Raw genomic sequence first — 110,679 nt, 5'->3', positions numbered from 1 at the left:
CAGAGCAGGGCCAGCATGAAGGCGCGCTTGATCCTGAACTCGAAGCGGGCGAGGGCGTAGCCGCCGGCCAGCGCGACGACCGTGGTGAGGATCAGGGTGGCGACGCCGACGTAGACGCTGTTCTGGAAGTAGACGCCGAAGCTGCGTTCCGTCCACACCTTCTGGAAGTGGTCGAGGGTCATCGGCCAGGGCACGAGGGAGGTCGAGCCGGCCGGGCGGAACGCGAAGAGCAGGATCCAGTAGAAGGGGATCAGGGTGAAGACGAGGTAGATCCCCAGGGGGAGGTAGATCTGCCAGCGCGGGACCTCGTCCCAGGCGCGGCGGGCCTTGCGCGGCTGCTGCGGGGCGGCGGACTCCCGCTCGCGGGCCGGGGCGATCTCGGTGATCACTTGTCGCCGCCTCCGAACTTGCTCAGGCGCAGATAGATGATCGAGAAGAAGAGAAGGATCACGAACGCGACCGTGGTGAGGGCGGAGGCGTAGCCGAAGTTGTGTGCTTCGACGCTGGTGTTGGCGACGTAGAGCGGGAGTGTGGTCGTCTCGCCGGCCGGGCCGCCGCCGGTCAGGGTGTAGAGGAGGTCGACGTTGTTGAACTCCCAGACCGCGCGCAGCAGGGTGGACAGGACGATCGCGTCCTTGAGGTGCGGCAGGGTGATGTTCCGGAACTGCTGGAAGCGGCTGGCTCCGTCGACCTCGGCGGCCTCGTAGAGGTCCTTCGACACGGACTGGAGGTCGGCGAGGATGAGGATCGCGAAGAAGGGGACGCCCCGCCAGAGGTCGGCAACCACCGCTGCGGAGAAGACGGTTGAGGGGTCGGACAGCCAACTCGTGCCGTACTGGCCGATGCCCATGTCGGCGAGGTAACGGGTCACGCCTGTCTGGGAGTTGTAGAGCAGTACCCAGATCGCGGAGGTCAGTACGCCCGACACGGCCCACGGGGAGAACACCAGGGCACGGCCGATGGACCGGCCCACGAAGGTCTGGTTGACGATCAGTGCGAGGGCCAGGCCGAAGAGCAGTTGGAGGCCCACTTCTACGACGACCCACTTGGCGCTGAACGTCAACGTGTCCCAGAACTGCGGGTCGTTGGTGAAGGCCTGGGTGAAGTTGTCGAGGCCCGCGAAGCCGTTGCGCCACGGTTTGGTGGGGTTGTAGTTCTGCAGGCTGTAGTAGAAGACGCTGATGACCGGGTAGGCGATGAAGCCCAGCATGAGCAGGGCCGCCGGGGCGATCAGCAGGTACGGGAGCCTGCGCGGGGTCGCGGAGGCACGGCGCCGCCGGGGTGGCGCGGGCGGTTTCGCCACGGCTGCGGCTTGGGCCATGACTGTTCTCCGTTCAGTACGGGACGCTCAGTGCGGGTAGCTCGGTGCGGGTTGCTCGATACAGAGAGCTCGGTACAGGAAGCGCTTGCTCGGCGGGCATGGGAAACGGGCGGGCGAAGGGTGCTCAACCGGCGTACGGGTCAGGCACCTTGCCCGGCCGGGCCAGGAACTCGAAGTCGCAGCCGGTGTCCGCCTGGGTGATCTGGTCGTTGTAGAGCGCGCCGTAGCCGCGCTCGTACCGTGCGGGCGGCGGTGTCCACTCCGCCCTGCGTCGCTCCAACTCCTCGTCGTCCACGTTGAGTTGGAGGGTGCGCGCCTCGACGTCCAGGGTGATGGTGTCCCCGGTCCGCACGAGCGCCAGTGGTCCGCCGACGTACGACTCGGGCGCGATGTGCAGCACGCATGTGCCGTAACTCGTCCCGCTCATCCGGGCGTCGGAGATCCGGACCATGTCGCGGACGCCCTGCTTGAGGAGGTGGTCGGGGAGCGGGAGCATGCCGTACTCGGGCATGCCGGGGCCGCCCTTGGGACCCGCGTTGCGCAGCACCAGCACGCTGTCGGCGGTGATGCCCAACTCCGGGTCGTTGATGGTGCGTTGCATGGTCCGGTAGTCGTCGAAGACGACCGCGGGGCCGGTGTGCTTGAGCAGGTGCGGCTCGGCGGCGATGTGCTTGATGACGGCGCCGTCCGGGCAGAGGTTGCCGCGCAGGACGGCGACCCCGCCCTCGTCCGCGACCGGGTTGTCGCGCGGTCGGATCACGTCGTCGTTGTGCACCTGCGCGCCGTCGAGCTGCTCGCGCAGGGTGTCGTACGAGACCGTCGGGCGGTCCAGGTGGAGCAGGTCGGTGATCCGGGAGAGGAAGCCGGGGAGGCCGCCCGCGAAGTGGAAGTCCTCCATGAGGTACGTCTGTCCGCCGGGCCGTACGTTCGCGAGGACCGGGACCGTGCGGGCGATGCGGTCGAAGTCGTCGAGCGTGAGGTGGACGCCGGCGCGGCCGGCCATGGCGATCAGGTGGATCACGGCGTTGGTTGAGCCGCCGAGGCCGAGGACGGTGGTGACCGCGTCCTCGAAGGCCTCCTGGGTGAGGATCGACGAGAGAACACGCCCCTGGTGGACTTGTTCAACGATCCTCATGCCGGATTGCGCGGCCATCCGATCGTGCCCCGAGTCCACGGCGGGGATGCTCGACGCGCCCGGCACGGTCACGCCCAGCGCCTCGGCGGCGGCCGTCAGCGTGGACGCCGTCCCCATGGTCATGCAGTGCCCGGGTGAGCGCGCGAGGCCGCTCTCCAGTTCGGTCATCTCGCACTCGCCGATGAGCCCGGCCCGCTTGTCGTCCCAGTACTTCCACATGTCGGTGCCGGAGCCGAGGATCTCGTTGCGCCAGTGGCCCGGCAGCATCGGCCCGGCGGGGACGAAGACGGTGGGCAGGTCGACGGAGGCGGCACCCATCAGGAGCGCGGGAGTGGACTTGTCGCAGCCGCCCATCAGCACGGTGCCGTCCACGGGGTACGACCGCAGCAGCTCTTCGGTCTCCATCGCCAGGAGGTTGCGGTAGAGCATCGGGGTCGGCTTCTGGAAGGTCTCGCTGAGGGTGGAGACCGGGAATTCGAGCGGGAAGCCGCCCGCCTGCCACACCCCGCGCTTCACGGCCTGCGCGCGCTCGCGGAGGTGCACATGACAGGGGTTGATGTCCGACCAGGTGTTGAGGATCGCGATGACGGGCTTGCCGAGGTGCTCCTCGGGGAGGTAGCCGAGCTGGCGGGTGCGGGCACGGTGGCTGAAGGAGCGCAGCCCGTCGGTGCCGTACCACTGGTGGCTTCTGAGCTCTTCCGGTGACTTCATGTCGACCATCCGGCGACTATCGCGGCGACCTCGGCGCGCTCGCTCTCGGGCAGGGGCCTGCTGGGCGGGCGGACCTCGCGGCGGCACAGGCCGAGGGACGCAAGCGCTTCCTTGACGATCGTGACGTTGTTCGCGGAGCCGTTCGCCGCACGTAGTTCCTCGAATCGGCGGATCTGCTCCCACACCTTCATCGCGCCCGGATAGTCCCCTGATCGAAGCGCTTCGATCATGTTCAGCGAGACGGACGGGGCGACGTTCACGAGCCCTGAGGTGAAGCCGGTGGCGCCCGCCGAGAAGTAGGAGGGCGCGTACGGTTCGGCCAGCCCGGCCACCCACACGAAGCGTTCGAGCCCCGCGTCCCGGGCGAAGGCGGCGAAGCGGGCCGCGTCCGGGACTGCGTACTTGACGCCGATGACATTCGGGCAGTCGTCGGCGAGTTCGGCGAGGCGGGCGCCGAGGAGCTGGGCGTTGCGGATGTACGGGACGACGCCGAGGTCGGGCACGGACTCGGCGATGGCGCGGTGGTAGTCGACCCAGCCGTCCTGTGAGACGTACGGGTGGACGGGCTGATGGACCATCACCATCTGGGCGCCGAGTGCGCGGGCGTGCCGGGCGGAGGCGATGGCGGTGGGGACGTCGTGTCCGACGCCGACGAGGACCGCGGCGCGTCCGCCCGCCTCGTCGATGGTCAACTCCGTTACGAGCCGGCGTTCTTGAGGGGTGAGGGCGTAGAACTCGCCGGTGTTCCCGTTCGGTGTGAGGATGCCGACGCCGCCGTCGAGCAGGCGGCGGAGCAGGGCCCGGTGGGTGTCCTGGTCGACGCTGCCGTCCTCGGCGAACGGGGTCACCGGGATCGCCACCACGTCGGCCAGGGCGGTGCGTTGGGCCTCGAACCTCGCCGTCATGCCCGTCCGTCCTCTCCGTCGGTGTCCCGTCCCTGGGTGTTCCGCCCCTGGGTGTCCCGTCCGTGGGTCTCCAACTCGGTCCCGGGGAAGGCTCGTTGGACGAACGACGCGATGTGGGCGTGCAGTGCGGTGGCCGCGCCGTCCGCGTCGCCGTCGAGGGCGAGGCGCAGGATCTCGCGGTGTTCGCCGGCCTCCCGTTCCCAGGAGGGCGAGGCGGCCCAGGCGACGGCGGAGACGAGGGCGGCCTGGTCGCGGACCTCGTCGAGCATCCGGCCGAGCAGCGGGTTGCCGCACGGCAGGTACAGGGCGCGGTGGAACTCCCGGTTGGCGAGGGAGCGTTCGGCGGTGTCGGTGGCCTCGTCGGCGCGGGTCAGCGCTTCGCGGGCGTCGTCGAGGGAGGCGTGGAGTCGTACGGCACGGCGGAGCGCCTCGGGTTCGAGGAGCAGCCGTACGTCGTACACCTCGCGCGCCATGTCCGCGTCCACCATGCGCACCGTGACGCCCTTGTACTGGTTCATCACGACGAGCCCGGTACCGGCCAGGGTCTTGAGCGCCTCGCGCACCGGGGTCTTGGACACCCCGAACTGTGCGGCGAGGTCGGTCTCGACCAGGGGCTGACCCGGCGTCAACTGCCCGGTGAGGATGCGGCGTTTGATCTCCTCCTGCACGTACTGCGTGCGGGAGGGGATCGGCGTGGGCACAGAGGTCATGCGCGCCTCTCGGATCTCACATATGGCGTCTCATATATGACGTACGAAGTACGACGCGTTGAAGGTAGGAGCGGCCCTGTGTTTCGTCAATGCTTCTGACAAAGGAAGCAGAAAGCGCTTCACATGGTCTTCGTGACGCCTTCGAGCGCGGCGGAGGTCCGGCCGGGGAAGATCGCGGCGGCGCGTTCCAGGGCCGCTTCGCGGGTGAGGGTGGGTCCCACGTGGGTGATGAGGAGTTCGCGCGCGCCCTTGGCGCAGGCGGCGGCGTCCTCGGGCGTGAGGTGGACCTGGCGTTCGCCTTCGCGATGCCGGTCGATGTCGGCCTCGCAGAGGAACACGTCGGCGCCGCCCGCGAGTTCGGACAGGGCCTCGCAGGGTCCGCTGTCCCCGGAGTACCCGAGCACGCTCCCCTGGCACTCGGCGCGCAGCCCGTACGCCTCGGTGTCGTGGGCGACGGCGCGTGCGGTGAGCCGGAGGTTCCAGTGCCGGACGGCGTGGCCGTCGTAGAGCGGCCGGAAGTCGAAGACGCCGCTCAGGAACCGTACGTCCGGCTGCCCGAAGAACCCGGCGAGCCGGCGGGCGCAGTCCTGCGGGGCGTAGAGCGGGATCGGGGAGGTCGGGGTCATCCCGCCGTAGGCGAACGCGTAGGCGGCGGCGAGGAGATCGGCGCTGTGGTCGGCGTGCAGATGCGAGATCCAGATCGCGGTGAGCCGCGCCGGATCGGTGTGCCGCTGCAACTCCGCGAACGTCCCCGTCCCCGCGTCCAGCCACACCTCGGCGCCGCCGCCGCGCAGCAGGTACCCGGAGCAGGGGCGGCCGGGGCGCGGATGCGGGGAGGCGGTGCCGAGGACGGTGAGACTGAGAGGCATGGTGGGGAAGAGTACGGTTCCGGGACCCGGGGCACTCACAGTTCAGGGCGTTCCGTGGCGCCCGGCCTCCAGGTGGTCTACGGGGATCCACCGGACGAAGCGCCGTCGGTACCCTGGCGCGGTGACGACCAACGCTCTCCTGTCGAAGGCGATGAGCGGCACCGTCGACCCCCCTCTGCTCCCCCTGCCGGATCGGGTCGTCGAGCTGCTGTCGGAGCTGGGCAGCCCGCCCCGGCTGGCGGCTCACCTGCGAGCGGTCCATGACGTCGCGCATCAGTTGGTCGTCCGGGTGGAACAGCGCTACCCGGACGTGGCCTTCGACCGCGAGGCGGTGCTCTTCGGGGCGGCGACGCACGACGTGGGCAAGACGGTGCACGTCTCCGAACTCTCCGGGCCCGGGGCGGCGCACGAGGAAGCGGGGCGGACTCTCCTGCTCGACCACGGGGTCGGCCCGGAGCTGGCCCGCTTCGCCGCGACGCACGCTTCGTGGGCGCGGTCACCTGTCGGTCTCGAGGACCTCCTGGTGAGCCTCGCCGACAAGATCTGGAAGAACAAGCGGGTTCCCGAACTCGAGGATCTCGTCGTGGCCCGGCTGGCCCAAGCGACGGGCAGGGCGGTGTGGGAGGAGTTCATCGCGCTCGACGAGGTTCTCGCTCACATCGGTGACGGGGCCGACGAGCGGCTGGCGTTCCAGGCGTCTTTTCCGATCCACGGCTGAGGGACCGGGGCTCGGGGCTGCTGGGCCGGTGCGGTTCACAGGTCGGGGTCGTACGGCGGGATGGTCCAGCGCAGTATCGCTTCCCCTCCTCTGGCTTCGAGCGTGACGGGGTAGACCTGCCCGTAAGCCCGCTCGCCACGATGGCGCATGGAGTGGTCGCCGGGATCCCAGCCGAGTCCGAGCACGCGGCAGCCGTCGAGGTCGATGACCCCGGCCAGCAACGGGTGGTTCCAGGCGGCTCGGGTGAATCGGTGGAAGTCGGTGTGGGCGTCGACGGCGATCATCAGGCCGTTGCCGGGTCCTTCTCGGATCCAGGTCCGGAGCCGTTCGGCGAGCGCTTCGGCCTCGGCCAGGGGCAGGTCGAGCCAACCGCGTGGCCCGTCCTCGCCTTCGTTCTGCGGGATTCGGTCACCACCGAACCGCGCATGGACGGTGTCTTGGTACTTGCCCCAGTAGGTGACGTCCGCCAGACCGTCGGTGGACCGGCCGTCCACGCCGGTGAAGCCGTCCAGCGCCCGAGCGTCGCCGAGAACCATGCCGCACCGGTCGACCGGCAGGTCTCCGAGCCGCACCGGGCTGTCGTCGGGGCCGGACCAGGGCAGGCCGAGGGCAACCTCCAGGACGGCGATCGTCGGTTCCCCGTCGAAGGGCGAAGCCGACGTCCGGGCCGTCGCTCGCAGCGGCCGGCCCGCGGCGGCTGCTACGGCGATCGCCTCGTACATCCAGCCGGACGGTTCGCTGTTCTCGGGTCCGTGCAGGTGACCGCCGCCGACGGCCGCCGCAGTCCGGGCCCGCTCGGACAGCGGTCGGCCCGCACGCGGCCAGTGGTCGATCCAGCCCGCCATCCCCAGCACGAGTGTCCCGGAGGGCGCGGTGACGGTGCCGAGGTCTACGTGGGCGTCAGACATGTGCTGATCGAACAGGAACGGAACCGAAGGATCAAGGTGCCATCGCGTCCGACGTTCGCGCGGAGCGAGGTGAAGTCCTCAGCCACCCCTATGGCTTCCACCCCGGGTCACGTCCGCTGAGCCCCAACGTCCGTTCCAGCAACGGCGCTTCCTCCGCCACCGGCACCACCGGCCCGAAGATGCCACCGCCGCGGGTCGGGTCCTGTGTGGCCGCGAGGAGGAAGCCGTGGGACGTCTGGAGTGCGGCCGGGTCGGGGGCGTAGGGGCGGCCGGTGGCCACCGCCAAGTCCCAGCCGTGGATGACCAGTTCGTCGGCGACGACGGCCGCGGCGACCGCGCCGGGGAGGTCGATGCCGCCCGCGCGGGTCATGCCGGTCCAGGCGGCCGGGTCGCGCCAGGCCTCGGCCAAGTCGTCCAGCACCTTGGGGAGTTGCTCTCGCCAGTCGGGGCCGATGTCGGGTGCCGTAGCACCCGGATTGGTGTCGGTCGTGGCGCCCAGGTCCTTGCGCGCGGCGTCGCGGAAGGCGACGGACAGGCCGAGCACGTGCCCCAGCATGTTGCGTACGGCGAGTTCGGGACACGGCGTCCCGTCCGTCAGCTGCTCGTCGGTCACCCTCTCGGCGAGCCGCGCGATGACCCGGGTCTGGGGGCCGAGGTCGAGGATCGTGTCGTCGGTCATGCGAATCTCCTCAGGGGTTGGGCTCCGCTCATGAGGTAGACCGGCAGCGGCCCCGAAACTCATCGCACACCCTCGCCGCGCCTCCCCCACCGCGCGTTTCTACGGCACCTGCCCGATGCCCCGGCCCCCGCCTTAGACCCACGATGACCAGGCATGACGACAAACTGGACGGTGACACGCATCCTGCGGGACCGCAACGCGGGGCTGTATTTCGTGGGCCTGGTGGTGTCCGCCTTCGGCTCGTCCGCGATGAACCTGGCGGCCGGCGTGTGGGTGAAGGACCTCACCGGCTCGAACGGCCTGGCCGCGCTCTGCATGTTCGCGATCTGGGCGCCGACCCTGTTCGGCCCGGCCCTCGGCACGATCGCCGACCGCGTCCGCCGCAAACCCCTGCTGATCTGGACGAACCTGGGCCTGGCCGCCCTCCTCCTCACTCTCTTCGCCGTCCACTCGCGGGCCGACCTGTGGCTCCTCTTCGCGGTCCTGTTCGTCTACGGCACCACCATCGTCGTCCAGGACCCCGCCGAGTCGGCCCTCCTCACCGCCGCCGTCGACCGGGACCTCCTCGGTGACTTCAACGGGCTGCGGATGACGGCCGTCGAGGGCATGAAGCTGGTCGCGCCGCTGACGGGCGCGGGCCTGTTCGCCGCGTTCGGCGGGTCCGCGGTGGGCTTTCTGGACGCGGTCACGTTCGCTCTGGCAGCGGGCCTGTGGCTGCTCGTCCGCGTGCACGAGGAACGGCCGAAGCGTCCCGCCGGCACCTGGCGGACGCAGACCGCCGAGGGCGTCCGCGAGTTGTGGGGGCACCCTCTGCTGCGCCCGCTGGTCCTGGCGGGCGGCGCCATGATGTTCCTCGCCTCCCTGAGCAGTTCCACGACCTACGCCCTCGTCGACGTCCTCGGGCACGCCCCGGCCTACACCGGCGTGCTGTACACGGCCCAGGGCATCGGCTCGGTGACGGTCGGGCTGGTCTCCGGGCCCGCTCTACGGCGGCTCGGCGAACGGCGGTTCGGGGCGGCCGGGATCGCGCTCACGGGGGTCGCGGTGGCCGCGCGGGCGGTACCGTCCGACCTCGTGGTGCTGGCGAGCAGCGTGGCGATCGGCCTGGGGCTGCCGTGCGCGCTGATCGCCGCGTTCACCGCAGTACAGCGTGAGGTGCCGGGTCCGCTGCTGGGCCGGGCGAGCGCGACCGCCAACACGCTGATCTTCACACCGAACGTGATCGGACTGGGGGCGGGGGCGGCACTGGTCGAACTGGCCGACTTCCGGGTGCTGTTGGTACTGATCGGCGCGGCGTTTCTCGCAACGAGCGTGTCCTTGGCGGTACTTGGGACGACCGCGTCTCTGACGCTGCTTTCACCGGGCGCGTCCCCGGCATTGCCTGCACCGGACGTGCCTCCGGCACTGCTCGGGCCGGACGCGCCTCCGGCATCACTTGATCCGGCCGCATCTCCGACGCCGCTCGCCCCCGGCGCGTCTCCCCCGTTGCTCGGGCCAGGCGGGACTCCGGCGCTGCTTGACCCGGCCTCGTCCCCAGCACCGCCCGCACCGGACACGCCTCCCCCGTCGCCCGCGCCCAGCGTGTCTCCCCCGTCGCTCGCGCCGAACGCACCCCCACCTCAGAGCCCGCCCAACGCCTCCCGGACCTCCGCCAAGTCCCCGTCCGACGCCAACCCCGCGTGATACAGCCGCAGTTCGGTCGCACCGAGGCTCCGCGCCCGTTCCGCGTCCGCCGCGAGCGCCCCCGGCCGTCCCCCCATCCCGGAGACCACCGTGAAGTTGGCGGCCAACACGGCCCCGTCCACGCCCTGTTGGGCGAACGGGGTCAGCAGGCCCGCGCCGGCCGTGCAGGGAACGACCACGCCGTCGGCCACGGAGAGGATGTGCCCGGGGTCCACGCCCACGTTGGCGCCGCAGTGGTACGACTCCGGGTCCGCGTGCAGCAGGACCTGGAAGTCGGCGGGGGCGGCCGCCCGGACCGCCGCGACCGCCGTCTCCTGGAGGGTGCGGGCCCGCTCGTCGCGCCACGCGCGTGTGGCCGTCGCGTTCGCGTCGCCGAGGAGTTTCTCGACCCCCGCCCAGCCGCCGTCGGAGGGCGCGCCCTGCCACACAGGTTCCAGCGCGGCGCGTACGACCGCCGCCAACTCCTCGGCGTCGAGGCCCTGTTCGCCGTAGCCCTCCCGGCAGGTCGGGCAGAAGCACAGGGACATGAGGTACTGGCCGGCGTCCCCGAGCCCGACCCCGGCGGTCTTGTCGTGGGCGTGCAGGTGGGCGAGGCCGTACCAGCCGAGGGACTCCAGTTCGGTGCCGCGCGCGCCGGGGCGTACGGCTGCCTCGGCGGCGAGGTCGACGAGGTACGCGCGCGTGGCGGGCTGGGCGATGCAGGGGGCCCAGGGGTAGCGGTCACCGTAGGCGTTGACGACGGAGGTGTCCGGATGGTCCGCGCCCAGGCGGGAGTTGTGGGCGAGCACTACCCAGGTGTGGACCTCCAGGCCCGCGTCCGCGATGGCCGCCGCGGCATCCCCGTAGGCGTCGCCCGGCGCCCAGTCGCCCGCCGGGTACGGCCTCAACTCCCGTCCCTGCCAACGGTCGTCCGGCGGATACAGCACGGCCGCGTGCTCGGCGGTGACGATGCGGTGGCGCGGGTGGCGGGGGGTCAGCGCGCGCGTGGAGTGGTACGCGGAGGCCAAGGTCGCCTGCTGGACGCCGAGTCGGGCGATCCTGGCGCCTGCCTCCGGGTCGCCGTTGACGTCCCAGGGGTAGACGAACGCCGATGCCTTCACGCGCCCTCCTCGATCCGCGGTGCGACCTCTGACTCGATCAACGTATAGCCGCGCTCGATGAGTTGGGCGAGCTGCTTGACGTGGTCCTCGGTCGGTTCCGTCAGCGGCGGGCGGACTTCGCCGACGTCCAACCCCCGCATCCGTACCCCCGCCTTGACGAGCGAGACGGCGTAACCGCGTCCCTGGGCGCGGAGTTCGACGAACGGGAGATAGAAGCCGTCCAGGAGACGGTTCGCCGTGGTGTCGTCGCCGGTCGCCAGCGCGCGGTGGAAGGCGAGCGCGATCTCGGGGACGAAGCAGAACACGGCGGAGGAGTAGAGGGTGATGCCGATGCCCCGGTAGGCGAGCTGGGTCTGTTCGGCGGTCGGGAGTCCGTTGAAGTAGAGGAAGTCGCCCGGGACTTCGGCGCGTACCGTGCTCACGATCCGCTGCATCAGGTCGAGGTCGCCGAGGCCGTCCTTGAAGCCGATGATGCCCTCGGTGCGGGCGAGTTCGACGACCGTGGCGGGGGTGAACACGGCATTGTCGCGCTGGTAGACGATGACGGGCAGCGCGGTCGCCTCGGCCACCTCGCGGTAGTGCCGCAGCAGCCCCTCCTGCCCGGCGACCACGAGGTACGGCGGCATGGCGAGCAGCCCGTCCGCCCCGGCCGTCTCCGCGAGCCGTGCGTACCGTACGGCGAGCGCGGTGCCGTAGCCCGCGCCCGCGATCACCGGGACCCGGCCCCCGGTCGCCTCCACGGCGGCCCGCACGCAGGCCTCGAACTCCTCGGGCAGCAGCGCGTGGAACTCCCCGGTGCCGCAGCACGCGAACACGGCGGCGGCCCCGGCCTCCACGCCCCGGCGGACATGCGCGCGGTAGACGTCGAGATCGACGGAGCCGTCGGAGCCGTACGCGGTGACGGGGAAGAACAGCGGCCCGCTGGGGATACTGAGCCGGTCGGCGAGAGGGGCTGGCGTCACGGACTCTCCCTTGAAACAGGCGCGTGCGTTCTTCTGATCAACGTCTACATTTCTGAACAGCCCCACCCTAAGGATCTGCCTCAGGGTGGGTCAAGCAGGCAAATGAGCAAGAAGGAAGCGGATTTCCCAGGTCCACGCCACACTTGACGGGCATGGCGGACGATCCTTAGCTTGTCCATGCATGTGAATGTGATTCATGGATGAGGTCAGCCATCCAGTGTCGATCCCAAGGAGACCGAGGATGCCCGCTCCCCGCACCGTTCTGCTCACCGGCGCCGCAGGCGGGCTCGGCACCCTGATGCGGGACCTGCTCCCCACTTACGGCTACGAGCTGCGCCTGCTGGACGTCCGCCCCGTCGAGGGCGCGCCGGACGCGATCACCGCCGACCTCTCCGACCGGGCGGCGCTCCGCGAGGCCGTGCGGGGCGTCGACGCGATCATCCATCTCGCCGGCATCTCCCTGGAAGCCTCCTTCGACAAGATCCTGAAGTCGAACATCGAGGGTACCTACAACCTCTACGAGGCCGCCCGCGAGGAAGGCGTTCCCCGCATCGTCTTCGCCTCCTCCAACCACGCCGTCGGCTACACCCCGAGGCCCCAGGGCGACGACCCCTTGATCCCGATCGACACCCCGCACCGCCCCGACACCTTCTACGGCCTGTCGAAGTCCTTCGGTGAGGACCTGGCGCAGCTCTACTGGGACAAGCACGGCCTGGAGACCGTCTCCGTGCGCATCGGCTCCTGCTTCCCGGAGCCCAGCAGCGTGCGCATGCTGTCGATCTGGATGAGCCCCGCCGACGGCGCCCGCCTCTTCCACGCGGCCCTGACCGCCGAGGACGTGCAGCACACCGTCGTCTACGGCTCCTCCGCCAACACCCGCCTGTGGTGGGACCTTTCGACCGCGCGGGCGCTCGGTTACGAGCCGCAGGACGACTCCGAGCCGTACGCCGAGAAGATCGTCGCCGAGCAGGGCGAGCTCCAGCCGGACGTCGAGGCGCACGCCTATCTGGGCGGCCACTTCGTGAACGACCCGCCGATCTGGCCGTACTGACACGGGCGGTACTGGCACGGGCGGCGGTACTGACACGGGCCGTACATCCGGTCGTACCGACGGGAAAAGGGACTCCGGAGACGCGGGCGGGCACCGAACGGGCCCGCCCGCAGCCATGTTCGGGCACGGACGCTGCCCGATCTCACGCCCCGGCGGACAGCCGCGCAGGTCCGCGACGGGCACAGCGCCCGGTAAACGGTCACACACGGGCAGCATCGGGCGTGCAACAGGCCTGGTCAGTGCCGCGCACCGGCTGTAGAACTTCCCCCAAGGGTCCCACCGGGCCCGAACGGGCAGTACTCCAGGTGAGCGGGAAGGCGGTGTCGGCCATGGGCACGAGTTCGGCGGAGGAACGCCAGCGGGAGATCGTGCGGGCCGCGCGCCGCACCGGCTCGGTCGACGTCACCGCGCTCGCCGCCGAGCTGGGCGTGGCCAAGGAGACCGTACGGCGGGATCTGCGGGCCCTGGAGGACCACGGGCTGGTCCGCAGGACCCACGGCGGCGCCTACCCCGTGGAGAGCGCCGGCTTCGAGACGACGCTCGCCTTCCGCGCCACCAGCCATGTCCCCGAGAAGCGCCGGATCGCCCTCGCCGCGGCCGAGCTGCTCGGGGACGCCGAGACCGTCTTCGTCGACGAGGGCTTCACCCCCCAGCTCATCGCCGAGGCGCTGCCCAGGGACCGGCCGCTGACCGTGGTCACCGCGTCCCTGCCCGTGGCGGGCGTGCTCGCCGAGTCCGAGAACACCTCCGTGCTGCTGCTCGGCGGCCGGGTCCGGCACGGCACCCTCGCCACCGTGGACCACTGGACGACGAAGATGCTCGCCGGCTTCGTCCTCGACCTCGCCTTCATCGGCGCCAACGGCATCTCCCGCGAACACGGCCTGACCACGCCCGACCCCGCCGTCAGCGAGGTCAAGGCACAGGCCATCCGCGCCTCCCGGCGCACCGTTTTCGCGGGCGTGCACACCAAGTTCGGGGCGGTCAGCTTCTGCAGGTTCGCCGAGATCGGTGCCCTGGAGACGATCGTCACGAGCACGCTGCTCCCGTCGGCCGAAGCCCACCGCTACTCGTTGCTGGGGCCACAGGTCATACGCGTCTAGAGCGTCACGAGCGTCCAGAACGCCGTTTGGAATTCCAACTGAGTCACTACGTAGGGCGCAGCCATGCCCGGCGACGCCTTTGTTACCCCATAAGTCCAACTCCCCTTACTGCAGGAGCGATCCATGCGAACCCAGAGCCGACGACGGCCGCCGCGAGCCACGCTCGCCCTGGCCGCCGTAGGGACGCTGCTCGCCCCGCTGCTCTCCGGCTGCTGGGTCGGAGCGGGCGGCGCCGGATCCGGCGGCAACTCGATCAACGTCCTGATGGTCAACAACCCCCAGATGACCGAACTCCAGAAGCTGGCACCGAACTTCACGAAGGAGACCGGCATCAAGGTCAACTTCACGGTGCTGCCCGAGAACGACGTCCGCGACAAGATCAGCCAGGACTTCGCCAACCAGGCCGGCCAGTACGACGTGGCGACCCTCTCCAACTACGAGATCCCGATCTACGCCCGCAACGGCTGGCTGCACGAGATGGACTCGTACGTCGCGAAGGACCCGGCCTACGACGAGCAGGACATCCTCAAGCCGATGCGGGAGTCGCTGACCGCGGACGACGGCAAGCTCTACGGGCAGCCGTTCTACGGCGAGTCGTCCTTCCTGATGTACCGCAAGGACGTGCTCGCCGAGAAGAACATCACGATGCCCGCGCACCCGACCTGGACCCAGGTGGCCGACATAGCCGCCAAGGTCGACGGCGCGAAGCCGGGCATGAAGGGCATCTGCCTGCGCGGGCTGCCCGGTTGGGGCGAGTTGATGGCGCCGCTGACCACCGTCGTGAACACCTTCGGCGGGACCTGGTTCACCAAGGACTGGAAGGCGCAGCTCGACTCCCCCGCGTTCGAGCAGGCGACGAAGTTCTATGTCGACCTCGTCCGCAAGCACGGCGAGTCCGGCGCGGCCCAGTCCGGCTTCGCCGAGTGCCTGAACAACATCACGCAGAGCAAGGTCGCCATGTGGTACGACGCCACCTCCGCGGCCGGTTCGCTGGAGGCCAAGGGCTCCCCGGTGAAGGGCAAGATCGGCTACGTCCCCGCGCCCGTCGAGAAGACCAAGTCCTCCGGCTGGCTGTACACGTGGGCCTGGGGCATCCAGAAGGCGTCGCACAACTCCGACAAGGCCTGGAAGTTCGTGTCCTGGGCGTCCAGCAAGCAGTACGAGCAGCTGGTCGGCGACACGGACGGCTGGTCCAACGTGCCGGCCGGGAAGCGCGCCTCGACGTACACGAACCCGGACTACGTCAAGGAGGCCGCCGCCTTCCAGGAGATGACGAAGGCCGCCATCGAGGGCGCCAAGCCGAACGATCCCGGCGTGCAGCCGCGGCCCGCGCCCGGCATCCAGTTCGTCGACATCCCCGAGTTCACCGACCTCGGCACGAAGGTCTCCCAGGAGATCAGTTCGGCCATCGCCGGACGGCAGTCCGTCGACTCGGCCCTGAAGAAGGCCCAGAAACTCGCCGAGAAGATCTCCAAGGAGTACGAGGGACGATGACCGCCACGACAACGGCCCCGCCGGCCACCAGCCCGACCCGTACCGCGCGGCCGCCTTCGGACCGACTGCGCGCCTGGGCCACCCGTGCCCCGCTGCTCCCCGCCCTGATCTTCATGATCGTCGTGACCCAACTCCCGTTCGTGGCCACGCTGGTGATCTCGTTCTTCGACTGGAACGCGCTCTACCCGAAGGCCCGGCACTTCACCGGTTTCGACAACTACCAGCAGGTCCTGACCGACGCGGACCTGCGCCACTCGGTGTGGACGACCGTCCTGCTCACGGTGGCGGTGGTGCTGGCCAGCCTGGTCCTGGGCCTGTTGCTCGCCCTGCTCCTGGACCGGAAGTTCCGGGGCCGGGGCTTCGTCCGCACGCTGCTGATCGCCCCGTTCCTGGTGGTGCCGGTGGCCGCGGCCCTGCTCTGGAAGCATGTGCTCTACAACCCTGAATACGGCCTGCTCAATGGGCTGTTGCACTATGTGGGCGGCCCACAGCCTGACTGGATCTCCAACAACCCGCTGCTCGCGGTCGAGGCCTCCCTGGTGTGGCAGTGGACGCCGTTCATGATGCTGATCCTGCTGGCCGGACTGCAGAGCCGCGACCAGCAGCAGATCGAGGCCGCGAAGGTGGACGGCGCGAACGACTGGCAGGTCTTCCGCTATCTGACCCTGCCGCACCTGCGCCGCTACCTCGAACTCGGCGGTCTGCTGGGCTCGATCTACATCGTGCAGAACTTCGACGCGGTCTTCACGATCACGTCGGGCGGCCTGGGCACCGCCAACCTGCCCTACACCGTCTACCAGAGCTTCTACCAGGCCCATGAGAACGGCCTCGCCTCGGCGGCCGGTGTCCTGGTCGTCATCGGCTCGATCATCCTCGCGACCTTCGCCCTGCGCGTCGTGTCGTCCCTGTTCCGTGAGGAGGCGTCCCGCGCATGAGCAGCATCGCCGTACGCGTGCGTGCCCGCCGTAAAGGCGCGGGCCTGGGCCTGGTGGCCTGGGTGCTCGGCATCGTGTTCTTCCTGCCCATCGCCTGGATGGCGCTGACGTCCTTCCACTCGGAGACGGACGCGGCGACCAACCCGCCGTCCTTCGGGGCCGCCCTCACCCTGGACGGCTACCGGGACTTCTTCGGCACCGGAGGCGGCGCGAGCCCCTGGCCTGCACTCGTCAACTCACTGGTCGCGTCGGTGGCCTCGACGGTCTTCGTGCTGCTGCTCGCGTTCCCGGCGGCCTACGCGCTGTCGATCCGCCCGGTGAAGAAGTGGACCGACGTCCTGTTCTTCTTCCTGTCCACGAAGATGCTCCCGGTGGTGGCGGGCCTGCTGCCGATCTACCTGTTCGCGAAGAACGCCGGGATGCTGGACAACATCTGGCTCCTGGTCATCCTCTACACCTCCATGAACCTGCCGATCGCGGTGTGGATGATGCAGTCCTTCCTCGCCGAGGTCCCGGTCGCCGTCATCGAGGCGGCGCAGATCGACGGCGCCCGGCTGCCGACCATCCTCGCGCGCGTGGTCGCCCCGATCTCCCTCCCGGGTATTGCCGCGACAGCCCTCATCTGCTTCATCTTCAGCTGGAACGAGCTGCTGTTCGCCCGGGTCCTCACGGGTGTGGTCGCGGAGACCGCGCCCGTGTTCCTGACCGGCTTCATCACCAGCCAGGGCCTGTTCCTGGCGAAGGTGTGCGCCGCGTCGCTCGTCATCTCCCTGCCGGTGCTCGCCGCGGGGTTCGCCGCCCAGGACAAGCTGGTCCAGGGCCTCTCCTTGGGAGCCGTGAAATGAAGGCCGCCGTCATCGAGTCCGTGGGCCGCGCCGTCGTCACCGAGGTCCCCGACCCGACGCCGGGCCCCCGCGAGGTCGTCGTCGAGGTCGCCGCCTGCGGGCTGTGCGGCACCGATCTGCACATCCTCCAGGGCGAGTTCGCGCCCAAGCTGCCGATCGTGCCGGGCCACGAGTTCGCCGGCGAGATCGTCGCCGTCGGCACCCAGGTCACCGAGGTGTCGGTCGGCGACCAGGTCGCCGTAGACCCGTCCCTCTACTGCTACGAGTGCCGGCAGTGCCGCAACGGACACAACAACCTCTGCGAACGCTGGGCCGCGATCGGCGTCACCACGGCGGGCGGCGCGGCCCAGTACGCGGTCGCCCCGGTGGCGAACTGCGTCAAGCTCCCCGAGCACGTGCGCACCCAGGACGCGGCGCTCGTGGAACCCCTGTCGTGCGCGGTGCGCGGCTACGACGTCCTCAAGTCACGCCTCGGCGCACACGTCCTGATCTACGGCTCCGGGACCATGGGCCTGATGATGCTGGAGCTGGCCAAGCGCACCGGCGCGGCGAGCGTCGACATCGTGGACCTGAACCCGGCCCGCCTGGAGACGGCCCGCACGCTCGGGGTCTCCGGGTCCGCGGCGAACGCGGACGAGCTGGACCGGCCGCAGGGCTGGGACCTCGTGGTCGACGCGACCGGCAACGCGGCGGCGATCCAGGACGGCCTGGACCGGGTGGCGAAGGCGGGCACGTTCCTGCAGTTCGGGGTGGCCGACTACGCGACCCGGGTGTCGATCGACCCGTACCGCATCTACAACCAGGAGATCACCATCACCGGCTCCATGGCGGTGCTGCACAGCTTCGAGCGGGCGGCGGAGCTGTTCGCGAACGGCGTCCTCGACCCGGAGATCTTCATCAGCGACCGGATAGAGCTGGAGCGGTATCCGGAGGCGCTGGAGCAGTTCGCGGCGGGGGTGGGGCGGAAGATCGTGGTGATTCCGTAGTCCGCAGAAGGGATCAGGAGCGATTTCGAGCCGGTGGTTCCAAGGCTTGGCCAATTGGTCGCTTGGTAAGGGAACGGCAAAATGGTCTCGGTCGTTCACGAGTCATGACAGCTATGACCCCCGGCTCGAACATCCCTCTCTCCGCCGCGCGCGTGACGGTGGACGTCGCCGCCCCGGTGCGGCTCGACGTATCGGGCCTGCTGCTCACGGGCGACGGCAAGGTGCGCTCCGACGACGACTTCATCTTCTACAACCAGCCGACGGGCCCCGGCGTGACCTACCGCTCCGGCGGCGGTACGGCACCCGACGCGATCACCGTCGACACCGGCGCCGTCCCGCCGGGCATCGAGAAGATCGTCGTCACCGCCAGCCCGGACGCGGCCGGCCAGAGCTTCCAGGGCATCGAACCCACGGCCACGATCCGCAACGCGGACGACAACAGCGTCCTGGGCACCTTCACGCCCCCGCAGCTCGGCGCCGAGACGGCACTCGTGGTTGTGGAGATCTACCTCCGCAACGGTGTGTGGAAGGCCCGCGCGGTCGGCCAGGGCTATGCGAACGGCCTGGCGGGCATCGCCACGGACTTCGGCGTCTCGGTCGAGGAACCGGCCGCGGCCCCGGCTCCGGTGGCCCCGCCCACCCCGACGGTGCAGACCCCGGTGGCACCCCCGGCGCCCGTCGCTCCCCCGGCCCCGCCCGCCGCACCCCCGCTCGGCGCCGGAAAGATCAACCTCGACAAGGGCCGCGTCAGCCTCCAGAAGAACCAGACGGTGTCCCTGGTCAAGGGCGGCCGCCCGCTGCTCTCCCAGGTCAAGATGGGCCTCGGCTGGGAGCCCGCGTTCCGCGGCAAGGACATCGACCTGGACGCCTCGGTCATCGCCTACGGCCCGCAGCGCAACCACATCGACAGCTGCTACTTCGGCAAGCTCTCGATCCTGAACGGCGCGATCAAGCACTCCGGCGACAACCTCACGGGCGAGGGCGGCGGTGACGACGAGGTGATCGTCGTCGACCTCGGCCGCATCCCCCAGGAGGTCACCGGCCTGGTCTTCACGGTCAACTCCTTCTCCGGCCAGAAGTTCACCGAGGTAGCCAAGGCCTACTGCCGCCTCCTGGACGCCGCGACCGGCGAGGAACTGGTCCGCTTCGACCTCACCAACGCCGAGTCCCAGACCGGCGTGATGATGGCCAAGCTGGTCAAGCAGTTCTCCGGCGAGTGGGACATGACCGCGATGGGCGACTTCGTGAAGTCCCGCACGGTGAGAGGCATGGTGAAGCCGGCGGCCCAGGCGCTGTAACCACCACATACAGTCCTACGACCGCTGCGGGCGCCCCTTCCGAGGGGCGCCCGGCGTTCACTCCGACCGGGCAGCGGGCCGTAGTCCGTCCGTCAGCAGGGACAGATAGCGGCGGATGTACTTCCCCTGCCCGTTCGCCAACTCCGAGGCCGTCGACACTCCGTGGGCCAGCCGCAGGACCTCGATCGGCTCGATGTCCTGACGCAGGGTTCCCTCCCGCTGCGCCGCCTCCACCAGCCGCTGCGCCGCGCTCTTCATATGCGTACCGCAGACCGTGAGCGCGCGATTGCTGCCGTCCGCGACGGCCGAGCCCAGCAGGGCCTTCATGCCGCGCACCTGGATCGTGCCGACGCACACCTCGTACAGCCACTCGGCCAGCGCCTCGCCCGGGGGCAGTTCCTTCGCGAGTTCGTCGGCGCGGGTTCCGAGCGCCTCGATCCGGTCGACGTAGGCCGCCTCCAACAGCGCCTGCCGGGTGGGGAAATGCCGGTACAGCGTCCCTGACCCGACGCCCGCGCGCTTGGCGATGTCGTCGAGGGACGCGTTCTCCCCGTGCTCGGCGAAGGACTCCGCCGCGACCTTCAGCAGTCGCTCGTAGTTGCGCCGGGCGTCCGCGCGCATGGGTCTGACCTGCGCCATCCAGATACTCCTTGCGAACCGGGGACTGTCTCCGTATCTTACCGAGTACTAAACGGAGACAGTCCCCGCTTATCACTGTGTTCGTCGACGGGCAGTCCGTGCTGCCCGCACGCCTTTCACACGGGGACGCCAGACCGGGAGAACTCCATGTCCACCCCGTCCGCACCGTCCACCACCGCCGATCCTCTCTCCGCACCGCCCCGACCCGCCAGGCTCGGCACCGTCCTCTTCACCGTCGTCACCGCCTATCTGATGGTCGGCGTCGACTCCACTGTCGTCAACGTCGCGCTGCCGGACATCCAGAAGGACCTCGCCTTCAGCCCCACCGGGCTGTCCTGGGTCCTCAACGCCTACACGCTCGCCTTCGGCGGGCTGCTTCTGCTGGGCGGCCGGGTCGGAGACATCGCCGGCCGCCGCCGTACGCTCACGATCGGTGTCCTGCTCTTCGCCACGTCCTCCCTGCTCGGCGGACTCGCCACCGACAGCGCCTGGCTGCTGGCGGCCCGCGCGCTGCAGGGCGTGGGCGCCGCGCTCATCGCGCCCAACACGCTCGCCCTGATCACCACCAACTTCCCGGAGGGCCCGCGCCGTCACCACGCGCTCGGCATCTACTCCTCCATGGCCGGCATCGGTGCCTCGATAGGCCTGGTCATCGGCGGCATGCTGACCTCCTGGGCATCGTGGCGCTGGGCCCTGCTGATCAACGTGCCGATCGGCATCGCGGTCGCCCTCGCCCTCCCCCGCTTCGTCGCCGAACCCGCGCGCCACGCGGGCCGGTTCGACGCGGCGGGCGCGCTCACCGGCACCGCCGGGATGACCTCGTTGGTGTACGCGTTCATCCGGGTCTCGTCGGACGGATGGGGCGATATGCAGGCGCAGTTGGGGTTCAGTTCCGCGGCGGCCCTGCTGGCGGGCTTCACCCTGGTCGAGTCCCGCGCCGCCCAGCCCATCATGCCGCTGCGCCTGTTCGCGAGCCGCAACCGCGCGGGCGGCTATGCGGGCGTCCTGCTGCTGCCGGCGGGCATGTTCGGCGCGTTCTACTTCCTCACCCTGATCAGTCAACGGGTCCTGGACTACAGCCCGTTGCGCGCGGGCTTCGCCTTCCTGCCGATGACGCTGGCGATGTTCACGGTCGTGCGTCTCGTGCCCCGGCTACTGGCCCGCTTCGGCACCAAGCCGGTCCTGCTCACCGGCATGGCCCTGCTCGTCGTATCGGCAGGATGGCTGTCGCAACTCCGCGCGGACGACGGCTACTTGACCGGGCTGCTGGGCCCGCTGCTCCTGCTGGGCGTGGGTGTCGGCCTCAGCTTCATGCCCCTCAACGCGACGATCCTCGCGGGCGTCCAGCCCCGCGAGGCGGGCGCCGCGTCCGGCCTCCTCCAGACCCTCCAGTGGCTCGGCGGCACCCTCGGCCTGTCCATCCTGGTCACGGTCTTCGGTACGGCGACCCGGCATACGACCGGGTCACCGTCCGAGATCCTCGTCCACGGCTCGGCCCGGGCGTTCGGCGTCGCCGCGCTGATCGCCCTGACCGCACTGCTGGTGTCGGCGTTCGTGATCACCGGCAGGAAGGCCGAAGGGGCCGGGAGGACCGAGAAGGCCGTCTAGAACAGCGCGCTGTACGCGTTCAGCGCGGGCTGGCCGCCGAGGTGGGCGTAGAGCACGGTGGAGTCGGCGGCGATCTCACCACGGGCGACCAGGTCGATCATCCCGGCCATGGACTTGCCCTCGTACACGGGGTCGGTGACCATCCCCTCGGTGCGGGCGGCGAGGCGCATCGCCTCCAGGGTGGTCTCGTCCGGGATGCCGTAGATGCCGGCGTGGTAGCGGTCGTCCAGTTCGACGTCGTCGAGGGTCAACTCGCGCTTGACGCCGATCAGTTGGGCGGTGCCCTGGGCGATACGGGCCACCTGCTCGCGGGTCTCGGCGGGCTTCGCCGACGCGTCGATGCCGAGCACCCGGCGCTCACGGCCGCCCGCCTCCTCGATCGCGCGGAACCCGGCGACCATGCCCGCCTGCGTGGAGCCGGTCACCGAGCACACCACCACGGTGTCGAAGAAGACGCCCAACTCCCGCTCCTGCTCAGCGACTTCGTGGGCCCAGTTGGCGAAGCCGAGGCCGCCGAGCGGGTGGTCGGAGGCGCCGGCCGGGATGGCGTACGGCTTGCCGCCGCCCTCCTCGACCTCCCGCAGCGCCTGCTCCCAGCTCTCCTTGAAGCCGATGCCGAACCCGGCCTTCACCAGGCGCACGTCCGCTCCGGCGAGGCGGCTGATCAGGATGTTGCCGACCTTGTCGTAGACGGAGTCGGGCCACTCCACCCAACTCTCCTGGATCAGCACGCACTTGAGCCCGGCGCGGGCGGCGCAGGCCGCGACCTGGCGGGTGTGGTTGGACTGCACGCCGCCGATCGAGACGAGGGTGTCGCAGCCCTTCGCGAGGGCGTCGGCGACGAGGTACTCCAACTTGCGGGTCTTGTTGCCGCCGTAGGCCACACCGGAGTTGCAGTCCTCGCGCTTGGCCCACAGGGCGGCGCCGCCGAGGTGGGCGGTGAGGCGCTCCAGCGGGTGGACGGGCGAGGGGCCGAAGAGGAGGGGGTAACGGTCGTACGAGGAAAGGGACATGGGGGTTCTCCCGGGTCGCTGGTCGGTCGGGGCGCGGGTCAGTCGACGTCGGCCAGGCCTTCGAGGCCCCGCCAGATCTCCGCCGTCACGTGGACCGCGTCGTCCACGTCGCCCTCGGCACATGCCTCGATGAGGCGCTCGTGCAGGCCCGCCGAACGGCAGTTGCCGCCCTCGCCGAAGCGTCGTCGCTCCAGCCGGCGGATGAGGGGGGTGTAGCGGGCGACGGTTGCCGCGGCGGCGCGGTTGCCGCTGACGCGGACGAGGACGTCGTGGAGTTCGTCGTCGGCGCGCAGCGCGGCGTCCACGTCACCGGCGCGCACGGCGGCGGCGAACCGGTCGTTGGCCGCGCGCATGACGTCAACGTCCGTGCCCTGCAAGAGCGGTACGGCGATCCGCGTCACCAACTCGTGCAGGGCACCGACGACGGCCGCCGCGTCCCGTACGTCGGCGGCGACGACCGGGGTCACCCGGGTGTAGCTCTGCGGCTTGCTCTCCAGGAGCCCGTCGTCCACGAGCCGTGAGAACGCCTCCCGCACGGGCGCCCGCGACAGCCCGAGCCGCTCGGCCAGCTCGGCATCGCGCACCACCGCGCCGGGTTCGATCTCCCCGGCGACGATGGCGTCACGGATCGCTTCGTAGGCGCGGTCCCTGAGCAGGGTGCGGCGGACGGGCCGTAGGGCTTCCATGGCCGTAATGCTAGAACTGAAATGTTAGATGTCAATGCCTCCTGGTGGCTCAGGCGGCCCAGGGCCAGTCCGCGTCCCGGGCCGACTCCAGCAGCGGCACCATCCGGAAGGCCGCGTCCGAGAGGCCGCCGAAGGTGTGCCGGTTCGCCGTGCCGGACGGGCCGTGGCCCGCCCGGTACCCGGCGAGGTTCCAGGTGTAGACCGGCACCCCGGCCGGTACCTGCTCGGTCGGGTCGCCGTGCCGGCTGTACTCGTACTGCTCGTCGGTGATGATCAGCACCCGGTCCTGCCCCCGGTAGTGCGAGCGGACCGCGGAGGTGGTGTCCGTGCCGCCCAGGTCGCCGAAGCGGTCCAGGACCTTGAGCACCGACTCGCCGGCGCCGAGGTCCAGGCGCTTGCTCGTCGTACCGAACTCGACGAGGTCCGCGTCCGCCGCCCGCAGCGCGAGCGCCGTGCCGAAGATCGCCGCCGCGTCGGCCCGGTTGAGCTCCGAGCGGTCGGACAGCCGGGAGTGGAACATCGAACCCGAGCGGTCCACGAGCACCAGCGTGCGGCCCGGCAGCGCGGGCACGTTGGCCAGCGAGTGACCGAGCGCCCGCTCCAGCGGGTACGACCAGCGCAGCGAGGGCGCGTGCTGGTACGCGGCGAGGTACCGAAAGGGGAACTGCCGCGAGCGCGCGACCTCCGCCGGGTCGCTGATCTTCGCCGCGACCCGGGCCGCGACCTCGTCGGAGACCCCGGCCTCGTCGAAGTTGCGGAGGTTCCGGACCAGCGCCATCGAGCCCATGGACGGGATGACCGCCTCCCAGGCCGCCTTGTCCATCGGGCCCTGCAGCCAGCCGGCCAGTGCCTCCCACGTCATCCCTGCCGCCGCGAGCCGCTCGGCACCGTCGGCCGCCGTGACGACCGCGCGCCGCTTGGCGACCGGCAGCGCCATCAACTCGCGGTGCGCGGTGAGGACTTGGTTCGACGCGGGCGGTACGGCGGTGTCCGGGTGGTGCCGGCGGTCCAGCGCGTACTGGAACAGCTCGCCCTGCCACGCCTTGTCCGGGTCCGGCGCCGCGTGCACGAGGTTGAGGATGTCGCCGAAGCGGTACCCCTTGGACGCGGTGTCGTACTTCAGCAGCGACTTGCCGCCGTAGAGACGGCGTACGGCGTCGGCGACACCGCGCTTGACCGGCTTCGGGATCGCGCGGCCGTAGCGCGCGGTCCAGTACGCGAGCAGCTCGCCGGGCTCGTCCGGGCGCCGCAGCACGGAGTCGACGACCTGCCGGTTCGAGGGGCCGTCGGCGGCGCCGGCGTCGAGGCGGGCCTTCACGTACTCGGCGGCGCCGACGACGGCGGCCGTACGGAGGTTGCCCTCGCCGCGCAGCCAGCCGAGGAGGCCGGCCGTCCAGGCCGGGTCGGTGACGGCGAGCTCGCGCACGAGGGTCGCGAAGCGGTCGTCGCGGTCGGCACCGGACTCGTAAAAGGTCTGCTGGGAGACGAAGTTGGCGACGGCGAGCAGAAAAAGCTCGGAGCGCGCGTCGCGCTCGCTGCCCCGGCCGCCCTGGTAGGTACGGAGCACTCGGCCCGTGGAGGTGACCCGCGAAGTGGGCTGGGCCTTCGCCGCCTTGGTGTTGAATCGCGCCATGGTGAATTCCCCCCGAATTCATTGGTGTTCCGGAGGGAGGAGCGGCAAAGGGAGAGTGCCCGAGGTCGAAGTCGACTGCGGTGCTTATAAACTGGCGCGTCTTCCGTTCCGCCACATCGACCTGAGTCGATGACGGGATTCGAACCCGCATGAGGGATTCACCCCCACCAGTTCCCGAAGTATCCGCTGCCTGCGCACCGGGCACCCACCAAATGCCGAGCCTCCCGAGATCAAATCGGCGGCGGCATGGGATTCTTTGGAAGAAGTAGCCGCAGCCCGCGCACCGGGAGGTGCATGAAGTTGTGTTGTCCAGAGTTCAAGGCCGGCGGAACCGACGTAGGTGCTCTAACCCCTGAGCTACACCGGCGCGTTGTACCGGTGGCGGGACTCGAACCCGCGGCCGCCCCATTATCAGTGGAAGTAGGTCCTGCCTTCGCACCTGGACGTTCTTCACTCTAGGAGGCGGCCGCGAGTCGGGCGAACGAATTAATTACTTCTTCTGGCGCTTCCAGGGGCCCGTGATGGCGAGCATGATGCCCGGCGTCTGGATGTTCGCGTACAGGGTCTTGCCGTCGGGCGAGAACGTCACGCCGGTGAACTCGCTGAACTCCGGCTTCTCTTCGGTGCCGATGTTGAGTTCGTTGCGGGCGATCGGGTACGTGCGGCCACTGTCGGTCGCGCCGAACAGGTGCTGGACGCCCTCGCCGTCCTCGGCGATGACGAGGCCGCCGTAGGGAGAGACGGTGATGTTGTCGGGGCCGTCGAACGCGCCGTCCACGGACGGGTCGGGGTTGACGCCGATGAGGACCTTGAGGGTGAGGGTGCGGCGCTTGGGGTCGTAGAACCAGACGGCGCCGTCGTGCTGGACGGGGCTCTCCGTGCGGGCGTACGAGGAGACGATGTACGTGCCGCCGTCGCCCCACCACATGCCCTCCAGCTTGCGGGCGCGGGTGACCTCACCGGTGGCGAACTGCTTGCGGACCGACACCGTCTTCGCGTCGCGGTCGGGGACGTCGACCCAGTCGACGCCGTACACCGTGCCGATCTTCGTGGCGCGGGAGAGGTCGTCGATGAACTTGCCGCCGGAGTCGAAGCACTTGAAGGCCTGGAGGACGCCCGCGTCGTCGGCGAGGGTGCGGAGCTTGCCGCGGCCGTGGTGGAAGTGCTGCGGCGGGGTCCAGCGGTAGAGGAGGCCGTTCGGGCCCGACGCGTCCTCCGTCAAGTACAGGTGGCCGCGCTTGGGGTCGACCACCACGGCCTCGTGGGCGTAGCGGCCAAGTGCCTTGATCGGCTTGGGGCTTCGGTTGGCGCGGCGGTCGCCGGGGTCGACCTCGAAGACGTAGCCGTGGTCCTTGGTGAAGCCGTTGGTGCCGGCCTTGTCCTCGGTCTCCTCGCAGGTGAGCCAGGTGTCCCAAGGGGTGTTGCCGCCCGCGCAGTTGGTGGCGGTGCCGGCGATGCCGACCCACTCGGCGACGTGGTCGCGGCGGACCTCGACGACCGTGCAGCCACCGGCCGCGGCGGGGTCGTAGACGAGGCCCTCGGTGAGCGGGACGGGGTGGGGCCACTGGGCGCGGGGGCCGGCCAGCTCGTGGTTGTTGACGAGGAGGGTGGCGCCGCGCGGGCCGTCGAAGGTGGACGTGCCGTCGTGGTTGGAGGGGGTGAACTCGCCCGATTCCAGCTTGGTTTTGCCGCTGTAGGTGATGACGCGGTACTTGAAGCCGGCGGGCAGGGCGAGGATGCCGTCCGGGTCGGGGATCAGCGTGCCGTAGCCGACGCCGGTGTGCCCGTGTCCGTGTCCGTGATCGGCCGCCGACTCCCCGTCGTGGGTGTCGGTGGAAGCGAGGGCGTTGGGCGCGGTCGCGAGTGCGCCGCCGCTGCCCGCCAGCGCGACCCCGGCACCGGTCATCGCGGACTTGGCGGTGAAATCCCTGCGGGTGAGCGACATGCGTGTCTCCTGTGACGGTGGGTGTGCCGTGGAGGGTGGCGGACCTCGGTCGGCGCCACGCTTCCGCCCATGTCTGAACGGGAGTTGAACGCGGGGCGACATCGCCTGCCTCTCTTCCATGAATCCGTATGCACCGACCCACGGGACCCAAAAGTCCCGCGCTTCGGAAGAATTGAGCGGGCGCATTGCGAAAGCAAGGTCAAAAGGCATGATCAGGATGGAAAGTATGGATCGGGACGAAATTCGTGATTCATTTCAGATTGCCTTGACTCCGCCCGCCCTCCGGCCATAGACCTGAAGAGCACACCGCGGAAGGCCGGTTCACGAATCCGGCCCGTGTGAGCGGGAAGTGCCCCTTGAACGGCCCTTTCGAGAAGGCGCGATCGCAGCAGCCATAAGGGACCGAGAGCCGTAACCCGATGAGGTGGTCTGGCGTGAGCCAGCCCGAGATGATGCGAGGACCGACCGGTGGCCAGCTGAGTGACAGCTCCCGCCGGCAAGCGAATTCAGACTTCCTGCGGCCGCAGTCGCCGCTGACCAACGTCGTCGGCTTCGGCCACGGCGTGAAGTGGATCGACGGACAGGCCACCGGCGAGGCAGCCGTGCTGGTGTTCGTGACCCAGAAGGTTCCGGAGTCCCAGCTCCCCGAGCGGGATGTCATCCCGCGCACGATGGACGACGGCACCCCCACCGACGTCGTCGCGGTCGGCCATGTCGCCGCGCAGCGTCAGCAGCAGCAACGCAGGACCGCAGGCCGCTCCGAGGACCGCGGTACCTCCTACCGGAGCGACGGCAGCACGGCCGAGCAACTCGCCGGCCTCGCGCAGCCGTTGCTGGAAGAGCTCGGCGGGCTCGGCCAGTTCGAGCCGCAGCAGCTCAAGCGCCGTATGCGCCCGGCCCGTTCGGGCGTCTCGATCGGCAACGTACGAGTGACCGCAGGCACGTTGGGCAGCGTGGTGTACGACTTCCTGCCGGGCGCCTCCGTGGACCCGCCGGGTCCCGGCCTCGGCACACCGGCGAGGTTCTACGTCCTCTCCAACAACCACGTGCTGGCCGACTGCAACCGCGCCCAGCCCGGGAGTTCGATCCTGCAGCCCGGCGCGTACGACGGCGGCACGGACCCGGACGACCGTCTCGCGACCCTGGACCGGTTCATCCCGATCCAGTTCGCGCCGCAGATCCCGGTGGAGCGCCACAACAACGTGGTGGACTGCGCGCTCGGCGCCGTGGACTTCCAGGACGCCACCCGTGAGCAGCACTTCAGCGGTGCGCCGCGCGCCTGGCGGCGCAAGTCCAACGTCTCGGTCGGCGACCTGGTGAAGAAGACCGGCCGGACGACGAACATCAGCTTCGGCCGGATCATCGCGACCGACGTCACGATCGATGTCGGCTACGGCACGGCGGGCACGGCCCGGTTCATGGACCAGGTGCTGACGACGTGCATCTCGGCGGGCGGCGACTCCGGTTCGCTGGTGACCTCCCTCGACAACGTCGCGACCGGTCTGCTCTTCGCGGGCTCCTCGGTCGTCACCGTGGCCAACCACATCGAGAACGTCCGCGCACTGCTGCGGGTGGAGATCGCCGAGCAGCTGGCCTGACGGTCACTCAACACCCGTAACGGTCGCTCAACTCCCGTATCGGAAGAGGGAATCAGCATGACCACGCAGGCCAAGCGGCAGAAGAGCCATACCGGCTCCGAGCACCGTTTCCACAATCCCCAGGGCGCGGAAGTCAAGACACGTGACGAGGCGTTCGCCTCCCAGCAGGACATGACCGCCGAGGCCGTTTCGGCGTCCGCCAAGCTGGACCTGCACAACGGGGCGATGACCTTCGCCATCGAGGTGGAGTACAACCCCGACACCTACCCGCACGTCGTGACCGGCGGCCGGATCACCTCCGGCATCAGCGGCGCCCCCTGGGACATCACGGGCGGCTTCATGGGCGAGACGATCCGTCTCGACGCGAAGCGCACCGGCCAGGGCGCACATGCCCACGCGATGACCCTCGTCGGCGAGTTCCAGAACCCGCCGGCCTACCGGGGTACGTACGGCTTCGACGGGGACTCCTCGTCGTTCAAGCACACGACGAGCTACCACTGCTGAGGCGGTGAACCGGAGGGGTGTGGGGAGGCCGGCCTCCCCACACCCCTCCGTCATGTCTCAACCCCCTTGCTGGGAACGCGCCTTGAAGGCCGCCTTCCTGGCTTCCTTCGCGATCCGCTTGTCCGGGTGCAGCCGTCCCATCGCCTCCAGGACGTCGGCGGTCGCCGGGTGGTCGACCCGCCAGGCCGCCGCGAAGAATCCGTTGTGCTGCTGGGCCAGGCCCTCGACCAGGGCCTGCAGCTCCTCGGAGTTGCCCTCGGCGGCGAGCTGCGCGGCGACCGTGTCGACGGTCAGCCAGAACACCAGGTCCTCGGAGGGCGCGGGGACGTCGCTCGCACCGCGTTCGCTCAGCCAGACCCGGGCGAGGCCGCCCAGTTCGGGGTCGTCGAGCACCGCACGCACCGCGGGCTCGGCCTCGCCGCCGACGAGGGAGAGCGCCTGCTGGCAGAGCAGCCGGCGCAGGGGCGCGCCGGCGTCCCCGCCACGGGCCGCGGCGAGCAACTCCCGTGCCGCGTCGAGGGGTTCACGACCGGCCAGCCACTGCTCGATCTCGGCCTGCGCCGCCCGCTGCGGGAACCCGGACGTCCCGTCCAGCAGCGCGTCCGCGCCCTTGTCGGCGAGATCTCCTACGGCGGGGGCGGCGAAGCCGGCTTCGAGGAGGCGGGCACGGAGGCCGTAGAGGCCGAGGGGGGTGAGGCGGACCATGCCGTAGCGGGTGACGTCGGTCTCGTCGACGGCCGCGGCGGGTCCGTCCGCCGGCTCGTCGGGGTCGGCCATCAGGGCCTCGTCGACGGGCTGGTACTCGACGATGCCGACCGGTTCGAGGAGCCGGAACTGGTCGTCGAGGCGCATCATCGCGTCCGAGACCTGCTCCAGGACGTCGTTGGTGGGCTCGCCCATGTCGCTGGGGACGATCATCGACGCGGCGAGCGCGGGCAGCGGGACGGGGCCGTCGCCGGGGCCGTCCTCGTTGACGGTGAGGAGGTAGAGGTTGCCGAGGACGCCGTCGAGGAACTCGGCCTCCGCCTCGGGGTCCCAGTCGAGTGACGAGAAATCGACCTCGCCGCCGTCGTCCATGGCGTCGACAAGACCGTCCAGATCGGGCACGCTCGCGTCCGCGAGGAGGGTGTCGAGGGCGCCGAGCCACACCGCGAGCACGTCGCCGGGCGAGCCGGAGGTCAGCAGCGCCAGCTCCTCGCCGGCCGTCACGGTGCCCTCCTCCTCGTCGACGACCTCGACGAGCCCGGTGTCCACGGCGACCCGCCAGGCCTCGCTCGCGTCGGCCGCGGCGTCGTCGCCGGTGAGGCCGAGGAGCTCGGCCGCGGCGGGCAGCTGCTCGTCGACAAGGCTGCCACCGGCGTCGATCCGGGTGTCGGGTCCCGCCCAGCGGGCGAGCCGGGCGGCCCGGGCGAGCAGGGGGGTGGACAGCGCGTCGCGCGCCAGCTCCGCTTCGGAGTGCAGCCGCACCGGCGGCAAGGGGGAGCTGTCTGACATCGGTGGGTTCTCCTAGGGCGCCTCGAAGGCCGTACGACGGCCGTACACGACACACGACTCAGCCGCTCAGCCTAGACGGATTTCGCCCCATGCCGCCCGGTTCATGTTCCGGCCACGAGGAGTACATGGCTGAAACCTTGACAACTGGGCGGCCCCGCAATGAGATTGACGCGCGTAGAAATGTCATGGACACCTGATCCGGGTATCTTCTACGCGCGTCGCTACCGCCCCACCGGTCGCGGCTCCCACCGCCGCAGTACGTGTTCCAATCACCCTCGTCCCGGCACTCATGCATGTCCCCGGAGGGATCCCGTTGCCGAGCAAGTCCTCCGCGCGCCTTGCCGCGCTGACCGTCGCCGCCGTCTGCTCCATGGCGTCCACGATCGTTCTCACCTCGCCCGCACACGCCGACGGCGTGCGCATCCATGACATCCAGGGCACGACCCGGGTGTCCCCGTACGCCGGCCAGAAGGTCGCGGACGTACCGGGCATCGTCACGGGCGTCCGTACGTACGGCTCGTCCAAGGGGTTCTGGTTCCAGGACGCGACCCCGGACGACAACCCGGCCACGAGCGAGGGCGTCTTCGTCTTCACCAGCTCCACGCCGAAGGTCGCCGTCGGCGACTCGGTCACCGTCTCCGGCACGGTCTCCGAGTACGTGCCGGGCGGTGCCTCCACGGGCAACCAGTCGCTGACCGAGATCACCAAGCCGACGGTCACCGTCGTCTCCAGCGGCAACGCCGTACCGGCCGCCACGGTGATCAGCGACCGGTCCGTGCCGAGCAAGTACTCGCCGGCCGGCGACACCGCCGCGAGCAACTCGGTCAACGCGCTGACGCTGCAGCCCAAGAAGTACGCCCTGGACTACTACGAGTCCCTCGAGGGCATGAACGTCCAGGTCTCGAACGCCCGCGTGGTCACCGCGACCGACCCCTACGCGGAGCTGTGGGTCACGGTGAAGCCGCACGAGAACGCCACCCAGCGCGGCGGCACGATCTACGGCTCCTACGACTCGCAGAACGGCGGGCGCCTCCAGATCCAGTCCCTGGGCGCGACGGCGGACTTCCCGGTCGTCAACGTCGGCGACAAGCTGACCGGCACCACGGCCGGCCCGATGGACTTCAACGCGTACGGCGGCTACACCCTCGTCGCGAACGAGATCGGCACCGTGAAGAGCGCCGGCCTCAAGCGCGAGACGACGAAGAAGCAGTCGAAGAGCCAGCTCGCGGTGGCGACGTACAACGTCGAGAACCTCGACCCGTCGGACGGCACCTTCGCCGCGCACGCCGCCGCGATCGTGAACAACCTGCAGTCCCCCGACATCGTGTCCCTGGAGGAGATCCAGGACAACAACGGTGCGACGGACGACGGCACGGTCGACGCGAGCGTCACGGTGAACAAGCTGATCGACGCGATCGTCGCGGCGGGCGGCCCGAAGTACGACTGGCGCTCGATCAACCCGGTCAACGACCAGGACGGCGGCGAGCCCGGCGGCAACATCCGCCAGGTGTTCCTGTTCAACCCGGAGCGGGTCTCCTTCACCGACCGCGCGGGCGGCGACTCGACGACCGCCGTCGGTGTCACCAAGGTGCACGGCAAGGCGCAGCTGACCGCGTCCCCGGGCCGGATCGACCCGGCCAACGCGGCCTGGAGCGCGAGCCGCAAGCCGCTCGCGGGCGAGTTCGTCTTCAAGGGCAAGACGGTCTTCGTGATCGCCAACCACCTGATCTCCAAGGGCGGCGACCAGCCCCTGACCGCGCAGTACCAGCCGGTCACCCGCAGCTCGGAGACCCAGCGCCACGCGCAGGCGACGGCGGTCAACGCCTTCGTCAACGAGATCCTCGCCGCGCAGAAGGACGCGAACGTCATCACGCTCGGCGACATGAACGACTTCGAGTTCTCCGACACCGCGAAGATCCTCGAGGGCAAGGGCGAGCTGTACTCGGCGATCAAGTCCCTGCCGAAGAACGAGCGTTACACGTACGACTACCAGGGCAACGAGCAGGTCCTGGACCAGATCCTGATCAGCCCGTCGATCCGCAAGGACTGCTTCGAGTACGACAGCGTCCACATCAACTCGGAGTTCAACGACCAGATCAGCGACCACGACCCGCAGGTGCTGCGCTTCCAGCCGTAGCACCCGCGGGGCCCACGGGGGGCTCACGGGGGGGGTGGACGGGGTCTCGCCTACTTGCACCAGGTCAGGCGAAGACCCCGTCCAGCCAGTTCTGCCAGGCGAGTTCGTTCGTCTCGGCGTCGGCGCCCGCGGCGAAGTCGTGGACGCTGACGCCGACCGGGGCACCCCAGTGGTTGCGCCCGAAGAAGCGGATGAGGGCACCGTCCGTGCGCAGGCCGATGAAGTACGGGCTCCGGAAGTCGACTACGGCGTCCAGGAGTTGGCCCTCGGGCCCGCGCGCCTGCACCCGTGCCCCCTCGGCGGTGTCGTCCGCGAGGCCGAGCGCGCGGGCCGCAACTTCCAGCGCGTCCGGGGCAGTTGAGGCGTCGGGCCCGTTGAGTGTCGCGAAGGCGACCGGCCGACCGGCGAAGTGGGTGACGTACTCCCGCAGGGTGTGCAGGTAGAACGCGTTGTGCTTGCTGGCCCCGTCGTACTGGTTGTCCCAGTCGTCGGTGAAGATCCCGCTGTGCACGTACCGCACCCAGGCGCGCCGGCCCTCGTCGCGGGGTTCGATGGTCTCGTCGATCTGGTTGAGACTCTGGATCGGGAAACCGACGTCCTCGGTGCGGGCGGTGAGCCGGTGCGGCGGATCGAAGTTCGTGAGCGTGGACCCGAAGGGCCCGACCCGCTTCTCCCCGTCGAACTCCATCGGCCACAGCCATCCGCCCGTACCGGACGTGATGGCGTCCCACACCTCCCCCGGCGTGGCGTCGACCTCAAACTCGTAGACGATCTCGAATTCCTTGGACATGGCTGGCTCCTGAGTACTACTGGTCCTACTGGTTCTCTTGGTCCAGTTCTGGGGTGGGCGGTGTCTTGAGCGTGGGATGGACGGCGAGGACGATCCGGTGGTCGCGGCCCTCCTCCGCGTCACCCGCGTCGTACTTGCGGATGAGGGCGCTCACCCCGGCGGTCAGTTCCTGGATGAACGCGGCCCGGTCGGCGGCGGACGCGAAGCGCACCTCGCCGTCCAGCGCGTAGGTCGCCAGCCGCTTGTGCGCCTTGGTCGCGCCGGTGATCAGCGAACCGACGTCCCGCACGAGGCGGGCGCCGAGCGCCAGCAGCCAGCGCGCGGAGAGCTGGTCGCGGAACCGGTCCGGGTCCGGCTGCACGGCGGCGAGCGCGAGCGGCGAGATGACGTACGACGCGGCGGTCGCCCGCATCAGCCGCTCGGTGACATTGCCCTTGCGCCGCTCGCCGTCCAGCTCGACCAGGCCGTGCCGCTCCAGCGCCTTGAGGTGGTAGTTCACCTTCTGCCGGGGCAGTCCGACCTTGCCGGCCAGCATGGTGGCCGACGCGGGCCCACCCGCCAGCTCGGCGAGCAGCCGGGCCCTTATGGGGTCCAGCGAGACGGCTGCGGCCTCGGGGTCCTCGATCACGGTGACGTCCAGCATGCGTCCACCGTCTCACCGAACACTTTTTTTGTCCAGGGTGGTGAGATTGTCGGTGGGGGGTGCCGGGACAAGCTGTCGGGGGGCGCCGTTCTTGACGGGTCCCGCTCCGCGGGGCCGAGGACGCCCGGGCGATCTACGACTTTCTGGTGCCGCGTCTCGAATCGCTTCGGCGGGCTCACGACAGCGGCACAGAGGAGCACCGCACGGCAGCGGCTCTCGTCGAGGCGGTGTCCGCCCTGGTGCTGGGGATCGAATCAGAGATCCGCGGCCCCAAGATAGTGCGCCTCGCCGACCCCTCGGCCCGACCGCTCGCTCCCGCCCCGGCGCCGACCGAGAGCGAGCGGATCGCCAAGGAGAAGCGGCGACTCGGCATGATCAGGGAGTACTGGAACCAGCTCTGCGGCATCGTTGACATCTGGCGCGGCAGCGACGGTTACGACCTGGCCCGGTGGCAGCAGGCGACGTTCCTGGACGCGAGCGCCGAGGCCGAGTACCACCGGTACCGCGCCGAAGCCCCGTGATCAGTCGGCGACGAGCCCGAGGGCGTGGTCGTAGCGGCTGACCGTCGTGCTCTTCAACCCCGGCCAGGTCTGGACGCGTTGCCACAGCGCGGTGGCGGAGCCGATGCCGTCGCCGGGGGCCGCGAGGGCCTCGATGTGGGACCGGGCGCTGTCCCACTCGGCGTAGTTGAGGACGCGGGTGCCGTCGGTGGAGAGGTGGAAGTGGGCGGAGATGCCGCCGGGGTGTGGCGCGGGTTCGTTCTCCAGGGCCTCGAACACGGCGTCCACCCAAGCGTGTTGGCGGTCGGGGTCGGGGCCCTCGAACTCGATGTCTACGATCACGATGCATCCGGGGATGCGCCTGGAGACGCGTCCGTCCTGGTCCGCCGGGCCCGCGCTGCTGCGGTAGTGGCGGTAGCGGCCGAGGCCGAGGCGCTCGATGCCCGGTACGGCGGTGTCGATCTCGTCGACGCGCTCCTGGCGGTGGGTCTTGACGAAGGTCTCGTAAGCCGGCTCGCTCGTCCACTGCGAGTAGTGGAGCAGGGTGGAGGCGTCGTGGCCGGTGTACACGTGGTAGCCGAGGAGGTCGTCGGCGGGCCAGGGGCGGCGCTCCCAGGCACCGGCGATCGCCTCGACGGACAGCCGTTGGCGCAACGGCGTTCCCACGCGCCAGGTGCTGAAGAAGGGGGCGCCGACGCGGGGGTCGGCGCCGTCGGGGTGGGAGTCGGTCCGGCGGGTGGCGGTCATGCGGGCCTCCGATGATCGGTGCGGGTGTGTGTACCGACCAGCCTTCAACCTCGACCAAACTTGAGGTCAAGACCCGCTCCCTACTGCTGCGCCCCACCCCCTTCCAGCCGCGCCAACCGGCTCTGGAACCAGTCGAGGCGGGCCTGCAACAGGGCTGCCTCCGCTACGAGTTCGGGCACGCCGAGCCCTTCGGGGAGTCCGGGGTCGACGGTCTCCACCGGGTCACCGCCCGCCACCACCCGTAGCCCCTCCCCGGCCAGCCGGGCGAACTCGGCGAGCGAGACGGACGTACGACTGCGGACGCAGCCCGCGCACGCGGCGGCCAGGGCGCGCCAACCGGGCCTGCCCCAACCGGCGTCGGCGAGGGCGACGGCTCGCGCGCCGCAGGCGCAGGGGCCGACGGTGGCGGTGCGGACGCGCTGGCGGGCGTAGCGGAAGCCGAGTTCGAAGCGGATGTAGGTGCCGAGCACGGTGATGTCGAGGAGGACCGCCGCGCGGTGCTCGGCGGTGCACAACAGGGCTTCCGCCGCTGCCCGTTCGTGCACACAGTGGAAGCCGCAGTCGCAGAGCCGCGCGGGCGAACGGTGCCGGCGGCCGTAGACGCAGGACGCGTCGGCCACGACTCCGTACGGCAGCGCGCCGCCCAGCGACACACCGGTGAACCCGGCCCGGGTGCCGTCCTGGGACAGCACCGGGTGGGCGATCTTGAATCCGGTCGGCGGCTCCGTCGGACGTTCCTCGGGGAGCCGCAGTCTCATCGGGCGGCCGGGACCTCTTCGGACGCCTTCTCCTCCGTCAACTCCGCCGCGCTCTCGGGGAGTTCGAGCTCTTCCTCGTGGATCTGCGGCCGCTCTTCGGCGACTCCGGTGGCCAGTGCCTTGCCGAGCTTCATGACGCCTCCCGTGACCAGGGGTGGATCAACTTCCCACGTCGGTGACCTTCCTGGCCATGGTGACCCATGAGGGGGCCAATTGGACATAGGGCCTTGTGGCCACAGCTGGGTGGGGAGTGCCGTCGGTTGCCCAGAAGGCGAGTTGCTCCCTGGGGCAGTGCACCTCCGGTATCGCCCCCACCCGTCACGCCGGGCAGGCCGCAGGCCGTGAAACGGGTGAACTCCTCAAGGTCCGACGTGATGTTGAGGGCGAAGCCGTGACTGGTGACACCACCCGGGATACGCATCCCGATCGAGGCGAGCTTCGCGCCGGCCGGTGTCCAGACGCCGACCGGCGACTGGACGCCTGGCGAGGCGTCCCGTCGTAGCGTCTCGAAACCGAGGGTGGCACACGGTGTCGCCGGGGCCGCGCTCGCGGAGGTTGAGGACCAGGTAGCCGATCAGCCGGCCGGGGCCGTGGTAGGCGGCCTGGCCGCCGCGGTCGACCGGGGTCAGGGGGATCGGGGAGTCGGCGGGGAGTTCGGCGGGCGGGGTGCGGGCGCTGCAGGTGATGACGGGCGGGTGGGTCAGCAGGGCGAGGCGGTCAGGGATCTCGCCGGCGCGGCGCTGCCCGACCCAGCCGGTCATCCGCTCGACGGCCTCCTCGTACGGCACCTCACCGAGGTCGATCCGCTCGATGTCCCCCATGGCTCCGCCCCTCTTGCCATGCCGCCCATTCCGCAGCATTCCTTATCAATATCCGGTAGAAGAATTAAGTGGTGCTTCACTATTACTCTGCCGAGACTACTCCCATGACGACCGTAGCCCGCTCCGCCCCTCCGCCCTTCGGCCGCGCCCTGTGCGCGATGATCACCCCCTTCACCGAGGCCGGGGAACTCGACCTCCCCGGTGCCCAACTCCTCGCCGAGCGGCTGGTGTCGGAGGGCTGTGACGGGCTCGTGCTGTCCGGGACGACCGGTGAGTCGCCGACCACTACGGACGCGGAGAAGGCGGCGCTCGTCACGGCCGTCCGCGAGGCCGTCGGGGACCATGTGCCTCTCGTCTCGGGCGTGGGCACCTTCGACACCCGGCACACGATCGAACTCGCCCGGCAGGCCGAAGTGGCCGGCGCGGACGGGGCGTTGGTGGTCTCGCCGTACTACAGCAGGCCCCCGCAGGACGCCCTGGAGGCGCACTTCCGTGAGGTCGCCGATGCCTCGGGGCTCCCTCTCGTCCTCTACGACATCCCGGGGCGCACCGGCACCCGTATCGAACCGGAGACCATGATCCGGCTCGCCGAGCACCCCCGGATCGTGGCGGTCAAGGACTGTTCCTACGACTTCCTCGGCGCCCAAAAGGTGCTGGGCAGAACGGAGTTGGCGTATTACGCGGGCTGCGACGAACACATCCTCGCGCTGTACGCGGTGGGCGGGGCGGGGTATGTGAGTACCGTCGCGAACGTCGTCCCGGCCCGACTCCGGGCGATCCTGGACGCGTTCGAGGCGGGCGACACCCCCGTGTCCGCCCGCCTCCAACAACGTGCCACGCCGCTCGTCGAGTTGATGATGGCGGCGGGACTTCCCGGCACCGTGACGGTCAAGGCGCTGCTCAACTCGCTGGGCCTGCCCGGGGGTTCGGTCCGGGCTCCGCTGCGGCCCGCCGGCCGGGATGCGGTCGACGGGCTGCTGGCGGCGTACGAGGAGTTCATCGCCGACTGATCGGCACGCGGTCGGTCAGCGCTCCGCGAACACGGGCTCCCACCGTCCGGAGCTGTTGTCGGGATTGGTGCCGCTGTCCTTGCGGAAGCCGCTCAGGGGTACCTCCTTGTCGCTGCCGATGGTGACGAGCACCAGCCGCTGGTGGTACTCGCTCTCGTTCGCGCCCTTCCCGATGTCCCAGGCGACGAGTGTCCTGTCGTCGGCCCAGGCGAGCAGTTGCTGCCCGCGGATCTCGGTCTTCGCACCGGTGGCCGAGTCGACGACGTAGGACGAGGTGTGCCACTTCTTGCCCGCGAAGGCACCGGCGACGAGTTCGCCGCTCGGCGAATCCAACGCCTCGACGGACCAGTCCAGGTACTTCTCGTTGTCCGGTACGGCCGCCGCGGCGCCCGCGAGGTCCCAGAACTGCTTGCCGATGTTGCCCATGGGATTCCCGGCCCAGATGTACCTGCCGTCCCGGGTGAGCGCGAAGTCCTGGCGGGAGTTGATGAAGCCGGCGCCCATGGGGTCGCTCGCGTCGCCGGCGAGCTTGACCTCGCTCCAGGAACCCTTGCCGGAGGCCACGTCGAAGACGTAGAAACCGGTGCGGCTCGACGGCTCCTTCCCCATCCAGCCGTCGGAGCCCTTCGGCTTGACCGCCTGGTCGGGGTTCTCGCCGTAGGTCGTCGCGACGAGCTTCCGTCCGTCGTGCGAGAAGTCGAGCCCCGCGACCCCGTGGTCGACCGTGATCCACCGCTCGACCTTGCCGGTGGCCAGGTCGAGCAGGCCGATCCGGGAGGCGGGCAGGGTCTTCTCCAGGACGGCGGCGGTCTTCATGCCGGGGGCGACGGCGACGATGGACCACTGGGGGGCCTTCACGTACTTGCCGGTCTTCGGGTCGAGCAGCCAGTAGGTGCGCTCGTCGACGGCCTCCGTGGCCGAGCGCTTGACCATGTTCGGAACGTAGTAGGCGGCAAGTGCCGTGTTCCCGGCCGCGATCAGGTCGCGCGGCGGCGACTGGCTCGGGTGGGCTTTGACTCCCTTCTGCTCCACGACACCCGACGGACGGACGTCATCCTTCCCTGAGTCCAGCAGTGGCACGGCCACCGCGACGGCGACCACGGCGGCCGTGGCGGCGGCGACGCTCGCCAGTCTGCGGTTGCGGCGGCGCCGGCGGACGGCCAGTACCCAGTCGGCGAACCCCGGTCCCGCCGGGGGCTGTTCGGCGGCCTGCTCGCGCAGGGCGTCGCGGAGGAGTTCCTCGACGTTCACGGACGCACCTCCACGGGTGAGTAGTCGCGGGACGACTGAAGCTCGACGTCGGCGAGGCCCAGAGCGGCCAACTCCGGCGCGAGGACCCGCAGTCGGGCCAGGGAGCGGTGGGTGGTGGACCGTACGGTGCCGACGGAGCAGCCGAGGATGCGGGCCACGTCGGCTTCGGGCAGGTCCTCGAAGTAGCGCAGCACAAGCACGGTGCGCTGGCGGGCGGTGAGCCGGGACAGCGCCTCGCGCATGAGCAGGCGCAGTTCGGTCGCGGCCGCCGCGTCGGTGCCCGCGCCCGCCTCGGGCGGTTCGGCCACGCTGACCTCGCGCCTGCGCCATTTCAGCCGCCAGCGGCTGACCTGCTGGCGGTACAGGATCCGCCGTACATAGGCCTCGGGTTCGTCGATCCGCTGCCACCGCCCGGCCGCCTTGGCCAGGGCGTTCTGAAGCAGGTCCTCACCGGCGTGCCGGTCTCCCCCGCACAGCAGCACGGCCGTCTTCAGCAGTGCCGACGACCTGCTGTCCACGAAGTCCCGGAAACTCTCCAGCCCTTCGGCATTCATCGTCACCTTCTCTTCCCCGGCGGTGCCCGTGCCCCGCCCCTGTACTTCATGTGACGCGTACGGAGGTGCGTGGCTATGCCTGTCGGCCCGAGAAAATTTCCGCCCGGCCCGCGCGGTGCCTGCCGTACGGTGACCGCGTGAGCCGCCCCCTGCTGTTCCTCGACGTCGACGGCCCCCTCAACCCGTACGCCGCACAGCCGGAACGCCGCCCCGAGGGCTACACGACGATCCGGGTCACCGTGCCCGACCGCCCCCGCCCCCTACGGGTCTGGCTGAACCCCACGCACGGCCCGGCACTCCTCGCCCTCGGCTACGACCTGTGCTGGGCGACCACCTGGATGAACGCCGCGAACCGCTGGATCGCCCCGGTCATCGGCCTGCCCGAGCTGCCCTACGTCGACTTCGGCACCGGCCTGTTCGCCGAGCGGCCCGACGGGGTCCACTGGAAGACGGAGACGATCGTGGCGTACGCCGAGGGGCGACCGTTCGCCTGGGTGGACGACGAACAGAGCGCGCCGGACGGGGTGTTCGTGACCGCCCACCATCCCGGCCCGGCGCTGCTGCACCACGTGAATCCCCGACTCGGCCTGCGCGAGGGGGACTTCGCGGCGCTGGCGGAGTTCGCGGCGGCCGTACGGGCATGAGGCCCACATGGGTAGAGCGCCCTCCCGGCGAACAGGAAGGCGCTCGACTCACATACCCGAACCGCTAGTTGTGGCTGTGCAGGATCTCGTTCAGGCCGCCCCAGACCGCGTTGTTCGGGCGGGCCTCGACCGTGCCGGTGACCGAGTTGCGGCGGAAGAGGATGTTCGAGGCGCCGGAGAGCTCGCGGGCCTTGACGATCTGGCCGTCGGGCATCGTGACGCGGGTACCGGCGGTGACGTAGAGGCCGGCCTCGACGACGCACTCGTCGCCGAGCGCGATCCCGACGCCCGCCTCGGCGCCGACCAGGCAGCGCTCGCCGATGGTGATACGGACGTTGCCGCCGCCGGACAGCGTGCCCATCGTGGACGCGCCGCCGCCGATGTCCGAGCCGTCGCCGACCACGACACCGGCGGAGATCCGGCCCTCGACCATCGACGTGCCGAGCGTGCCGGCGTTGAAGTTGACGAAGCCCTCGTGCATGACGGTCGTCCCCTCGGCGAGGTGCGCGCCCAGGCGGACCCGGTCGGCGTCGGCGATGCGGACGCCCTTCGGGACGACGTAGTCCGTCATGCGCGGGAACTTGTCGATGGACGTCACCTGGAGGTGCAGGCCCTCGGCGCGCGCGTTCAGCCGCACCTTCTCGACGTCGTCCACGGCGACCGGGCCGAGCGAGGTCCAGGCGACGTTGGCGAGGAAGCCGAACATGCCGTCCAGGCTCTGGCCGTGCGGCTTGACCAGGCGGTGCGAGAGGAGGTGCAGGCGCAGGTAGACGTCGTGCGCGTCGAGCGGCTTGTCGTCGAGGGAGGCGATGACCGTGCGGACCGCGATGACCTCGACGCCCCGGCGGACGTCCGGGCCGATCGCCTTGGCCGCACCCTCACCGAGCAGCTCCACGGCACGCTCGGCGGACAGGCTCTCCGTACCGGCGGGTCCGGGTTCGGCGGACAGTTCGGGCGCGGGGAACCAGGTGTCGAGTACGGTCCCGTCGGCGGCGACGGTGGCGAGGCCGGCGGCAACGGCGCCGGTGGTGCGAGGTGCGGTCGTGTCGGTCATGAGGGAAACCTAACCTGGCGGGGGCGGCCGGGACCAACTCGTCCACGGGGCGTCTCAGGGAACGACACGCACGGGCTCGCAGGACGGCAGAAGGGGGTGCCGGCTCAGCCGCGTTCACCGGCCTTGTCCACCACCGCCCACGCCGCGGTCGAGCCGCCGCCGACGGCCTTGTCGTCCAGGAGCATCCGCGTCCCGACCATCCGGTACGTCTGCGGGTCGAACAGCCACTGATCCGCCTCCCCGGACTTGAGGGTGCCGCTCCTGACATAGGTCAGGGCGATCACCCGGCGTCCCGTCGCGTCCTTCACCAGGTGGTCGGTGACCCGGCCGCCGGGCAGGGTCGCGAGGGCGCGGTAGAGCGAGGCCAGCCCCTTGGACGTCATCAGGTGGGCGCCCAGCAGAACGCTGATCTCGGTGTAGTCCGCGTCCGCCCGGGTCTGCCCCTTCCGGTCGGCGATGGCGTTCTCGTGCCGGAGGAACTCCAGGGTCTGCTCACCGCCGGCGGGCAGTGCCTTCAGGACCCGGTACATCTCGCGCGGCGAACGGTCGTCGCCCTCCCCGCCGTTCTCCAAGTGCATGGGGGTGACGATGAGTTGGGGGCGCTGCCCCTTGGGGGCGATGCCCTCGGACGCCGCCGCGGTGCCGTCGTAGCGGATCCAGCTCGGCATCTCGGTCACCGCCGCCGTGGACGCCTCCGACATCTGCAGGGTGTAGATCCACTGATCGGCCCTCGGTACGGTCACGTCCGGCTCGGTCTCGACCAAGTCGGCCGCCCGCTCCAGGAGTTGGGCCGCGCTCAGCCCCTTCAGGCTCACGGCGGGCGTGCGCGCGGGCTCCACCTTGCGGCTGCCGGGCGCGGTACCGCCCAGCAGTACGGTCACGGTGACGGCCACCGCGGTGACCGCCGCCACGACGGCGACGATCACGAACTCCCGTCGCTGCCACAGCACTTGGTGCCGCCCGCCGGCCCGTGCCGCCTCGGTCAGCCGCGTACGCCCCGCCGCGAGCCGTCCACGGTCGGGGACTGGCGCTCCGGCGCGCAGCTCGCGCACCTGCGTCATCTCGTCCATCGCTACGCCACCTCCGCCGCGTCGTGCACGAATGCGGGATCGGCGCCCAGTGCCGAACGCACCTTGCGCCGCGCCCGGTTGAGCCGGGAACGGACCGTGCCGACCGGGATGTCCAGCGCCTCGGCGACCTCCTGGTAGGTGAGATCGGCCCAGGCGACGAGCAACAGCACGTTCCGGTCACCCGCCGAGAGCGCGGCAAGAGCACCGGCCAGCGGCCCCTGCGCGGCGATCCGGCTGTCCGCCTCCTCCACCCAGGAGTCACCCCAGGACGCGGCGACGGGGTCACGCCCGGTGCGGGCCAGCGCCTTGAGCGCCCGCACCTCGGTACGGCGCTGCTTGCCGATGAGGTTGCCCGCGATGCCGTAGAGCCAGGGGCGCGCGTTGGCCCGCGTCAGGTCGTAGCGCGAGCGGATGCGGAACGCCGTGAGGAAGGTGTCGGCGGTGATGTCGTCGGCCGCGCCGTCGCCCAACCGCCGTGCCGCGTACCGGTGGATGTCCGCCGCGTACCGGTCGTAGAGCAGGGCGAACACCTCCGGCTGCTCCAACGACCGGGCGACGACCCCCGCATCGTCGCCGTCCCGAGCCGCGCCCGGCGGTGGTCCGCTCACCAGGTCTCCCCCGATTCGTCCGTAGCGTCGACGGCGTCGACATGCCGTCGTGTCGGCTCCTGTTACCCGGTGGGAGCCGAAGAGTTCACGGAGCCGGAGAGTCCGCGAGTGGGCTGCGGGAAAGCGCTTCAGTCCTCCGCGGGCCGCGGAATCACCCGCCCCAACACCTCCCGCGCATACGCCTCGTCATACGGCGCGCCCGTCAACAGCACCTGCAGACAGATCCCGTCGATCAGCGCGACGAGTGCCCGTGCGGTCACCGGGTCGGTGCGGCGGGCGAGTTGGTCGGCGAGGTCGCGGGCCCACTCGTCGGCGACGGGGCGCAGGGCGGGGCGGCGCAGGGCGGCGAGGTACAGCTCGTACTCCAGCTCGACGCCCGTGCGGTCACCCGCGAGCCACTCCCCCATCCAGCCGGCGAGTTCCCCGGCCAGGTCGGTCCGCGGGTCCTCGAGACCACCCCGCGAGGCGATCACCTTGGCGAAGGCCTCGTTGGCCTGGCGCAGCGCGGCGACCATCAGTTCGTCGAGGGTCGTGAAGTGGTACGTCGTCGAGCCGAGCGGGACATCGGCCTCGGCGGCGACGGAACGGTGGCTCAGTCCCGCGATGCCCTTCTGACCAACCACCCGGATCGCCGCGTCGATGATCCGCTGCCGCCGCTCGGGGTCGTAACGCCGGGCCATCAGTGCGCGCCTCCCCGGGCCATCAGTGCGCGCCGCCCAGGTTGAGGACCACGACCCCGACGATGATCAGCGCGATGCCGGTGGCCTTCGCGAGGGTCATGCCCTCGCCGAGGAACACCGTCCCGATCCCCACGATGGCGGCGGTGCCGAGGCCCGCCCAGATCGCGTAGGCCGTACCGACCGACATGGACTTCAGCGTCTGCGCGAGCAGCGCGAAGGAGAGCACGTATCCGAGGACCGTGAGGACCGACGGCCACAGCCGGCTGAAGCCGTGGCTGAACTTCATGGCGGTGGTGCCGCCCACCTCCGCGGCGATCGCCGTGAGGAGCATCAGGAATCCCATGTGTACGAGTGTACATAACGGAATCCCGGAGTGTACGTGACGGAATCTCGTAGAAACCGCTCACTGAAACGGCTGCTCACACTCCCCTCGCTCCACTACTGTTTCACCGTTCACACACCTGGCTTTCACGGCCACGGCCGTCGCCATGGGCGCCGCTGGAGGAACAGCGCATGCCAGACAGTTCACCCCCGCCTTCCCCCAACTCCCCCTGGGAGAACGGCTGGACCCCTGACACCTCACGGGCCCCCGGAACCCGCCGGCTCTATCTGGCCGGGGCGCTCGCCGTCACCACGATCGTCGTGTGCGTCACGGCAATCGTCGTGACGGACAAGCAGACTGACGACACGTCACGCACGAAGAAGGCGGACCCGACGGCAACGGCCGGTGCGGACGGCCCCGGCCTGCTCTCGTACGCGTCCCCGTCGAAGCAGGGCACGCCGACGCCGGACGAGCACACGTCGAACTCGGGCTCGGCGAAGACGCCCAGCGCCACCAGGTCGACCGCTGCCGCGGGACACGGCTCGACGCCTTCCGCAAAGGCACCGTCGCCGTCCAAGTCGACGTCGTCCCATGGGAGTTCGTCCGGCTCGTCGGGCTCGTCGGGCTCCTCGTCCTCCACCGCCTGGAAGTCGGTCCGCTCGGTCAACTACCCGGACCGCTACTGGCAGGTGAGCGGCGACTTCGTCAAGCTCAACCCGGTCAGCTCCGCCGCGGCCCGCAGCGCAGCCACCTTCAAAGTGGTCAAGGGCCTTGCGAACAGCTCCTGTTACTCCTTCACGACGGCCAACGGCAGCTACCTCCGCCACCGCAACTTCATCCTCCGCGCGGAACGCAACGACGGCTCCCCCCTCTTCAAACAGGACGCCACCTTCTGCCCCCGCCCGTCGCCCTACTCCGGCGCGGTGATGCTGGAGTCGGTCAACTACCCGGGCCGCTTCCTCCGCCACCAGAACTTCCAGCTCAGGCTGGACCGGTATCAGGACAGCACCCTGTACCGGTCGGACTCGTCGTTCCGGTTGGTGGCGGGGCTCAACTAGGCGGACGCGTCACGGAAGACGAGGCTCGTCACTGAAGACGAGGGTCGTCACGAAAGGCGATGAGCGAGGCCTTGGGCCGCAGGACGCAGAACTCGTTGCCCTCGGGGTCGGCGAGCACCACCCAGCCCACGGCCTCGCCCTGCCCGATGTCGGCCCGCTTCGCGCCCAGCGCGAGGATGCGCTCGACCTCGGCCTCCTGGTCGTCGGGAGCGAGGTCGAAGTGGAGTCGGTTCTTGGCGGTCTTCGGCTCACTCACCGGCATGAAGCAGATGCCGGTCTCCGCGAACTCCCGTGGCCCGATGACGACTTCGCGCGGCTTCTCGGAGAGCACCCGCCAGTCCAGCACCCCGCACCAGAAACGGGCGAGCCCGGGAAGGTCGTAGGTGTCGATGACGACGTGATGCAAAGAAACGGCCATACCCCAAGGTATGGCCGTTTCGATGAGCCCGAAGGCTCAGGCGTACTCACACTTCTCAGACGTTGAACCCCAACGCCCGAAGCTGGTCCCGGCCGTCGTCCGTGATCTTGTCCGGGCCCCACGGCGGCATCCACACCCAGTTGATGCGGAGTTCGTTGACGAGGCCGTCCGTCGCGGACTTGGCCTGGTCCTCGATGACGTCGGTCAGCGGGCAGGCCGCTGACGTCAGGGTCATGTCGATGGTGGCGATGTTGGCGTCGTCGATGTGCACGCCGTAGATCAGGCCGAGGTTGACGACGTCGATGCCCAGTTCGGGGTCGACGACGTCGAGGAGGGCCTCGCGGACCTCCTCCTCGGAGGCGGGCTTGATCTCCATGGTCTCGGTGTCACTCATGCCGTCTTCCTTTCCGCGTCGGAGTCGGCTCCGCCCAGGGCCTGGGCCGTCGCGTCCTTCCACGCCATCCAGCTGAGGAGGGCGCACTTCACCCGTGCCGGGTACTTGGAGACGCCGGCGAACGCGATCGCGTCCTCCAGCACCTCCTCCATCGCGTCGTCGGGCTCGATCCTGCCCTTGGACTGCATCAGCTCCAGGAAGGTCTCCTGGATCTTCTGCGCCTCGGACAGTTCCTTGCCGACGAGGAGGTCGTTCAGTACGGAGGCCGATGCCTGGCTGATCGAGCAGCCCTGGCCCTCGTAGGAGATGTCCGTGATCTGCTCGCCGTCGTACTTCACGCGCAGCGTGATCTCGTCGCCGCACGTCGGGTTGACGTGGTGCACCTCGGCGTCGCCATCCCGCAAGCCCCGGCCGTGCGGGTGCTTGTAGTGGTCCAGGATGACTTCCTGGTACATCGAATCCAGCTTCACGATTCCAGCCAGCCCCTCAGCCGAAGAAGTTCCGTACGTGCTCCAGACCGTCGACCAGTGCGTCGATCTCGGCCGGCGTGGAGTACAGATAGAACGACGCTCGCGTGGTCGCAGGAATTCCGTAGCGCAGGCAGACGGGGCGGGCGCAGTGGTGGCCGACCCGGACCGCGATGCCTTCCTCGTCCAGCACCTGGCCCACGTCGTGCGGGTGGATGTCACCCAGTGTGAAGGAGATCGCCGCGCCCCGGTCCTCGGCCGTGGTGGGGCCGATGATCCGCAGGTCGGGGACGTCCAGCAGGCGCTTCACCGCGTACTCGGTCAGCGCGTGCTCATGGGCGAGGATCTTGTCCATGCCGATCGACGAGAGGTAGTCGATCGCCGCACCGAGACCGACCGCCTGGGCGATCGGCGGGGTGCCCGCCTCGAACTTGTGCGGCGCGGGAGCGTACGTCGACGAGTGCATCGACACGGTCTCGATCATCTCGCCGCCACCGAGGAACGGAGGGAGGTCTTCGAGCAGCTCCTGGCGGCCCCAGAGGACGCCGATGCCCGTCGGGCCGCACATCTTGTGGCCGGTGAAGGCCACGAAGTCGGCCTGGAGGGCCTGCACGTCCAGCGGCATGTGCGGCGCGGCCTGCGAGGCGTCGATCAGGACCAGGGCCCCGACCTCCTGCGCGCGGCGCACGATCTTCTCGACCGGGTTGACCGTGCCGAGAATGTTCGACACCAGGACGAAGGAGACGATCTTCGTCTTCTCCGTGATGATCTCGTCGATGTTCGAGAGGTCCAGACGGCCGTCGTCGGTGAGGCCGAACCACTTCAGCTTCGCGCCCGTGCGCTGCGAGAGCAGCTGCCACGGCACGATGTTGGAGTGGTGCTCCATCTCCGTGATGACGATCTCGGTCTCGTGGTCCACGCGGTAGGGCTCGTCGGCCCAACCCAGCATGTTCGCAACGAGGTTGAGCGACTCGGAGGCGTTCTTGGTGAAGATCACCTCGTCGCGGCTGGGCGCGTTGATGAACGTCGCGACCTTGTCGCGCGCGCCCTCGTACAGCGCCGTGGCCTCCTCGGCGAGCACATGCACACCGCGGTGGACGTTGGCGTTGTAGCGCTCGTAGTACTCGTTCAGGGCGTCGAGCACCTGGCGCGGCTTCTGTGAGGTCGCCGCGTTGTCCAGGTACACGAGCTTCTTACCGTCGTGAACCGTGCGGTCCAGGATGGGGAAGTCCTTGCGGAGCGCCTCAGTGTCGAGGAGACCCGGCAGCTGCGTCACGCTGATACGCCACCCTTCGTGGTGTAGGCCTCGTAGCCCTCGTTCTCCAGCTTGTCGGCGAGCTCGGCACCGCCGGACTCGACGATCCTGCCGCCGGAGAAGACGTGCACGAAGTCGGGCTTGATGTAGCGCAGGATGCGCGTGTAGTGCGTGATCAGCAGGGTGCCGACCTCGCCGGTCTCGCGGACGCGGTTGACGCCCTCGGAGACGACGCGCAGGGCGTCGACGTCCAGGCCGGAGTCGGTCTCGTCGAGGATCGCGATCTTCGGCTTGAGCAGCTCCAGCTGAAGGATCTCGTGGCGCTTCTTCTCACCGCCGGAGAAGCCCTCGTTCACGTTGCGCTCGGCGAAGGCCGGGTCCATGGAGAGGCGCTCCATGGTCTCCTTGACCTCCTTCACCCAGGTCCGCAGCTTGGGGGCCTCGCCGCGGACGGCGGTGGCGGACGTACGGAGGAAGTTCGAGACGGAGACGCCGGGGACCTCGACCGGGTACTGCATCGCGAGGAACAGGCCGGCGCGGGCGCGCTCGTCGACGGACATCTCGAGGACGTCCTCGCCGTCAAGGGTGACGGTGCCGCCGGTGATCGTGTACTTCGGGTGGCCCGCGAGCGAGTAGGCGAGGGTCGACTTGCCGGAGCCGTTCGGGCCCATGATGGCGTGGGTCTCGCCCTGCTTCACGGTGAGGTCGACGCCCTTGAGGATCTCCTTCGTGGCGTTGTCGGCCTCGACGGTGACGTGCAGGTCGTGGATTTCAAGCGTTGCCATGGGTTCCTCAGGACTCCTGGGTGAGGGAGACGAGCACGTCGTCCCCTTCGATCTGTACGGGGTAAACGGGTACGGGGCGCGTGGCGGGGAGGCCGGACGGCTTGCCGGTGCGCAGGTCGAACGCGGAGCCGTGCAGCCAGCACTCGATCTGGCAGTCCTCCACCTCGCCCTCGGAGAGCGAGACGTTCGCGTGCGAGCAGACGTCGTTGATCGCGAACACCTCCCCTCCGGTCTTCACGACCGAGACCGGCGTGCCGTCGAGTTCCACCCGCTTCGGGGTGTCCTCCTCCAGCTCGCCGAGGCCACAGGCGCGTACGAAGGACATCAGACCGACGCCTCCAGCTCCGCGTCGATCTTCTCCAGCAGCCGCTCCTGGATGTCGGCGACACCGATCTGCTGGACCAGCTCGGCGAAGAAGCCGCGGACCACCAGGCGTCGGGCGTCGTCGGCGGGGATGCCGCGGGCCATCAGGTAGAAGAGCTGCTCGTCGTCGAAACGGCCGGTCGCGGAGGCGTGTCCGGCGCCGACGATCTCGCCGGTCTCGATCTCCAGGTTCGGCACGGAGTCGACGCGGGCGCCGTCGGTCAGCACGAGGTTGCGGTTCATCTCGTACGTGTCGGTGCCCTCGGCGGTGGCCTCGATGAGCACGTCGCCGATCCACACCGCGTGGGCGCCCTCGCCCTGCAGCGCGCCCTTGTAGATGGCGTTGGACTTGCAGTGCGGGACATTGTGGTCGACCAGGAGACGGTGCTCCTGGTGCTGGCCGGCGTCCGTGAAGTACAGGCCGAACAGCTCGGCCTCGCCGCCGGGTCCGGCGTAGGCCACGCGCGGGTGCAGTCGTACGAGGTCGCCGCCGAAGGTGACGACGAACGACTTGAACGTGGCGTCCCGGCCGATCAGGGCGTTGTGCTGGCCGACGTGCACGGCCTTGTCGTCCCAGTCCTGGACGGAGACGACGGTCAGCTTGGCGCCGTCGCCGACGATGTAGTCGACGTTGGCGGCGAGGACCGCGTCACCGGTGTGGTCGATGACGACGACGGCCTCGGCGAAGGCTCCCAGCTCGATGACCTGGTGGCCGTAGGCGACCCCGCCCTCGCCGTGCACGACGATGCGGATCGGCTCGGTCAGGACCGTCTCCTTGGGGACGGTCACGACCGAGGCCTTCTCGAAGGACGAGTAGGCCTGCGCGGCCACGCGGTCCACCGGGGTGCCCGCCTTGCCGAGCCGCGCGTCGTCACGGCCGACGGTCTCCACGGTGACCCCCTCGGGGGTCCCGATGGCGACCTTCACACCGTCGCCGGTGGCGACCGCGGTGCCGTCGTGCAGCCCGCGCAGGCGCTCCAGCGGGGTGAACCGCCACTCCTCCTCGCGGCCGTGGGGGACCGGGAAGTCCGCCACGTCGAAGGACGGGGGCGCGCTCATGCGCGTGGCGACGGTCGACTCGGCGGCAACTGCCACCGCGCCGGCGGTGGTTGACCCCAGCGATGGGGGTCCCCCCGCACGAGCGGAGTCGAGGGTGGGGGCACTCTGAGCCTCAGCCATGGCTGTCGGTCTGCTCTCTTTCCTGCGTCAGAATTCGCTTGCTGCTGTACGGAGGACCGGTCTTAACCGACCGAACCCTCCATCTGCAGCTCGATCAGCCGGTTGAGTTCGAGGGCGTACTCCATCGGCAGCTCCTTGGCGATCGGCTCGACGAAGCCGCGCACGATCATCGCCATCGCCTCGAACTCGGTCAGACCGCGGCTCATCAGGTAGAAGAGCTGGTCCTCGGAGACCTTGGAGACGGTCGCCTCGTGGCCCATGGACACGTCGTCCTCGCGGACGTCCACGTACGGGTACGTGTCCGAGCGGGAGATCGTGTCGACGAGCAGCGCGTCACAGAGCACGTTCGACTTGGAGCCGTGGGCGCCCTCGCCGATCTCGACGAGACCGCGGTAGGACGTACGACCGCCGCCGCGCGCCACCGACTTGGAGACGATGTTGGAGGAGGTGTTCGGCGCCATGTGGACCATCTTGGAGCCGGCGTCCTGGTGCTGGCCCTCGCCCGCGAAGGCGATGGAGAGGGTCTCGCCCTTGGCGTGCTCGCCCATCAGGTAGACGGCCGGGTACTTCATCGTCACCTTGGAGCCGATGTTGCCGTCGATCCACTCCATGGTCGCGCCCTCGTAGGCGACGGCGCGCTTGGTGACCAGGTTGTAGACGTTGTTCGACCAGTTCTGGATGGTCGTGTAACGGCAGCGGGCGTTCTTCTTGACGATGATCTCGACGACCGCGCTGTGCAGCGAGTCCGACTTGTAGATCGGGGCCGTACAACCCTCGACGTAGTGCACGTAGGCACCCTCGTCGACGATGATCAGGGTCCGCTCGAACTGGCCCATGTTCTCCGTGTTGATCCGGAAGTACGCCTGCAGGGGGATCTCGACCTGCACGCCCTTCGGCACGTAGATGAAGGAACCGCCGGACCAGACCGCGCTGTTCAGCGACGCGAACTTGTTGTCGCCGACCGGGATGACGGTGCCGAAGTACTCCTTGAAGAGCTCCGGGTGCTCCTTCAGGGCGGTGTCGGTGTCGAGGAAGATGACGCCCTGCTCCTCCAGGTCCTCACGGATCTGGTGGTAGACGACCTCGGACTCGTACTGGGCCGCGACACCGGCGACGAGGCGCTGCTTCTCCGCCTCGGGGATGCCGAGCTTGTCGTACGTGTTCTTGATGTCCTCGGGCAGGTCCTCCCAGGACTCCGCCTGCTTCTCCGTGGAGCGCACGAAGTACTTGATGTTGTCGAAGTCGATGCCGGAGAGGTCGGAGCCCCAGTTCGGCATGGGCTTCTTCTCGAACAGACGCAGGCCCTTGAGACGGAGCTTGGTCATCCACTCCGGCTCGTTCTTCTTGCCGGAGATGTCCCGGACGACGTCCTCGTTGATGCCGCGCTTGGCGGAGGCACCGGCCACGTCGGAGTCGGCCCAGCCGTATTCGTAGGTGCCCAGACCCTCGAGCTCGGGGTGGGCGGTCTCCTCGATGGGGAGCGTCATGCGGGGTTCCTCCCGGCGGTACGTGCAGATGCGTGCGGTGAATCGGAAACGGTCTTGGAAATCTTGGGGATGAACGTGGTGCACACTCCGTCGCCGTGGGCGATGGTGGCCAGTCGCTGGACATGGGTGCCGAGCAGTTGGGAGAAGAGCTCGGTCTCCGCCTCGCACAGTTGCGGGAACTGCTCGGCGACATGGGCGACCGGGCAGTGGTGCTGGCAGAGCTGCTCACCGACCGGTGCGCTACGCGCCGTAGCAGCGTACCCGTCCGCGCTCAGGGCCTTGGCCAGGGCTTCCGCGCGGTTCTCGGGGGCCGCGGCCTCGACGACCTTGCGGTAGGCGATGGCCTGGGCGGCCATGCGGTCACGGGCGAAGGCCACGACGGCCTCGTCCCCGCCCTCACGCTGTGCGATCCAGCGCAGCGCGTCCGCGGCGAGCTTGTCGTAGGACTGGTCGAAGGCGTCCCGGCCGCAGTCGGTCAGGGCGAACACCTTCGCGGGGCGGCCGCGCGTGCGCGCTCCGTAGACCCGCTGCTCACGTGCTTCCACGACGTCGTCGGCGACGAGTGCGTCGAGATGACGGCGTACGGCGGCCTGGGTCAGCCCCAGCCGGCCGGCGAGGTCGGCCACGGTCGACGGGCCGTGGTCCAGGATGGAGCGCGCGACACGGTTGCGCGTGGACCGCTCACCGGTCGCGAGTTCCTCCTGCGGAGCCTCGCCAACGTTTTTCACAACGCCATTGTTGCGTAATTCCTCAGAGGCAGGCAACCCGCGTCCGGCGGATGGACGGTGCGCTGCATCACTTAGGCATACCTAATCTGACCTGCGAAAACGATCTTTGATCGATCAGTTCACCGGCCCCTACGACCCCCTTCCGGAGACTCCCCGACCATGCCCGCACCCCCTCCCACCGGCCCACTTGTCACCCGGGACACAGTCGCCGCACAACTGCGCGACCTCGGCGTCCGACCCGGCGAGACCCTCCTCGCGCACACCTCCCTCAGCTCCCTCGGATGGGTCTGCGGAGGCGCCGTGTCGCTCGTCCAAGGAGTGCTCGACGCACTCGGTCCGGACGGCACCCTGGTGGTCCCCACCCAAACCGCCGACCTCTCGGACCCGGCCCACTGGGGAAACCCGCCGGTCCCCCGCGAGTGGTGGGACACCATCCGCACCTCCATGCCCTGCTACGACCCCCTCGTCACGCCTTCGCTGGGCGTGGGCGTCGTCCCGGAGACCGTCCGCACCTGGCCCGGCGCCGAGCGCTCAGCGCACCCGCAGACGTCGTTCGCGGCGCTCGGCCCGCGCGCGGGCGAGATCGTCGCCGGCCACGCGACCGACTGCCGGCTCGGCGAGCGCAGCCCGCTGGCCCGCCTGGAGGGCCTCGACGCGCGCGTGCTGCTGCTCGGCGCGGGCTACGACGCCTGCACGAGCTTCCATCTCGCCGAGTACCGCGTCCCGTCCCCGCTGGTCCGGGTCGGCCGCCCGGGACCGGACGGCTGGGAGACGGTGACCGAGGTGTCGATCACCTCCGACCGCTTCGACGAGCTGGGCCACGACTTCGAACGGGACCGTCCGGTCGTACGGGGGAAGGTGGGCGCGGCCGACGCACGCCTGTTCCCGGTCGCCGACGCCGTGGCGTACGCGGAACGGTGGCTGCCGCTGCACCGCCCCCGCGAGGAGGAGATCCCGTCCGGGGGAGATCCCGCACCCGCCCGCCTGAGGCGCGGGCCGCGTACCTAGACTCGGGCCCATGCGAAGCGAGCCCGTGCTCCAGGTCCAGGCCCTGGTGAAGCGGTACGGCACGAAGACCGCGGTGAACGGCCTCGACCTGGTGGCCCATGCGGGTGTCACCGCCGTGCTCGGCCCCAACGGGGCGGGCAAGACGACCACCGTCGAGACCTGCGAGGGGTACCGGAAGCCGGACGCCGGTACGGTGCGCGTCCTGGGCCTCGACCCGGTCCGCGAGTCCGCCGCACTGCGCCCCAGAATCGGCGTGATGCTCCAGTCCGGCGGCGTCTACTCGGGCGCCCGCGCCGACGAGATGCTCCGCCACATCGCCAAGCTGCACGCGCACCCGCTGGACGTGGACGCGCTCATCGAGCGCCTGGGCCTCGGCAGTTGCGGCCGTACGACGTACCGCCGGCTGTCCGGCGGCCAACAGCAGCGCCTCGCGCTCGCGATGGCCGTCGTAGGCCGCCCCGAGCTGGTCTTCCTGGACGAGCCGACGGCCGGTCTCGACCCGCAGGCCCGCCGCGCGACCTGGGACCTGGTCAGGGACCTCCGTACGGACGGCGTCTCGGTCATCCTCACGACCCACCACATGGACGAGGCCGAGCAGTTGGCCGACGACGTGGCGATCATCGACGCGGGCAAGGTCATCGCGCACGGCTCCCCCGAGGACCTGTGCCGCGGCGGCGCCGAGAACACCCTCCGCTTCACCGGCCGCCCCGGCCTCGACGTCGGCTCCCTGCTGAAGGCCCTCCCGGCCGACTCCACGGCCGCCGAACTGACCCCGGGCTCCTACCGCGTCGGCGGCAAGGTCGACCCCCAACTGCTCGCCACGGTCACCTCCTGGTGCGCGCAGCACGGGGTGATGCCGGAGAGGATCTCGGTCGAACGGCACACCCTGGAGGACGTGTTCCTGGAACTCACCGGCAAGGAGCTGCGCTCGTGACGACGACTGTTCCGGGGACCTACACCCCGCAGCCCGGGGCGGCGCCCCTCCCCCGCATGATCGCGGCACAGGCGGCCCTCGAAACGAAGATGCTCCTACGGAACGGCGAGCAGCTCCTCCTCACGGTGGTCATCCCGACCCTCCTGCTGGTCCTGTTCAGCTCGGTGGACATCGTCGACACCGGCAAGGGCAGGTCCGTCGACTTCCTCACCCCCGGCGTCCTCGCGCTCGCCGTGATGTCGACGGCGTTCACGGGCCAGGCCATCGCGACGGGCTTCGAGCGCCGCTACGGCGTCCTGAAGCGCCTCGCGTCCTCCCCGCTGCCCCGCTGGGGCCTGATGACCGCGAAGACGGCGGCTGTCCTGGTCACGGAGATCCTCCAGATCATCCTGCTGACGGCGATCGCCTTCGCGCTGGGCTGGTCCCCCCACGGCAACCCCTTCGCGGTGTTCCTCCTCCTGATCCTCGGCACGGCGGCCTTCTCGGGCCTCGGCCTGCTGATGGCGGGCACCCTGAAGGCGGAGGCCACGCTGGCCGCCGCGAACCTGGTGTTCCTGCTGCTGCTCGTCGGCGGCGGGGTGATCGTGCCGATGGACAAGTACCCGTCGGGGGTCCAGGACGTGCTGGGGCTGCTGCCGATCTCGGCCCTGTCGGACGGCCTCCGGGACGTGTTGCAGCACGGGGCCGGGATGCCGTGGGGCGACCTGGGGATCCTGGGCGTGTGGGCGGTCGTCGGGCTGGCGGCGGCGGGGAAGTTCTTCCGCTGGGAGTGAGTGCCGTACTCCGGCGCCGGGGACCCTCGTGAACGCGTGCACAAGCACCCCCCTACGATGGTCCCCGTGCCAAACGTGACCCCCGCCGACGTCGTAGCCGCCGCGCGCAACCCCCTCGCCTTCATCGCCGCACGCTGGACCCCGGATCCCCGGACGGTGCAGCGGGCCGCTCTCGCCGCGCTCGTCATGTCGGTGGTCATCGTGGTCACCGGCGGTGCCGTGCGGCTGACGGGATCCGGGCTCGGCTGCCCGACCTGGCCCAAGTGCACGGACGACTCGCTGACCACCACCAGCGCGATGGGCTTCCACGGTGCCATCGAGTTCGGCAACCGGATGCTGACGTACGTCCTGTGCGCCGCCGTCGGCTGGGCGATCATCGCCGCCCGCTCGGAGAAGCCGTACCGCCGCACCCTCACCCGGCTGGGCTGGGCGCAGTTCTGGATCGTGATGAGCAACGCGATCCTCGGCGGGATCGTGGTGCTGGTGGGCCTCAACCCGTACACGGTCGCGGCCCACTTCCTGCTCTCCTCGGCGCTGATCGCGGTCGCCACGCTGATGTGGCAGCGCAGCCGGGAGGGCGACGGGGAGCCCAAACCGCTGGTCGGCAAGGCCGTGCAGCAACTGGTGTGGTTCCTGGTCACCGCCTCCGTGCTGCTGATCGCGGTCGGCACGGTGGTCACCGGCGCGGGTCCGCACGCGGGTGACTCCAAGGAGGTCGACCGCATCCCGATCGACTGGGAGACGGTCGCCAAGCTGCACGCGGTGCTCGCCTGGATCGTGGTCACGCTGACGTTCGCCCTGTGGTTCGTCCTGAAGGCGGTCGACGCCCCCAAGGGCCCCCTGGACCGCACCCGTGACCTGTTCCTGATCCTGCTCTCCCAGGGCGTCATCGGCTACGTCCAGTACTTCACGAACCTCCCGGAGGCCCTGGTCGCCCTCCACATGCTCGGCTCCTGCCTGGTGTGGATCGGGGTGCTGCGCGTGCTGCTGTCGCTGCGCGAACGGCCGGAGGTCGTGGCCGACCTGCCGGGCCCGTCGGTGGAACAGTCGCTGCCCACGCGCGCGTGAAGCGTCACCCGTAATAAATGGTTCACCCGTAGCGCGTCACGAAGTCGTCGATCGCCGGTCCCAGATAGGCCCGGGTCAGCTCCGCCCGGCGGTGGAGCCAATCGCCCTCTACGGAGGCGGCGGACGGGACCGTGTCGTCGTAACGCCTCCGTACGACGTCCTCCACGACCTCCACCGGAGCACCGAGCGAGGGCAGCAGGTCGAGGGCTTCGCGCTTGGTGATCAGGCGGCCGTCCCGGCGGGTGACCGTCGCGCGGGCGAACGTGGTCAGGCCGACGTCGACCCAGCCGTTCTCGAGCCAGATCTGCGGCTTGTCGACGGCCGGCCGCCAGTACTCCCGCTGGTCCCGTACGACGAACTCGGCCAGCTCCTGGTCCGTCACGGCCGGCAGCAGGTCCTTCGGTGATCCGCCGTGCAACACCCGCCCGAACTGGTGCAGTTCACGCCGGGTGACAGGCGTGACGGGCCGACGGGTGACGTGGTCGTGGGCCCAGGTGAGGTGGCTCTGGTTCGGGGCGTCCTGGGTGCCCGGGGCGAGGTAGCTGCAGTGCAGGCGGACGGCGAGGGGGTCGGTGCGCAGTCCGCGGTGCAGGGCGACCAGTTGGCGGACGGTGCTGGGCTTCAGGGGATGGTCGAGGATGGCTATCAGGTCCAGGTCGCTACGACCCTCCTGGTAGTCGCCCCCGCCGAGCGAACCGTGAGCCCACACGGCGATGGGCTCCAGGGGGGCCAGTTCGTTCAGGAAGCGGGCGAGCAACGCGTCGGTCAGCATTGGTCCAGTCTGTACAGCTCACTCCAGCCCGTACACCCTCTTCGCGTTGCCGACCGCGATCAGTCCCGCCACGCGTTGCGCGTCGGCCGGTGACCAGGCCCCTTCGGCGACCCAGGTACCGAGCACCCGCGCGAGCGCCTCGCGGAACAACCGCGCTCCCACGACGTGCAGTTCGGGCAGTCCGTGGGCCCCGCTGGAGAAGAGGATCTTGCCGAAGGGGGCCAGCTCCAGGATCTCGGCGAGCACGGACGCGGCGCGGGCGCCGGTGCGGACGAGAGCGGCGCCGGAGTCGGCGTACACGTGCGGGAAGACACCGGCGAGGTGGGCCGCGTGCCGGTGGTACGGGTAGCTGTGCAGCAGCACCAGGTCCGTGCCGAGGCCGGCCGTCGCCCGCACGAAGTCGGTGAGCAGGACCGGGTCGGTGCGGTCGATGCGGACGCCTGGTTCGCCTAGTCCGGCGTGCAGTTGGAGGGGCAGGCCGGACGCCACGGCGATCCACAGCAGGTGCCTTAGCAGCACCGGGTCGCTGAGCGTGCCGCCGACGCGTCGGCCGGCCAGCCAGCGGGCCGCCGCGCCGCGTACCTCGCCGGGGCCGGGGGGTTCGGGTGCGAGGGCGAGGCCGTGGCGTACGCCCGCCACGGAGGTGAAGGCGACCGCGCTCGCGGCTGCGCCGTGGACCGACTCGGCGAGGTTGGCGAGGAAGGACTCCACCGTGCCGGAGGTGTCGGCGACCTGTTCGGCGAGGAGTTCGAGGCGGACGATCTCCCGGGCGTCCGCCTGCCCTGCGGTGGCCATCTCGGCGGGGCCTGTGAGGTCGCCGGGCAGGCCCGTGTCGATCAGGTACGTCGTGATGCCACTGCCGCGCAGCAGCCTGCGGCCCGCTTCCAGTACGCCGAGTTCACGGCGCCGGGCGAGGTAGCGGGCGGGCAGGCAGTGCGGCTCCAGGCCGAGCAGGGGTGGGCACCATCGTCGTACGGCGAAGCCCGTCTGGGTGTCGAAGAGGGTGGTGCCGGGGGCGGGTGGGCCTTCGGTGCGGGCGAGTTGGGCCTCGAAGGTGCCGAGGCCCAACTCCGTTCTCAGTACGCCGTGGCAGTACTGGTCCACGAGGGACGGCGTTTCGATCATCCGGACTCCCCGTGGCGGTGACTGCGTCGCTTGTACGGGGCCTAACGGGTGAACCGGGTGTGAGGTGTTGCCTGTACACACCCCGTGTGAGGGGGCGCCACGGGGAGGGGATGCGGGTGGATCTTGCGACTGACGGTCCGTTGTGGCTGGTCGCGCCGTTCCCCGCGCCCCTGCGGGGCGCTACCGTCCGACCTGGATTCCTGCCATGCGCTTCCACTCGTACGGGCCCGTCGTCACCTTCGCCGCCAGCTCGCCGTCGAAGGCCTCGTGGACGGTGATCCCGGACTTCTCGACGGCCTGCTGGGCGATCTCGTAGGACGTGGCGACCAGGTCGCCCCAGGCGCCGTCCTCGCCGACGAGGACGATGCGGGCGCCGCGTTCCCCGATGTACGCGACCTGGCCCTCGGCGCCGCCGTGAGCCTTGGAGAAGGTGCCGATCTGCTGGGCGAGGCGGGCCACCTGGCGCTCGGCCTTCGCGTCAACCTGCTGCGTGTCTGCCATGGCCAGGATGCTACCGACGGGTAGCTCGAACGGCGACGGGCGGGGTGAGTGACTCCCGCCTCAGCAGGACTCCTACCTGAGGAAGGGGTCCACCGCGATCGCCACGAACAGGAGCGACACATAGGTGATCGACCAGTGGAACAGCCGCATCTCCTTGAGCTTGCCACCGCTCACCTCGGCCTTGGCGCGGTTCTGCAGCCCGTGCGCCTCCCACAGCCAGAAGCCGCCGGCCAGCAGCGCGACCGTGGTGTAGAACCAGCCGGTGTAGCCGAGGGGCGTCAGCAGCAGCGAGACCGCGACCATGACCCAGCTGTAGATGACGATCTGCTTGGCGACGACCTTGTTCGAGGCGACGACCGGGAGCATCGGAACGCCCACGCGCGCGTAGTCGTCCTTGACCTTCATGGAGAGCGGCCAGTAGTGCGGCGGCGTCCAGAAGAACATGACGAGGAAAAGAATGATGGGCGCCCACGACATGGAGTCCGTGACGGCCGACCAGCCGATGAGCACCGGGAGGCAGCCGGCGATGCCGCCCCACACGATGTTCTGCGAGGTACGGCGCTTGAGGATCATCGTGTAGACGACGACGTAGAAGAGGAGCGCGCCGAGCGCCAGCCAGGCCGACAGCCAGTTGACGGTCAGGCCGAACATCAGGGTCGAGATCACGCCGAGCGAGATGCCAAAGGCGAGGCATTCGCGGGGGCTGACCATGCCGGTGACCAGGGGGCGCTGCGAGGTGCGGTCCATGAGCGCGTCGATGTCGCGGTCGATGTACATGTTGAGCGCGTTGGCGCCGCCCGCGGACAGGTAGCCGCCGACGCAGGTGAGGAGGACCAGCTTGAGGTCGGGCACACCCTGCTGGGCCAGGAACATCACCGGAACGGTGGTGATCAGCAGCAGCTCGATGATCCGCGGCTTCGTCAACGCCACGAACGCCATGACCCGGGCCCCGATCGGCCGCCGGCTCGGGCTCTGGCTCGCCCCGACAATCCCCGCTGGACGGGATTCAACGGCCGTCACGCACACCCCTGACAGAGACATCCCAGCAAGCCTTCGGGTGTGAACTCCCCGTAAAGGCTCACGCGTACCACGCCACTGTAGACGTTGCCCAGACCCGGACATTCGCGGGGGTGGGGTCGTGTTGGACGGCACCCCCGGAAGAGCTGATCACCACTCTGTTGAGCACTCGAACGAGCACCTCCGTATTCAGTTGCCGAATGCGAAACGGACCAGTCGGGAGGCGGATCCGCGAGAGTCCCGGCAGTCTGGAATGACTCGAAAAAATGCGCGTTCTTACGGGGGTAGGCTCGACAACGGCCGGTGGGCGCCAAGTGCACCGGCATCCGACATGCGTGACATGTGGAGAGGAGCCCTGACCCAGGGTGAGCACCAAGCCGACCACCACAGACCTCGAGTGGACCGAGTTGGACCAGCGGGCCGTAGACACCGCCCGCGTCCTGGCCGCCGATGCCGTACAGAAGGTCGGTAACGGCCATCCCGGTACGGCGATGAGCCTGGCCCCGGCCGCGTACACCCTCTTCCAGAAGGTGATGCGCCACGACCCCGCCGACGCCGACTGGGTCGGACGCGACCGGTTCGTGCTGTCCGCCGGCCACTCGTCACTGACCCTCTACACGCAGCTCTACCTGGCCGGGTTCGGCCTGGAGCTGGCCGACCTCGAAGCGTTCCGCACGTGGGGCTCCAAGACTCCGGGGCACCCCGAGTACGGCCACACCACCGGCGTGGAGACGACGACCGGCCCGCTGGGCCAGGGTGTCGCCAACGCTGTCGGCATGGCCATGGCCGCCCGCTACGAGCGCGGTCTGTTCGACCCGGACGCCCCGCAGGGCGAGTCCCCGTTCGACCACTTCATCTTCGCCATCGCCGGTGACGGCTGCCTGCAGGAGGGCATCTCCGCGGAGGCGTCCTCCATGGCCGGCCACCAGGAGCTCGGCAACCTCGTCCTCCTGTGGGACGACAACCACATCTCCATCGAGGGCGACACCGAGACCGCGGTCTCCGAGGACACCGTCAAGCGCTACGAGGCCTACGGCTGGCACGTCCAGCGCGTCGCCCCGAAGCCGGACGGCGACCTCGACCCGCACGCCATCTACAACGCCATCGAGGCCGCGAAGAAGGTGACGAACAAGCCGTCGTTCATCGCGATGCGCTCGATCATCGCCTGGCCCGCGCCGCACGCGCAGAACACCGAGGCCGCGCACGGCTCGGCGCTCGGCGCCGACGAGGTCGCCGCCACCAAGCGTGTCCTCGGCTTCGACCCGGAGAAGTCCTTCGACGTCTCCGACGACGTCCTCAAGCACACCCGCCAGGCGCTGGACCGGGGCCGCGAGGCGAAGGCCGCGTGGGACCCGTCGTACCAGGAATGGCGCAGCAACAACCCGGAGCGCGCGGCCGAGTACGACCGCATCCGCGCGGGCGAGCTGCCGGCCGGCTGGGAAGAGCAGCTTCCCGCCTTCGAGACGGGCAAGTCCGTCGCCACCCGTGCCGCGTCCGGCAAGGTGCTCCAGGCGCTCGGCGCGGTCATCCCGGAGCTGTGGGGCGGCTCGGCCGACCTCGCGGGCTCGAACAACACGACGATCGACAAGACGTCGTCGTTCCTCCCGGCGGACAACCCGCTGCCGGAGGCCAACCCGTACGGCCGCACGATCCACTTCGGTATCCGCGAGCACTCCATGGGCGCGGAGCTGAACGGCATCACGCTGCACGGCAACACGCGTGCCTACGGCGGTACGTTCCTCGTCTTCTCCGACTACATGCGCAACGCCGTACGCCTGTCGGCGCTGATGCACCTGCCGGTGACGTACGTGTGGACGCACGACTCCGTCGGTCTCGGCGAGGACGGCCCGACCCACCAGCCGGTCGAGCACCTCGCCTCGCTGCGCGCCATCCCGGGCCTGAACGTGGTCCGCCCGGCCGACGCCAACGAGACGGCCATCGCCTGGCGCGAGGTCCTGCGCCGCTACACCAAGGTGTACGGCGAGGGTGCCCCGCACGGTTTCGCGCTGACGCGCCAGGGTGTGCCGACGTACGACGCCAACGAGGACACCGCCAAGGGCGGCTACGTGCTGTTCGAGGCGTCCACGGGTACGCCCGAAGTGATCCTCATCGGTACGGGTTCCGAGGTGCACGTGGCCGTCGAGGCGCGCGAGCAGCTGGAGGCCTCCGGGGTTCCGACGCGGGTCGTGTCCATGCCCTGCGTGGAGTGGTTCGACGCGCAGGACCAGGGGTACCGGGACAGCGTGCTGCCGCCGTCCGTCAAGGCGCGGGTCGCGGTCGAGGCCGGGATCGGTCTGACCTGGTACCGGTTCGTCGGGGACGCCGGTCGCATCGTTTCCCTGGAGCACTTCGGGGCTTCCGCCGACGGCAAGGTGCTCTTCCAGGAGTTCGGCTTCACTGCCGAGAACGTGGCTGAGAAGGCCCGGGAATCCATCGCCGCCGCCCAGAGCTGACGCTGACAAACGACACGTAGGAGATGCATTTTCCATGACAGACGCACTCAAGCGCCTCTCCGAGGAAGGCGTCGCGATCTGGCTGGACGACCTGTCGCGCAAGCGGATCACGTCCGGCAACCTCGCCGAACTGATCGACCAGCAGCACGTCGTGGGCGTCACCACCAACCCGTCGATCTTCCAGAAGGCCATCTCGTCGGGCGACGGTTACGAGCAGCAGCTCGCCGACCTCGCCGCCCGCAAGGTCACCGTCGAGGAAGCCATCCGCATGATCACGACGGCGGACGTCCGTGACGCCGCCGACATCCTGCGTCCGGTCTACGACACGAGCGGCGGCCAGGACGGCCGGGTCTCCATCGAGGTCGACCCGCGCCTGGCGCACAACACGACGGCGACCGTCGCCGAGGCCAAGCAGCTGGCCTGGCTGGTGGACCGCCCGAACACCCTGATCAAGATCCCGGCCACCCGGGCGGGTCTGCCGGCGATCACCGAGGTCATCGGCCTCGGTATCAGCGTCAACGTGACGCTGATCTTCTCGCTGGCCCGCTACCGCGAGGTCATGGACGCGTTCATCTCCGGCCTGGAGAAGGCCAAGGAGCGCGGCCTCGACCTCTCAAAGATCCACTCCGTGGCGTCCTTCTTCGTGTCCCGCGTGGACACCGAGATCGACAAGCGGATCGACGCGCTGGGCACCGCCGAGGCCAAGGCCGCCCGCGGCAAGGCCGGTCTCGCCAACGCGCGGCTCGCCTACGAGGCGTACGAGGAGGTCTTCTCCTCGGACCGCTGGGCCGCCCTCGACAAGGCGCAGGCCAACAAGCAGCGTCCGCTGTGGGCCTCGACCGGCGTCAAGGACAAGGCGTACAAGGACACGCTGTACGTGGACGACCTGGTGGCGCCGAACACGGTGAACACCATGCCGGAGGCCACTCTCGAGGCCACCGACGACCACGGCCAGATCACCGGCAACACCATCGCCGGCACGTACGAGCAGTCCCGCGCGGAGATCGCCGCCGTGGAGGCGCTGGGCATCTCGTACGACGAGGTGGTGCAGCTGCTGGAGGACGAGGGCGTCGAGAAGTTCGAGGCGGCCTGGACCGACCTGCTCAAGTCGACCGAGGCGGAGCTTGCGCGCCTCGCCCCCTCGGAGGGCTGAAACCTTGTCGAGCAGCAACCCGCTGCGTGACCCCGCAGACCGACGGCTCCCGCGTATCGCGGGGCCGTCGGGCCTGGTCATCTTCGGCGTCACAGGCGATTTGTCACGCAAAAAGCTGATGCCCGCCGTGTACGACCTCGCGAACCGTGGTCTGCTGCCGCCGGGTTTCTCGCTCGTCGGCTTCGCCCGGCGCGAGTGGGCCCACGAGGACTTCGCCCAGGAGGTCCACGACGCGGTCAAGGAGCACTCCCGTACGCCGTTCCGTGAGGAGGTCTGGCAGCAGCTCGTCCAGGGGATGCGCTTCGTCCAGGGCACCTTCGACGACGACGACGCTTTCGAGCGGCTCCGCGACACGATCGACGAACTGGACAAGGCGCAGGGCACGGGCGGCAACTTCGCCTTCTACCTGTCGGTGCCGCCGCGCTCCTTCCCGGTCGTCATCCAGCAGCTGAAGAAGCACGGTCTCGCCGACCAGGAGAAGGGTTCCTGGCGCCGCGCGGTCATCGAGAAGCCCTTCGGCCACGACCTCAAGTCGGCCGAGGACCTCAACAAGGTCGTGCACGAGGTCTTCGCCGCGGACCAGGTCTTCCGCATCGACCACTACCTCGGCAAGGAGACCGTCCAGAACATCCTGGCGCTCCGCTTCGCCAACACGATGTTCGAGCCGATCTGGAACCGGTCCTTCGTGGACCACGTTCAGATCACCATGGCCGAGGACATCGGCATCGGCGGCCGGGCCGGCTACTACGACGGCATCGGCGCCGCCCGTGACGTCATCCAGAACCACCTGCTCCAGCTGATGGCGCTGACCGCGATGGAGGAGCCGTCCTCCTTCTCCGCCGACGCGCTGGCCGCCGAGAAGGAGAAGGTGCTCGGCGCGGTACGGCTGCCGAAGGACCTGGGCAAGAACACGGTCCGCGGGCAGTACGCGGAGGGCTGGCAGGGCGGCGAGAAGGCCGTCGGCTACCTCCAGGAGGACGGTATCGACCCCAAGTCGAAGACCGACACCTACGCCGCCATCAAGGTCGAGGTCGACAACCGCCGCTGGGCGGGCGTCCCCTTCTACCTGCGCACCGGCAAGCGCCTGGGCCGCCGCGTCACCGAGATCGCGGTGGTCTTCCAGCGCGCCCCGCACTCCCCCTTCGACCAGACGGCGACGGAGGAGCTGGGCCAGAACGCGATCGTCTTCCGCGTCCAGCCCGACGAGGGCGTCACGGTCCGCTTCGGCTCCAAGGTGCCCGGCACCTCGATGGAGATCCGGGACGTCTCCATGGACTTCGCCTACGGCGAGTCGTTCACGGAGTCGAGCCCGGAGGCGTACGAGCGGCTCATCCTCGACGTCCTGCTCGGCGACTCGAACCTCTTCCCACGCACCGAGGAGGTCGAGCTGTCCTGGAAGATCCTCGACCCGATCGAGCAGTACTGGGACAAGCACGGCAAGCCCGCGCAGTACCAGTCCGGGACCTGGGGTCCGGTCGAGGCGGACGAAATGCTCGCACGAGAGGGACGGAGCTGGCGTCGGCCATGAAAATAGACCTCACCGACACCACTGCCAGCAAGATCAACAAGGGGCTGGTGAAAGCCCGCCGCGCCATCGGCACCCCGGCCGTCGGCATGGTGCTCACCCTCGTCGTCGTCACGGACGAGGAGAACGCCTACGACGCCCTGAAGGCCGCCAACGACGCGTCGCGCGAGCACCCCTCGCGCACGCTCGTGGTCATCAAGCGCGTCTCGCGGTCACCTCGGGACCGCACCCAGTCCCGCCTCGACGCCGAGGTCCGGGTGGGCACGGACGCGGGCAGCGGCGAGACGGTCGTCCTGCGGCTCTACGGCGAGGTCTCCGACCACGCCCAGTCCGTGGTGCTGCCGCTGCTGCTGCCGGACGCGCCGGTGGTGGTCTGGTGGTCGGTGGACGCGCCGCGCGACCCGGCGAACGACCCGCTGGGCGCCCTGAGCCAGCGCCGGGTCACCGACAGCTACGCGGCGGAGAAGCCCGTCGACGAGCTGCGGTCCCGCGCCGAGAGCTACGAGCCGGGCGACACCGACCTGGCCTGGGCCCGGATCACGCCGTGGCGTTCGATGCTGGCCGCCGCGCTCGACCAGGTCGACTCCGAGATCGTCTCCGTCGAGGTGGCGGGCGAGGAGTCCAACCCGAGCGTCGAACTGCTCGCGATGTGGCTCGCCGACCGCCTCCACGTGCACGTCCGGCGGGCGGTCTCCGCGGGTCCCGGTCTGACCCAGGTACGCCTGGAGACGACCGGCGGCCCCATCACGCTGCACCGGTCGGACGGGGCGATGGCCACCCTGGCCCTGCCCGGCCAGCCGGACCGCGCGGTGGCGCTCAAGCGCCGCGAGACCTCCGAACTCCTCGCGGAGGAGCTGCGCAGGCTCGACCCGGACGACACCTACGCGTCCGCGCTGCGGTTCGGCGTGGACCGGCTGGGCGGCATCCAGTCGGCGGCGGAGCGGGCGGAGGCTGCGGCTCAGCCGGCGCCGGCGCTGCCGGTTCGGGCGGTGGCGGATGCTACGTCCGCGTCGGCTCCGGCGTCTGGTTCTGGTCCGGCGTCTGGTTCTGGTCCGGCTTCGGCTTCGGCTTCGGCTTCGGCGGACCAGGGCGACACCGACCGGCCCACCCCCGCGAAGATGCCCCCGGTCAAGAAGGCTGATCCGCAGTGAGCACTCCCCAACTCGTCGTCCACCGCGACAAGGAACTGATGGCCCAGGCCGCCGCGGCCCGGCTGATCACGAAGATCGTGGACGCGCAGGCCTCGCGCGGCTACGCCTCGATCGTGCTCACCGGAGGTCGCAACGGCAACGGTCTGCTGGCAGCCCTGGCGGGTCAGCCCGCCCGGGACGCCGTCGACTGGGGCCGCCTCGACCTGTGGTGGGGCGACGAGCGGTTCCTGCCCGAGGGCGACCCTGAGCGCAATGTCACCCAGGCCCGCGAGGCACTGCTCGACGCGGTGCCGCTGGACCCGAAGCGCGTGCACGCCATGCCCGCGTCGGACGGCCCCTACGGCAATGACGTGGAAGCGGCGGCGGCCGGTTACGCCGAGGAACTCGCCCGGTCCGCCGGTCCCGAGAACCATGGCGCCGTCCCGACCTTCGACGTCCTCATGCTGGGCGTCGGCCCGGACACCCACGTGGCGTCGCTCTTCCCGGAGTTGCCCGCCGTACGGGAGACCGAGCGCACGGTCGTCGGCGTCCACGGCGCGCCCAAGCCGCCGCCGACACGGGTCACCCTGACCCTGCCGGCGATCCGCTCCGCCCGCGAGGTGTGGCTGCTCGCGGCCGGCGAGGACAAGGCGGAGGCCGCGGCGATCGCCCTGTCCGGCGCGGGTGAGATCCAGGCACCGGCGGCCGGTGCCCAGGGCCGCGCCCGCACCCTGTGGCTGCTGGACGCGGCGGCGGCCTCCCAGCTGCCGCGCGCACTGTATCCGCCGGCTTCGGCCTGACACTGGCAACACCGGCAATCCGCTGAAGCCCCGTACGGCCTCCTGGTCGTACGGGGCTTCAGCGTTTGGTCACTTGATGACTTGGTGGCTCAACGCCCGCGCAGCTCGCGGTACTTGGCGACCAGGGCCGTCGTCGACGCGTCCAGGCCCGGTACGTCCGCGCCTTCGCTCAGGGCGGGTTCGACGCGCTTGGCGAGGACCTTGCCCAGCTCGACGCCCCACTGGTCGAAGGAGTCGATGTTCCAGACGGCGCCCTGGACGAACACCTTGTGCTCGTACAGCGCGATGAGCTGGCCGAGGACCGAGGGGGTGAGCTCGCGGGCCAGGATCGTGGTCGTGGGGTGGTTGCCCTTGAACGTCTTGTGCGGCACCAGTTCCTCCGCCACACCCTCCGCCCGCACCTCGTCCGGCGTCTTGCCGAAGGCCAACGCCTGTGTCTGGGCGAAGAAGTTGGCCATCAGCAGGTCGTGCTGCGCCTTGAGCCCGTCGCTCAGCTCGGCCACCGGCTCGGCGAAGCCGATGAAGTCCGCCGGGATCAACTTCGTGCCCTGGTGGATGAGTTGGTAGTACGCGTGCTGGCCATTGGTCCCGGGCGTGCCCCAGACCACGGGCCCGGTCTGCCAGTCGACCTCCTGGCCGTCCCGGCCCACGTACTTGCCGTTCGACTCCATGTCCAACTGCTGCAGATACGCGGTGAACTTGGAGAGGTAGTGGCTGTACGGCAGCACCGCGTGCGACTGGGCGTCGTGGAAGTTGCCGTACCAGACGCCCAACAGGCCAAGCAGCAAAGGCACGTTGGACTCGGCGGGCGCGGTGCGGAAGTGCTCGTCGACGAGGTGGAAGCCGTCGAGCATCTCCCGGAAGCGGTCCGGGCCGATGGCGATCATCAGCGACAGCCCGATCGCCGAGTCGTACGAGTAGCGGCCGCCGACCCAGTCCCAGAACTCGAACATGTTGGCCGTGTCGATGCCGAACTCGCTGACCTTGCCGGCGTTCGTGGACAGCGCCACGAAGTGCTTGGCCACGGCGTCCTGACCGGCCTTCAGCTCGGTGAGCAGCCAGTCGCGGGCCGAGGTCGCGTTGGTGATCGTCTCGATCGTGGTGAACGTCTTGGACGCGATGATGAAGAGCGTCTCGGCCGGGTCGAGGTCGCGGGTCGCCTCGTGCAGGTCGGCGCCGTCCACGTTCGACACGAACCGGACCGTCAGACCGCGGTCGGTGAAGCTGCGCAGCACCTCGTAGGCCATCGCCGGGCCCAGGTCCGAGCCGCCGATGCCGATGTTGACCACGTTCTTGATGCGCTTGCCGGTGTGCCCGGTCCACTCGCCGGAGCGGACGCGGTCCGCGAAGCCGGCCATCTTGTCGAGCACGGCGTGGACTTGGGGCACGACGTTCTCACCGTCGACCTCGATCACCGCGTCACGCGGGGCACGCAGCGCGGTGTGCAGGACCGCGCGGTCCTCGGTGACGTTGATCTTCTCGCCGCGGAACATGGCGTCCCGGAGGCCGAACACGTCCGTGGCGGCGGCCAGCGCGTGCAGCAGCCGCAGGGTCTCGTCGGTGACGAGGTGCTTCGAGTAGTCGAGGTGCAGGTCACCGACCTTGAGCGTGTAGCCGGTGCCGCGCCCTGGATCGGCGGCGAACAGCTCCCTCAGCTGCACCTCGCCGAGCTCCTCACGGTGCTTGGCCAAGGCGGACCACTCGGGCGTCTGGTTGAGCCTGGTACGGCCGTCTGCGTTCATTGCGACTTCAGCCTTCTTTCCTACCGACCTGGGGGCCGGTTCCAACCTAATTGATCAGCCCGTGGCATGAGCGGTCGTCGCGTTGTCCTGCGGGGCAACAACAGGTACGTCCGGCTTGACCGCAGGTATCAGCGCGATGACCGACAGGACGAAGAAGGAGGCGGTGAGCAGGGCGGGTGTGTTCAACCCCCAGGCGGTGGCGACGGCCCCACCGAGGAGGGCGCCCAGCGGGGCCCCGGCGGTGGCCAGGGTACGGAAAGCCGAGCTGACCCGGCCCAGCATGTCGGCGGGGGTGCGCTGCTGCATCAGGGTCGTCGAGTTGACGTTCCACAGCATGCTCATGAAGCCGAAGACACCGAGTGCGGCCACGACCGCGATCAGGCTGCGCACGGAGCCCATGACGACGAGGGCGCCGGTCTGCACCAGGCCCGCGAGCAGCACGCTCCGCATCGGGCCGAGGCGGGTGCTGATCCGCCGGTTCACCACTCCCCCGGCCAGACCGCCGACGGTGAACGCGGTGGTCGCCGCCGCGTACCCGGCCGTTCCGGCGTCCAGCCAGCCGGTCACCAGGATCACCAGGGTGGCGATCAGGGCGCCCATGCCCACGTTGCACAGAGCTGTCGCGGCGCACAGTCCGCGCAGAGGCCGGTCGCGCCACAGCGTGCGCAGCCCCTCCGCGATCTCACCGCGCAGCGTGCTGCCCACCGGTCCCGGCGCACGGTCGGGTGCCGCGGTGCGCAGCGAGGCGACCAGTGCGGCGGCGAGGAGGAAGGTCCCCGCGTCGGCCACGAAGGGAACCGCCGCCCCCGCGGCGATCAGCAGGGGCACCACAGGCGCTCCCATCAGTCCGCCCGCGATCTTCTGCCCGGTCATCAGCCGGGCGTTGGCGCTGCCGAGTGCCGCCCGGTCCACCAGGGACGGCAGCAGGGCCGTGGAGGCGTTGTCGAAGAGGGTCTGCAGCGTGGTCAGCGCGAAGGCCAGCGCGATGAGCAGCAGGATCGAGGCGTGGCCGAGGGCGACGGCGACGGCGAAGGCGGCGACGAGCAGTCCGCGGACCGCGTCGACCGTCCACATCGCACGCCGCTGGTCGACCCGGTCGGCGACCGCGCCGCCGAGCAGCCCGAAGATGATCCAGGGCAGATAGCCGCAGGCGGTCACGGAGGCGATGAGGAGGGGCCGGTCCGTCAGCGAGACGGCGAGCAGCGGCAGTGCCGCACCCCGCAGCGCGTCCCCGAACCGCGAGATCACGGCCGCGCTCCACAGCCGCCCGAACCCCCCGCGCCACGCGGGCACATGACCGCCCGTCACCTCGACCGTCGTCACCGCCCCCCCTCACGATTCGTCACTTCACAAACCGTAGAGGGCACCACTGACAATCGGTCCGGAGGCGGGTCGGCCACCGGGCTGCGAAACAGCTCCGGCCAGACACCTTGTGGGCGTCCGGCCGGTTCAACTCCTAGATTTCTCCCCGCAGTTTGGCGAGCGCCTCGGCGAGGATCGCCTCGCCGTCCGCGTCGCTGCGCCGCTCCCGTACATACGCGAGGTGCGTCTTGTAGGGCTCGGTGCGCGGCGGGTCCGGCGGGTTGTCCCGGTCCTGTCCGGCCGGGAAGCCGCAGCGCGGGCAGTCCCAGGTGTCGGGAACCTGCGCGTCGCTGGCGAAGCTGGGCTGCGTCTCGTGCCCGTTGGAGCACCAGAAGGAGATGCGCAGCCGGGGCGCGGACTCGCCACGCTCGGCCTCGCCCATCGGCCCCGCCCCGACCCGGCTTCCACGGATCGCGTTGCCACTTGCCACGGTCGTAACTCCCTGCGTGATGGTGCCGCGAAGCGAGTCGGCGTTTTCGCTCCGTTGCGAGCGCCTCAGTCTACGTAAGGCCCAACGCGCGTCCAGTGGTTGGAGTTACAGCCCCTACACCTAGACGCAAGCCCCATGATAGGCCGCGCTCAGCTGCGCGTACCGAACATGGGGCCTTACGTACGGAATGTGCGACGGAACGTGCGGTCAGCTCGTCTTCATCAGCAGGCCGAGCACGACGATGCAGGCGAACCAGAGCACACCGAGCACCACGGTGATGCGGTCCAGGTTGCGCTCGGCGACCGAAGAGCCGCCGACGGACGAGGCCATACCGCCACCGAACATGTCGGAGAGACCGCCGCCCTTCCCCTTGTGCATCAGCACCAGCAGCATCAGCAGCAGGCTGAAGACGATCAGGGCGATCGAGAACCCCAAAACCACGGCTGGACCAACTTCCTCGGATTCGGATGGACGACAGGGGCATAGCGGCTGGCGCTATGCCCCCGCAAGGGTACGACGGATCGTCGCTACCGCCTACACGCAGCTTGTCGGTTCGCTGCCGGACTCACTGGTCGCGGAAGCGTGCGATCTTGACGAACTCGTCCGCGTCCAGCGAGGCACCGCCGACCAGGGCGCCGTCGACGTCGGGCTGGGCCATGATCTCGGCGACGTTGCCGGACTTGACGGAGCCGCCGTACTGGATGCGGACCTGGTCGGCCAGCTCCTGGGTGTACAGCTCGGCGAGCTTGCCGCGGATGGCCTGGCAGACCTCCTGGGCGTCGCCGGCGCCGCAGACCTTGCCGGTGCCGATGGCCCAGACGGGCTCGTAGGCGATGACGACGGACTCGGCCTGCTCGGCCGGGACGTCCTTGAGGCCGCCCTCGACCTGGGAGAGGGTGTGGGCGACGTGGTTGCCCGCCTCGCGGATGTCGAGTTCCTCGCCGACGCAGAGGATCGGGGTCAGGCCGTGCTTGTAGGCGGCCTTCACCTTGGCGTTGACGATCTCGTCGGTCTCCGCGTGGTACTGGCGGCGCTCGGAGTGGCCGACGGCCACGTACGTGCACTTGAGCTTGGCCAGCATCGCACCGGAGATCTCGCCGGTGTAGGCGCCGGAGTCGTGCGCCGAGATGTCCTGGGCGCCGTACTTGATCTTGAGCTTGTCGCCGTCGACCAGGGTCTGCACGGAGCGCAGGTCGGTGAAGGGCGGCAGGACGGCGACCTCGACGGCCTCGTAGTCCTTGTCCGCGAGGGCGAAGGCGAGCTTCTGGACGTGGGCGATGGCCTCAAGGTGGTTGAGGTTCATCTTCCAGTTGCCCGCCATGATCGGCATGCGTCCAGAAGAAATAGATGGAGCCATTGAGGTCAGTCCTCCAGTGCGGCGAGGCCGGGGAGCGTCTTGCCCTCGAGGTATTCGAGGGAAGCGCCGCCGCCGGTCGAGATGTGGCCGAATGCGGTCTCGTCGAAGCCCAGGATGCGGACGGCCGCGGCGGAGTCGCCACCGCCGACGACCGTGAAGGCCGGGGAGTCGAGAAGGGCCTGGGCGACCGCCTTGGTGCCCTCGGCGTAGTCGGGGTGCTCGAAGACGCCCATCGGACCGTTCCAGAAGATGGTGGCCGCGTCGGCGAGCTTCGAGGCGTACAGGGCACCGGTCTCGGGACCGATGTCGAGGCCCATCTGGTCGGCGGGGATGGCGTCCGCGGCGACGGTGGTGGGGTTGGACGGGGCCTTCGTCTTGAGGTCCGGGAACGCGGACGCGGTCACGACGTCGACCGGGACGACCAGCTCGACGCCGTTCTTCGCGGCGCGCTCGACGTACTCGGTGACGGCGGGAATCTGGTCGTCCTGTACCAGGGAGGCGCCGATCTCGTAGCCCTGGGCCTTGAGGAAGGTGAAGGCCATGCCGCCGCCGATGAGGATGCGGTCGGCCTTGTCGAGCAGCTGGTCGATGACGGCGAGCTTGTCGGAGACCTTGGAGCCGCCGAGGGCGACCACGTAGGGCCGCTTGACGTCCTCGGTGAGCTTCTTCAGGACGCCGACCTCGGTGGCGATGAGATAGCCGGCGTAGTGCGGCAGGCGGGCCGGGAGGTCGTACACGGAGGCGTGCTTGCGGTGCACGGCACCGAAACCGTCGCCTACGTAGACATCCGCCAGGGCGGCGAGCTGGTCGGCGAACTCGCCGCGCTCGACGTCGTCCTTGGAGGTCTCGCCCGCGTTGAAGCGCAGGTTCTCGATGACCGCGACCTGGCCGGGCTCGAGGCCGCGCACCGCGTCGTGGGCGGCGGGGCCGACGGTGTCCTGGGCGAACGCGACGGGCGCGCCCAGGAGTTCGGCGAGGCGCTCGGCTGGCTGGAGGAGGGAGAAGGCCGGGTCCGGGGCACCCTTGGGGCGGCCCAGGTGCGAGGCCACGATCACCTTGGCGCCCGCCTCGACGAGGGCCTTGACGGTGGGCAGCACGGCGCGGATACGGCCGTCGTCGGTGATGAGGCCGTCGGCCAGCGGGACGTTGAGGTCGGCGCGGACGAAGACCCGCTTGCCGTCCACGCCTTCGGCGAGAAGTTCGTCGATCGTCTTCATAAAGGGACTCCTAGGGAGGGCTCTTCAGATCCGAGAGGGCTGATCGATCACTACGTAGCAAAGGCTCGGACACTACGTAGCAAGGGCTCGGGCAGCGCGGCGTGCGCTGCCCGAGCCCTGACTCACATCGAGTTGCCTGCTCTGGGAGTTAGAGCTGGCCGCCGACGAAGACCGTGAGGTCGACGAGGCGGTTGGAGTAGCCCCACTCGTTGTCGTACCAGCCGAGGATCTTCACCGTGTTGCCTTCCTGAACCATGGTCAGGAGGGAGTCGAAGGTGCAGGAGGCCTGGTCGCCGACGATGTCGGAGGAGACGATCGGGTCCTCGGTGTAGGACAGGTAGCCCTTGAGGTCGCCGTCGTCGGCGGCCTTCTTGAACGCGGCGTTGACCTCGTCCTTGGTGACCTCGCGCTGCAGCGTGACGACCAGGTCGGTGGCCGAACCGGTCGGGACCGGGACGCGCATCGCGATGCCGTCCAGCTTGCCCTTGAGCTGCGGGAGGACCAGGGCGGTGGCCTTGGCGGCACCGGTCGTGGTCGGGATGATGTTCTCGGCGGCGGCACGCGCGCGGCGCAGGTCCGAGTGCGGGAAGTCCAGGATGCGCTGGTCGTTCGTGTACGCGTGGACCGTCGTCATCAGGCCCTTGACGATGCCGAAGTTCTCGTCGAGGACCTTGGCCATCGGCGCCACACAGTTGGTGGTGCAGGAGGCGTTCGAGATGACGTGGTGGTTGGCCGCGTCGTACTTGTCCTGGTTGACGCCCATCACGATCGTGATGTCCTCGTCCTTGGCCGGAGCCGAGATGAGGACCTTCTTGGCGCCGCCGGCGATGTGCTTCTCGGCGTCGGCCTTCTTCGTGAAGATGCCGGTCGACTCGATGACGATGTCGACGCCCAGCTCGCCCCACGGGATGTCGGCGGGGTTGCGCTCGGACAGCACCTTGATCGTGTGCCCGTCGACGGTGATCGTGTCGGCGGTGTGCGACACCTCGGCCTGGAGGCGGCCCAGGATGGTGTCGTACTTGAGCAGGTGAGCGGTGGTCGCGGTGTCACCCAGGTCGTTGACAGCCACGATCTCGATGTCAGCACCCTGCTTCAGCAGCGCGCGGAAGTAGTTACGACCGATGCGGCCAAAGCCGTTGATGCCTACGCGGATCGTCACGAACCGATCTCCTCGTTGGTACGCCGGCTCAGTGCCGGCGAGTTGTATGGGATGTCCCCGACCGCCTACGACCCTACCTCCCTGAGCCCTCCGTGGTGACATCGAGATGCCCCATACACGGCAGGGCGGTCCGTACCCGCCAGTAGGGGTACGGACCGCCCTTGATGTTCATGACATGGTCACACGGGGTCAGCTGGTCAGAGCGGTCAGCGCCTTCTTGAGCAGGGCCGCACGGTCACTCGCAGAGGTGATCTGTTCCAGGCCGAAGCCGAGCAGCACGGTGCGGTCGGTGGTGACCGCGCCGTACGTCTGGAACAGGGCTCCGGTGCGTGTCCAGTCCTTCAGGACGGCGGGGCTGCCCGGAGGCGGTCCTGTCACGCTCCAGGCGCCCAGGGAGGTCTCGAAGCCCTCGGTCTGGGTCGCCGTGCCGCCCACGACGAGCGAGGTGTCGTCGGCGAGGACACCGTGGCCGCCGGAGCCCGGGTCGGTGATGTAACTGAGCGACACCTCGACCGACTTGCCGGCGTAGGCGCTCAGGTCGAAGCCGACCTGCTGCCAGCCGTTGGAGGCGCCGGTGAAGCTGTTCCACGAACCGGTGGTGCCGGTCGCGGTGCAGCCGCTGGTGGAGAAGGTCAGGTAGTGCTTGAGCCAGGGGTGCTCGGCGACCAGGAATCCGGCCTCGCACTCCGAGGGCAGGGCGGTGCTGGTGGCGCCGCCGACCTCCGGGAGCGTGGTCCAGTCGTCGGCCCCGGTGGTGTGGATCTCGACGACGGCGTGGTCGTAGCCGGGCTCGGTGTCCCACAGCAGCTCACTGCTGAGCGTGGGCTTGTCGGCCGCGCTCACCCCGGTGAGGTCGATGGTGCGGGTGAGGCGCTTGTAGGCGTCGTCGGTGTGGACGGCGGCGGCCATGTAGGAGCCCGCGTACGGGCCGTACGGGTTGACCGTCCCGGCGAACTGGCCCGCCCCGGCACTCGCGAACTGCGGGTACGTGGTCGGGGACAGCGAGTCGGAGGTGACGCTGTAACTGCCCGCCCGGTCCAGTGGGTTGCCGGGCGCGCCGCTGAGCGGCCCGGTGAAGCCGGCGAGCTTGCCGGAGCCGGTGAAGCCGGTGGCCCCGGGGAGGGACGTACGCGAATAGGCACCCAGGTAGTACTGGCTGAAGTCGTTCGAGGGGGTGCCGTCGCCGAGGTCGACGGAGCCGCCGGCCTGTTCGCCGGCCTCGATCAGCTTGCCGCCCTCGTTGAGGAAGGCGCGCAGCTGGAGCTGGGTGTCGTTGGCCGGTCCCGCCGTGCCCGAGTAGTGGACGACGGTCTTGAAGTGGTCGAGCACGCCGAGCGCGTCGGGCGCACCCTGGGTGGCGACGTCCCAGACGACCGCCTTACGGCCGTCCGCCTTCAGCGCGTCGACGTAGGTCTGCGCCTGGGTGGCGGCAGCGCCCTCCTCGGCGACGACGAGCGTGTCGGCCGCTGGCCGCTTGGCCACCGTGTAGGTGAAGTGCGCGCTGGAGGTGGACTTCCCGGCCTTCGTCTCGCCGGTGAACCACACCTCGACCTTGTCGCCCGGGTCGCCGTCCTTGACCTTGGCGCGGTACTCGTCGAAGTACAGGTTGTCGTCCCCGCCGTAGGTCTGGCCGCCCTTCCAGGACTTGAGCGCCATGTCCTCCGTACGGCCGCCGTTGACGCGGTACTTGAGCTCCTTGTCGCGCACGGACTTCCGTACGACGACGGAGACCTCCTGGTCGGCGCCGCGCGAGTACGACGTCGGGAAGGTGGCCGGGGTGAAGTCGGCGGCGCTGAGGCCGACCGAGGACGTGGGCTGGTCGGGGTGGACGGCGGTCTCGGCGACGGAGAGCGCGAAGGGGATGTTCTTCTCGAACTCGTCCTGGATCAGCTTCTCGTCGTCGGGGAAGTTGAAGACGGACTGGCAGTCGGCCGCGTTCCAGGCGTCGTTCGGGTCGATGTTCGACGCGGTCTGGCAGGTCGACATCTCGGGGGTGAACATCGACATGTTGTTGACGTTCGACGCGTGGCCGTCCGCCTCGCCGTTGGTCGTGTACAGCTCCGAGGAGACCTGCGAGCGGTAGCCGGGGATCGCCGGGTTGTCCGGGGTGCCGGCGAGCGCCTTGTAGAGGACGTCGTCCGGGGTCGGGGTCGCGACCTGCCAGCCGACTCCGTAGAGGAGGAGTTCGGCGGCGGAGTGGTAGTTGATGCCGTAGGTGAAGCCGATGCGCTTCTCGAAGGCGTCGAGTGCGGCGGTCTCCGGCTCGGAGTTGGGGGCCGCGCCCCGGTAGGTCTCGCTGGTCGGGTTCGGGGACGAACCCTCGTCGTCGTAGCCCCACTTGTAGGCGAAGTTGCGGTTGAGGTCGACGCCGTCACCGGTGGAGATGGTGCCGTCGCCGTTGACGTCCCGCAGGTTCTTGCGCCACAGGCGGGTGTCGCTGTTCTGGAAGGTGTAGTCGTAGCCGTCCGGGTTGGCGGACAGGACGAACCACAACTCCGTGGAGTCGACGATCTTCTTGATGCGCTTGTCGGTCTTGTAGTTGTCCAGGTAGTAGTGCATCAGCCGGCGGGTCATCTCCGGCGTGATCCACTCGCGCGCGTGCTGGTTGGACACGTACAGCACGGCGGGCTTGGAGCCGTCCTTGGTGGTCTTCGCGCCCTTGGTCAGTTTGAGCGCGAGGATGTCCTGGCCGTCGACCGTCTTGCCGATGGACTCGACCTTGGCGAGACCGGGGTTGGCCTGGCCCGTCTTGACGATCTCCTCTTCGAGGCCGCCGCTTCCGCTGTACGGGCGGAACACTCCCTGCGCCGCGTCCTCGACCCGTGTCTCGGCCTTGGCCGACAGGGTGTGTTCGGTGAGGTCGACGCCCTGCTTCTCCAGCTTCTGGGCCTGCTGGTCGGTGAGGTAGACCTCGACGGCTGTCCTGCCGGAGGCCGAGAACTGGTTGTCGCCGAGTTCGTGGGCGTCCTGTCCGGCCTTCAGGAGCAGGGGTATCTGCTTCTGGGTGACGTCGGCGTGGAAGACCTTGACCTCGGCGGGGTCGGACTTCGTCGAACTCCCGCCCTGCGCCTGGGCGATGGGTGCGATGCTCGCCCCGGCGATCAGGAGGGCGCCGACAGCGAGGATCGATCTCGCTCTGTGTCTCATGAATCCCCCTAGCAATCGTTCACCACAGCGGCGAACAGTTGCCAGGCTCATGACACTTCATGATCGAGTCAAGGGTGCCTCAAGGACAGCCAAACGGGGGCCCACCGGGGTGCGGGCCGTTGATTGCCCCCGGCCTGATCGACCGTCGGGCCCGAATGGGCGCCCGCGTCGGCGTGTCGACGGCTCGTCAGCAGCCGGCCGAGGGGGCCGACGACAACGAAACGCCGGTGCCGACGCCCCAAGTGGGCGTCGGCACCGGCGTATTGACGGATCATCGGCCGATCCGTGTCGAGTGATCGTCAGCCGACCATGTTGTCGGCCATCTCCTCGGTGATGCTGGACTCCGTGCCCGGGATGCCGAGGTCCTGGGCGCGCTTGTCGGCCATCGCCAGCAGTCTGCGGATACGGCCGGCCACCGCGTCCTTGGTGAGCGGCGGGTCCGCGAGGGCGCCCAGTTCCTCCAGGGAGGCCTGCTTGTGGTCCATGCGCAGGCGGCCCGCTGCCGCGAGGTGCTCGGGGACCTCGTCGGCGAGGATCTCCAGGGCACGCTGCACCCGGGCTCCGGCGGCGACGGCCGCGCGGGCCGAGCGGCGCAGGTTGGCGTCGTCGAAGTTGGCGAGGCGGTTCGCCGTGGCGCGCACCTCGCGGCGCATCCGGCGCTCCTCCCAGGCCAGCACCGACTCGTGGGCGCCGAGCCGGGTGAGCAGGGCACCGATCGCGTCGCCGTCACGGACGACCACCCGGTCGACCCCGCGCACCTCGCGCGCCTTCGCCGCGATCGACAGCCGACGCGCGGCGCCGACCAGCGCGAGCGCCGCCTCCGGACCCGGGCAGGTCACCTCCAGGGAGGAGGACCGGCCGGGCTCGGTCAGCGAGCCGTGCGCCAGGAACGCGCCTCTCCAGGCCGCCTCCGCGTCACAGGTGGCCCCGGAGACAACCTGCGGCGGCAGGCCCCGGATGGGGCGTCCGCGGCCGTCCACGAGGCCTGTCTGCCGGGCCAGCTGATCGCCGCCCGCGACCACCCGGACGACGTAACGGGAGCCGCGGCGCAGTCCGCCGGGCGCCATCACGATCAGTTCGGAGCTGTGTCCGAAGATCTCCAGGATGTCCCGCTTGAGCCGGCGCGCCGCCATCGCGGTGTCCAGCTCCGCCTCGATCACGATGCGCCCGCTCACCAGGTGGAGGCCTCCGGCGAACCGCAGAATGGCGGAGACCTCCGCCTTCCTGCAGCAGGTCCGGGTGACGGGTAGCCGGGAGATCTCATCCTTCACCGCTGCCGTCATCGCCATGGGCCGATCCTTCCATGCATCCGAAAAATACGGTCGTACGCGGCGGCCAACAGCTCCGGGTCGTGCCTTGGAGTTCCGTCGGTCCGGGCCACCGGCGCCAGCTCGACCGCGGCGTCCAGCCGCTTGGCGGCTTCGGTGAGCGACGCGCGATCGGGCACGGCGGCCTCGTCGGCCAGCACCACGTCCAGGGCGAGTTTAGGGGCGTGTCGTCCCAAAACCTCCAAATGACGCTGCGGGGAAAAGCCATCGGTTTCTCCGGGCTGCGGCGCGAGGTTCAGGGAGAGTACCCGGCGCGCCTTCGTCTCGGTGAGCGCGTCGAGCAGTTCCGGCACCAGCAGGTGCGGGATGACGGACGAGAACCAGGACCCCGGGCCGAGCACCACCCAGTCCGCGTCGAGCACGGCGGCGACGGCCTCGGGCACGGCCGGCGGGTCGTGCGGCACGACGTGCACGGACATCACCTCGCCGGGTGTGAGCGCCACGGTCGCCTGCCCCCGCACGGTGTCGACGTCGTCGGGCCGCGCCGGATCGTGCCCCTTGACCAGGGCCTGCAATTCCAGCGGTACGGCGGACATGGGCAGCACGCGCCCGTGCGCGCCGAGCAGCTTGCCGACCAGGTCGAGGGCCTGCACGTGGTCGCCGAGCTGCTCCCACAGGGCGACGATCAGCAGATTGCCTACCGCATGTTCGTGCAGGTCGCCCTTGGACTGGAAGCGGTGCTGGATGACGCGGGCCCAGGTCTGGCCCCAGTCGTCGTCGCCGCACAGCGCGGCCAGCGCCTTGCGGAGGTCCCCGGGGGGCAGGACGCCCAGTTCGTCGCGAAGGCGTCCGCTGGAGCCGCCGTCGTCGGCCACGGTGACGACGGCGGTGAGGTCGCCGGTGATGCGGCGCAGCGCGGTGAGCGAGGCGGACAGGCCCATGCCGCCACCGAGGGCGACCACCTTGGGCTGGGTGCCGCGCCGGCGCGGCTTGCCGCCGCGGGCCTCCACGGGCCTGGTCGTCCGTCCTTCGGGCACCACGCGGCGCAGCCTGCCCAGCCGTGGGCTACGTCCTGTCATTCCCGTCCCATGTCCCGGTGTACGACCACCGTCTCCACGCCCTCGGCCACGAGCCGCGCGGCGAGCTTCTCCGCCGTGGCGACCGAGCGGTGCTTACCGCCGGTGCAGCCGATCGCGATCGTCACGTACCGCTTGCCCTCGCGCCGGTAGCCGGCCGCGATGAGCCGCAGGAGCTCGGCGTACCGGTCGAGGAACTCCTTGGCGCCGGGCTGGTTGAAGACGTACGCCGAGACCTCTTCGTTGAGGCCGTTGAAGGGGCGCAGCTCCGGGATCCAGTGCGGGTTGGGCAGGAAGCGCATGTCGGCGACGAGGTCGGCGTCGACCGGGAGGCCGTACTTGAAACCGAAGGACATGACGGTGGCCCGCAGTTCGGGCTCCTCCTCGCCCGCGAACTGGGCGTCCATCTTGGCACGCAGTTCGTGGACGTTGAGGCTGGAGGTGTCGATGACGAGGTCGGCGTCGCCGCGCAGTTCGCGCAGCAGCTCGCGTTCGGCGTCGATGCCGTCGACGATGCGGCCGTCGCCCTGGAGGGGGTGAGGGCGGCGCACCGACTCGAAGCGGCGCACCAGGGCGTCGTCGGAGGACTCCAGGAAGACGATCCGCCGGGTGACGTGCTTCGACTCCAGGTCGGCGAGGGACTCGCGGAGGTTGTCGAAGAAGCGCCGTCCGCGTACGTCGACGACGACCGCGATGCGTGCCACGTTGCCCTGGGAACGGGCGCCGAGCTCCACCATGGTGGGGATCAGGGCGGGCGGGAGGTTGTCGACGACGAACCAGCCGAGGTCCTCCAGACACTTGGCGGCGGTGGACCGCCCGGCTCCGGACATGCCGGAGATGATCACCAGCTCGGGGATGGCCGCTTCGGGCACCCCGGGTGTCGTGCTGTCCGTACTCACCTGTGCTCCGTCGTCCTGGACCTCTTGCTGCGGAGCCTGATCGTCGCCGGTTTCCTTGTGCGTCCGATCTCGGTCCGCTGTGGGCTGCTTCTCTTGTTCGCTCATGTCTCCTGCCCCCGTCGCTCGTCCGGGGCTCCCGCGGGTACGGGCTCCCCTGGGGCACCCGCCGTGGTCCCGGGTGTCCCGTCTTCCGTGTCTTCCATGATCTCTCCAGTCGCCGTGTTCACGGCGGGTGCGGCCGGGGCCGCCTGGGCGAGGGCGACCGCGATGGTCTCGGCGGTCTTGCGACCTATGCCCGGAACCTCGCAGATCTGGTCGATTGTCGCGGATCGCAGCTTCTTCACCGAACCGAAGTGCTTGATCAGCGCCTGTTTGCGGGTCTCGCCGAGGCCGGGCACGTCGTCCAGGGGGCTCGCCCGGAACCGCTTGGCCCGCTTGGCGCGCTGATAGGTGATCGCGAAGCGGTGGGCCTCGTCGCGGACGCGCTGGAGGAGGTAGAGGCCCTCGCTGGTGCGGGGCAGGACCACCGGGTCGTCGTCGTCCGGGAGCCAGACCTCCTCCAGGCGCTTGGCGAGGCCGCACACGGCGATGTCGTCGATGCCCAGCTCGTCCAGGGCCTTCTTGGCGGCGGCGACCTGCGGCTGCCCGCCGTCGACGACCACGAGCTGCGGCGGGTAGGCGAACCGCTTGGGGCGGCCCTCCTCGTCCTTGAGGTCCGTCAGCTCGTCACCGTCCGCCCACTCCCCCGTCTTCTCCTTCTCGGCGAGATAGCGCCGGAAGCGGCGGGTGATCACCTCGTGCATGGAGCGGACGTCGTCCTGGCCCTCGAAGCCCTTGATCTGGAAGCGGCGGTACTCGCTCTTGCGTGACAGCCCGTCCTCGAAGACGACCATCGACGCCACCACGTCGTCGCCCTGGAGGTGCGAGATGTCGTAGCACTCGATCCTGAGGGGGGCGCTGTCCAGGTCGAGGGCCTCGGCGATCTCCTCCAGGGCGCGGGAGCGGGTGGTGAGGTCGGAGGCGCGCTTGGTCTTGTGGAGGATCAGCGACTGCTGGGCGTTGCGGGCGACGGTCTCCATGAGGGACTTCTTGTCGCCGCGCTGCGGGATGCGCAGTGACACGTTCGCCCCGCGCCGGTCTGTCAGCCACTGCTGGACCGGCTCCACCGGGTCGGGCAGGGCCGGGACGAGGACCTCCTTGGGGACGGAGTCCCCGGTCTCCTCGCCGTAGAGCTGCTGGAGGGCGTGCTCGACGAGGGCCGGGGTGGTGACGTCCTCGACCTTGTCGGTGACCCAGCCGCGCTGGCCGCGCACGCGTCCGCCGCGGACGTGGAAGATCTGGACGGCCGCCTCCAACTCGTCCTCGGCGACGGCGATCAGGTCGGCGTCGGTCGCGTCGGCGAGGACGACCGCGCTCTTCTCCATGGCCTTCTTCAGGGCCTCGATGTCGTCGCGCAGGCGGGCGGCCCGCTCGTACTCCATCTCCTCGGCCGCGTCCGTCATCTGCTTCTCCAGACGGCGGATGTATGTGCCGGTGCGGCCGGCCATGAAGTCGCTGAACTCCTCGGCCAGTTCGCGGTGCTCCTCCTCGGAGACACGGCCGACGCAGGGAGCGGAGCACTTGCCGATGTAGCCGAGCAGGCAGGGGCGGCCGGTGCGCGCGGCGTTCTTGAAGACGCCGGCCGAGCAGGTGCGGACGGGGAACACGCGCAGCAGGAGGTCCACGGTGTCGCGGATCGCCCAGGCGTGTCCGTACGGCCCGAAGTAGCGGACGCCCTTCTTCTTGTGACCGCGCATCACCTGAACGCGCGGGTACTCCTCGTTCATCGTCACCGCGAGGTACGGGTAGCTCTTGTCGTCGCGGTACTTGACGTTGAACCGGGGGTCGTACTCCTTGATCCAGGAGTACTCCAGCTGGAGTGCCTCGACCTCCGTGGACACCACCGTCCACTCCACCGACGCGGCCGTGGTGACCATCGTGCGCGTGCGCGGGTGGAGTCCGGCCAGGTCCTGGAAGTAGTTCGCCAGGCGCTGGCGCAGGCTCTTCGCCTTTCCGACGTAGATCACCCGGCGGTGCTCGTCGCGGAACTTGTAGACCCCGGGCGAGTCCGGGATCTCTCCCGGCCTGGGGCGGTAGCTGGAGGGATCGGCCATGTTTCACACCCTACTGGCGCGGAGTGACAGCGCGGCGGGGCTGTGGACAACGCCGGACACGCCCGGCGGAACTCCTGCCGGAGCGATGGTCGGATGTTCTGCCGGTACTCCTAGCGGGACTCCAGAAATGTGAGAACCGCCAGGACACGGCGGTGGTCGTCCGCGGCCTCCGGAAGGTGGAGTTTGCCCAGGATGCTGCGGACGTGCTTCTCGACGGTGCCTTCGGTGACCCACAGCCGGCGGCCGATGCCGGCGTTGGAGCGGCCCTCCGCCATCAGCGCCAGGACCTCGCGCTCGCGGGTGCTGAGGAAGGACAGCGGGTCGTCGCGGCGCTGTGCCGAGAACAGCTCGTGCACCAGGGAGGGGTCGACGACCGAGCCGCCCTTGTGGATGCGGTCGAGGGCCTCGACGAACTCGTCGACGACCGTGATCCGGCTCTTGAGGAGATACCCGACCTTGTGCCCGCCGGCCAGCAGCTCCAGGGCCTCCTCGACCTCGACGAACGCGGACAGCACGAGGATGCCGGTGTCGGGATGGCGTTCACGGATCGTGCGGGCCGCCTTGAGGCCCTCGGTGGAGTGGTCGGGCGGCATCCTGATGTCGACGATCGCGAGGTCGGGCCGCTCGGCATCGACCAGTTCCAGGAGCCGTACGGCGTCGCCGGCCTGGCCCGCGACCTCGTAGCCCAGGCGTTCGCACAGGCTCGCGAGGCCCTCCCTGAGCAGGACGTCGTCGTCGGCGAGGACGACCCGTCCCTTCGCGGTCTGCTGCGATGCGTCCATCGTCCCGGCTCCCCTTGCCCGACCAGTGCCGTGCGCCAGGCACAGCCTGCCGGACGGGGTCGGGTACGGCTAGCCGGTAAGGGAATTGGGGGGTGACGGTGAAGACAGGGCGCCGCGTCCGGGCGATTCTCGTAGGAGTGCGAATGCGGGCGGACCGGTCGCCTCGGGCGAGGTGACGGGCCCCGGGCCGGAACGTCGGAAGGGCTGCGGGAGATGCGGCGGACACGGACGGACAGACGACGGCGGTCGGTCCGTGTCCGCCCGTACGAGGACGGCACCCGGCCCCTGAAGAACCTCCTGGACCCGCGGGATCCCGACGTGGTCCGCGCCAAGCATCCGCGTGCCAGGCCTTCTGAGCACCCCTAGAGCCGGACGGCTGCCTCTCCGTCCGAGAAGACCGCCCGACGCGTACGCGACGTCACCGAGTCCACGGCTCCCCCGACCTGGACTTCATCGCGTACGCCTCGGGCGGTCACCCGTCCGTCCGGGGAAGCGGCAGTCGTACGACGAGAGTTGTGCCCTCTCCGGGTGGGCTGCCGACGTGCAGCTTGCCGCCGATCGCCTCGACGCGGTCGACGAGTCCGATGAGCCCGGAGCCGTGCCCGAGGTCGGCGCCGCCCACTCCGTCGTCGGCGATCGTCACCTCCAGGACGTGGTCCTCGACCCGCGCGGACACCGCTACGAAGCTCGCGCGCGCGTGCTTGACGGCGTTGGTGAGGCACTCGGAGGTCACGTAGTAGACGGCGACCTCGATCCGCTCCGGAAGGCGGCCGGCGGGCAGCCGCAGGTCGAGTTCCACAGGAACGGCGGAGCGGCGGGCCAGCGCGCGCAGGGCCGGGCCCAGGCCGCCCTTGGAGAGGATCGCGGGGTGGATGCCGCGCGCGACCTGCAACAGGTCACCGAAGGCGTCGTCCAGTCCCTTGGCGATGTGGTCCAGCTGCTCGGCGAGTTCCTCCGGCTGCTCGTCCAGCATCGACTGGGCCATTCTCAGGTCGAGTTGGAGCGAGACGAGCCGTTGTTGGACGCCGTCGTGCAGATCGCGTTCGATACGGCGCCTGGAGGCGTCCCCGGCGGCCACCACGCGCGCGCGTGATGCGGTGAGCTGGTCGCGGCTGTCGGCGTTGGCGAGGGCGGTGGCGACGAGTTCGGTGAAGTCGGCGAGCCGGGACTCGGTGCCCGGGGGCAGCGGTTCGGTTCCGGCGGCGGCCGCGACGACGGCGCCCCACAGCCGGTCGTCCACGACGATGGGAGCGCCCACCGAGCGGTCCACGCGCGCGGGGCGGCCGGTGCGCGCGACCTCGGCAGCGGCGGCCGTCTCGGCCTCGGCGGCGGGTCCGCGGGCGGAACCGAGGACGGTGGCGGCTCCGTCGGCGCCGTAGCGCAGGACCGCGGCGGAGCCGCTGCTCAGGACCTTGCCCACCTGGTCGGCGACTTCGGAGAACACCTCGTGCGGTGGCACCCCGCGCGCGACGAGGGTGGCGACCCGGCGCAGCGCGGTCTGTTCACGGGCGGCGCGGCGGCTCTCGGTGACGTCGCGTGCGGCGGCGTAGATGAGGCCGTCCCCGGTGACCGGGCGGGCGCTCCACTGGAGCCAGCGTTCGGTGCCGTCGGCCCTCAGGAAGCGGTTCTCGAACTCGTCCATGTCGACGCCGCTCGCCAGCCGGTCGAGGACGGCACGCGTGCGTGCCCGGTCCTCCGGGTGCACGAACTCCAGCCAGGGTCTGCCCAGGAGTGCGTCGGCGGAGTGGCCGAGGGTCCGCTCGAAGGCGGGGTTCACACGCTTGAAGTACCCGTCGAGTCCCGCGATGCACAACAGGTCGAGGGAGAGGTGGAAGATGCTCGCCAGCTCCTGCTCGGCCTTGTCGCGCCGCCCGTGGACCGCGGCGAAGGACGCCATGGTGCCGTTCATGCCGCCGAGCAGCTGTGCCCAGGTCCCCTGGAACGCGGCGACGTCCGCGCGGTGGCCGAGCCGGTTGTCGTCGATCGCCGTGTTCATGGTGTTGATCTCGCCGGCGAGCCGTTCGGTGGTGACCCGCAATTCTCTGAACGTGTCGGCGACGGCGCCGAGTTCGTCCCGGCCCGCGTACCGGATGTCGTACGACAGATCTCCCTCGGAGAGCGCGCGGGCGCCCGCGGAGACCTCGCTGAGGGGCCGGGTGATCGACAGCCGCAGGGTCAGCGCGAGGACGGTGACGGCGGCCAGGACGGCCAGCGACACACTGAGGTCGCGTGCCTCACGCGTGCGTGCGGTGTCGAGGTCGCGGGCGGCGCCGCGGCCCAGGTCGGCGGCGGCCTGGTGCTGGATGGCGCGCAGGGCCTCGATGCGCTGGGTGGAGGCGGTCAGCCAACCGGCGTACGTGGGCCAGGCGTTCTTCTTGGCGTGCGGGTCGGCGAGGGTCTCGCGGGTGGTGCGGACGACGAGGCCGGGGTGCTGGAGGAGGACGACGTAGAGCCTGCCCTTGAGGGCGGCGGGCGCGGTCCGGTCGAAGTCGTCCAGGAGCGCCTTCTCCAGGGCCGACCAGCGGTCCGTGGCGGTGGCGTGCGGGGCGTCGGGGGTGTCGAACAGCACGGCCAGTTCGGTGCGTTCGCGTTCGGCGGCCTCGATGGCGTTCAGGAGCGCGATGTGGGCGTCGGCCGCCTGCCCGGAGGTGCGGGTCGGGCGGCCGGACTCCAGGGTGGCGGCCAGCTCCAGGAGGTCGTCCTCGACCGTGTCGTACTGGGCGGCGAGCTGGGGCGCGGTGAGCGAGCCGGTCCCCGACTGGAGCCGCAGGGCGTGCAGTTGGCGGCTCCGCGCGTCGAGCCGGCCCGCGACGTCGGGCGGACCGTTCCAGCCGGTGGCGCCCAGGAGAGCCGCGTTCAGGGCGTGGTCGGTGGCGTGCTCCGCACCGGAGCGTTCCTTCAGGGTCGCCGCTCCGGGGCGCAGCCGGGCCTTCACGGCGGCGATGCGTTCCCTGGCGATGGCGTCGGTCAGCGCGGTGGTCCTGAACGACAGCGCGGTCGCCGTACGGAAGTCCCGCATCGTCGCCGCGTCGTGCCACTGCGAGACGGCGCCGAACACGGTGAACGCCAGCATGCCGGTCACCGGGAGCAACACCAGGAGCATCAGCTTGCGCCCGACGCGCAGCCGGGCGAGGAACGGGATCCGGAGGGCGGCGCCGGACCGCGGGCGCCGACGGCGGCCGCGCGGGGCGGGGCGGTCAGAACGTGGGCTGCGCAACTCCGGGAGCCCGGTGGGCGTGGCGAGGTCGGGCTCGGGGCGGAGCCCTGTGAGCACCCTACGGAGCGGGCCCGGGGACAGGGGGCGACGCACGGCGGGCTCTCAGCGGCCGGGGGGTGGGAAATATCGATGATGGTCGGTCACGTGCCCAGCCTGCCCCCAACCGGCCATGATCGTCAGGGCCTTGGGGAGGACGGGTCCCTCGAAGTCGGGCACGCGCGCGTGAGACCCGTGTCGGGCACACGCGCGTGGCGCACGCTTTCGCTACCTGCTCGGCGGATAGCCGTCGTGCGCCGCGAGGTCCTCGTCGATCTTCGTGGCGGCCTCGTCGAGGGTGGCCTTGACCGGCGCCCGATTGAAGATGATCTTCGCGAAGGCCCGGGAGAAGGCGTCGGTGATCGCCGGGTAGGCGGGCGTCTGCGGCCTGGGGCGGGCCACTCCGTCCCGGAGCTGCTCGATGAAGAGGTGCTCGGGGCCGCCGGGCGCGTACTGCGGCGAGAGCTTGATCGCGCTCTCGGTGGCCGGGATCGCCCCGTTGGCCACGGTCATGCGGTGCACCTGGGCGGGCTGCAGCAGGAAGGACAGGAAGCGCCAGACGGCGTCACCGTCCGCGTTGCCCGCCGGGACGCCCCACTGGAAGGAGCCCATGCCGGTGACGGTCCCCTGGCCGAAGTCGGGCAGCGGGACGATCGCGACGTCCCCGGGGAAGGCCTTGTTGAATTCCGGATAGGTCCAGTGCCCACACCAGGAGATCGCGCTGCGGCCGCTGACGAACGCCTTGTCGTCCTTGACCATGTCGATGAGCCCGGCCTTGGCCCAGTTCTGCATGTCGGTGAGCGCCTTGACCGAACCGGGGCCGTTCACATAGCCGTCGGCGGTGCGGAAGTTCTTGGGCTCGACGAGGTCGCCGCCCGCCGACCACACGGCGGGTGCGAAGCCGTAGGTGTTCCACTCCTGGCCGGGCTGCGAGTAGACGAGCCGCAGGTCGAGCGGCGCCTGGTAGCCCTGCTTGCGGAGCTTGCCCAGGATGCCGGTCATCTCGGAGGCCGTCCAGGCGTCCTTGGGGCCGGTCGGGATGCGTATGCCGGCCTTCTTCATGACGGACTTGCGCACATACAGGCCCATGCCCGAGTCGAAGGTGCCGATGCCCCACAACCTGCCCGCGTAGGTGCCCTGTTGACGGATCGTCGGCAACAGGTCGGCGCGGACGCTCGCGGGCACACAGGAGTCGATCGGCCGGAGCTTGCCCGACCAGGCGTAGCTGTAGAGGTTCGGCCCGTCGAAGTCGAGGAGGTCGGGCAGGTCGCCGCTGGCCGCCGCCGACAGCACCAGGGCGGTATACGCGCGGTCCTCCGGGAGGGTGACCAGCTCGACCCGCACCTGCTTCTGCCGCCTGTTGAACTCCTTCACCTGGCTCTGCAGCGTGGTGAACTCGCCGCTGGGGCCCGCGTGATACCAGACGGTGATGTGCGCGGTGCCGTGGATCTTCCCGTCGCACGTGGTGTCCTTCGGGGACGTGCTCGCCCCCTTGGCGTCGCTCCCGGCGCCGTCGCACGCGGCCAGCAGCAGGGCCGCGCACGCCACCCAGGGGACCAGGGTTCCGCGGACCCGGCGGATCCTGCGGCTGCCGGTCCACGCGCGCGTGGCGCTCGTTCCGTTCATGGCACACCCCCACTCGACCGGACGACGTGGTCTCCCCCAGGGCGCCGTCATGCTACCGCCCGTCGCATCCCCATCGCCCTGCGTGCACGAGAACCTTCGCTCGCGGCACGGGACTTCAGCACTTTCCGGCTAGCTGGAAGGCGCGGCCGACCACCGGTTGGCAAGCTGGGCACATGTCGCTGCGCTGTCTCCTCGTCGATGACAGTGCCCGCTTCCTGGAGGCGGCTCGCGCCCTGCTGGAACGTGGCGGCGTGGAAGTCGTCGGCATCGCCTCGACGGGCGCGGAGGCCCTCTCCCAGGCCCGGGAGGCGGCCCCCGACGTCGTCCTGGTCGACCTCGACCTCGACGGCGAGAACGGCTTCGAGGTCGCGCGCCAACTCGTGGGCAACGTACCGGCGGTGATCCTCATCTCGACCCACTCCCGGGAGGACTTCCAGGAACTCATCGCCGCCAGCCCCGCACACGGCTTCCTGCACAAGTCGTCCGTGTCCGCACGGGCGATCAGGGACGTGCTGGGCGACGACGGGCCGCCCGCACCACCGTGAGCGCACCCGGCGCGACTGGGCCAGGTCACATATGCCTGATGGGCGACAGGTGTTGTCGGGACTTGGTCAACACGCTTCAATGCGGGGGAACTCGGGGCGTGAACGAGGGCGTACGGATGTGAAGACCTTTCTCCGGCGTCGACGGGGGCCCCGGATCAACTCGCGTGAACGGCCTGACCAGCCGTTGTGAACATTCACAGAAAGGGCCCCTGCATGCCGCACGCCACACAGCAGGCGGATGTCGCCACCGCGGAACTGGACTCGGCCCTGCGCGGCGGCCCCTTCCACGTCGCGCTGCGCGCCGCCATCGCCGCCCGGGGACTGCCCCTGCAGCGCGTCCAGCACCATCTGACGCGCTACGGGGTCAAGGTCGGTGTCACCAGCCTGAGTTACTGGCAGCAGGGCGCCCGCCGCCCGCAGCGCCCCGAGTCGCTGCGTGCCGTACGCGCGCTGGAGGAGATCCTCCAGCTCCCGGAGGAGTCACTGATCCGGCTGCTCGCCGAGGCCGAGGAACGCTCCGTGGCACAGCGCCCGGCGGCCCGCTCGTACCGCTCCTTCGTCGAGGCCTCCGGCGTCCTGGAGCAGCTGCTGGCCGAGCTGGAGTCCTCGCTCGACAGCGGCCTGCACTCCCTCGGGCTGCACGAGCGCGTGCGCGTCGGACCGCACCGCGAGCTGGCAGGCCGCGAGTCGCACCACATCGTCCGCGCCCACCGGGACGGCATCGACCGCTTCATAGCCGTCCACTACGGAGACCCGGGCTGCGCCCCGGACCGCATGACCGTGCACGCCCTGGAGAACTGCCGTACCGGCCGCGTCCGCCGCCACCAGGAGACCGGCATCCTGGTCGCCGAGCTCCTCTTCGGCACCCGGTTGCGCTCCGGAGATACGTTCCTCTTCCGCTACGGCGTCGAGGACGGCACCGCCGGCGTCTCCCGCGAGTACGTCCGCGACTTCGGTATCGCGGGCGGCCAGTACGCGCTCCAGGTGCGCTTCGACGAGAGCGCGCTGCCGGTGCGCTGCCACCGCTTCACCCAGCACTCGGCGGCTGCCCCGCGCAGCGGCCGCCAGGAACTGCGCCTGGCCGGAGGACACCACTCGGTGCACCTCGTGGAGCCGCGGATGCGGTCGGGGATCGTGGGGATCGGCTGGGACTGGGAGTGAGCAGCCGGGGTCGGGGCGCCCCGGGGATCAGGCGGCCGGCCCCGCGACGATCTTCCCGTCCTCGGCCGTCACCTTCAGCTCCTGCAAGGGTTCGGTGGCCGGCGCCTGCACCACCTTGCCGGTCATCGCGTCGAACTGGCTGCCGTGGCACGGGCAGATGAGCGTCGTGCCGTCCAGCTTGTTGATGGGGCACTGCGCGTGCGTGCAGATCGTGCTGTACGCCTTGAGGGTGCCGTTCGCGGCCCGGCTGACGACGACGTTCTGATCGCGGAACAGCGTGGCGCTCCCCTTGGCGACCTCGCTCTCCGCGCCCAGTTCGACGGGCGCGGTCGGGGTCGCGGCGGCCCCTGAGCCACCGCCCGAGCAGGCGGTGAGTCCGAGCCCGGCGACGGGCGTGAGGGCCGCTCCGCGCAGGACGGTACGACGGCTCGGGGCGGGGCGGCCGGGCATGGAGGTCTCCAGGTGGTGTCGTTCGGGGCGTTCCGGCTGTTCAGGGCGCGGTGCACGCCTGCGCGGCGACCGGTGCGCACCTGCTCGGTGGTCGGTGCACGGCGACGATACCCGTGACGTTCCGCCCGCTTTGAGCTGGGTTCACCGGACGGGCGCTCACGGTACGTAAACGTTTGCGCAAGCGTTTACGTCTGGCGGCGGATGGGATACGTTCCCGACCGGAAGGCCCGCCGCATTTCACGGCCCGCCGCACCTCGGGGAGGGGGACCCGCGATGGCCACCATGGTCGACGTCGCTCGGAGCGCCGGTGTGTCCGTCGCCACCGTCTCGCACGTCCTGAACGACACCCGGCCGGTGCTGCCCAGTACCCGGGAGGCCGTGCTGGCCGCGATCGAGGAACTGGGCTACACCCCCAACACCCTCGCCCGCTCCCTGGTCACGTCCCGCACCCGCTCCATCGGCCTCGCGGTGTCGGCGATCAGCAACCCGTACTTCACGGAGATCCTCCAAGGCGTCGAGGCCGGCGCCCTGGAACAGGGCTACAGCCTGCTCATCGCCGACCCGCACGACGACCCGGAGCATGAGCGCACGGTCGTCCAACTCCTGCACGAGCGCCGGGTGGACGGCATGATCGTCGCCCCCTCGGCGGCCCCGGACGCCCTGGTCGCCTACCTCGGCCGGCACTCCGTACCGACGGTGTTCCTCGACCGGGTGGTCGAGGCGTCCTCGGCCGACGCACCCCCTGTCGACCAGGTGTGCGCCGAGAACATCGAACCGATGGCCCACCTCGTCACCCACCTCGCCGGGCTCGGCCACCGCCGGATCGGCCTCGTCGCGGGCCTGCCGGGGCTCAGCACCACCGGCGAGCGGATCGCCGGGTACCGGCACGGCCTCGCCGCCGCCGGACTCCCTTACGACGAGCGGCTGTTGACGCACGGCGACTCCGAGTCGGCCGCCGCCGAGCGGGCCACCGAGAAGCTGCTGTCCCTCGCCGCCCCGCCCACGGCCCTGGTCACCGCCAACAACGCGATGACCATCGGCGCCCTGCGGGCCCTGCGCGAGCGCGGCCTGTCGGTCCCCGCCGACCTCGCGCTGTGCTGTTTCGACGACTTCGCCTGGGCGGACCTGTTCGAGCCCCGGCTCACCGCGATCGCCCAGCCCAGCAAGGAGATCGGCGCCGAGGCCGTACGGCTGCTGCTGGACCGGCTGACCTCGCCGGACCGGCCCGCCCGCGTCGTACGCCTGCCCTGCACCTTCGTCCACCGCACGTCCTGCGGCTGCCCCGCCCCGTCCGAACAGTCCCAGAAGGGAAACATCTCGTGATCGTCGTAGCCGGTGAGGCCCTGATCGACCTGGTGCCGCAGGGCACGGGGGCCCTCGCCGCCCTGAAGCCGGCGCTCGGCGGCGGCCCGTACAACACCGCCATCGCGCTCGGCCGCCTCGGCTCCCCCACCGCCTTCTGCTCCCGCGTCTCCCACGACGCGTTCGGCGAGGCCCTCCTCGCCGGACTGCGGCAGGCCGACGTGGACGTCCTGGACGTACAGCGCGGCCAGGAGCCGACCACCCTCGCGGTCGCCACGCTCGACGCGCACGGCTCGGCCACGTACTCCTTCTACGTCGACGGCACCGCCGACCGGCTCTTCACGGTGCCCGCGGCGCTGCCCGCCGAGACCGAGGCCGTGTCCTTCGGCACCTGCTCGCTCGTCCTGGAGCCGGGCGCGACCGCCTACGAGGAACTGCTGCGGACCGCGTTCGGGCAGGGCGTGTTCACCCTGCTCGACCCGAACATCCGGGCGGGCCTGATCCCCGACGCGGACGCCTACCGGGCGCGCTTCAAGAGCTGGCTGCCGTACGTCTCGCTCCTCAAGCTGTCCGAGGAGGACGCGCTGTGGCTGGGCGGCACCCCGCGCGAGTGGCTGGACGCCGGTCCCTCGGCCGTCGTGATCACCCATGGTGGCGACGGCCTCGCCGCGTACACCCAGGACGGCACGGTGTACCCGATTCCGGGCGAGAAGGTCGACGTCGTGGACACGATCGGCGCCGGCGACACCGTCAACGCGGCGCTGCTGCACGGCCTGTCCACCCGGAACGCGCTGTCCGCGGAGGGGATGGCCGTCCTGGGCCGCGACGGCTGGACCCAGCTGCTGAAGTTCGCGGCGCGGGCGGCGGCGATCACGTGTTCACGGGCGGGGGCGGAACCGCCGTACGCCTCTGAACTGGGCGACCTGTAGAGGCTGTTGAGCTCGCGTGGCGCCCTGCGGGGAGGTTCCCGCAGGGCGCCACACGCGTGTTCTCGCTGCCGGTCAGGCCTTGCGGGCCCGCGTCGTCTTCTTCGCGGGCGTGGCCTTCTTGGCGGGCGCGGACTTCTTCGCCGGGACCGCCGCGGTCTTCTTGGCGGCCGTCTTGCGCGGGGCCTTCACCGGGGCTCCGTCGCTGATGCGGTCGGCGTCGAGGATCTCGCGGAGGAACTTGCCGGTGTGGCTGGTCGACACCGCGGCGACCTCCTCCGGTGTGCCCTCGGCGATGACGAGACCGCCGCCCGCGCCACCCTCCGGGCCCATGTCGACGACCCAGTCGGCGACCTTGATCACGTCGAGGTTGTGCTCGATGACGATGACCGTGTTGCCCTTGTCGACCAGGCCGCCGAGCACCGTGAGGAGCTTGCTGATGTCCTCGAAGTGCAGACCGGTGGTCGGCTCGTCCAGGACGTAGACCGTACGGCCGGTGGAGCGGCGCTGGAGCTCGCTGGCGAGCTTGACGCGCTGGGCCTCACCGCCGGACAGGGTGGTCGCGGACTGGCCGAGCCGGACGTAGCCGAGGCCGACGTCCTTGAGGGTGTTGAGGTGGCGGGCGATCCCGGGGACCGCCTCGAAGAACTCCGTGGCCTCCTCGATCGGCATGTTCAGGACGTCGGCGATGGACTTGCCCTTGTAGTGGACGTCCAGCGTCTCCCGGTTGTAGCGGGCGCCGTGGCACACCTCACAGGGGACATAGACGTCCGGCAGGAAGTTCATCTCGATCTTGATGGTGCCGTCGCCCGCGCAGTTCTCGCAGCGGCCGCCCTTGACGTTGAAGGAGAAGCGGCCAGGCAGATAGCCCCGCACCTTCGCCTCGGTCGTCTCCGCGAACAGCTTGCGGACGTGGTCGAAGACTCCGGTGTACGTCGCCGGGTTGGACCGGGGGGTGCGGCCGATGGGCGACTGGTCGACGTGTACGACCTTGTCGACGAGGTCGTCGCCGTCCACGCGCGTGTGCCGTCCCGGCACGTTCCTCGCGCCGTTCAACTCGCGGGCCAGGTGCGTGTACAGGATGTCGTTGACCAGGGTCGACTTGCCGGAGCCGGAGACGCCGGTGACCGCGGTGAACACGCCCAGGGGGAACGAGACGTCGATGTCCTGGAGGTTGTTCTCCCGGGCGCCGTGTACCGTGAGCCGGCGGGAGGGGTCGAGCGGGCGCCGGACGTCGGGCAGCGGGATGGCCTTCTTGCCGGACAGGTACTGCCCGGTCATCGACTCGTCGTTGGCAAGCAGCTCCTTCAGGGAGCCGCTGTGCACGACCTTGCCGCCGTGCTCGCCCGCGCCGGGGCCGATGTCGACGATCCAGTCGGCGACCTTGATGGTGTCCTCGTCGTGCTCGACGACGATGAGCGTGTTGCCCATGTCGCGGAGCCGGACCAGGGTCTCGATCAGCCGGTGGTTGTCGCGCTGGTGCAGGCCGATGGACGGCTCGTCGAGGACGTACAGGACGCCGACGAGTCCGGAGCCGATCTGGGTGGCCAGGCGGATGCGCTGGGCCTCGCCACCGGAGAGCGTGCCGGCCGCGCGGTTCAGCGAGAGGTAGTCGAGGCCGACGTCGACCAGGAAGCGCAGCCTTTCGTTGCACTCCTTCAGGACGCGCTCGGCGATCTTCTTGTCGCGGGCGTCGAGCTTCATTCCGCCGAGGAACTCCGCGCAGTCGCTGATCGACATCCCGGAGATCTCGGCGATCGACTTGTCCATGATCGTGACCGCGAGGACGACGGGCTTCAGGCGCGTGCCGTGACAGGTGGGGCAGGGCACCTCGCGCATGTAGCCCTCGAAGCGCTCGCGGCTGGCGTCGCTCTCCGCCTCGCCGTGCCGCCGCTTCACGAAGGGGACGGCGCCTTCGAAGGGCGTCGTGTAGACCCGCTCGCGGCCGTACCTGTTCCGGTACCGGACCTCGATCTGCGTCTTGTGGCCGTAGAGCAGGGCCTTCTTGGCGCGCTGCGGGAGGCCCGCGAAGGGGATGTCGGTGCGGAAGCCCAGCGCGTCCGCGAGGGCACCGATGAGACGGCTGAAGTAGTCCTTGGTGTGGCCGTGCGACCACGGGTGGATGGCGCCCTCGTCCAGGGACTTGTCCTCGTCCGGGACGATCAGCTCGGCGTCGACCTCCATGCGCGTGCCGATGCCGGAGCACTCGGGGCAGGCGCCGAAGGGCGAGTTGAAGGAGAAGGAGCGGGGCTCCAGCTCCTCGAAGGACAGGTCGTCGTACGGGCAGTACAGGTGCTCCGAGTACATGCGCTCGCGCTCGGGGTCGTCCTCGGGGAGGTCGACGAAGTCCAGCACGACCATGCCGCCGGACAGCCCGAGGGCGGTCTCCACGGAGTCGGTGAGGCGGCGCTTGGCGGAGTCCTTCACCGTGAGGCGGTCGATGACCACCTCGATGGTGTGCTTCTCCTGCTTCTTCAGGGTGGGCGGCTCGGAGAGCTGGATGGTCTCGCCGTCCACGCGCGCGCGGCTGTAGCCCTTGGTCTGGAGGTCCGCGAAGAGGTCGACGAACTCGCCCTTGCGCTCGCGCACCAGCGGTGACAGGACCTGGAAGCGGCTTCCCTCGGGCAGCGCCAGGACCTTGTCGACGACGGCCTGCGGCGACTGGCGCGAGATGGGCCGGCCGCACTCGGGGCAGTGCGGCTTGCCGATGCGTGCGAAGAGCAGGCGCAGGTAGTCGTAGACCTCGGTGATGGTGCCGACCGTCGAGCGCGGGTTGCGCGAGGTCGACTTCTGGTCGATGGAGACGGCCGGGGACAGACCTTCGATGAAGTCCACGTCCGGCTTGTCCATCTGGCCGAGGAACTGGCGGGCGTACGAGGAGAGCGATTCCACGTAGCGCCGCTGGCCCTCGGCGAAGATCGTGTCGAAGGCCAGGGAGGACTTGCCCGACCCGGACAGGCCCGTGAAAACGATGAGCGAGTCGCGTGGAAGGTCGAGCGAGACATTCTTCAGATTGTGCTCGCGCGCGCCACGGACGATGAGACGGTCGGCCACGCCGGTCCGCACCTTTCTTGAGAGAAGTGACAGGGGCGGGGCCCCCGTCGTTCTCAGACTAGGGGGAGCCACTGACAACGCCGGTCGGAATCCCGGCGGAGGCATAACAACCTCCGGCCTTCCAGCATGCCCGACGCCACACCCGACGATATAGCACGTGCATTCGATTTACGGCACTGCTTCACCACCTTCACCCAAAGGTGTGGCGGGACTAGGGTCAGCTGCATGATTGATCACGCTCATGACCTGGCCTCTGTACGTGATGCGACCGAGCGGGTGCTCACCGCTGCCGCCGGACTGGACAACGCTTCCGTGGCCGAGCCGTCACGGCTTCCCGGCTGGAGCCGCGGCCACGTCCTCGCCCACCTCGCCCGGAACGCGGACGCCCTCGTGAACGTCCTGGAGGGGCGCCCCATGTACGCGACGGCGGGCGCCCGCGACTCCGACATCGAGCGCGACGCCCCTCGCCCCCTGGACGTCCAGCTCGCCGACGTGCGCGAGAGCGGGGCCCGTTTCCAGGACGCGGGTGCCGCTCCCGCGGACTGGTCCCGCACCGTGGAGCTGCGCAACGGGGTCACCGACAGCGCCTCCCGGGTGCCGTTCCGGCGCTGGGTCGAGATCGAGCTGCACCACGTGGACCTGGGGATCGGGTACGAACTGGAAGACCTGCCCGAGGAGTTCACGCAGCGGGAGATCGACTTCCTGGTCGAGCGGTTCACCGGGCACCCCGATGTGCCGTCGACGCAGCTCACCGACGGCACGCACGCGTGGATCACGGGCCGGGCGTCCGACAAGCCCGAAGTCACCGTCACCGGCGGCCCGGCGGATCTGCTCGGCTGGCTCTGCGGGCGCCGTGACGGGGCAGACCTGACGGTCGACGGGGACTCCTTGCCGGCACTTCCCCCGCTATAGCCCACGGCCCGGTCGTAGAGCCTCCGATGCCACTCGTCGGCGGCGGGTGCGGGTTGGGTGGTGAGCGCGGGGTTCGGGCCGGTCTCGACGAGGTGGAGAAGCGTGCGGGCGACGCCGTGGCAGTCGTCCGGGCCGAAGCGGGTCTCCTGGGCGAATGATCGACTTCCGTCGCCGCGGCGGGCAGGGCGTCACGGCCCCCGAAGGGCGGCAGTCCCTTCGGAACGCCCTTGGGGACGCACTAGGCTGACCACCATGACGTACAGCGGCGAGGTGACGGTCGGCGGACCGGCGGATGTGCACGAGCTCACAGACCTGATGATCACCAAGATCGCGGTCGGACCCATGAACAACAACGCCTATCTGCTGCGCTGCCGGGCCACGGACGAGCAGTTGCTGATCGACGCGGCCAACGACGCGGAGACCCTGCTCGGCACGATCGGCGAGGACGGCATCGTGTCCGTCGTCACCACCCACCAGCACGGCGACCACTGGCAGGCGCTCGCCGAGGTCGTGACGGCCACGCGCGCGCGTACGTACGCGGGCCGCGAGGACGCCGACGGCATCCCGGTGGCGACCGACGTCCTGGTCGACGACGGCGACACGATCCGGGTGGGCCAGGTCGAGCTGACCGCGCGTCACCTCGTGGGCCATACGCCGGGCTCGATCGCGCTCGTCTACGACGACCCGCACGGGCACCCTCATGTGTTCACCGGGGACTGCCTGTTCCCGGGCGGTCCTGGCCGGACAACACAACCCGAGGACTTCAAGAGCCTCATGGGCGGGCTCGAAGCCAAGGTGTTCACCCTGCCTGACGAGACGTGGATTTACCCCGGCCACGGCAATGACACGACGCTCGGCGACGAGCGCCCGCACCTTGCGGAGTGGTGGGCGCGCGGCTGGTAGGCCGTCGAGGGAGAGCACAGTCGCTGGCCGGTCGACTGACAGATTTCTGTCAGTCGACTCTGCCGCCGTCGATGTCAGTCGCCCAGGGCGCCGTCGAGGTAATCCTGCACCGGCCCGTACAGACCGCGAGGCACGAGGCTCCGGGTCTCGCTCCGGGAAGCCCAGGTGACCTCTGCGACTTCCCTTACGCTCACCGCCTCGGGGGCGCCGGAGACGAGCCTGCACACGACATACACCAGGTGACGGCCGGTATCCGGGTGGAGCCGATCCCCCAGCACCCGAACCGCCTCGACAACCACTCCGGCTTCCTCGACCGCTTCACGGACCGCTGCATCCTCGACGGTCTCCTCGGGTTCGGCCTTCCCGCCCGGCAGCGCCCACAGGAGGGCGCCCTCGGCGACCGCGCGACGGATGAGCAGGACGCGGCCGGCGTCCACCACCACGGCGAGCGCGACACGCCCGTGCGCGGCGTCCTCGCCATTCACTCCGCCGGCTTGGCGTACTGCCAGCCGCTGCCCGTGCCGCGGTACTCGGAGACGGGGATCGGGTCGACGCCCTCCCGCATCCGCGAGCGGTACAGCACGCCGTGCAGGTGGTCGACTTCGTGGGCGACGAGGCGAGCTACGCCCTGTTCGAAGATGGTGATGCGCTGCTGCCCGTCGATGTCGGTGTGCTCCACGCTGATGGCGAGCGGGCGGGGGACCATGCCGCGCACGTCGAAGAAGCTCAGGCATCCCTCGTACTGCTCGTCGGTGTCTGGCGACTCCTCGACGATCCGCGGGTTCAGCAGGGTGATCGATTCGCCGTCGGGGGTGCGGACGATCGCCACCGCCCGGTCGATGCCGATCTGCGGGGCGGCCATGCCCATGCCCTTGCCGAAGACGTGCACGCTCGATGCGCGTTCGCACGCAGAGACCAGCTCGGCGACGACCCTGCGGGCATCCTCGGCCTCGTCGGGCAGCACGAAGGGGCGGGCTGTTTTCGTCAGGCCCGGGTCGCCGTCCTGGACGATGCCAACGGCGTGCATCCTCTCGCTGGCAGTCGTGGCGGTCTCCATGTCGTGCTGGTCCTCCTCGTGGTCGGGTCGTGCGCGGAATTTCCATTCCAGCCGGAAGCGGGCGTGCAGGGGCGGGTCTTCGGTGCTCCACGCAAAGACGCTCCGGCCGTCCTCCTGCGTCTGGCGTATGGCGGTGCGGAACGGCAGGGCGGCGGCCGTCATCGTCGTCTCGGTCCCCCATACCTGCGGGTCGAACTCGGCGGGGAAGTCGAGGCGGACGGAGAGCAGCTGGGTAGGCAGGCGTACCGCGCGCTGGAACCAGGTGCCCCATTTGTCGTCGCCGACGGTGTAGCTGTACTCCAGCCACGTCGACTCGCCGGGGTACAGCGGGTAGCGGCCGTTGTCGTTCTCGAAGAGCAGCCATAGCTCTTTGAAGGCGTCGCGGTCGTGCTGGACGCGCCAGCCGATCGGTTCGCCACCGATGCTGGCGGACAGCCGTATCTCGTCCCAGGTGAGCGGGTGTTGGCGGAAGTGGGCGTTCGATCGTTCGGGGTCGCCCGGGAAGCGGTCGACGCTGATGCGGATCAGGTAGCGGGCGATGGGGTCCGGGCTGTCGTTGTAGAGGCGCCGGCGCTGCGTGGCCCGGTAGACGTGTCCGTCGTAGTGCAGCGAGGTGTCCTCGTGCTCGACTATCAGGTTCGCCTCGTGCACATCCCCTGCGCCGCTCTCAGAGCCTCCGGAGTGTGCGGTGGGAGTGCGGCTCTCAAGGTCGCCGTAGGCGCGCACGATCGCCCCGCCGGCCCGTAGTTCGCGGTCTGCGGCACTCGCGAAGGAGGCGGACGGGCGTTGCTGGCCGCTCTCTACCTTCGAGATGTACGAGGGCGTGTATCCGACCCGCTTGGCGAGCGCGGATTGGGAGAGGCCGCGGACGTCCCGCCAGCGCTTCAGCTCTGCGATGAACGCCTCGTCCGGCTGCTGCTGGGTGGCCATTGCCGCCTCTCCCCTGTGCATGTGAGTGATCTATGAGTGATCGCTGTTCAGGCTGCCGTCACATGCCGCCTCCGCGCTTCCCTCGATGTGATCGCACACACCCGACGAGGGAGGCGGCACGCGATGGATGCGACCCGGCTACGGCTCAGCGTCTGCGGGATCTTCGGATTCAACGAGAGGTTCGGATCTCCGCGCACTGCGCTCGGCTTCAATCCGCGCGGCGACCTTCCGGACCCATTCCCTGCTGTAGCTCGTGTGCTCCGAGATTGCAGTCAGTGGGACGCCGGCTGCACGAGCGTCGGCCACCAGGCCATCGAGAGCTTCCCGGGTCTTCTCGTGTGCGGCCGTCGCGCGGTCCAACTTCTTGAGCCACGCCTTCTGTTCGGGCTCGCTCGGCTTCGGTGTCTTGGTGGTCATGAGCTGCATGGTCTCACAGCGCCACGTCAACTCGGTAGACGATCCATCCAAGACTCTTCGTCTACTTTGTTGCAGCCGAACCCGGATCCGTGCGACAGTGTTCCTGCAACAAAGTTGACGGCCCAAGGTCGGCGCTACCAACGCCGACCCGGGCCTGACGGAACACCTGCTACCAACAGGAGAACCGCTATGGCACATGCTGCCATGCTCCGCCGGCGCACTCTCGCCGCCGCCCAGGACGTTGACCTCGGCGTCCTCTACACCACGATCTCGGCCGGCATACTGCTGGCCCGTCGCTACCTCACCGGCCGCGGCATCGACCAGGACTTCGCCGACCGGTACGGATCCGCCTTCGGCCGCACCGCCGCCAAGGCATACCGCACCACCACCGGCAGCGAGCCCCGCCGCGCCTGGTCCCTCGTCTCCGGGAAGTGGCACCGCGTGAACGGCTACCTCCCCACCGAGGCCGCCGTTCTCGACGAGGCGTACACCACCTACCCCCGTACCCGCGACTATGTCGTCACGCCCGAGCCGGCCGCCGAGCCGAGCCCGGTCGAGATCTCCAGCGAGGAGACCAACGGCTGCCGCCTCCCGAGCTGTGACGGCTCCTGGCACTACGACGGCACGTGCGTCGTGCAGCTGGGAGAGATCGCCTTCGACGGGCCTGATGTCGCCCTGGCCGCAGAAGTGTCCGTGCCCGTCGACACCGAGCCGTCCATCGTGGCCTTCGAGTTCAACATGAGCAGCCTGAACACCCGCCGTGAGATGCGCGACCAGGCCGCCGCCCGTGAGTTCGTCCAGAACCTGCGCGACTTCGCCGACTCGATCGACGACTGGGCCGAGTTCCTGCCCGTCGCCACCGGCTGAGCAACCCCAGATCTTCCATTCCACGGCCGCCGCACATGCGGCGGCCCCGGGGGAGCTCTGACCTTCCCGCCGGGGCCTCGGCCGATCTCGCCCATCGCCAGGGAGACCACCGTGAACCACACCGTATCCGCTGCCGAGGCGTCCGCCACCGCGGAAGAGCCCCGCACCTGGACCTTCACCAACCGCCACAACGGCAAGCCGATGTCCGTGACCTGCATGGACGGCTGCACGATCGATCACTCCCGCGAGATCGGCCGGGACCTCTTCCCCGAAGACGTCTGGTGCTGGACGTGCGCCGAGCCCATGACGCTGCCGATCAACGAGAACGGCACCCCGGAAGAGATGGCCGTCCTCAACACCATCATCAAGGTCGAGCCCTGGTCGGCGACGATCTCCCAGCGCCTGCCCTACGCGGTCGTCGAGCTGATCGAGGACCAGTTCATCGAGAATCTCGACCCCGACGGCTACGAGACCATCATCAACGCCTTCGCCGACCGTCTCGACCAGATGCGGGCCACACACGCCCGCCTCGTCGAGGTCCGGGCCGCCTACATGGCGCGCGCCGCCCGCTCGGTCCCCACCGCGGAGAACATCCGCAGCCAGGCCGACGAGGCGCTGCGCCGGGTCCGTGGGGAGTCCGTCTGATGCCCAGGCGCAACAGCAACGTCGCCACGGTCCGCCCCGAGGCCGCGCCCAACCTGGCCCGCACGCTGCACAGCTGGACCCTTCAGCCCCCGCTCTCCCTCGTGATCAAGCCGTCCGCGAAGCGCCGTCGCTTCCGTGTCTACGGCGGTGAGCGATGAGCGAGCGCGAAGCGCTGGCCCTGGTGCGGCGTCTCCTCGCGGAGGCGCTGGACCAGGAGGCCAAGCCGACGACCTACGTGCGTGATCTGGCAGGCCGAGTCGAAGGCCTGCGGTCGACGATGCGCGCTGCCATCACGGTCATCGACCAGGTGGGAGGCGAGTCATGAGCGACGAGCAGGAGCGCGCACAGCGCAGCGTCGAGCGGATGTTCCCGGAGGTCGCCCGGTTCCTGGGCCAGCTGCGTCACGAGCTGCCCCTGTTCGGCCCGACGGACCTGTTCGACGACGAGGGCGTCAGGCCGGACGTGATCGTGCGCGTCGACTACGCCCTGTCGTTCCGGCAGCTGCATGCCGCGCTGGTGGTCGCCTTCACGGAAATCGCTGAGGGTCGCAGCCCGGAAGACCTGTCGGTGGTCGAGGTGCGCACGGAGGTTGAGGGCTACCTCGCCGGGCACGGCATCGTCGCTGTCGACAACCAGATGGCGGACGACGAGCACCGCGACCTCACGGCCGAGCAGCAGCGCATCGTGCAGGGGCTCGTCGAGGCCATCGAGCGCGCCTACCCGCCGCGCCGTGAACCGGACCGCGTACAGCAGCCCGTGTACGGGGACGGCACGGTGACGGTCGAGACCCAGGACCACGGCGAGATCGTCATCGACGAGCCGGCATGGTGCCTCGGTCACGACGACGAGCCGATCGGCTACCGGGCCGACATCACCCACAAGGGGCCTTGGGAGGCGGCGGAGTTCGCGGGTGTGGAGTTCCTGCCGGCCGGTATCTCGTGGGCGCCGTTCTCCGAGCTGCACCCCGAGCCGTACCCGGTCGCGGACGTCTGGGAGTTCCCGCCGATGGAGCCCGACAAGCTGCGCCAGCTGGCCGCGCTCGTCGGCTCCCAGGCCGGGCGTCTGTACCGCCTCGCCAACCACGTGGACCAGATCCGCAGGGGGATGTCGTGAGCGCCGACTCGATCGACGAGGCGATGGCCCGCCTGTCCTTCACGGTCTCCGTCGACTTCCCGGCCCGCTTCGAGGGGCTGAACAGCGACCGGCTGTTCGAGCTGGAGTACGGCACCCCCGAGTCCGGGAGCGGCCAGTCCGACCCGGACGCCCCGCAGGAGTACGTCGAGCAACTGCTCGTCGTCCTCGCCGACTGGCGGGCCCGGCTCCTCGACGGCTCCCGCACGGACACCGACGCCTACCGGGTCGCCCTCGACTCCGTGCGCGAGGCCTGGCTACAGCACAGCTTCCGCTGGGTCGGCGGCCCTGAGCTGCCGTACCCGTTCGATCTCCCTCAGGAGGTGGCGCGGTGAGCGCCTCAACGATCGCCCGCCCGACGGAGAACGCCGCGATGCGCGCCTACCGCAGGGCGCCTCTGCCGCCGGTCGAGCTGGTCGCCGATCTGCTGATCGTGGCCCGCGCGACAGACGACCGGTACGGAGCCCGCCACTTCTCCGCCCTGCTCGACCGGATCTTCCAGGAGAGGGGCCAGCGATGACCGCCTCGACCGCAGCTCGTACCGCAAGTGCCCCCGTCGACCGAGAGGCCGCCGAAGCCCGCTTCACCGAGATCTACGCCGAGCAGAACCGGCGCCTGACGCAGTGGTTCTACTGGCACCTTCCGGAGAGTGTGCGGGGGCGTGCCGAGGATCTCGCACAGGAGACGTTCCTGAACCTGTGGGAGCACCTGCTGAAGGGCCGGAGCGTCGACTACCCGTTCGCGCTCCTGAAGCGCATCGGACAGCGGCGGATGGCGGATCAGCTCTCGGTCCGGGCGCGGGACGCGGAGGCCGTGCTGATGGACGTCACCGACCCGGAGGCGCCGTCGGTCGAAACGATCGGGCACAGCTCCCGGTACGCGGCCGGCGAACCCGAGTTGGCGTTGGTCGCCGCCGAGCTGGAGACGGCCATGGAGCGCATGCGGGACGCCTCCGCGCTGTGGCGGAAGCTGCACGCCGAGTCCGGCAAGTACAAGGCGCGCCCGAAGCCTCCGGGCTGGGTCGACCCCAATCCGGGCCGGACGGCCAAGGTCGACGCGGCCCGCGTCGAAATCCGAATCCGCCGCGATGAGGCACTCGTCGAACTGCAGGAGGCATGCCGGGCAGTCGGCAACCTGCGCGCCGATCTGGAGCGGGCCGCCGGCTGCGCCTGGCAGTCGTCTTGCGGCTGGCCCCCCTCGCTCGCTCGCGACGGGCGGCACCGCTGGGGTGCACTGTCAGACCCGACGGTGAAGCACTGCCCCGACGGCCACTGCCTGGCGGACGTGGAGAGCGTCGGCTTCCTGGAGGACGGCACGCGAGTCTGCCGAGTCTGCGCCGTCGACAGGACCAAGCGCTATCGGCAGAAAGCCGAGGCGGCCCGATGACGCGTGGCATCAACGCCAAGAGCCCCGAGGCCCGCCAGCGCCTGATGGAGCGGATCGCCTCACGGAAGCGGCAGGGCTGGCAGTGCCTGTACTGCCGGCGGCCGTTCACCGACGAACTCCGCCCGACCCTCGACCACTTCATCCCCTACTCGCTGTGGCGCACCGGCTGGCAGCAGAACCTCGTGCTGGCCTGCGACCCCTGCAATAACGCGAAGGCGGACGCCCTCCCGTGGACCGTGGCCTACCTCCTGCTCGACAGGGTGGCCCGCTCCGAGGCGTGGCGGCGCGTCTGCCTCGACTTCCCCGCCGACCCGAACCTCTACGAAAGGGCTGCGTGATGGCCACGAAGACCGCAGGCCGTACCGCAAGCGCCCCCGCCGTGCGCGGGTGCCCGGAATGGTGCGACGGCGAGCACAACCCGGACGGGTTCGGCAACTTCATCCACCGGGGCCAGACGGTCCTGTTGGGGCCGCCGGACTCCTCGGCGAAGCCGACGCACAAGGAGAAGTCGGAGACGCCACTCCTGACTGCGCACGTGATGCTGCCCGCGGGGCCCGACTTCGACGAGGAGCCGGCCGCGATCGTCGTCGACAACGCCGACCTGTGGGGGCCCTACGCCGAGCTCGACAGCCTGGAGCAGGTTGACGCGCTCCTGGCCGACCTGAAGACGTTCACCGCTGCCGTGCAGCAGATGCGCGGCCAGCTGGCCGCGATCGAGGAGCAGAAGTCATGACCGTGTCCCTGGAGCGCCTTGAGCGCCTGACCGACGTGCCGGCGGTACGCGGCATGACCGAGCAGCACAGCCTCGTCGACCCCTACGACGACCCGCACACCATCGTCGGCCTCCGGGTCGTCGTCTCCCGCGACCACCTCGCGGCGGCCGTCGAGACGGGCGGCAACTGCATCGTCGGCCCCGAGCGGCACCCCGACGAGTGGACGATCGCCGAGATCCGCTACTTCGCCGAGTTCCAGATCATCGAAATGAGCGGGCTGGAGCTCCAGCGGGCCGCCGAGGGGATGGCACAGATGGCAGAGCCCGGCTTCCACGACCGGACCCTGCACGCCCTCGCGCTCGCCGTGTACCGGGCCGTCGACCGCGCATACCCGAAGGCGGTGACGTCATGACGATGCTCTATCCGCAGGAGGACGGGAAGCTCGTCGAGATCCCCGAGGAGCACGCCGCAGTGCTGGCCCTGTACCGGGAGCGCATGCCGGTCGTGTTCGAGGTGCAGGAGTACGGCCAGCCGATGCTGTACCCGCTGATCGACGTCGACGCCGAGCCCCCCTGCTCCCCGCTCCCGAGCGATCTGGAGTACGCGGCGGTCACCGTTGCCCGGGATCTGCGCCGCCGCCGCATCGGACTGGACGCGCAGATGCCCAACTTCGAGCGGCTCGCCTACGCCGCGCTGCGGGCCTACGTGAAGGACATCGCCGAGTTCGCGGCCGTCATGTCCGACGACGAGACCTCGGCCGGTAGCCGGCGGACGATCGCGACGGACACGGCACGGGTCGGACGGAACCTGACGAAGGCCATCGAGCGCGCGGTGCGCGACGCGGTCGCCGGAACCCTGAAGGGGGCGACCACCCGATGAGCGCCATCGACGAGAGCGGGCACCTGTTCGTGCGCTTCCCGCTGGACGGCGTCGACTACTGCGTCGGCTGCGGCCACCCGAAGGCCTCCCCGGAGGCTGCCGGGCGGTGCGTGGACGCCGCCGGCCTGGCCGACGACATGGAGGCGCAGGACATCCTCGATCGGCTCCGGCTGACGGCCGCGTAGTCGCACGTCGAATCCCAAAAGGGTGCGGCCTCAGACCGCACCCTTCGGGGGCCTCCAACCGCAGGTGAAATCCCAACGACCCTGCAGCGTGCGATCCAAATCAACGACCCCCGCGCGGGGCGAGAAGTTGCCAGCGTGCTGCTCAAGTGTTCCCGCCTCGACGCGGGGTGTTCCCGCAGCGTGCAAACCAAATACCCCCACGGCTTCCAACGGCTCTGAGGCGCCCCCACGGGACCTGCTTCCCGCAGCGTGTTCCACATCTACCGGGCCCCTCCGAGGGGCCCGTTTCCCGAGGTCCTAACCGATCTCCCCCCACCCTCGACGGCCACCGTTTCCGCAGGCCGTTACCGATCTATCCCCGCCTCCCGGAGCCGTTTACCCGCAAGGGGTCTGCGGTCGACGCGCACCCTCGACAACCCGCTTCCCGTAAGGCCTGGACGCGCCTCCGAGTGCTTCCCGGCAGCACCCCGGATCCGTACCCGACTCTCACGGGGCGCGGCCCCGGAATCACGAAGGCCCCCGACCCGCCCCGTACTCCACGCGGGACGGTACGGGGGCCCTGCTGTGTGGGGCTAGGTCCGTCTGCGGCGGGCGCGGGCAGGCCTCCGTGTCCTGCGAAACCGCGCGATCTTTTCGCGGTCCGCGGGGATGTGGCACAACTTGCGGATCTCTTCGCGGTCCTCGGGGCTCAGCCACTTGGCTTTACCCATCTTGGTATGCGGGAAGCCGTGGAGGTTGAGTCCGTCGAGGAGCCAGCGCTTGCCGCAGCCGAGGTCCGTGGCGGCCTCCGCCGGCTTCATGTAGCCGTCGCGGCGCATCGTAGTTTCACGGCTCTCTGGGATTTGTAGTGGATCAAGTGTCACGAAGCATGGCTGTCCCGACTGGCGGCCGTTGAAGATCACTCGTTGGTGAGGGTTAGTCCGAGCCCTGGTGATCGAGTGAACTTGGGATGGCTCAACGACTCGGCTCAAGCCGTTCGCGGGTGAGCCCTGAGACTTCAACGCGCCCGCTCGCGCACGCGCGCACGTGCGCGCGTAGAGCCGTCATCGTTCACCCGCCAGGCCCGGGTGAGTGAACGAGTGAACGCCGGACGGCACCACGGCTCGCGTTCGTCATCATCATCACCCCCGAGGGCGAGGTGATGATGGCCCCAACGCGCATGCGCAACGCGCACGCGCGAGGGGACCCCGTCCGACCCCCGTCCCGAGGGCGTCCACGGGGCGTCCCGACCCCGTCCAGGCGCTGTCCAGCGGACGGGTGCGGACGCCCTCGGGACGGGGCTTGGACGGGCCCTAGACACCCGGCGCAGACCCGGTTCCTGCCCGGTTTGCACCCGGTTGGAACCCGGTGGAGATCGCGGCGCCGGCGAACCTCACCCGGGTCTGCGCCGGGTGTCCGCCGGGTCTGTACCGGGTGCAAACCGGGTGGCTGCCGGGTGTCTACAGCCCGGCTAACCCCCGTCTAGGGCCCGACTATGCCCCGTCTAGATCTTGGTGGGTGGGTGATCCATAGTCGGGCCATAGACGGGGTCAAGACGGCCTGTAGCCGGGCCGTAGACGGGTGTCCCACCGGGGTCACGGGTCTGATCTGGGGGGTCACACCTCGGCCACACCTCCGGGCCGTTGACCTGTGTGACCACCGGAGTCACGCAGGTCAGAGCCACGACCCGACCCCGGACAGGGGTAGGACATGTGCCGGTTTGCCCCCGGACAGATGATCTCTGGACCCTGGACAGGGGGTGGACGCTGTCCGGACAGCGTCCGGGCAGGTAGATCGTTTGTCCGCCCCTCAGTCCTGGGCGTATCAGGATCTTCCGGGCGGCCGTCCGGGTAGGCGTCCACCCACTTCGCCCCGTCTCATCCCCCGGCTAGGGGGTGGATAGCAGCCGGCTTTCATCCACCCCCAGAGATCAAATAGCCACCCCGCAAGACGGAGCAAAGCGGGCGCCGTCCAGGTGCTACGCCACCGCTAAGCCCCTGGCCGCAGCCGCTAGGGAAAGTGCTACGCCGACCGCTATGCGTGATCCGTTAGCAGCTCGATAGCAGTTGCCGTAGCGGCTGTGACCTGCGTCTTAGCAGTGGCGTAGCAGCAGACGTAGCACCCGACTTGCCCTGATATCAGCAACCCTCGCCAACCCCTCGGCGCCCCTCGACCACAGGTCGGAAGTCCTCGATCTGCCCCTCGGCCTAGTCCTCGGTTTCCGGCGAGGACTTCACCGAGGACCAACCTGAGGGGCTGTGACCTGTGGTCGAGGACTAGCCGAGGACCGCGCGAGGGGTACCGATTGCCCTGATATGCCGCCGCTGCTCAGTGCCTGCTCAGCCCTGATCAGGGCCACAAACCCGCAGGTCGCGTCTGCTCAAGAGCCTGCTCAAGGCCTGCTCAACGGCTGCTCTGAGCAGGCCTTGAGCAGCAGTTTGAGCAGCTGTGACCTGCACCTTCACATCTTGAGCAGCGCCTGAGCAGGCATAGTTTGCCCCGGTATCGCCTACTGCTCGCGGGGTGCTCGGCACTGCTCGGCCGCAGGTCAGAACTGCTCGCCGAGGTGCTCGCGCTACTGCTCGGCAAGATCCGCGAGCACCTGCCGAGCAGTGGATCGAGCACCTGCGACCTGCGGTCGAGCGGTAGGCGAGCAGTAGCGCGAGCACCCACTTTGCCCCGGTCTGGGGGGCGGTCTATACCCGGTCCGAGGGCGGTCCACTGCCAGTCCGGGACCAGCGATGGACCGAGTACAGACCGGGGCAAGACCGCCCCGAGACCGGGGGTTGGACCGGGTTCAACCGCTACTCGTCGTCCTGCAATGGCGCCGGAATGCCTAGGTATTCGGCGACAGCAGCCGCAGGGAAGCGGAGCTTGCGTCGGCTACTGCCGGGTGTCTCAATGTCGATGACACAGCGGTCAACGAACTCTGGGTTGTCGGCGATCTGCATGTCGAGCCACGTGCGGCTGACCTTGAGCCACTTCATGAGCTCCCGCCTGGTGAGGAGCAGGGGCAAGTCGCTGCGCTCCGAGCGTGACGCCACGGCCTACACCGCCCCGTGTCGCCCTTGATGACCCTGCCGCCGCGAGAGGCGGGGTCCTGGCGGTCTCATCTCAGGGGTCGGTGATGGGTTTCTGGCGGCCTGGTACTGGGCTTCGAGGTAGGCGTCCAGGTCGGCGGTCTTGTAGGCGACGTAGCCGCTGGGCTTGAAGCTGGGCATGCCATCGGCCTTGTCCTTGCCGGTCAGGCGCCACTTGCGGAGCGTGTTGAGCTCAAGGCCGAGGTATTCGGCGGCCTGTTCGATCCAGAGGCAGCCCTTGGGGGGATTCTGCTTGATACGCCGTCGGGTTGGCATCCGTTACTTCCTTCCCCTTGTGCGCGTAAGCCGAGGTTCCGGCGGGCGGGAGTCGTGGGCGCGCTCGGCCTCGACCGCAGCGGAGCCTTCGAGTTCCGCCTTGTTGAAGGCGTCGATCTCGGCTATCGAGTAGATGAGCCGGCCGTCTCGGCGCTGGCCCTGTGGGCCTTTGCCTGTGTGCCGCCTGTTCCAGAGAGTCCGGCGGCTGATGCTCATACGACGAGCCGCTTCATCACTCCAGACATAGCCAGCGGGCGGCGGGGGGCCTTCCTTCGAGGGCCTGGGCATGCGCCTCACTCCTTGCGAACACTCGGCCGAGTGAACGGCTGGACCGTGAACTGCTCGCTGATCGCCCGAATGTTGAGGCCGGAAAACCAGATCTTGTTGCCGTTGTTCACGTGGGGGATCTCGCGGGCGAACGCCTTCAAGGCGAGCGTGCGGGCAGAGAAGGGGAGCCAGAGCGCAGCCTCAGTGGGCTGGTAGTGGAAGAGCTCGCCCTCGGCAGTCTGGGGCGCCGGGAGGTTCTCACGGATCTTGGGCGTTCGAGCCATGCCTCATGGCTGTCCAAGCCAGGCCGAGAGAAGACCACTCGATGGTGGGGTTGGAGGATGCCGATTTCGGACGATTCATCCTGAAGGAGCGGAGCGAATGGGGCACACATGGAAGACAGACCCAGCCAATGCAACGGCGATCAATGCTTCCCAGCGGATGTCATGCTCCGCCTCGCCGAGGCCGTAGAGCAGCTCACCGTCAGGCAGACGGCTGCTGACCTCGAACTTCGCTGCTTCACCCCCGAGCAGGCCGCCGACATCCTCGGCAAGACCGAGAACTGGGTCGTCGAGGCGATACGGGAGCGTCGCATCCCCTTCACCTACGTCGGCCGCTCCCCGCGGCTCACCGCGGACCACATCCGCCAGATCCGGGCCGAAGGCGAAGTCAAGCCCAGCAAGTACGCCAAGACAGCCCGGTGACCCCGACTCGGCAGTACCTGCACGGGAAGCAGGGCCCGGTCGGGGCCTGCCGCGTTCAGTCGCCCTCTTCCTCGCTGGCCGCTTTCGCCCGGTCGTCGACGACGATCCGGACGGGATCAACTCCGTCACCGCGGTGCGGCTGGTCGATGACGGCCTGCACGGTCTCACTGAACCGCTGGTGGAGGTGTTCGGCGATGGCCCGGGTGCCGGGCTCGTCGTCGCTGCCGCTGACGCGTTGAAGGCTGGTGAGGGCGGCAACGATGCTCGGCCCGGAGACCTGCACGGTGACCGCGCCACCTTCCTCCTTGACGGAGCCGGGGACGCGGAAGTGCCGGTCGCTGGCGGCGTGTTCGACGAGGAAGCTCCACGAGTCGCGGTGCATCTGGAGTTCGGCGGCGGAGATGCCGGCCGCGGCACGCAGCAGTTCGTTGCTGGCGGTCGGCGCCTGTCCGGCGGTTTCACGGTCTGGCTCGGCCGCGGTCTGGGGCGACGTCTGCCGTTCACGGCCGAGGTCGTTGACGCCGTTTCGGATGGCCACCAGCTCACCGCCGATCCGGTTGAGCGGGTCGCCGATCATCTCCTGATGCCGCTGGAGACCATCACGGACGACGGCTCGGGTTTCGGCGAGTCCGGTGTTGAGCGAAGCGGTGGTGTCGCCGCGGAGTTGATCGATGGCCTGCTGCTGGCCGGTTACGCGCTCGCGGAGTTCGCCGAGTTCTCGCAGGATCTGGTGGAGGAGATCAGAGTTGTCCTTGCCGAAGATCGCCATTGGCCCCCCTCTGGTCGTCGGTCGACCTGGAAAGGGTGAGGTCGGGACGTGCCTACGGCAAGGGTGCGAATCAGTCACCCAGAGGGCTCCACGCCCGCCACCGGAACGTGGGGCCCTTCGTCGTGCCGCCCGGTCAGTCGTAGACGTAGTTCTCGATC

Annotated in this window: 114 protein-coding genes and 1 pseudogene (2 of these 115 cut by a window edge); 47 read left to right on the top strand and 68 right to left on the bottom strand. The window is 69.8% G+C overall.

Features of this window, described 5'->3' with window-relative positions:
- From OG504_RS39925 to OG504_RS39900, 6 genes are all read right to left on the bottom strand, one after another.
- On the bottom strand, positions 1-389 hold the 5' end (the start) of the coding sequence (locus tag OG504_RS39925; protein ID WP_405994144.1) for a carbohydrate ABC transporter permease. The gene continues 496 nt to the left of window position 1, outside the view; 389 of the gene's 885 nt are visible here — the first part of the coding sequence; it begins with the start codon at positions 387-389; its stop codon lies off the left edge, out of view.
- Positions 386-1,321, bottom strand: coding sequence for a carbohydrate ABC transporter permease (locus OG504_RS39920; protein ID WP_384289670.1), 936 nt, complete (start codon positions 1,319-1,321; stop codon positions 386-388). The genes OG504_RS39925 and OG504_RS39920 overlap by 4 nt, the downstream gene beginning before the upstream one ends.
- A 124-nt stretch (positions 1,322-1,445) precedes the next feature.
- A complete protein-coding gene (araD, locus tag OG504_RS39915) occupies positions 1,446-3,176 on the bottom strand; it encodes an L-arabinonate dehydratase (protein WP_405994143.1) in 1,731 nt (576 codons plus the stop codon).
- Positions 3,164-4,072 carry a dihydrodipicolinate synthase family protein gene (locus OG504_RS39910; protein WP_405994142.1) on the bottom strand — a complete coding sequence of 303 codons (909 nt, stop codon included), beginning with the start codon at positions 4,070-4,072 and terminating at the stop codon, positions 3,164-3,166. Before OG504_RS39910 ends, araD begins: the two co-directional genes overlap by 13 nt.
- Positions 4,069-4,782 carry a GntR family transcriptional regulator gene (locus OG504_RS39905; RefSeq protein WP_405994141.1) on the bottom strand — a complete coding sequence of 238 codons (714 nt, stop codon included), beginning with the start codon at positions 4,780-4,782 and terminating at the stop codon, positions 4,069-4,071. The genes OG504_RS39910 and OG504_RS39905 overlap by 4 nt, the downstream gene beginning before the upstream one ends.
- A 119-nt stretch (positions 4,783-4,901) precedes the next feature.
- Positions 4,902-5,651, bottom strand: a complete 750-nt coding sequence (locus tag OG504_RS39900) for an MBL fold metallo-hydrolase (RefSeq protein WP_405994140.1) — start codon at positions 5,649-5,651, stop codon at positions 4,902-4,904.
- 151 nt (positions 5,652-5,802) lie between these two features.
- Between OG504_RS39900 and OG504_RS39895 the strand changes: the two genes are divergently transcribed.
- On the top strand, positions 5,803-6,369 hold the full coding sequence (locus OG504_RS39895) for an HD domain-containing protein (RefSeq protein ID WP_405996559.1): 567 nt from the start codon (positions 5,803-5,805) through the stop codon (positions 6,367-6,369).
- A 35-nt stretch (positions 6,370-6,404) separates the two neighbouring features.
- Here OG504_RS39895 and OG504_RS39890 read toward each other — a convergent pair whose 3' ends face one another.
- Entirely contained in the window at positions 6,405-7,277 is an 873-nt protein-coding gene (locus tag OG504_RS39890; protein ID WP_405994139.1) for a hypothetical protein, read from the bottom strand.
- Between the two features lie 88 nt (positions 7,278-7,365).
- The gene (locus OG504_RS39885; RefSeq protein ID WP_405994138.1) at positions 7,366-7,956 is read right to left on the bottom strand and encodes a TIGR03086 family metal-binding protein; all 591 of its coding nucleotides are present in this window, start codon (positions 7,954-7,956) and stop codon (positions 7,366-7,368) included.
- Between the two features lie 153 nt (positions 7,957-8,109).
- Here OG504_RS39885 and OG504_RS39880 point away from each other — a divergent pair.
- A pseudogene (locus tag OG504_RS39880) lies at positions 8,110-9,306 on the top strand (MFS transporter); the annotation flags it as partial.
- Between the two features lie 269 nt (positions 9,307-9,575).
- Here OG504_RS39880 and OG504_RS39875 read toward each other — a convergent pair.
- Both OG504_RS39875 and OG504_RS39870 read right to left on the bottom strand, forming a co-directional pair.
- Positions 9,576-10,739, bottom strand: a complete 1,164-nt coding sequence (locus tag OG504_RS39875) for a hypothetical protein (protein WP_405994137.1) — start codon at positions 10,737-10,739, stop codon at positions 9,576-9,578.
- Entirely contained in the window at positions 10,736-11,701 is a 966-nt protein-coding gene (locus tag OG504_RS39870) for a 5-dehydro-4-deoxyglucarate dehydratase (protein ID WP_405994136.1), read from the bottom strand. The genes OG504_RS39875 and OG504_RS39870 overlap by 4 nt, the downstream gene beginning before the upstream one ends.
- A 241-nt stretch (positions 11,702-11,942) precedes the next feature.
- Here OG504_RS39870 and OG504_RS39865 point away from each other — a divergent pair, with 241 nt between their 5' ends.
- The 7 genes from OG504_RS39865 (at position 11,943) to OG504_RS39835 (ending at position 19,410) form a co-directional block, all read left to right on the top strand.
- A complete protein-coding gene (locus OG504_RS39865) occupies positions 11,943-12,752 on the top strand; it encodes an NAD-dependent epimerase/dehydratase family protein (RefSeq protein ID WP_405994135.1) in 810 nt (269 codons plus the stop codon).
- A gap of 329 nt (positions 12,753-13,081) precedes the next feature.
- A complete protein-coding gene (locus tag OG504_RS39860; RefSeq protein ID WP_405996558.1) occupies positions 13,082-13,852 on the top strand; it encodes a DeoR/GlpR family DNA-binding transcription regulator in 771 nt (256 codons plus the stop codon).
- A gap of 123 nt (positions 13,853-13,975) precedes the next feature.
- Complete coding sequence (locus tag OG504_RS39855; protein WP_405994134.1) at positions 13,976-15,346, top strand: ABC transporter substrate-binding protein; 1,371 nt, start codon at positions 13,976-13,978, stop codon at positions 15,344-15,346.
- A complete protein-coding gene (locus OG504_RS39850; protein ID WP_365309128.1) occupies positions 15,343-16,281 on the top strand; it encodes a sugar ABC transporter permease in 939 nt (312 codons plus the stop codon). The genes OG504_RS39855 and OG504_RS39850 overlap by 4 nt, the downstream gene beginning before the upstream one ends.
- On the top strand, positions 16,278-17,126 hold the full coding sequence (locus OG504_RS39845; protein WP_405994133.1) for a carbohydrate ABC transporter permease: 849 nt from the start codon (positions 16,278-16,280) through the stop codon (positions 17,124-17,126). The genes OG504_RS39850 and OG504_RS39845 overlap by 4 nt, the downstream gene beginning before the upstream one ends.
- Complete coding sequence (locus OG504_RS39840) at positions 17,123-18,112, top strand: zinc-dependent alcohol dehydrogenase family protein (RefSeq protein WP_390158531.1); 990 nt, start codon at positions 17,123-17,125, stop codon at positions 18,110-18,112. The genes OG504_RS39845 and OG504_RS39840 overlap by 4 nt, the downstream gene beginning before the upstream one ends.
- 113 nt (positions 18,113-18,225) lie before the next feature.
- Entirely contained in the window at positions 18,226-19,410 is a 1,185-nt protein-coding gene (locus OG504_RS39835) for a TerD family protein (protein ID WP_405996557.1), read from the top strand.
- A 57-nt stretch (positions 19,411-19,467) separates the two neighbouring features.
- Here the strand turns inward: OG504_RS39835 and OG504_RS39830 are convergent, their stop codons facing one another.
- Complete coding sequence (locus OG504_RS39830; RefSeq protein WP_405994132.1) at positions 19,468-20,049, bottom strand: TetR/AcrR family transcriptional regulator; 582 nt, start codon at positions 20,047-20,049, stop codon at positions 19,468-19,470.
- 147 nt (positions 20,050-20,196) lie between these two features.
- Here OG504_RS39830 and OG504_RS39825 point away from each other — a divergent pair, with 147 nt between their 5' ends.
- Positions 20,197-21,657: an MFS transporter gene (locus OG504_RS39825; RefSeq protein ID WP_405994131.1), complete on the top strand. Its 1,461-nt coding sequence runs from the start codon at positions 20,197-20,199 to the stop codon at positions 21,655-21,657.
- Here OG504_RS39825 and OG504_RS39820 read toward each other — a convergent pair.
- The 4 genes from OG504_RS39820 to OG504_RS39805 all read right to left on the bottom strand — a co-directional run bounded on the left by OG504_RS39820 (position 21,654) and on the right by OG504_RS39805 (position 26,934).
- A complete protein-coding gene (locus OG504_RS39820; RefSeq protein ID WP_405994130.1) occupies positions 21,654-22,670 on the bottom strand; it encodes a 1-aminocyclopropane-1-carboxylate deaminase in 1,017 nt (338 codons plus the stop codon). The two genes, OG504_RS39825 and OG504_RS39820, sit on opposite strands and share 4 nt — an antisense overlap.
- A 38-nt stretch (positions 22,671-22,708) precedes the next feature.
- Complete coding sequence (locus OG504_RS39815; protein ID WP_405994129.1) at positions 22,709-23,356, bottom strand: GntR family transcriptional regulator; 648 nt, start codon at positions 23,354-23,356, stop codon at positions 22,709-22,711.
- A gap of 49 nt (positions 23,357-23,405) precedes the next feature.
- Positions 23,406-24,989 carry a TROVE domain-containing protein gene (locus OG504_RS39810; protein ID WP_405994128.1) on the bottom strand — a complete coding sequence of 528 codons (1,584 nt, stop codon included), beginning with the start codon at positions 24,987-24,989 and terminating at the stop codon, positions 23,406-23,408.
- 490 nt (positions 24,990-25,479) lie between these two features.
- Positions 25,480-26,934 (bottom strand): alkaline phosphatase PhoX, encoded by a 1,455-nt coding sequence (locus OG504_RS39805; RefSeq protein WP_405994127.1) that lies wholly within the window; start codon positions 26,932-26,934, stop codon positions 25,480-25,482.
- A gap of 434 nt (positions 26,935-27,368) precedes the next feature.
- Between OG504_RS39805 and OG504_RS39800 the strand changes: the two genes are divergently transcribed.
- Positions 27,369-28,532: a hypothetical protein gene (locus OG504_RS39800; RefSeq protein ID WP_405994126.1), complete on the top strand. Its 1,164-nt coding sequence runs from the start codon at positions 27,369-27,371 to the stop codon at positions 28,530-28,532.
- Between the two features lie 57 nt (positions 28,533-28,589).
- Positions 28,590-29,036 carry a hypothetical protein gene (locus OG504_RS39795; RefSeq protein ID WP_405838809.1) on the top strand — a complete coding sequence of 149 codons (447 nt, stop codon included), beginning with the start codon at positions 28,590-28,592 and terminating at the stop codon, positions 29,034-29,036.
- Between the two features lie 57 nt (positions 29,037-29,093).
- Here the strand turns inward: OG504_RS39795 and OG504_RS39790 are convergent, their stop codons facing one another.
- Positions 29,094-30,530, bottom strand: a complete 1,437-nt coding sequence (locus OG504_RS39790; RefSeq protein ID WP_405994125.1) for a hypothetical protein — start codon at positions 30,528-30,530, stop codon at positions 29,094-29,096.
- A 313-nt stretch (positions 30,531-30,843) separates the two neighbouring features.
- Here OG504_RS39790 and OG504_RS39785 point away from each other — a divergent pair, with 313 nt between their 5' ends.
- Positions 30,844-32,667 carry an endonuclease/exonuclease/phosphatase family protein gene (locus tag OG504_RS39785; RefSeq protein ID WP_405994124.1) on the top strand — a complete coding sequence of 608 codons (1,824 nt, stop codon included), beginning with the start codon at positions 30,844-30,846 and terminating at the stop codon, positions 32,665-32,667.
- 64 nt (positions 32,668-32,731) lie between these two features.
- Here the strand turns inward: OG504_RS39785 and OG504_RS39780 are convergent, their stop codons facing one another.
- On the bottom strand, positions 32,732-33,457 hold the full coding sequence (locus OG504_RS39780; RefSeq protein WP_405994123.1) for an SRPBCC domain-containing protein: 726 nt from the start codon (positions 33,455-33,457) through the stop codon (positions 32,732-32,734).
- Positions 33,458-33,482: 25 nt separating this feature from the next.
- The gene (locus OG504_RS39775; protein WP_405994122.1) at positions 33,483-34,100 is read right to left on the bottom strand and encodes an ArsR/SmtB family transcription factor; all 618 of its coding nucleotides are present in this window, start codon (positions 34,098-34,100) and stop codon (positions 33,483-33,485) included.
- A 146-nt stretch (positions 34,101-34,246) separates the two neighbouring features.
- Between OG504_RS39775 and OG504_RS39770 the strand changes: the two genes are divergently transcribed.
- Positions 34,247-34,621 carry a hypothetical protein gene (locus OG504_RS39770; RefSeq protein ID WP_405994121.1) on the top strand — a complete coding sequence of 125 codons (375 nt, stop codon included), beginning with the start codon at positions 34,247-34,249 and terminating at the stop codon, positions 34,619-34,621.
- Here OG504_RS39770 and OG504_RS39765 read toward each other — a convergent pair whose 3' ends face one another.
- From OG504_RS39765 to OG504_RS39750, 4 genes are all read right to left on the bottom strand, one after another.
- On the bottom strand, positions 34,622-35,347 hold the full coding sequence (locus OG504_RS39765; RefSeq protein ID WP_405994120.1) for an antibiotic biosynthesis monooxygenase: 726 nt from the start codon (positions 35,345-35,347) through the stop codon (positions 34,622-34,624).
- Positions 35,348-35,427: 80 nt separating this feature from the next.
- On the bottom strand, positions 35,428-36,105 hold the full coding sequence (locus OG504_RS39760) for a hypothetical protein (protein WP_405994119.1): 678 nt from the start codon (positions 36,103-36,105) through the stop codon (positions 35,428-35,430).
- On the bottom strand, positions 36,102-36,239 hold the full coding sequence (locus tag OG504_RS39755; RefSeq protein WP_405994118.1) for a hypothetical protein: 138 nt from the start codon (positions 36,237-36,239) through the stop codon (positions 36,102-36,104). The genes OG504_RS39760 and OG504_RS39755 overlap by 4 nt, the downstream gene beginning before the upstream one ends.
- A 225-nt stretch (positions 36,240-36,464) precedes the next feature.
- The gene (locus tag OG504_RS39750) at positions 36,465-36,926 is read right to left on the bottom strand and encodes a lipoyl protein ligase domain-containing protein (protein ID WP_405994117.1); all 462 of its coding nucleotides are present in this window, start codon (positions 36,924-36,926) and stop codon (positions 36,465-36,467) included.
- A 104-nt stretch (positions 36,927-37,030) separates the two neighbouring features.
- Here OG504_RS39750 and dapA point away from each other — a divergent pair, with 104 nt between their 5' ends.
- Entirely contained in the window at positions 37,031-37,936 is a 906-nt protein-coding gene (gene dapA, locus OG504_RS39745) for a 4-hydroxy-tetrahydrodipicolinate synthase (RefSeq protein ID WP_405994116.1), read from the top strand.
- Positions 37,937-37,951: 15 nt separating this feature from the next.
- Here dapA and OG504_RS39740 read toward each other — a convergent pair whose 3' ends face one another.
- Together OG504_RS39740 and OG504_RS39735 are read right to left on the bottom strand one after the other, a co-directional pair.
- Complete coding sequence (locus OG504_RS39740; RefSeq protein ID WP_405994115.1) at positions 37,952-39,187, bottom strand: YncE family protein; 1,236 nt, start codon at positions 39,185-39,187, stop codon at positions 37,952-37,954.
- Complete coding sequence (locus OG504_RS39735; protein ID WP_405994114.1) at positions 39,184-39,741, bottom strand: SigE family RNA polymerase sigma factor; 558 nt, start codon at positions 39,739-39,741, stop codon at positions 39,184-39,186. Before OG504_RS39735 ends, OG504_RS39740 begins: the two co-directional genes overlap by 4 nt.
- Before the next feature lie 137 nt (positions 39,742-39,878).
- Between OG504_RS39735 and OG504_RS39730 the strand changes: the two genes are divergently transcribed.
- Positions 39,879-40,385, top strand: a complete 507-nt coding sequence (locus OG504_RS39730) for a hypothetical protein (RefSeq protein WP_405994113.1) — start codon at positions 39,879-39,881, stop codon at positions 40,383-40,385.
- Between the two features lie 64 nt (positions 40,386-40,449).
- On the opposite strand, the gene dapD is transcribed toward OG504_RS39730, so the two are convergent.
- The 5 genes from dapD to OG504_RS39705 all read right to left on the bottom strand — a co-directional run bounded on the left by dapD (position 40,450) and on the right by OG504_RS39705 (position 44,140).
- The gene (gene dapD / locus OG504_RS39725; protein ID WP_405994112.1) at positions 40,450-41,439 is read right to left on the bottom strand and encodes a 2,3,4,5-tetrahydropyridine-2,6-dicarboxylate N-succinyltransferase; all 990 of its coding nucleotides are present in this window, start codon (positions 41,437-41,439) and stop codon (positions 40,450-40,452) included.
- Positions 41,440-41,543: 104 nt separating this feature from the next.
- Entirely contained in the window at positions 41,544-42,509 is a 966-nt protein-coding gene (locus OG504_RS39720) for a CU044_5270 family protein (protein ID WP_405994111.1), read from the bottom strand.
- Positions 42,510-42,511: 2 nt separating this feature from the next.
- On the bottom strand, positions 42,512-43,117 hold the full coding sequence (locus OG504_RS39715; RefSeq protein ID WP_405994110.1) for an RNA polymerase sigma factor: 606 nt from the start codon (positions 43,115-43,117) through the stop codon (positions 42,512-42,514).
- A 128-nt stretch (positions 43,118-43,245) separates the two neighbouring features.
- Complete coding sequence (locus OG504_RS39710) at positions 43,246-43,797, bottom strand: TetR/AcrR family transcriptional regulator (RefSeq protein ID WP_405994109.1); 552 nt, start codon at positions 43,795-43,797, stop codon at positions 43,246-43,248.
- A 22-nt stretch (positions 43,798-43,819) separates the two neighbouring features.
- Complete coding sequence (locus OG504_RS39705) at positions 43,820-44,140, bottom strand: multidrug efflux SMR transporter (protein ID WP_033283140.1); 321 nt, start codon at positions 44,138-44,140, stop codon at positions 43,820-43,822.
- 170 nt (positions 44,141-44,310) lie between these two features.
- Between OG504_RS39705 and OG504_RS39700 the strand changes: the two genes are divergently transcribed.
- Positions 44,311-45,177, top strand: coding sequence for an AbfB domain-containing protein (locus OG504_RS39700; RefSeq protein WP_405994108.1), 867 nt, complete (start codon positions 44,311-44,313; stop codon positions 45,175-45,177).
- 28 nt (positions 45,178-45,205) lie between these two features.
- Here the strand turns inward: OG504_RS39700 and OG504_RS39695 are convergent, their stop codons facing one another.
- The 9 genes from OG504_RS39695 to OG504_RS39655 all read right to left on the bottom strand — a co-directional run bounded on the left by OG504_RS39695 (position 45,206) and on the right by OG504_RS39655 (position 52,253).
- A complete protein-coding gene (locus OG504_RS39695) occupies positions 45,206-45,595 on the bottom strand; it encodes a VOC family protein (RefSeq protein WP_405994107.1) in 390 nt (129 codons plus the stop codon).
- A 55-nt stretch (positions 45,596-45,650) separates the two neighbouring features.
- Positions 45,651-45,989, bottom strand: a complete 339-nt coding sequence (locus OG504_RS39690) for a metal-sulfur cluster assembly factor (RefSeq protein WP_019060535.1) — start codon at positions 45,987-45,989, stop codon at positions 45,651-45,653.
- A complete protein-coding gene (sufU, locus tag OG504_RS39685) occupies positions 45,986-46,459 on the bottom strand; it encodes a Fe-S cluster assembly sulfur transfer protein SufU (protein ID WP_019060534.1) in 474 nt (157 codons plus the stop codon). The genes OG504_RS39690 and sufU overlap by 4 nt, the downstream gene beginning before the upstream one ends.
- Positions 46,460-46,475: 16 nt before the next feature.
- Positions 46,476-47,732 carry a cysteine desulfurase gene (locus OG504_RS39680; protein WP_019060533.1) on the bottom strand — a complete coding sequence of 419 codons (1,257 nt, stop codon included), beginning with the start codon at positions 47,730-47,732 and terminating at the stop codon, positions 46,476-46,478.
- Complete coding sequence (gene sufC / locus OG504_RS39675; RefSeq protein WP_405994106.1) at positions 47,729-48,496, bottom strand: Fe-S cluster assembly ATPase SufC; 768 nt, start codon at positions 48,494-48,496, stop codon at positions 47,729-47,731. Before sufC ends, OG504_RS39680 begins: the two co-directional genes overlap by 4 nt.
- A gap of 7 nt (positions 48,497-48,503) precedes the next feature.
- Entirely contained in the window at positions 48,504-48,821 is a 318-nt protein-coding gene (locus OG504_RS39670) for a non-heme iron oxygenase ferredoxin subunit (RefSeq protein WP_405994105.1), read from the bottom strand.
- A complete protein-coding gene (gene sufD, locus OG504_RS39665) occupies positions 48,821-50,038 on the bottom strand; it encodes a Fe-S cluster assembly protein SufD (RefSeq protein WP_405994104.1) in 1,218 nt (405 codons plus the stop codon). The genes OG504_RS39670 and sufD overlap by 1 nt, the downstream gene beginning before the upstream one ends.
- Positions 50,039-50,100: 62 nt before the next feature.
- Entirely contained in the window at positions 50,101-51,525 is a 1,425-nt protein-coding gene (gene sufB / locus OG504_RS39660) for a Fe-S cluster assembly protein SufB (protein ID WP_362978710.1), read from the bottom strand.
- Positions 51,522-52,253, bottom strand: a complete 732-nt coding sequence (locus OG504_RS39655) for a metalloregulator ArsR/SmtB family transcription factor (RefSeq protein WP_318015603.1) — start codon at positions 52,251-52,253, stop codon at positions 51,522-51,524. Before OG504_RS39655 ends, sufB begins: the two co-directional genes overlap by 4 nt.
- A 159-nt stretch (positions 52,254-52,412) precedes the next feature.
- Here OG504_RS39655 and OG504_RS39650 point away from each other — a divergent pair, with 159 nt between their 5' ends.
- The 4 genes from OG504_RS39650 to OG504_RS39635 are packed head-to-tail and all read left to right on the top strand — an operon-like array spanning position 52,413 to position 56,036.
- A complete protein-coding gene (locus tag OG504_RS39650) occupies positions 52,413-53,261 on the top strand; it encodes an aminoglycoside N(3)-acetyltransferase (RefSeq protein ID WP_405994103.1) in 849 nt (282 codons plus the stop codon).
- Between the two features lie 10 nt (positions 53,262-53,271).
- Positions 53,272-54,195, top strand: a complete 924-nt coding sequence (locus tag OG504_RS39645) for an ABC transporter ATP-binding protein (RefSeq protein ID WP_405994102.1) — start codon at positions 53,272-53,274, stop codon at positions 54,193-54,195.
- Positions 54,196-54,251: 56 nt separating this feature from the next.
- Positions 54,252-54,968 carry an ABC transporter permease gene (locus OG504_RS39640; protein ID WP_405996556.1) on the top strand — a complete coding sequence of 239 codons (717 nt, stop codon included), beginning with the start codon at positions 54,252-54,254 and terminating at the stop codon, positions 54,966-54,968.
- Between the two features lie 57 nt (positions 54,969-55,025).
- A complete protein-coding gene (locus OG504_RS39635; protein WP_405838855.1) occupies positions 55,026-56,036 on the top strand; it encodes a COX15/CtaA family protein in 1,011 nt (336 codons plus the stop codon).
- A 22-nt stretch (positions 56,037-56,058) separates the two neighbouring features.
- Here OG504_RS39635 and OG504_RS39630 read toward each other — a convergent pair whose 3' ends face one another.
- From OG504_RS39630 to OG504_RS39615, 4 genes are all read right to left on the bottom strand, one after another.
- Positions 56,059-56,808, bottom strand: coding sequence for a nucleotidyltransferase (locus OG504_RS39630; RefSeq protein WP_405994101.1), 750 nt, complete (start codon positions 56,806-56,808; stop codon positions 56,059-56,061).
- Positions 56,809-56,826: 18 nt separating this feature from the next.
- A complete protein-coding gene (locus tag OG504_RS39625; RefSeq protein WP_405994100.1) occupies positions 56,827-57,933 on the bottom strand; it encodes an amidohydrolase family protein in 1,107 nt (368 codons plus the stop codon).
- Between the two features lie 180 nt (positions 57,934-58,113).
- Positions 58,114-58,434 carry a hypothetical protein gene (locus OG504_RS39620; RefSeq protein ID WP_405994099.1) on the bottom strand — a complete coding sequence of 107 codons (321 nt, stop codon included), beginning with the start codon at positions 58,432-58,434 and terminating at the stop codon, positions 58,114-58,116.
- A gap of 72 nt (positions 58,435-58,506) precedes the next feature.
- Positions 58,507-59,460, bottom strand: coding sequence for a heme o synthase (locus tag OG504_RS39615; RefSeq protein ID WP_405996555.1), 954 nt, complete (start codon positions 59,458-59,460; stop codon positions 58,507-58,509).
- 356 nt (positions 59,461-59,816) lie between these two features.
- On the opposite strand from OG504_RS39615, the gene tkt reads away from it, so the two are divergent.
- Genes tkt through pgl form a run of 5 tightly spaced genes read left to right on the top strand, consistent with a single transcriptional unit; the run spans position 59,817 to position 66,512 of the window.
- Complete coding sequence (tkt, locus tag OG504_RS39610; RefSeq protein ID WP_405994098.1) at positions 59,817-61,904, top strand: transketolase; 2,088 nt, start codon at positions 59,817-59,819, stop codon at positions 61,902-61,904.
- Between the two features lie 34 nt (positions 61,905-61,938).
- The gene (gene tal, locus OG504_RS39605; RefSeq protein WP_405994097.1) at positions 61,939-63,057 is read left to right on the top strand and encodes a transaldolase; all 1,119 of its coding nucleotides are present in this window, start codon (positions 61,939-61,941) and stop codon (positions 63,055-63,057) included.
- A 4-nt stretch (positions 63,058-63,061) separates the two neighbouring features.
- Positions 63,062-64,585 (top strand): glucose-6-phosphate dehydrogenase, encoded by a 1,524-nt coding sequence (zwf, locus tag OG504_RS39600; RefSeq protein ID WP_318015613.1) that lies wholly within the window; start codon positions 63,062-63,064, stop codon positions 64,583-64,585.
- Entirely contained in the window at positions 64,582-65,733 is a 1,152-nt protein-coding gene (gene opcA / locus OG504_RS39595) for a glucose-6-phosphate dehydrogenase assembly protein OpcA (protein WP_405994096.1), read from the top strand. The genes zwf and opcA overlap by 4 nt, the downstream gene beginning before the upstream one ends.
- Positions 65,730-66,512, top strand: coding sequence for a 6-phosphogluconolactonase (gene pgl, locus OG504_RS39590; RefSeq protein ID WP_405994095.1), 783 nt, complete (start codon positions 65,730-65,732; stop codon positions 66,510-66,512). The genes opcA and pgl overlap by 4 nt, the downstream gene beginning before the upstream one ends.
- A gap of 89 nt (positions 66,513-66,601) precedes the next feature.
- On the opposite strand, the gene pgi is transcribed toward pgl, so the two are convergent.
- The 8 genes from pgi to OG504_RS39550 form a co-directional block, all read right to left on the bottom strand.
- Positions 66,602-68,254: a glucose-6-phosphate isomerase gene (gene pgi, locus OG504_RS39585; protein WP_405994094.1), complete on the bottom strand. Its 1,653-nt coding sequence runs from the start codon at positions 68,252-68,254 to the stop codon at positions 66,602-66,604.
- 54 nt (positions 68,255-68,308) lie between these two features.
- Positions 68,309-69,577 (bottom strand): MFS transporter, encoded by a 1,269-nt coding sequence (locus OG504_RS39580; protein ID WP_405994093.1) that lies wholly within the window; start codon positions 69,575-69,577, stop codon positions 68,309-68,311.
- 133 nt (positions 69,578-69,710) lie between these two features.
- Positions 69,711-70,046: an RNA polymerase-binding protein RbpA gene (locus OG504_RS39575; protein WP_003957010.1), complete on the bottom strand. Its 336-nt coding sequence runs from the start codon at positions 70,044-70,046 to the stop codon at positions 69,711-69,713.
- A 207-nt stretch (positions 70,047-70,253) separates the two neighbouring features.
- Positions 70,254-70,487 carry a preprotein translocase subunit SecG gene (secG, locus tag OG504_RS39570; protein WP_078652560.1) on the bottom strand — a complete coding sequence of 78 codons (234 nt, stop codon included), beginning with the start codon at positions 70,485-70,487 and terminating at the stop codon, positions 70,254-70,256.
- A gap of 124 nt (positions 70,488-70,611) precedes the next feature.
- On the bottom strand, positions 70,612-71,367 hold the full coding sequence (gene tpiA / locus OG504_RS39565) for a triose-phosphate isomerase (RefSeq protein ID WP_405996554.1): 756 nt from the start codon (positions 71,365-71,367) through the stop codon (positions 70,612-70,614).
- A 41-nt stretch (positions 71,368-71,408) separates the two neighbouring features.
- A complete protein-coding gene (locus tag OG504_RS39560; protein ID WP_405994092.1) occupies positions 71,409-72,620 on the bottom strand; it encodes a phosphoglycerate kinase in 1,212 nt (403 codons plus the stop codon).
- 148 nt (positions 72,621-72,768) lie between these two features.
- Entirely contained in the window at positions 72,769-73,779 is a 1,011-nt protein-coding gene (gene gap / locus OG504_RS39555; RefSeq protein WP_033283115.1) for a type I glyceraldehyde-3-phosphate dehydrogenase, read from the bottom strand.
- Between the two features lie 189 nt (positions 73,780-73,968).
- On the bottom strand, positions 73,969-76,926 hold the full coding sequence (locus tag OG504_RS39550; protein WP_405994091.1) for a M14 family zinc carboxypeptidase: 2,958 nt from the start codon (positions 76,924-76,926) through the stop codon (positions 73,969-73,971).
- Between the two features lie 119 nt (positions 76,927-77,045).
- On the opposite strand from OG504_RS39550, the gene OG504_RS39545 reads away from it, so the two are divergent.
- A complete protein-coding gene (locus OG504_RS39545; protein ID WP_405994090.1) occupies positions 77,046-77,222 on the top strand; it encodes a hypothetical protein in 177 nt (58 codons plus the stop codon).
- Between the two features lie 3 nt (positions 77,223-77,225).
- Here the strand turns inward: OG504_RS39545 and whiA are convergent, their stop codons facing one another.
- The 7 genes from whiA to OG504_RS39510 all read right to left on the bottom strand — a co-directional run bounded on the left by whiA (position 77,226) and on the right by OG504_RS39510 (position 87,983).
- Positions 77,226-78,215 (bottom strand): DNA-binding protein WhiA, encoded by a 990-nt coding sequence (gene whiA, locus OG504_RS39540; RefSeq protein WP_019067568.1) that lies wholly within the window; start codon positions 78,213-78,215, stop codon positions 77,226-77,228.
- Positions 78,206-79,273 carry a uridine diphosphate-N-acetylglucosamine-binding protein YvcK gene (gene yvcK / locus OG504_RS39535; protein ID WP_026150944.1) on the bottom strand — a complete coding sequence of 356 codons (1,068 nt, stop codon included), beginning with the start codon at positions 79,271-79,273 and terminating at the stop codon, positions 78,206-78,208. The genes whiA and yvcK overlap by 10 nt, the downstream gene beginning before the upstream one ends.
- Positions 79,270-80,274, bottom strand: coding sequence for an RNase adapter RapZ (gene rapZ / locus OG504_RS39530; protein ID WP_328684044.1), 1,005 nt, complete (start codon positions 80,272-80,274; stop codon positions 79,270-79,272). The genes yvcK and rapZ overlap by 4 nt, the downstream gene beginning before the upstream one ends.
- Entirely contained in the window at positions 80,271-82,322 is a 2,052-nt protein-coding gene (gene uvrC / locus OG504_RS39525; RefSeq protein WP_405994089.1) for an excinuclease ABC subunit UvrC, read from the bottom strand. The genes rapZ and uvrC overlap by 4 nt, the downstream gene beginning before the upstream one ends.
- Positions 82,323-82,432: 110 nt before the next feature.
- A complete protein-coding gene (locus OG504_RS39520; protein WP_405994088.1) occupies positions 82,433-83,104 on the bottom strand; it encodes a response regulator in 672 nt (223 codons plus the stop codon).
- 472 nt (positions 83,105-83,576) lie between these two features.
- Positions 83,577-86,207, bottom strand: coding sequence for a PAS domain S-box protein (locus OG504_RS39515; RefSeq protein ID WP_405996553.1), 2,631 nt, complete (start codon positions 86,205-86,207; stop codon positions 83,577-83,579).
- Between the two features lie 378 nt (positions 86,208-86,585).
- On the bottom strand, positions 86,586-87,983 hold the full coding sequence (locus OG504_RS39510; RefSeq protein WP_405994087.1) for an ABC transporter substrate-binding protein: 1,398 nt from the start codon (positions 87,981-87,983) through the stop codon (positions 86,586-86,588).
- Between the two features lie 173 nt (positions 87,984-88,156).
- On the opposite strand from OG504_RS39510, the gene OG504_RS39505 reads away from it, so the two are divergent.
- Both OG504_RS39505 and OG504_RS39500 read left to right on the top strand, forming a co-directional pair.
- On the top strand, positions 88,157-88,528 hold the full coding sequence (locus OG504_RS39505; protein WP_405994086.1) for a response regulator: 372 nt from the start codon (positions 88,157-88,159) through the stop codon (positions 88,526-88,528).
- A 213-nt stretch (positions 88,529-88,741) separates the two neighbouring features.
- Positions 88,742-89,689, top strand: a complete 948-nt coding sequence (locus OG504_RS39500; RefSeq protein ID WP_405994085.1) for a hypothetical protein — start codon at positions 88,742-88,744, stop codon at positions 89,687-89,689.
- Between the two features lie 27 nt (positions 89,690-89,716).
- Here OG504_RS39500 and OG504_RS39495 read toward each other — a convergent pair whose 3' ends face one another.
- Positions 89,717-90,139: a Rieske 2Fe-2S domain-containing protein gene (locus OG504_RS39495; protein WP_405994084.1), complete on the bottom strand. Its 423-nt coding sequence runs from the start codon at positions 90,137-90,139 to the stop codon at positions 89,717-89,719.
- Positions 90,140-90,412: 273 nt separating this feature from the next.
- On the opposite strand from OG504_RS39495, the gene OG504_RS39490 reads away from it, so the two are divergent.
- Both OG504_RS39490 and OG504_RS39485 read left to right on the top strand, forming a co-directional pair.
- Positions 90,413-91,462 carry a LacI family DNA-binding transcriptional regulator gene (locus OG504_RS39490; RefSeq protein WP_405994083.1) on the top strand — a complete coding sequence of 350 codons (1,050 nt, stop codon included), beginning with the start codon at positions 90,413-90,415 and terminating at the stop codon, positions 91,460-91,462.
- Positions 91,459-92,370 (top strand): carbohydrate kinase, encoded by a 912-nt coding sequence (locus OG504_RS39485; RefSeq protein WP_405994082.1) that lies wholly within the window; start codon positions 91,459-91,461, stop codon positions 92,368-92,370. The genes OG504_RS39490 and OG504_RS39485 overlap by 4 nt, the downstream gene beginning before the upstream one ends.
- A 72-nt stretch (positions 92,371-92,442) precedes the next feature.
- Here OG504_RS39485 and uvrA read toward each other — a convergent pair whose 3' ends face one another.
- Positions 92,443-95,421 (bottom strand): excinuclease ABC subunit UvrA, encoded by a 2,979-nt coding sequence (gene uvrA, locus OG504_RS39480; RefSeq protein WP_405994081.1) that lies wholly within the window; start codon positions 95,419-95,421, stop codon positions 92,443-92,445.
- 225 nt (positions 95,422-95,646) lie between these two features.
- Between uvrA and OG504_RS39475 the strand changes: the two genes are divergently transcribed.
- On the top strand, positions 95,647-96,333 hold the full coding sequence (locus OG504_RS39475; protein ID WP_405994080.1) for a maleylpyruvate isomerase family mycothiol-dependent enzyme: 687 nt from the start codon (positions 95,647-95,649) through the stop codon (positions 96,331-96,333).
- Between the two features lie 252 nt (positions 96,334-96,585).
- Positions 96,586-97,236 carry an MBL fold metallo-hydrolase gene (locus tag OG504_RS39470; RefSeq protein ID WP_405994079.1) on the top strand — a complete coding sequence of 217 codons (651 nt, stop codon included), beginning with the start codon at positions 96,586-96,588 and terminating at the stop codon, positions 97,234-97,236.
- Positions 97,237-97,310: 74 nt separating this feature from the next.
- Here OG504_RS39470 and OG504_RS39465 read toward each other — a convergent pair whose 3' ends face one another.
- The 3 genes from OG504_RS39465 to OG504_RS39455 form a co-directional block, all read right to left on the bottom strand.
- Positions 97,311-97,721, bottom strand: coding sequence for an NUDIX hydrolase (locus tag OG504_RS39465; protein ID WP_405994078.1), 411 nt, complete (start codon positions 97,719-97,721; stop codon positions 97,311-97,313).
- Entirely contained in the window at positions 97,718-99,223 is a 1,506-nt protein-coding gene (locus OG504_RS39460) for a peptide deformylase (protein ID WP_405994077.1), read from the bottom strand. Before OG504_RS39460 ends, OG504_RS39465 begins: the two co-directional genes overlap by 4 nt.
- Before the next feature lie 138 nt (positions 99,224-99,361).
- Entirely contained in the window at positions 99,362-99,640 is a 279-nt protein-coding gene (locus tag OG504_RS39455) for a hypothetical protein (RefSeq protein ID WP_405994076.1), read from the bottom strand.
- 189 nt (positions 99,641-99,829) lie between these two features.
- On the opposite strand from OG504_RS39455, the gene OG504_RS39450 reads away from it, so the two are divergent.
- The 13 genes from OG504_RS39450 (at position 99,830) to OG504_RS39390 (ending at position 105,446) form a co-directional block, all read left to right on the top strand.
- Complete coding sequence (locus OG504_RS39450) at positions 99,830-100,507, top strand: hypothetical protein (protein ID WP_405994075.1); 678 nt, start codon at positions 99,830-99,832, stop codon at positions 100,505-100,507.
- 111 nt (positions 100,508-100,618) lie between these two features.
- On the top strand, positions 100,619-101,152 hold the full coding sequence (locus OG504_RS39445; RefSeq protein WP_405994074.1) for a DUF6907 domain-containing protein: 534 nt from the start codon (positions 100,619-100,621) through the stop codon (positions 101,150-101,152).
- On the top strand, positions 101,152-101,310 hold the full coding sequence (locus OG504_RS39440) for a hypothetical protein (protein WP_405994073.1): 159 nt from the start codon (positions 101,152-101,154) through the stop codon (positions 101,308-101,310). Before OG504_RS39445 ends, OG504_RS39440 begins: the two co-directional genes overlap by 1 nt.
- A complete protein-coding gene (locus tag OG504_RS39435; RefSeq protein ID WP_405994072.1) occupies positions 101,307-101,477 on the top strand; it encodes a hypothetical protein in 171 nt (56 codons plus the stop codon). The genes OG504_RS39440 and OG504_RS39435 overlap by 4 nt, the downstream gene beginning before the upstream one ends.
- A complete protein-coding gene (locus OG504_RS39430; RefSeq protein ID WP_405994071.1) occupies positions 101,474-102,265 on the top strand; it encodes a DUF6907 domain-containing protein in 792 nt (263 codons plus the stop codon). The genes OG504_RS39435 and OG504_RS39430 overlap by 4 nt, the downstream gene beginning before the upstream one ends.
- On the top strand, positions 102,262-102,618 hold the full coding sequence (locus OG504_RS39425) for a hypothetical protein (RefSeq protein WP_405994070.1): 357 nt from the start codon (positions 102,262-102,264) through the stop codon (positions 102,616-102,618). Before OG504_RS39430 ends, OG504_RS39425 begins: the two co-directional genes overlap by 4 nt.
- Positions 102,615-102,803, top strand: a complete 189-nt coding sequence (locus tag OG504_RS39420; RefSeq protein ID WP_405994069.1) for a hypothetical protein — start codon at positions 102,615-102,617, stop codon at positions 102,801-102,803. Before OG504_RS39425 ends, OG504_RS39420 begins: the two co-directional genes overlap by 4 nt.
- Positions 102,800-103,669 carry an RNA polymerase sigma factor gene (locus OG504_RS39415; RefSeq protein WP_405994068.1) on the top strand — a complete coding sequence of 290 codons (870 nt, stop codon included), beginning with the start codon at positions 102,800-102,802 and terminating at the stop codon, positions 103,667-103,669. Before OG504_RS39420 ends, OG504_RS39415 begins: the two co-directional genes overlap by 4 nt.
- The gene (locus OG504_RS39410; protein ID WP_405994067.1) at positions 103,666-104,007 is read left to right on the top strand and encodes an HNH endonuclease; all 342 of its coding nucleotides are present in this window, start codon (positions 103,666-103,668) and stop codon (positions 104,005-104,007) included. The genes OG504_RS39415 and OG504_RS39410 overlap by 4 nt, the downstream gene beginning before the upstream one ends.
- A complete protein-coding gene (locus OG504_RS39405; RefSeq protein WP_405994066.1) occupies positions 104,007-104,402 on the top strand; it encodes a DUF6907 domain-containing protein in 396 nt (131 codons plus the stop codon). The genes OG504_RS39410 and OG504_RS39405 overlap by 1 nt, the downstream gene beginning before the upstream one ends.
- On the top strand, positions 104,399-104,794 hold the full coding sequence (locus OG504_RS39400) for a hypothetical protein (protein ID WP_405994065.1): 396 nt from the start codon (positions 104,399-104,401) through the stop codon (positions 104,792-104,794). Before OG504_RS39405 ends, OG504_RS39400 begins: the two co-directional genes overlap by 4 nt.
- Positions 104,791-105,261: a hypothetical protein gene (locus OG504_RS39395; protein ID WP_405994064.1), complete on the top strand. Its 471-nt coding sequence runs from the start codon at positions 104,791-104,793 to the stop codon at positions 105,259-105,261. Before OG504_RS39400 ends, OG504_RS39395 begins: the two co-directional genes overlap by 4 nt.
- Positions 105,258-105,446: a hypothetical protein gene (locus OG504_RS39390; RefSeq protein WP_405994063.1), complete on the top strand. Its 189-nt coding sequence runs from the start codon at positions 105,258-105,260 to the stop codon at positions 105,444-105,446. The genes OG504_RS39395 and OG504_RS39390 overlap by 4 nt, the downstream gene beginning before the upstream one ends.
- A 572-nt stretch (positions 105,447-106,018) precedes the next feature.
- Here OG504_RS39390 and OG504_RS39385 read toward each other — a convergent pair.
- The 4 genes from OG504_RS39385 to OG504_RS39370 form a co-directional block, all read right to left on the bottom strand.
- Positions 106,019-106,264: a hypothetical protein gene (locus tag OG504_RS39385; protein ID WP_405994062.1), complete on the bottom strand. Its 246-nt coding sequence runs from the start codon at positions 106,262-106,264 to the stop codon at positions 106,019-106,021.
- 1,965 nt (positions 106,265-108,229) lie between these two features.
- Positions 108,230-108,412: a hypothetical protein gene (locus OG504_RS39380; RefSeq protein ID WP_405994061.1), complete on the bottom strand. Its 183-nt coding sequence runs from the start codon at positions 108,410-108,412 to the stop codon at positions 108,230-108,232.
- A 60-nt stretch (positions 108,413-108,472) separates the two neighbouring features.
- Positions 108,473-108,781, bottom strand: coding sequence for a helix-turn-helix domain-containing protein (locus tag OG504_RS39375; RefSeq protein ID WP_405994060.1), 309 nt, complete (start codon positions 108,779-108,781; stop codon positions 108,473-108,475).
- Positions 108,782-109,074: 293 nt separating this feature from the next.
- Positions 109,075-109,332, bottom strand: coding sequence for a hypothetical protein (locus tag OG504_RS39370; protein ID WP_405994059.1), 258 nt, complete (start codon positions 109,330-109,332; stop codon positions 109,075-109,077).
- Between the two features lie 162 nt (positions 109,333-109,494).
- Between OG504_RS39370 and OG504_RS39365 the strand changes: the two genes are divergently transcribed.
- The gene (locus tag OG504_RS39365; RefSeq protein ID WP_405994058.1) at positions 109,495-109,752 is read left to right on the top strand and encodes a hypothetical protein; all 258 of its coding nucleotides are present in this window, start codon (positions 109,495-109,497) and stop codon (positions 109,750-109,752) included.
- A gap of 55 nt (positions 109,753-109,807) precedes the next feature.
- On the opposite strand, the gene OG504_RS39360 is transcribed toward OG504_RS39365, so the two are convergent.
- On the bottom strand, positions 109,808-110,521 hold the full coding sequence (locus OG504_RS39360) for a hypothetical protein (RefSeq protein WP_405994057.1): 714 nt from the start codon (positions 110,519-110,521) through the stop codon (positions 109,808-109,810).
- Between the two features lie 133 nt (positions 110,522-110,654).
- Positions 110,655-110,679, bottom strand: the 3' portion of a protein-coding gene (locus tag OG504_RS39355; RefSeq protein WP_388109611.1) for a hypothetical protein. 218 nt of this gene lie beyond the right edge of the window; 25 of the gene's 243 nt are visible here — the last part of the coding sequence; its start codon lies beyond the right edge, outside the window; the stop codon is at positions 110,655-110,657.

It is taken from the genome of Streptomyces sp. NBC_00986 (assembly GCF_045162565.1).
Taxonomy (GTDB): domain Bacteria; phylum Actinomycetota; class Actinomycetes; order Streptomycetales; family Streptomycetaceae; genus Streptomyces.
This window is presented reverse-complemented; position numbering and strand designations above follow the sequence as displayed.

What these genes read in the sequence shown, in the direction of transcription:
- OG504_RS39450 (WP_405994075.1), top strand. Translation starts at nt 99,830, where the DNA reads ATGGCACATGCTGCCATGCTCCGCCGGCGCACTCTCGCCGCCGCCCAG.
- OG504_RS39825 (WP_405994131.1), top strand. Translation starts at nt 20,197, where the DNA reads ATGTCCACCCCGTCCGCACCGTCCACCACCGCCGATCCTCTCTCCGCA.
- tpiA (WP_405996554.1), bottom strand. Translation starts at nt 71,367, where the DNA reads ATGGCGGGCAACTGGAAGATGAACCTCAACCACCTTGAGGCCATCGCC.
- OG504_RS39670 (WP_405994105.1), bottom strand. Translation starts at nt 48,821, where the DNA reads ATGTCCTTCGTACGCGCCTGTGGCCTCGGCGAGCTGGAGGAGGACACC.
- OG504_RS39910 (WP_405994142.1), bottom strand. Translation starts at nt 4,072, where the DNA reads ATGACGGCGAGGTTCGAGGCCCAACGCACCGCCCTGGCCGACGTGGTG.
- OG504_RS39705 (WP_033283140.1), bottom strand. Translation starts at nt 44,140, where the DNA reads ATGGGATTCCTGATGCTCCTCACGGCGATCGCCGCGGAGGTGGGCGGC.
- OG504_RS39905 (WP_405994141.1), bottom strand. Translation starts at nt 4,782, where the DNA reads ATGACCTCTGTGCCCACGCCGATCCCCTCCCGCACGCAGTACGTGCAG.
- dapD (WP_405994112.1), bottom strand. Translation starts at nt 41,439, where the DNA reads ATGACCGACACGACCGCACCTCGCACCACCGGCGCCGTTGCCGCCGGC.
- OG504_RS39845 (WP_405994133.1), top strand. Translation starts at nt 16,278, where the DNA reads ATGAGCAGCATCGCCGTACGCGTGCGTGCCCGCCGTAAAGGCGCGGGC.
- rapZ (WP_328684044.1), bottom strand. Translation starts at nt 80,274, where the DNA reads ATGAGCGAACAAGAGAAGCAGCCCACAGCGGACCGAGATCGGACGCAC.
- sufD (WP_405994104.1), bottom strand. Translation starts at nt 50,038, where the DNA reads ATGGCTGAGGCTCAGAGTGCCCCCACCCTCGACTCCGCTCGTGCGGGG.
- OG504_RS39550 (WP_405994091.1), bottom strand. Translation starts at nt 76,926, where the DNA reads ATGAGACACAGAGCGAGATCGATCCTCGCTGTCGGCGCCCTCCTGATC.
- OG504_RS39490 (WP_405994083.1), top strand. Translation starts at nt 90,413, where the DNA reads ATGGCCACCATGGTCGACGTCGCTCGGAGCGCCGGTGTGTCCGTCGCC.
- OG504_RS39560 (WP_405994092.1), bottom strand. Translation starts at nt 72,620, where the DNA reads ATGAAGACGATCGACGAACTTCTCGCCGAAGGCGTGGACGGCAAGCGG.
- pgi (WP_405994094.1), bottom strand. Translation starts at nt 68,254, where the DNA reads ATGAACGCAGACGGCCGTACCAGGCTCAACCAGACGCCCGAGTGGTCC.
- OG504_RS39395 (WP_405994064.1), top strand. Translation starts at nt 104,791, where the DNA reads ATGACGATGCTCTATCCGCAGGAGGACGGGAAGCTCGTCGAGATCCCC.
- OG504_RS39775 (WP_405994122.1), bottom strand. Translation starts at nt 34,100, where the DNA reads ATGCTGGACGTCACCGTGATCGAGGACCCCGAGGCCGCAGCCGTCTCG.
- OG504_RS39380 (WP_405994061.1), bottom strand. Translation starts at nt 108,412, where the DNA reads ATGAAGTGGCTCAAGGTCAGCCGCACGTGGCTCGACATGCAGATCGCC.
- OG504_RS39520 (WP_405994088.1), bottom strand. Translation starts at nt 83,104, where the DNA reads ATGGACGCATCGCAGCAGACCGCGAAGGGACGGGTCGTCCTCGCCGAC.
- sufB (WP_362978710.1), bottom strand. Translation starts at nt 51,525, where the DNA reads ATGACGCTCCCCATCGAGGAGACCGCCCACCCCGAGCTCGAGGGTCTG.
- OG504_RS39810 (WP_405994128.1), bottom strand. Translation starts at nt 24,989, where the DNA reads ATGGCGCGATTCAACACCAAGGCGGCGAAGGCCCAGCCCACTTCGCGG.
- OG504_RS39820 (WP_405994130.1), bottom strand. Translation starts at nt 22,670, where the DNA reads ATGTCCCTTTCCTCGTACGACCGTTACCCCCTCCTCTTCGGCCCCTCG.
- OG504_RS39690 (WP_019060535.1), bottom strand. Translation starts at nt 45,989, where the DNA reads ATGAGTGACACCGAGACCATGGAGATCAAGCCCGCCTCCGAGGAGGAG.
- OG504_RS39370 (WP_405994059.1), bottom strand. Translation starts at nt 109,332, where the DNA reads ATGGCTCGAACGCCCAAGATCCGTGAGAACCTCCCGGCGCCCCAGACT.
- OG504_RS39385 (WP_405994062.1), bottom strand. Translation starts at nt 106,264, where the DNA reads ATGCGCCGCGACGGCTACATGAAGCCGGCGGAGGCCGCCACGGACCTC.
- OG504_RS39790 (WP_405994125.1), bottom strand. Translation starts at nt 30,530, where the DNA reads ATGTCAGACAGCTCCCCCTTGCCGCCGGTGCGGCTGCACTCCGAAGCG.
- OG504_RS39400 (WP_405994065.1), top strand. Translation starts at nt 104,399, where the DNA reads ATGACCGTGTCCCTGGAGCGCCTTGAGCGCCTGACCGACGTGCCGGCG.
- OG504_RS39620 (WP_405994099.1), bottom strand. Translation starts at nt 58,434, where the DNA reads ATGGCAGACACGCAGCAGGTTGACGCGAAGGCCGAGCGCCAGGTGGCC.
- OG504_RS39440 (WP_405994073.1), top strand. Translation starts at nt 101,152, where the DNA reads ATGCCCAGGCGCAACAGCAACGTCGCCACGGTCCGCCCCGAGGCCGCG.
- tal (WP_405994097.1), top strand. Translation starts at nt 61,939, where the DNA reads ATGACAGACGCACTCAAGCGCCTCTCCGAGGAAGGCGTCGCGATCTGG.
- OG504_RS39505 (WP_405994086.1), top strand. Translation starts at nt 88,157, where the DNA reads ATGTCGCTGCGCTGTCTCCTCGTCGATGACAGTGCCCGCTTCCTGGAG.
- OG504_RS39500 (WP_405994085.1), top strand. Translation starts at nt 88,742, where the DNA reads ATGCCGCACGCCACACAGCAGGCGGATGTCGCCACCGCGGAACTGGAC.
- OG504_RS39760 (WP_405994119.1), bottom strand. Translation starts at nt 36,105, where the DNA reads ATGAGACTGCGGCTCCCCGAGGAACGTCCGACGGAGCCGCCGACCGGA.
- dapA (WP_405994116.1), top strand. Translation starts at nt 37,031, where the DNA reads ATGACGACCGTAGCCCGCTCCGCCCCTCCGCCCTTCGGCCGCGCCCTG.
- OG504_RS39510 (WP_405994087.1), bottom strand. Translation starts at nt 87,983, where the DNA reads ATGAACGGAACGAGCGCCACGCGCGCGTGGACCGGCAGCCGCAGGATC.
- OG504_RS39830 (WP_405994132.1), bottom strand. Translation starts at nt 20,049, where the DNA reads ATGGCGCAGGTCAGACCCATGCGCGCGGACGCCCGGCGCAACTACGAG.
- OG504_RS39750 (WP_405994117.1), bottom strand. Translation starts at nt 36,926, where the DNA reads ATGGGGGACATCGAGCGGATCGACCTCGGTGAGGTGCCGTACGAGGAG.
- OG504_RS39720 (WP_405994111.1), bottom strand. Translation starts at nt 42,509, where the DNA reads ATGGACGAGATGACGCAGGTGCGCGAGCTGCGCGCCGGAGCGCCAGTC.
- OG504_RS39375 (WP_405994060.1), bottom strand. Translation starts at nt 108,781, where the DNA reads ATGCCAACCCGACGGCGTATCAAGCAGAATCCCCCCAAGGGCTGCCTC.
- OG504_RS39365 (WP_405994058.1), top strand. Translation starts at nt 109,495, where the DNA reads ATGCTCCGCCTCGCCGAGGCCGTAGAGCAGCTCACCGTCAGGCAGACG.
- whiA (WP_019067568.1), bottom strand. Translation starts at nt 78,215, where the DNA reads ATGGCGATGACGGCAGCGGTGAAGGATGAGATCTCCCGGCTACCCGTC.
- OG504_RS39630 (WP_405994101.1), bottom strand. Translation starts at nt 56,808, where the DNA reads ATGCTGACCGACGCGTTGCTCGCCCGCTTCCTGAACGAACTGGCCCCC.
- OG504_RS39885 (WP_405994138.1), bottom strand. Translation starts at nt 7,956, where the DNA reads ATGACCGACGACACGATCCTCGACCTCGGCCCCCAGACCCGGGTCATC.
- OG504_RS39640 (WP_405996556.1), top strand. Translation starts at nt 54,252, where the DNA reads ATGATCGCGGCACAGGCGGCCCTCGAAACGAAGATGCTCCTACGGAAC.
- uvrC (WP_405994089.1), bottom strand. Translation starts at nt 82,322, where the DNA reads ATGGCCGATCCCTCCAGCTACCGCCCCAGGCCGGGAGAGATCCCGGAC.
- OG504_RS39890 (WP_405994139.1), bottom strand. Translation starts at nt 7,277, where the DNA reads ATGTCTGACGCCCACGTAGACCTCGGCACCGTCACCGCGCCCTCCGGG.
- OG504_RS39920 (WP_384289670.1), bottom strand. Translation starts at nt 1,321, where the DNA reads ATGGCCCAAGCCGCAGCCGTGGCGAAACCGCCCGCGCCACCCCGGCGG.
- OG504_RS39460 (WP_405994077.1), bottom strand. Translation starts at nt 99,223, where the DNA reads ATGGCCACCCAGCAGCAGCCGGACGAGGCGTTCATCGCAGAGCTGAAG.
- OG504_RS39780 (WP_405994123.1), bottom strand. Translation starts at nt 33,457, where the DNA reads ATGTCCAAGGAATTCGAGATCGTCTACGAGTTTGAGGTCGACGCCACG.
- OG504_RS39795 (WP_405838809.1), top strand. Translation starts at nt 28,590, where the DNA reads ATGACCACGCAGGCCAAGCGGCAGAAGAGCCATACCGGCTCCGAGCAC.
- OG504_RS39835 (WP_405996557.1), top strand. Translation starts at nt 18,226, where the DNA reads ATGACCCCCGGCTCGAACATCCCTCTCTCCGCCGCGCGCGTGACGGTG.
- OG504_RS39415 (WP_405994068.1), top strand. Translation starts at nt 102,800, where the DNA reads ATGACCGCCTCGACCGCAGCTCGTACCGCAAGTGCCCCCGTCGACCGA.
- OG504_RS39430 (WP_405994071.1), top strand. Translation starts at nt 101,474, where the DNA reads ATGAGCGACGAGCAGGAGCGCGCACAGCGCAGCGTCGAGCGGATGTTC.
- OG504_RS39650 (WP_405994103.1), top strand. Translation starts at nt 52,413, where the DNA reads ATGCCCGCACCCCCTCCCACCGGCCCACTTGTCACCCGGGACACAGTC.
- OG504_RS39765 (WP_405994120.1), bottom strand. Translation starts at nt 35,347, where the DNA reads ATGACCGCCACCCGCCGGACCGACTCCCACCCCGACGGCGCCGACCCC.
- OG504_RS39645 (WP_405994102.1), top strand. Translation starts at nt 53,272, where the DNA reads ATGCGAAGCGAGCCCGTGCTCCAGGTCCAGGCCCTGGTGAAGCGGTAC.
- OG504_RS39850 (WP_365309128.1), top strand. Translation starts at nt 15,343, where the DNA reads ATGACCGCCACGACAACGGCCCCGCCGGCCACCAGCCCGACCCGTACC.
- sufC (WP_405994106.1), bottom strand. Translation starts at nt 48,496, where the DNA reads ATGGCAACGCTTGAAATCCACGACCTGCACGTCACCGTCGAGGCCGAC.
- araD (WP_405994143.1), bottom strand. Translation starts at nt 3,176, where the DNA reads ATGGTCGACATGAAGTCACCGGAAGAGCTCAGAAGCCACCAGTGGTAC.
- yvcK (WP_026150944.1), bottom strand. Translation starts at nt 79,273, where the DNA reads ATGACAGGACGTAGCCCACGGCTGGGCAGGCTGCGCCGCGTGGTGCCC.
- OG504_RS39455 (WP_405994076.1), bottom strand. Translation starts at nt 99,640, where the DNA reads ATGACCACCAAGACACCGAAGCCGAGCGAGCCCGAACAGAAGGCGTGG.
- OG504_RS39860 (WP_405996558.1), top strand. Translation starts at nt 13,082, where the DNA reads ATGGGCACGAGTTCGGCGGAGGAACGCCAGCGGGAGATCGTGCGGGCC.
- OG504_RS39695 (WP_405994107.1), bottom strand. Translation starts at nt 45,595, where the DNA reads ATGGCCGTTTCTTTGCATCACGTCGTCATCGACACCTACGACCTTCCC.
- OG504_RS39895 (WP_405996559.1), top strand. Translation starts at nt 5,803, where the DNA reads ATGAGCGGCACCGTCGACCCCCCTCTGCTCCCCCTGCCGGATCGGGTC.
- opcA (WP_405994096.1), top strand. Translation starts at nt 64,582, where the DNA reads ATGAAAATAGACCTCACCGACACCACTGCCAGCAAGATCAACAAGGGG.
- OG504_RS39855 (WP_405994134.1), top strand. Translation starts at nt 13,976, where the DNA reads ATGCGAACCCAGAGCCGACGACGGCCGCCGCGAGCCACGCTCGCCCTG.
- OG504_RS39865 (WP_405994135.1), top strand. Translation starts at nt 11,943, where the DNA reads ATGCCCGCTCCCCGCACCGTTCTGCTCACCGGCGCCGCAGGCGGGCTC.
- OG504_RS39475 (WP_405994080.1), top strand. Translation starts at nt 95,647, where the DNA reads ATGATTGATCACGCTCATGACCTGGCCTCTGTACGTGATGCGACCGAG.
- OG504_RS39840 (WP_390158531.1), top strand. Translation starts at nt 17,123, where the DNA reads ATGAAGGCCGCCGTCATCGAGTCCGTGGGCCGCGCCGTCGTCACCGAG.
- OG504_RS39635 (WP_405838855.1), top strand. Translation starts at nt 55,026, where the DNA reads ATGGTCCCCGTGCCAAACGTGACCCCCGCCGACGTCGTAGCCGCCGCG.
- OG504_RS39710 (WP_405994109.1), bottom strand. Translation starts at nt 43,797, where the DNA reads ATGGCCCGGCGTTACGACCCCGAGCGGCGGCAGCGGATCATCGACGCG.
- OG504_RS39360 (WP_405994057.1), bottom strand. Translation starts at nt 110,521, where the DNA reads ATGGCGATCTTCGGCAAGGACAACTCTGATCTCCTCCACCAGATCCTG.
- OG504_RS39435 (WP_405994072.1), top strand. Translation starts at nt 101,307, where the DNA reads ATGAGCGAGCGCGAAGCGCTGGCCCTGGTGCGGCGTCTCCTCGCGGAG.
- OG504_RS39805 (WP_405994127.1), bottom strand. Translation starts at nt 26,934, where the DNA reads ATGTCGCTCACCCGCAGGGATTTCACCGCCAAGTCCGCGATGACCGGT.
- OG504_RS39410 (WP_405994067.1), top strand. Translation starts at nt 103,666, where the DNA reads ATGACGCGTGGCATCAACGCCAAGAGCCCCGAGGCCCGCCAGCGCCTG.
- OG504_RS39405 (WP_405994066.1), top strand. Translation starts at nt 104,007, where the DNA reads ATGGCCACGAAGACCGCAGGCCGTACCGCAAGCGCCCCCGCCGTGCGC.
- OG504_RS39735 (WP_405994114.1), bottom strand. Translation starts at nt 39,741, where the DNA reads ATGAATGCCGAAGGGCTGGAGAGTTTCCGGGACTTCGTGGACAGCAGG.
- OG504_RS39815 (WP_405994129.1), bottom strand. Translation starts at nt 23,356, where the DNA reads ATGGAAGCCCTACGGCCCGTCCGCCGCACCCTGCTCAGGGACCGCGCC.
- OG504_RS39900 (WP_405994140.1), bottom strand. Translation starts at nt 5,651, where the DNA reads ATGCCTCTCAGTCTCACCGTCCTCGGCACCGCCTCCCCGCATCCGCGC.
- OG504_RS39515 (WP_405996553.1), bottom strand. Translation starts at nt 86,207, where the DNA reads ATGCTCCTGGTGTTGCTCCCGGTGACCGGCATGCTGGCGTTCACCGTG.
- OG504_RS39495 (WP_405994084.1), bottom strand. Translation starts at nt 90,139, where the DNA reads ATGCCCGGCCGCCCCGCCCCGAGCCGTCGTACCGTCCTGCGCGGAGCG.
- OG504_RS39700 (WP_405994108.1), top strand. Translation starts at nt 44,311, where the DNA reads ATGCCAGACAGTTCACCCCCGCCTTCCCCCAACTCCCCCTGGGAGAAC.
- OG504_RS39390 (WP_405994063.1), top strand. Translation starts at nt 105,258, where the DNA reads ATGAGCGCCATCGACGAGAGCGGGCACCTGTTCGTGCGCTTCCCGCTG.
- OG504_RS39625 (WP_405994100.1), bottom strand. Translation starts at nt 57,933, where the DNA reads ATGATCGAAACGCCGTCCCTCGTGGACCAGTACTGCCACGGCGTACTG.
- OG504_RS39470 (WP_405994079.1), top strand. Translation starts at nt 96,586, where the DNA reads ATGACGTACAGCGGCGAGGTGACGGTCGGCGGACCGGCGGATGTGCAC.
- OG504_RS39755 (WP_405994118.1), bottom strand. Translation starts at nt 36,239, where the DNA reads ATGAAGCTCGGCAAGGCACTGGCCACCGGAGTCGCCGAAGAGCGGCCG.